Source organism: Deltaproteobacteria bacterium, from assembly GCA_005879535.1.
Classification (GTDB): domain Bacteria; phylum Myxococcota; class Myxococcia; order Myxococcales; family 40CM-4-68-19; genus 40CM-4-68-19.
On sequence record VBKI01000078.1, the window covers coordinates 1 to 93,464 of the forward strand.

Below are 93,464 nucleotides of genomic sequence, written 5' to 3' on the forward strand. Positions count from 1 at the left end.
TCCGCGTCCCTGATGACTTCCGCGCTGAAGAACAAGACCAAGGCGGAAGCGGAGGCGCTCTTCGAGCGCGTCCACTCCATGATCAGCGAGGGACCGAGGAGCAAGGTCGACCCCCAGGAATTGGGCAAGCTCGCCGTGCTTTCGGGCGTGTGGGAGTTCCCGTCGCGCGTGAAGTGCGCGACGCTGGCCTGGCACACGCTGCGCTCCGCGCTCGACGGTGCCGGCGCGCCGGTGTCGACGGAGTGAGAATCGCGCGATGGCGACCAAGCTCCCGGTCGTAGAAGTCGTCGAGCCGCCCGTCAGCAGCGGGTCCATCACGCTCGCGCGCGACTGCGAGGCGACCCGGATCCCGAGCGGCTCCAGCGTGGTGCTGCCCGCCGGGACGCGCGTGACGATCGCGCAGACGCTGGGCGGCCACTTCACCGTCACCACGGAGGACGGGGCCCTGCTGCGCATCGCCGACCGGGACGCCGACGCGCTTGGCGCCCCGGCGGCCGCTGCCCCGGCGCCGATCGTTGAAGGCCCATTCGAAGAAGAGCGGGTCTGGGAGCAACTCAGGACGGTATTCGACCCGGAAATCCCGGTGAACCTCGTCGACCTCGGCCTCATCTACCGCTGCGAGGCCGTACCACTGCCGGACGGCGGGCAGCGCGTCGAGATCGCAATGTCCATGACCGCGCCGGGCTGCGGCATGGGCGACGTGCTCAAGGAGGACGTCCGGCGAAAGGTCCAGAGTGTCCCTGGCGTCCGGGAAGTGGAGGTCGAGGTCGTCTGGGATCCGCCTTGGGATGCGAGCCGGATGTCCGACGCGGCCCGGCTCCAACTCGGCTGGATGTGAGGCCCTGCGCGGTCAGCCGCGCCGCTAGGAGCGCCCTGCAACTGGGACTCCTGCCGGGCTCGGCAGGTCGTGCGTAATCTGTACTCATGTCGGAGAGCATCACCCCGTCGCCCATCGAACGCCGCCGTCCTCCCCTGGGCCCCCGCGCCCCGACGACGCGCGCCCGGCGGACCTTCTGGGCGCTGTTCGCCGTGGCCGTGGCACTCACCGTCTATGTCATCTGGCCCTTCCGCTCTCCGCTCTTCCTCGCCGCGGTGCTGGCCGCCGCCTTCCAGCCGCTGCTCGCCCGCACCGAGCGCCTGCTCAAGGGCCGCCGCCGGCTTGCCGGCGCACTGCTCACCGTGCTCGTTTTCGGGGCGATCGTCGCTCCAATCGCGAGCATCCTCGCCTTCATCGCGCAGCAGATCACCCAGGGGCTGACCTGGGTGCGCGACTCCCTGGGCGTCCAGTCGGTAGGGGACATCTCCCTCTCGCGGGTGCCGCCCCAGGCGCAGCACGTCATCGACAACATCCTCTCGACACTGCATCTGTCGCGCGAGCAGGTTCAGGCGTTCGCGGCGAAGGCACTGGACTACGCCCAGGCGGCGGGGCCCGCGGCGCTCGGCGCGTCGGCCGGCGCAGTTGCGAGCACATTGATCATGCTCGCGGCCTTCTACTTCCTCCTGGTGGACGGGCGGCACCTCATCCGCTTGCTTGGCCGTGTCTCGCCCTTGCAGGCGGCCCAGACGGAGGAGCTGCTGCACGAGTTCGCCAACGTCTCCAGCGCTACGCTGGTGGGCGCTGCGCTCACGGCGGTGGTGCAGGCCGTGCTCGCGACCATCGGATTCACGCTCGCTCGCGTCCCCCACGCGGTCTTTCTCGGGATCGTTACACTGGTCGCCTCGTTCGTGCCCGTCGTGGGGACCGCCATCATCTGGATACCGGCCGCGGTATTGCTGGCGTTTACCGGCCACATGACTGCGGCCGTCTTCATCGCCGTCTGGTGCGGGGTGCTGCTGACTCTCGCGGACAACGTGGTCAAGCCGCTCGCGATGCGAGGCAAGGTGGAGATGCACACCGGGCTCGTGTTTCTCGCGCTGCTCGGGGGCATCACGATGTTTGGACTGCTCGGGATCATCGCCGGACCCCTGGTGATTGCGTTCCTGCTCGCGCTCCTGCGCATGTACGAGCGCGATTTCCTCGAGCATCCGACCGGCACGGCTTGAGCGCTTCCTACGCTGCGTAGGACTCGAAGAACTTGAGCATCACCACCTTGCTCTTCGGCGATACGCGGCGGGCCTCCTTCACCCAGATGTCGAGGTTGCCGGGGTCGCCGAAGATGGCCCTGAGATCTTGCGGTGGCTCGGAGAAGGGCTTCTCGAAGTTGTCCCAGTGCGTGGGCAGGATCACCCTGGGAAAGTTGAGCGCCTTCATCAGCCGCGGCGTGAAGTCGTGGACCTGCGTGTAGAAGATCGACGCCAGCAGCGCCACGTCCGGCCGCAGTCCCGTGATATCGCGCTCGATGAAGTTGGCGGTGCTCATCGAGAAGATGCGGTACTTGCCGCCGATGGTGATCAGGTAGATGAGGGTGTCGCCCTCGGGCATCTCGCCCACTTTGCTCGGCGCCGAAGCCGGCACGGTGACGAGGTGGCCGGGCACGGCGTACTTCTTGATCGGCCCCATCGAGTGGAGGCCCGGGAAGACCTCGATGGTGTACCCGTCGAACTGCATGTGCTCGCCGCCCTTCACCTGCACGATCTGCTTCTCGGGGACGCCGGCCGCTCGCAGGACGTTTCCGTGGGTCTCCGAGCCGATCACCATCGCGCCGGTCTTCTTCGCGATGAGCGGGATGTCGGCGAGATGGTCCCAGTGGCCATGGCCGATGAGGATGTGGTCCGCCTTGCCGATGTGCTGATCGATCAGGCCCTGGTCGGTCGTGATCGGCGTGTTCGGGTTGAACTTGCCGCTGAAGAACCCGCTGTCGAAGCGTCCGAACCAGGGATCGATGAGGATGGTCTTCGCGCCGAAGGCGATTTCCCAGCCGTTCGTGCCGAACCATTTGAACCGCGCGCCGCTTCCGCCCGGTCCGCCGCTTTTGGTCGTGGGCTCGGCTCCCTGCGCGAGCCCCGGAAGCATGACACTTGCTCCGGCGGCGGCCGCTCCCGCCAATCCGGCGCCGACGATCTGCCTGCGGAAGAGACCGGCTGCCTCAGGTTCGATGAAGCACATGTTTCCTCCTTGGGACGGGCGGGAAACATATCACCAGTATGAAGGCCGGATTTCAGCTCCGGAAAATACTGCGGCGCCTCGCGTCGGTCGAACATGCCGTACAGCCACCGACGGCTGCAAGCGGCTATGACCAGAGCGGCGCCAGGGCGACGATGAGTTGCGCGGAGGCCGCGGCGTCAGGAAGTCCCAGCGTGGTCGTCAGCTCCAGAGAGACGGGCAGGCGCGCTTGCGAAAGGAGCCGTTCGCCGGCCTCCTGCCGAGCATCCTCCACCAGCGCGCGCTCGCCGGGCTGAAGGCGGGGCCGGACCCACGCATCAATGGCCCAGCCCAGCGATGCGTGCTCTGCCTCGTCGCGTGCAATGACTCGCATCGCTCGGCGGATTGGCCGATCTTGTGCCCATTCCCCTTGGAAGGCGGCGACCGCCGCGCCATAGGTCTCGCGAACGCAGCCCTCCGCGGCGTTTTCAATGCCAAGCTCGAGCATCGTCCGGATCTGGAGACATTCCACCTCGATCGCCGAGGCCCGCGCGCCGAAGCGGGCGGCCAGCCTCGACATCGCCGCATGGTGGCGCATCTCGTCTCGCCGCGCGGACCTTGCGCGCGCGACCAGGTGCGCAGGGGCATCGTGCGCGATCAACTCTCGCTCGACGGTCTGGAACGCCATCACTGCCGCTCCTTCGAGTCGCACGGCGTCCGCCACGTGCGCGGCGACGAGCGATGGTTGTTCCCGGTTTGCGACTTGCTTCAGGCCTGGAGGGAGGCGGTCGGCCACAGGGGCTCTGGGCGCAGTAGGTATAGTGATTGTGGCACGTGACAGTCGATTGGGACGCGGCCGTGCAGCCGGTGATCTCGGTCGTGAAGCAGACGTCGCGCGCGCCCGACCCACAATACGGGACACACTCGCTCGCCGAGTGCTGCGAGCCCGATGTCCAAGGTACGCCGCCGTCGACGAAAAAGGACGAATCATAGTCGGGCCGGTCGCATTGGCTTCCGCAGCCCGAGAGCCCGGCGATGGGGATTGCCGAAAGCGCTGCGCGCCGGAGCCAACGGTGCAGGGACCTGGCGGCCCTCAACTCGGCAATTGAATTGCGCATCCATTGTGCTGCGGGCATTTTTCATGCCTGCACGAATCCGCCGGGTCTCTATTCGGTTACGCAAATCGAGGAACGAGCTACGTCACCGATTCGTGACACGCGCGTCATGTGCCCGGGCCGCCGTTCCTCCGCGCTCCGTCGACGTTACGTCATCATCTTGACAGGTTGGGATCGGGGGTGTCATTTGCCCTGCTTCTCAAGGGGAAACCATGCAAACGACACGGCGGTACCGGCTTCTCGGAATCGGAGTCGTCGCTCTCAACCTCATCGGCGCGACGGTGTTGCTCGCAGAGGAGGCGGCGAAGGCGCCCGCAGCCGCAACCACGCATGTGATGGTCACGACTGCCGATCTCAAGTGGGTGGACGGACCTCCTTCGCTGCCGCCGGGCGCGAAGGTGGCGGGAATGGAAGGAAACGCGAAGGAGCCCGGCCCCTTCACGATGCGGCTCAAGTTCCCCGCAAATTACAAGATTGCCCCCCACACGCACCCGGCAGATGAGCACGTCACCGTGATCAGCGGCACGTTCTACATGGGCATGGGCGACAAGTTCGACGAGGCCGCCGCAAAGGAACTGCCCACGGGGAGCTTCGTCGTCATGCCCACCAAGCAGGCCCACTTTGGCATGACGAAAGGCGAGACCGTCGTCCAGCTACATGGAACAGGGCCGTGGGGCGTGACCTACGTGAACCCTGCCGACGATCCGCGCTCGAAGGCCGCGAAGAAGTAGGCAGCGAGCAGGTCAGACGGTAAATCTCCTCTCCTTCCGCGTCGACTGCGGAGGCGATGTGAACCATTTCGGCCTCACGAAGACCGATTGATTCACGCCCGCTCCCACCGCAGTCCCGAGCAGCAGGTTCGAAGCGCCGAGCGCCAGGTCCGAGTAGTTCATGGCTCACCTCGTCCTTTCCGCTTCATCTGACCACCACCGCGCCGCCGGCCACGTCCAGGACCACGCCGCTGATCCAGCTCGATTCCTCGGACGCGAAGAACTGTCGTTGAGTGTGCGCAAGCCGTCCACCTCGGACGACGCCCGAACCGCGACGCAAGGTATGGACCCGTCCACTACGCGAGCAGTCGCCGAAAAAAAGAAGAAATGTGTGCGCCTGCTCGAAGGACCCGCACCTAACCGTGCTATTCGATCTACATGGTGCCCATCGGCTTCAACGCAGGGATCGAGGCGGCCGGTTTGGTGGAGAAGCGTCTTCGCGAGCAGGGGATCGAGCTGCCTACCCCCAGCGCACCGGGGGCCGACTACGTTCCGTTCGTCCGCATGGGCGAGCTTCTCTTCCTCACCGGGCAGCTCAGTCAGTGGAACGGCGAGCGGAAGTTCATCGGCAAGGTCGGACGGGAGATCAGCCTCGAGCAGGCGCGGCAGGCGGCGCGGCTGTGCGCGCTCAACTTGCTCGCGCATCTCCGCGTCGCGGTGGAGGGCAACCTCGATCGCGTAGTCCAGTGCATCCGGGTGGGCGGATTCGTCAACGCCACGCCAGAGTTTCTCGACTACTCCAAGGTGATCAACGGCGCCTCCGAGCTGTTCCTGGCTGTGTTCGGCGACGCCGGCAAGCACACTCGGGTTTCCGTCGGCGTGAACGGCCTGCCCTACGGCGTCGCTGTCGAGGTCGAGGCCGTCTTCGCGGTGCGAGGCTGATCCGACCCGACTTCCAGCACGATCTTGCCGTGTGATTTCCCTTGCTGGTTCAGGTCCATCGCCTGTCTCGCCTGTTCGAGCGGAAGCACCTTCGCGATGTGGGGCCGGATCGCTCCGCTCTCCACCAGCGCCGCGATCTCCTCGAGGTCCTTGACGTCGTACTCCATGCCGAAGTCGACGGCACGCACGCCGGCGTGCTTGGCGGCCTTCTCGTCGATCTCGCCGATCAGGGTGATGAGCATTCCGCCGCGCTTGAGCACGCCCCAGGATCGCGCCTGCGTCTCTCCGCCCAGCGGATCGAGCACCACGTCGACGTCGCGCACCTTCTTTTCGAAGCGCTCGCGCTTGTAGTCGATGACCGGATCGACCCCGAGCGATCTCAGGTAATCGAGACTCGGCGCGCTTGCGGTGGCTGCCACCTCGGCACCCTTCCACCGCGCGAACTGCGCCGCGAATGAGCCCACTCCACCGCTCGCGCCGTGGATGAGGAAGCGCATTCCGGGCTTCGCCTTGGCAGTGTCGATGATGGCTTGCCAGGCCGTCAGTGCGGGCATCGGCAGAGCAGCAGCGACGTTGAAGTCGAGTGAGCGGGGCTTCTTCACCAAGTCCTTCACCGGCACCAGCGCATACTCGGCGAAGCTGCCGAAGACCTCGCCGAAGACCTCGTCGCCTTCGCGCAGCGGGGTCTTCGACCCCGGTCCGATCTTCTCGATGACGCCGGCGAAGTCCTGCCCGAGCGTCAGCGGCACCCGGTCCGCGCCTTTCGGGTTGTACTGGTGCTCGCGGACCATCCAGTCCACCGGATTGACGCCCGCGGCGTGGATCCGCACCAGCGCCTTGCCGCGCGTGACTTTGGGAGTATCGACTTCTTCGAGCTGGACCCGGTCCGGGCCACCGAATTCATGGATGCGTACGGCCTTCATGGGGTCTCCTCCAGGTTGGGATGAGGTGGTCCGCGAACCACTGCGCTGCGAGCGCGCCAACGACCTCCAGCGCGCCGGGCTCTTCGAAGAGATGCGTCGCGCCGGGGACAATCTCGAGCTGCTTCTCAGTCCGCAGCATCGCGAGCGCCTGGCGGTTGAGACCAAGGACCACGTCGTCGGCTCCTCCTACGATCAGGAGCGTCGGCGCGCGCACCTCGATGAGCAGCTCTCCGGCGAGGTCGGGCCGTCCGCCGCGCGAAACCACCGCCGAGACGCGATCGGGCTCGCGTGCGGCGGTCACCAGAGCCGCCGCTGCGCCCGTACTCGCCCCGAACAAGCCGACCGGAAGTCGTCGGGTCTCCTCGTCGTGCGACAGCCACTCCACTGCTCCGGCGAGACGGTCCGCGAGCAGCCCGATGTCGAAGCGCAGGTGGCGGGTGAACCTCTCCGCCTCTTCTTCGTGCGGCGTCAGCAGGTCCATCAGCAGCGTGGCAAAACCCCCCTGCTGCAGCGTTTGGGCAACGAGGCGATTGCGCCGGCTGAAGCGGCTGCTGCCGCTGCCGTGAGCGAAGAGAACGGCGCCGCGAGCCCCATGGGGGACGGCGAGATTTCCGCCGAGTCGCACTCCCGGACGCAAGACCAACTCGATCTCGCGCTCGCTCATGTCCATAGGGGGCCTCCTTGCGACGCGCTGTCGCCCTCGACGGAGCGATCGAGCAGTTCGCGCACCTCCTCGTCGGTCGTCTGGGTGAAGTCCTCGTACCAGAGTCCGACGGCGCGGAATGGCTCCGGTGTCGCGGCGCAGATCACCTCGTCCGCCTCGTCCTCCATTTCCGCGCACGTCGACGGCGCCGCAATGGGCACTGCCACGATGACTCGTGCCGCTCGCTCTTGACGAAGCGCCCGCACCGCAGCCCGCATCGTCGAGCCGGTGGCGAGGCCGTCGTCCACCAGGATGACGGTGCGACCCGCGACGGGCGTTGGCGGCCGATCGCCGCGGAACAACCGCTCGCGCCGTTCGAGCTCACGCAGTTCGTTCTCCGTCACTCGCTCGATATCGTCGCGGGTGACGCCGTATGCGATCACATCCGGATTGAGGACTCGGACTCCCCCGCTGGCAATTGCCCCCATGGCCAGCTCCTCATGTCCCGGAAAGCCGAGCTTGCGCACCACGAACACGTCCAGCGGCGCGCCCAACCGCCGCGCGACCTCCCAGGCGACGGGTATGCCGCCCCGGGGGAGGCCGAGCACCACAACGTCGGGCTGGCCCGCGAAGGCTGCCAGATGCTCGCCCAGGACGCGGCCGGCCTCTCGGCGATCGCGGTACCGCATGAAAAACCAACCTACGCATCTTCCGGCGAGGACGCCGACATGCCGGAGCGCGCGCCAGCGGTCGCCGCATCATGAGCGGTCTGATTCTGCTGCCAGCTCGGAAGCCGAGCGTACGTCTCGCAGCACGAGCAACACCAGGATGGCGATGCCGATCACGACGAGAGCACTGGTGATCGCCGTGACCTGGAGCCCATCCGTGAATGCCTTCCGAGCCGTTTCGAGCAGCGCCGCACCAGGCCCCGGCACCTGCTCAGCCGCCGCCACCGCGCCGCCGAGGGTATCGCGCGCAGCCTCGGCTGCTTCGCGCGGAATGCCCTCAACGGAACGGGCCATGGCTCTACGGTAGATGGCAGTCCCGATGCTGCCGAGGATGGCGATGCCCAGCGCTCCGCCGAACTCGGAGCAAGTCTCCGAGATCGCCGAAGCCGCCCCAGCGCGCGGATGGATCCTGTCGTCGCAAGCAGCCACCGGCGAGCTCAGGTATGAACGCAACGTCGACGTTCAAGACGGGGACATGCTCTGGGACGCTGCGGCCCTGAACGATGGGAGGCTGCTCGCCGTGGGCTCCAGCAACTACACGCAGAACCCGAGTGGGCTGAGTGTCAGCGATGCCAGGGACCCGCTGGCGCTGGTGCTCGACGCGCTCGGCAACGTCGAGAAGCGCATCGCGCTTCCGGCGGGACCCGCCGGCAGAGGGAATGAGGATCTCCGGCATCCACAATGCGCCGGGCACTCACGCGCCGGTGTTTTCGGATGCATTCCTTGTCGTGCGAGGAGTGGAGCTCTTGTAGCTCGGGAATAGTCCGGGGACTCGTTGCATCTCTGCTTCGACCCGGCCACCGGTCAATTCAGCCCCGCTGGCGACCTTCAGGCACCGCGAGACTCGCACTCAGCAGTCGCGTTGACGGACGGGCGTGTCCTGTTGATCGGCGGAGAAGTGCCGCCGGAGCTCCCGGGAAGGGCCGGTGTCGGAGTTCCTGCGACGGAGATCTTCGATCCGGCGACCGGAGGCTGGACCGCGGGCCCCACGCTCGATCCGGCGTTTTTCGCCGCCACGGTGACGATGCTGGGCAACGGCAAGGTCCTCGTCTTCGGCGGTGAGGACGCCGGCGGCTTGCCGCAATCGGCCGCGGCGCTCTTCGAATGACGGACGAACTTGCGCTGGCCGCCCTCAGAACATCGTGTTGGTGTTCGCGGATTTCTCGGGAATTGGTTGGAGCACGTCCCAGTGCTCGACGATCCTTCCCTTGTCGTCGAGGCCGAAGATGTCGATGCCCGCCCAATCCCGGTCGCCGGGCCACTGCTGATAGCAGTGGAGGACGACGTAGTTGCCCTCCGCGATCACCCGTTTGAACTCGACCTTCTTGCCTGGGTACTCGCGAGCCATTCGCTGGAAGTACTCGATGAACGCCTGCTTCCCGTCGGCGACGGCGGGGTTGTGCTGGATGTACCGATCGCCCGTGAACATCCGGATGGCCTCTTCTGGGCGGCACTGATTGAACATGACGTCGTAGAAGCTCATCACCGTCTGCTTGTTCCGCTCCGCTTGCTCGTTCATCGTTTCCTCACGGTCTCATCTGAAGAACCTCGTCAAGGCATCGGCCGTTTCACCCGGGATTTCCTCCGGGAAGAAGTGTCCGGCGTCCACGGAATGGCCGTGGACGTCGTCGGCCCAGGACCGCCAGAGCGCGAGCGGTCCGCCTTCCTCCGCGTACCAGGCATTGAGCGGTCCCTTGCCGCTCCAGAGCGCAAGGACAGGGCCCGCGATGCGACGGCCGGCGCGGAGATCCGCCTGGTCGTGCTCTCGGTCGCACGTCGCTGCGGCCCGGTACTCTTCGCAGATCGCGTGCAAGCGGGCAGGATCGCGCAACGCCTCGACGTAGGCGGCGCGCACGTCCGCGCTGAAGACTGCCGGTGAAGATCCCCACCCGCCGAGCGCGTCGTCGACGACCGCTTCGGGGGCCGCTGCGAGGAGACGCTCGGGAAATGGTTCGGGCTGGGCGAGCAAGGACCAGGGCCAGAAGGCGAGAGCGAATCTCGCGTCTGACCGCGCCCATGCCTCTTCGGTCGGAATGACGTCGAGCACTGCGGTCCGATGCACGCGCTGCGGGTGATCGAGTGCGAGGCGATAAGCGACGCGACCGCCCCGGTCGTGCCCGGCGACCGAGAAGCGGCGAAAACCGAGCCGCTCCATGACGGCCACCATGTCGCGCGCCATGGCTCGTTTGGAATACGGCTCGTGGTCCGGGGCCGACCTGGGGCAGCCGCTGCGGCCGTAGCCGCGGAGATCGGCGCAGATGACGGTGAAATGGCGCGCCAGGATGGGCGCCACGCTTCGCCACATCAGATGCGTCTGGGGAAAGCCGTGCAGCAGCAGGATCGGAGGGCCGGAGCCAGATCGGCGGACGAAGATGGTGGTCTCCCCGGTCTGGACCTCGGCCGTATCGAAATCGTCCAGCATCCCGGAAGTGCATACAGGCTACGACTCAGGAAACGAAGCGTGGCGCCTCAGTCGTCGTCGTCGCCGCCTTCGCCGCCGTGGTGGTCCGCTTTCTTCACCTCGATCCGCACCTCTTGCGATCGCGCGAGCAGCGCGCCGTTGTCGTTGCGGAGCTCGCACATGACCGTGTGCTTTCCTTCGATCTTCGCGCATCGCCCGAAGTTCGCAGCGATGTTGTCGGAGCTCGATTGAACGTTCGGCGAGCCGCACGCCGTCCCGTCGATGTAGAGGTCGATGTGTCCGCAACCCTGCGCTCCGCCGCAGCGGCCCGCCGCAGCGAGCGTCGCACCGGAGACGGCGACGGAAATCCCGCAGTTGTCCGCGCTGCACTTGTCTCCGTCGGCTGGAGAAACGATCCGGACGTCGGCTCTCGGGGGCGACGCGCCACCAACTCCCGCATCGGAACTGCTGGCGCCGCCGGCGCCGATTCCGGCGGATTGGTCGATTGGGCCGCACGCGACCGCAGCTATCGCCGCGCAGACGCTCGTTCGCTGAAAGCGCACGGATGCGACGTTAGGTCCGGCCCGCCGCAATGGCTCGGCTCCCCGTCCCACAGGCGGGCGAAGGCGCAAGGGCCATGACTTGACAAGCGATTCACTGCAGCGCTATGTGCCCGCCGGGCAGCCTACGGGGGGTACCGCCAGCATGTCTTCTTCCGTCGAGGGTGGACGCCGATTGAGCGTTTGGCCCGGTGCCGGACCCCACTGTATCGCCCGCCCGCCGCAGTGCCCCAAGCACTGAAAGGAATACCCCCATGAAGCGTCCTGCGATCTGGTCGGGAGCCCTCCTCACGTGTCTCAGCGCGATGGCACTCGCCGCAAGCGTCCACTTGAAGGGCGGCGCCCATAGCGAACCAACGTTCACCGATAACGGCCTGACCCTGACTGCGGCCGGCGCGCTGGCCGGTCTCGGAAATCAGGACTTGCTCGTCACGCTCACGGCGACTGGAAACCCAACCGCCACTTGCACGAACCAAGGCGGGAACCAAGCACCCGGCCAGAACCCGGCGGAGGTGACGCTGACAGGGACGCAGTCCATTCCGGCGAGCGCGATCAAGAACGGCAACGTTTCATTCAACGTCACGACGCAAGGACCGGTATCGCCGGTTCCCGGCGCGCCGGGGTGCCCGAATCCGAACTGGACCGAGACGATCACGGACGTGGAGTTCACGAGCGCCACATTGCGCGTCGAGCAGCCTGCCGGCACGCTGGTGCTGACCGTCAGCTGTACCTTCAGCCCGCCGACTTCGGACGACACCGTTCCGGGCAACGAGGTTAGCTGCACGAGCACGTAGCGAACGGACAAATCTACATTGGCCGCGCTTGGACGAGCAGGTTCATTACCAATACCTGCACCTGCTCGTCCTTCTGGTTCAGGGTCGTAGTCCGGCACTTGATGAACCCCTGATTGGGCCGGCTGTCCGATCGCCGCACCTCGAGCACTTCGGCCTGCACGTGCAACTCGTCGCCCGGCCGGACCGGGCGCGGCCACTTCAACTCGTCGGCGCGCGAGCCGATGATGCCGCCGGCGGGGCGGAAGCCGCTCTCGACGAGAAGACGCATGGAAAGCGCGGCGGTGTGCCATCCGCTCGCGGCCAGGCCGCCGAAGAAAGAGTCGCGGGCAGCGGCTTCGTCGAGATGGAACGGCTGCGGATCGAACTGGGTGGCGAAGGCCTTGATCGCGGCTGCGTCCAGCCGAAGCGCTTTCGACACGAACTTCTGTCCGGGAGCGAATTCCTCGAGCCAGATCACGACCGCTGCTCCAGCGCGCGGATCCAGAAGCCCTGCGTTTCACGCAGAATGGCCGCGCTCAGCTCCTCGTCGTTTACCGCGCGCGCGAGCGCGAGCGCACCGACCATACCCGTCAGCAGCGCAACTCGCGCTTTGTAGTCCGCAGCGGGCGCAAGCTCCTGAATGCGCGTGAGAGCGTCGTGCACGCCCTCGGTGTAAGCGCGCCGTACCGCAGCTGGCTGGCGCGCCATGTCCGAAGCGAGCGCGGGCAGCGGACAGCCGCCGGCCGGCGCGTCGCGATGCGATTTGCTGAGATAGCGCCGCAGCATCGCTTCCGGCGACCGGGCAGGCTGTCGCGCGAGGCCCGATCCCGCAAACGCCGCCGTGCATGCTTCCGCGGCCAGCGCCTGCTTGCTCTCGAAGTGACGGTAGAAACCGCCGGCCGTCATCCCCAGGGTCGCCATCACGTCGCCCACGCTGACCGACTCGATGCCGCGCTCGCGGAAGAGCCGCGACGCTGCGTCGACCGCCTTGCCTCGGGTGCGTGCGGTTTCCTCACGCGACCGGCGCACGGGAGCCTCCCGCCGAGCCGAGCCCGAACTGCTTGCGAAGCGCGCCGTCGAAAATGCTCTCCGGCAAGTATCGGCGCAGACGCGCCAGCAACCCGGCGCCTTTGCCCACCGGGTAGCGCAGGCGCGGCTTCTCGGCAGTCGCTGCTTCCAGCACGGCCTGCGCCACCACCGAAGGATCCTCGCCGGCGCTCACTCTCGTGCGGATGCTCTCGCCGGCCCGATCCCGCGCTGCGGCGTAGGCATCGACGACGCTGCCCGGCAGCAACCGGTTCTCGCCGATGTTGGTGCGCATGAAGCCCGGCTCGACCAACGCCGCGCGGATGCCCAGCGTGCGGGTCTCGTGATCCAGCGACTCCGCGAGTCCCTCGAGGGCGTGCTTGGAAGCGGAGTAGAACCCCATGAATGGCGCCGGCAGAAAGCCGACGATGCTGCTCATGAAGACGATGCGGCCACTTCTCTGCGCCCGCATTGCCGGCAGCACCGCCTGCGTCATGCGCACCGCTCCGAAGAAGTTCACGTCGAACAATCGCTTCGCCTGCTCCAGCGAGGTCTCTTCGACCGCGCCGACCATTCCGCCCCCGGCGTTGTTGACGAGAAGGTCGACGCGCCCGGCCTTCGCCAGCAGTTCGCGCACACCTGCGTCGATCGACGCGGCGTCCCGCACGTCCAGCAACACGCGCTCCACCTTGGCGGGCATGGGGCTCGATTCGGATCTGGCCGTTCCGAAGACCCGGTATCCTCGTTCGATCAGCATCCGGGCAGTCGCGTTTCCGATTCCCGACGACACGCCTGTCACCAACGCCACTGGGCTGCTCATGTGTGCTCCGGGCTATAGATGACAGATGTCATCTAACCTGGAAGATGCCTGCGGCCCGGCCGAGGATTCGGGGGCAAAGACCGCTGCGCGTTTAACGCGTTCCGCCCCGGCCGCTGCGGCCCGGCTGCTTCCGGCGTTTACCGGTCGGCGCTTCGCCGGGTCCACGCAGGGCGTTCGCCGACTTTTGCATCTCGGCGGAAATCTCCAGTTCTTCGCGGATCGCCTGGCGCGTGTCGGTCTCGAAGTGGTCGGCGGTCGCGCGACGATCTTGTTCCGCCGAAGCCCGGCGCTGTTCGGCTTCGCGCCGGAGCCGCTCGGCGAGGACGAGGATCTCGTCGCGATGCCGCCGCGCTTCGTCGGCAGCGTAACGCGCTTGCTCGGCGCTCAATCTCACTTCCTCCGAAAGACGACGCAACTCTTCCGCGTAGACGCGCCCGGACTCCGCCTCGGACCGCCGCCTTTCCGCAGCGGCGCGCGAGGTCTCTGCATTCTTGCGACGAGCCTCACTCCGCTGCCTCTGCCGTTCCGCGGAACGGCCCGTCCCTTGCCGGCGCTTTCCGCGTCCGTGTGGCATGAGCGATCCGCGCAGAATAGCAGGCAGTAGTGGAGTCTGCCCGGTACAGCAGATCGTTCGGGATGGTCGCGCGTTGGAGCAAGGACTGTCTGGAGGTCCCATGCCCCGGCTCGTCCTCTGCACCGCCCTCTGCGCTCTCCTCTCCGCCCACGCACCAGCCGCCAACGCGCCGGCCGATCCCGACATGCGCCGCCCCCTGGACTGGCTGATCGCCGCCCAGAACGACGACGGCAGTTGGGGCGACGGCGCAAAGGATCCCCGTCCCGATGTCGCGACGACCGCGCTCACGGCTATTGCGCTCCTGCGGCTCGGCCACACCGGCTCGCTCGGCCAGTATCAGGAGCACACGCGGCGCGCGGTGATCTACATCGCGGCGGCCGTGGAACGTGCGCCGGAGGACGAGATCGCCATCAACCCACCCGGCACGCTTCCGCAGCGCAAGCTGGGACGCAACATCGACACCTTCGTCGCGGCGCAGTTCCTCGCCGAAGTGCTGCCCACCCTGCGCGGGCCGCTGCACGCGCATGCGGAGCGGGCCCTCGCGTCAGTGGTGAAACGCATCGAGCGCGCGCAGGCAAAAGACGGCAGCTATTCGCGCGACGGCTGGGCTCCTCTGCTGGCGTCGGCGTTTGCGAGCAACGGCCTCTACGCGGCGCAGCGCGCCGGCGCGAAGGTCGACAAGGACGTGCTCGCCAAGGGCCAAGCTGGCCTGGTCGACAAGTACGACGGCAAGACGAAGACGTTCGGCGCCACCGACGCCGCGGGCGTGCAGCTTTACTCGGTTGCCGCGAGCATGATGGCCGCCGAGCAGGTGGCGCGGTCCGACTCGCCTGCAAGTCTCGAGCTGAAGAAGCGCGCCGAGGAGGCGCGCAAGGCCGCTGCCTCGCAGCTCGCCAACGAAAACGTCATGCGCGGGTTCGGGAGCTACGGGGGAGAGGAGCACGTCTCGTACATGCTGACCGCCGAGGCCAAGGCGGCGTTGGGCGGCGACGAGTGGGCAGGGTTCCGCAAGAGCATCCGCGCGCGGTTGGCAGCCATCCAGCGGGAGAACGGGACCTGGCGGGGCGACCACTGCATCACCAGCACGACCTTCTGCACGGCGGCGTCTCTGATCACGCTCGCGATCGAGCCCCACACCGGCAGACGCGCTTCGTGATGGGGCCGACGATCGTCGTGGGCATCTTTGCGCGTCGCGTCTTGACTGCCGCTGCCGCGCAATGGTTTCGCAGTGGGCGGCCCGCGTCGATCGAGCGACTGCACCAGGGGCCTCGAGGGGGAACACAATGACGTCATCTCGCCGGGATCGGTTCCCGATCGTGTGGGCACTTGCGGTTTTGGCGCTCGGCACAGCCGCCCGCGCGGAGGTCACAGGAATCACCTACACCAGGAGCTCGCCTTTCGGCGCCGCCACCTTCGGGAGTGCCGGGGCCTACGAGCAGCTCGACGGTGTAGTCACCGGCGAGATCAATCCGCACCACCCGCTCAATCGGATCATCCAGGACATCGAGAGTGCGCCGCGCAACGCCCGCGGAAACGTGGAGTACGGGATGACGTTCTCCGTGCTCAAGCCCGTCGACCTGGCAAGGAGCAACCACACTCTCGTCTATGACGTCGTGAACCGCGGGAACAAGCTCATCACTTCGTTCCTGAACGTCGGGATCACCACCACCAATCCCGCCGGCGACGGCTTTCTGCAAAAGCAGGGCTTCATCCTGGTCTGGAGCGGGTGGCAGGGCGACGCGCTCGCGGGCGGCGGACGGCAGGTGATGACGCTGGTCCCGGTTGCGCGCCGCAGGGATGGGTCCTCCATCACCGGCGAGGTGCGGCAGGAATACACGCCCGGGGCCGCCGTGCCGTCCGAGCCACTCGCCGGCAACGCGCTCACGGCGCCCATCGAGACGGCCACTTTGGACAACTCGACGGCCACGCTGACCCGGCGCATCCACTGGAACGACCCCAAGGAGCTCGTTCCGCGCAGTCAGTGGGCGTTTGCCGACTGCAGCGCGACGAATCCATTCCCGGGAACTCCGAGCACCACGCGCGTCTGCCTGCAAGGCGGATTCGACACCAATCACATTTACGAGCTCGTCTACACGGGAAAGGATCCAAAGGTGCTGGGGATCGGATTCGCGGCCACACGTGACCTGGTCGCCTTCCTGCGCCGAAACTCGGGGGCGTCCAATCCTCTGGCCGGCGCGGTCCATAGCACCATCGGCTTCGGGATCTCGCAGAGCGGGCGCTTCCTGCGAACGTTCACGGGTCTCGGGTTCAACGAGGATGAGAACGGAAAGCGGGTGTTCGACGGGCTCGACCCGGACATCGCCAGCTATCGCATCTCGCTGAACATCCGCTTCGCGCAGCCCACCCGCCTGGCGGGCACTCAGCACACCGAGAAACAATTCCCCGGACAGGAAGCGCCGACGACGTGGGGAGATTCGCACGATCGCTTCGCCCACATCGACGGAGGGCTGCTCGACCGCTGCAGGCGGAGCAACACCTGTCCGAAGGTCTTCAACACCGTCAGCAGCACGGAGTACTGGCAGGCCGGCATGTCGTTCACGACGGCGGACGCCGACGCCGACGAAGATCTGGTAGTCCCCGAAAACGTCCGCATCTATCACTTTGCGAGCGCGCAGCACGGAGGCTCGGCGCCCGCGGTCGCTCCGTCGCAGAATCCAGTTTGCGAGCAACTCGGGAACATCAACTCGTATACGTACAACTTCCGGGCGTTGCTCGTAGCCTTGCGTGACTGGGTGGTGAACGGCCACAGGCCGCCGCATAGCCGGTATGCGACGCTCCGCGGACGCACCCTGGTGCCCGCCCACGGCGTCCGGTTCCCGAGCATCCCCGGCGTAACCTTCGTGGGAGGCTTCAACAGCAGGCAGGTGCTCGATCGCGGGCGCGACTTCGACGCGCAGGACGATTCCGGCGTGATGGACGAGCCGCCTGCCGTCCGTTACACGTACCGCGAGTTGCTGCCTCAGGTCGATGCGGACGGCAACGAGGTGGACGGGGTCCGCTCGACACAGCTTCGAGTGCCGCTCGGGACCTACTCGGGGTGGAACACGCGCAGGGTCAATTTCGGCAATCCCGACTTGTGCGACCTGTCGGGACAGTACATCCCCTTCGCGGTGCACAAGGCCGATCGCAAGGGCGATCCGCGCCGCTCCGTCGAGGAGCGTTATGGATCAAAGAAAGGATACATGGCGCGTGTGATGGCGGCGGTGGAGGATCAGGTGGAAGAAGGCCTGCTGTTGCCCGACGACGCCGCGACCATCATCACGCAGGAGATGGCCAGGGACATCGGCCTGCCGTAGTTCGCGAAGTCAGGGTCAACGCGCGCTCTGCGACTCACCCGGTGGCGGTGTCACTTCCACCGCCATCCCTTCGACGAACGCCGCGCTCCCAAGCTTCGCCACCCTCTCGTTGCCCTGCAGCCCGCTCGAGATCTCGATGGTCACCCCCTTGTCGCGCTCGACCACCACCGGGACCAGATGCAGCTTGTTCTGGGCGTCTACGACGGCCGCGTGCTGACCCCGGGCGTCGCTTATCAGCGCCGTCGCGGGCAGCTCCAGGATGCGATGCGACGAGGGCAGCGTGAGCGCCACCTCGGCATACATCCCCGGCATGAGCGCGCCGTCCTGGTTCGGGACGCGGATCTCGGTCGTCATCGTGCGCGTCGCCGGGTCGAGCTCGCCGGCCGCGCGCATGACCTGGCCGGCGAACGTCCGCCCCGGGTACTCGCGGACGGTGACGTTGCCGGAGACGCCCGGGCGCACTCCGGGAGCGACGTCCTGGGGGACCTGCACGAAGACTCGCGCCGGATCCATCGCGGCAATCTTGAAGAGCGGCTGGCTGTTGCCGGCCGTCACCAATGCGCCGATCTCGATCGTGCGCTGTGTGATGGTCCCGGCGAACGGCGCGGTCACCTTGGCGAAGGCCTTGAGCTGATCGAGGCGGCGGATGTTCGCCTGCTGCGCCGCGATGTTGGCGCCCGCGACATTCACGTTGGCCTCGCCCACCGCAGCCTCGGCCTGGCTTTGCTCCAGAGCTGCCCTCGACACGACGCCCGAGGGTGCGAGTCGCCTGGCGCGGGCGAGGTTCGCCTTGGCCAGGTCGCGATTGGCCTTCGCCTGCGTCAATGCGGCGCGGGTTTGTAGCAATTGGGCCTGCGCCTGGGCGAGCTCCTGGTCGAGCTCCGGAGTCTCGATCTCGGCGAGGACGTCGCTCTTCTTCACCTTGTCGCCGATGTCGGCGCGCCAGGCGCGCACATAACCGCTTGCGCGTGCGAAGAGGACCGTCTCCTGGAGCGGCTGCACCGTGCCGGGAAGCTCGAGCGCGCGATCGCTGGCCCCGATCTTCGGCATCACGACATCGATGCGTGGAAGCGCGCGCTGGGCGCTCTCGGACGACGCGGTGAGCGCGGCGCGCTTGCCGCGGCGGGGCAGGTATCCGAGGCCGAAGGCGACTGCGACGACGACCAGGGCAATCAGGGCGACGGTGACGAGCCTGCGCCTGGGAATGCGGCGGGCCGAAGGCAGGACGAATCCGAGATTCGGCTCCTGCGTCGACTTGGGCTCGACGGGTGCGTGATCCTCTCTGGCGGAACTCACGCCTCCTCCAGGATCGCGTCGACATGCGAGGGCGGCTTCCGGCGGAGGAGGCTGTACATCACCGGCACGAAGAACAGCGTGGTCACCGTGGCGAGCAGCAGGCCGCCGATCACGGCGCGACCGAGCGGGGCATTCTGCTCGCCGCCTTCGCCCAGACCGAGCGACATGGGAAGCATGCCGAGGATCATGGCCAGGGCAGTCATGATCACCGGGCGCAGGCGTGTCATGCCGGCCGCGAGAGACGCCTTGGTAGCGTCGAAGCCGGTCACGCGCATGTCGTTGGCGAAGGTCACCACCAGGATGCTGTTGGCGGTGGCCACGCCGACGCACATGATCGACCCCATCAGCGCCGGGACGCTCAGCGTCGTGTGCGCCAGGAAGAGAATCCAGCAGATGCCGGCGAGGGCCCCGGGCAGCGCCATGAGGATGACCAGCGGATCCAGCCAGGATTGGAAGTTCACCACCATCAACAGATACACCAGCAGGATCGCGAAGATCAGTCCGTATCCCAGGCCCCGAAACGAAGACTGCATGCTTTCGGCCTGCCCCTTGATCCGCACCGTGGTTCCTCGCGGCATCGACGGCGTGAGCTCGTCGACGATCTTCTGCACGCGATCGGCGACGGACCCCAGGTCCGTGCCCTCGACGTTGGCCTGCACGTCGTACGTCCTGGCCACGTTGTAGTGGGTGATGTTCACGGGGCCGGCGGTGCGCGAGATGGAGGCCAGATTCGAGAGGAGCTGTGGGCGCGCGGTTCCATTCGAGAGCGGCAAGGTCTTCATCGCGTCGATCGAATCGATGTCTTTCTGGGGCGTCTGCACTGCCACCAGGTACTGCACGCCGCGCTTGTCGAGCCAGTAGCTGGGGGCAACGACCGCGCTCGATGCCAGCGCCACCAGCAGGTCGCTGGCCACGTCGCGTTCCGTCAGCCCGACTTCGCCCGCCATGGTTCGATTGACGTCGATGCGGAGCGCGGGCTGCGTGGGCACCTGCGCCAGGTGGACGTCCACCGCGCCGGGAATCTCGGCGACGCGCCGGCCGATCTGCCTCGCGACCTCGTAGGTTGCCTCCTCGTTGCCGATGGCCCCGACCACCTGGACGTCGATGGGCGCCGGCAGGCCGAAGTTGAGCACCTGCGTGGAGATGTCCGGCGCCAGGAAGAAGAACGTCTGGTCCGGAAACTTCTCCGCGAGCGTTGCCCGCATCTTGTGCACGTACTGCTCGGTCGGGCGATGGTCCTTCTTGAGGGCGATGAAGATCTCGCCATCGGCCGCGGAGATCAGCGCGCCCTCGCTCAAGGACAGGTTGAGCCCGCTGTAAGGGATCCCGATGTTGTCGAGCAGGGTCTCGATCTCGTCCGGCGGGATCACCTGTCGGATCGCGTCTTCGATCTGCACGAACTTCCGCTCGGTCTCCTCGATGCGCGTCCCCGGGACGCCGCGGACGTGCAACTTGATGAGCCCCGCGTCGACGGTGGGGAAGAAGTCGCGGCCGACGAGCGGCAGCAGCGAAAGCGAAGCCACGACGAAGAGCAGAAAGCCGATCACGACGCCCCGGCGGTGCTGCAGCGCCCAGGCGAGCAGGCCGCCGTAGCTCATTCGCATCCGCTCGAACCCGCGCTCGAAGCTCGCGATGAACCGCGCGCCAAACCAGCGGGGAGGGGGTGCCGCGTTGCCATGCGCGTGGCGCTCCGCTTCGGCGGCCATGAGGTAATGCATCATGGTCGGCACCAGCGTCCGCGAGAGGAAGTACGAAGTGAGCATCGCGAACACGACCGACATCGCCAGGGGCACGAAGAGCGACTTGGCCGATCCGCTGATGAACACCACGGGCACGAAGACGATGCAGATGCAGAGGGTGGACACGAAGGCCGGCGTGGCGATCTCCGATGCGCCATCCAGGATGGCCCGGAGGATGGGTTTCTTCTGCGCCATGTTCCGGTGGACGTTCTCGATCTCCACCGTGGCGTCGTCGACGAGGATTCCCACCGCCAGCGCCATCCCGCCCAGGGTCATGACGTTGAGCGTCTCGTCCAGGAATGAAAGGGTGATGATCGAGACCAGGATCGAGAGGGGGATGGAGACGATCACGATCACCGTGCTCCGCCAGCTCCCCAGGAAGACGAGGAGCATCAGCGCGGTCAGCCCCGCCGCGATCAGCGCCTCCTTCACCACGCCTTCGATGGAAGCGCGGACGAAGATCGACTGATCGAAGAGCATCGCGACCTTCAGCTCCTTGGGAAGGCGCGCCATCGTCGTCGGCAGGATGTCCCGGATGCGCTTGACCACCTCCAGCGTGCTGGCGCTGCCCTGCTTGAGGATGCTCATCAACACCGACCGCTTGCCCTCGACGTGCACGATGTTCGTCTGCGGCGAGTACCCGTCGCGCACGTGCGCCACGTCGCGCACATAGACCGTGGTGCCTTTGACGACCTTGACGGGAATGGTCTCGATCTGGGCGAGCAGATCGGGGCTGGCGTTGAGCACGATGGGCTACTCGTTGGCGCCGATCTTCGCGGTCCCGGTCTGCACGATGACGTTCAGCTGCCCGATGGCGGCGGTCACGTCCCGCGGCGACAGGCCCCAGGCGAAGAGGCGCTGGGGATCGATGTCGATCATGATCAGCCGCTGCTTGCCGCCATACGGATAGGGAATCTGTACGCCCCGGATGGTGGCCATGTCGGCGCGGATGAAGTTGATTCCGTAGTCGAAGAGCTGCTGCTCGCTCAGGGTGTCGCTCTCGAGGGCGACCTGCAGGATGGGGACGCTGGAGGCGCTGTAGCGGATGATGAACGGCGGCGTCGTCCCTGGGGGCATCGAGCGGATGGCCGCCTGCGAGATCGCCGTCACCTGCGCGGTCGCCGCCTCGATCTTCGCGCCCGGCTGGAAGAAGATCTTCAACACCGCGATGCCCGTCAGCGACTGGCTCTCGATGTGCTCGATGTCGTTCACCGTGGTGGTCAGGAAGCGCTCGTAGTTGTTGACCATCCGCTTCTCCATGTCCTCGGGCGAGAGGCCCGAGTAGTTGAAGACGACGGAGATCACCGGGATGTCGATGTCCGGGAAGATGTCGGTCGGCATCCGCGAGATGGTGAGCAGGCCGACGATGATGATGAGCATCGACATGACTACGAAGGTGTACGGGCGCTTGAGCGCCATCCGGACGAGCCACATCATGGGCGGCGCCCCAGGATGGTGAAGGCCGGGGGAGTGGCGCTGGGCATGCGCAGTTCATCGACTGAAGCCGCCGCCAACGCAAGCCTGCGGCCTAGGACCGGCAATAGACTGACACAAGCAGTTCGCGAAAGTTTGGAATCGTCCAAAACGCTCGGAGCCCCGCATTGCGAGCAGGGATGAGCGCTTCCGGCGGGTGCGCTCCTGTCGAATTCAAGCCAGCGCCAGCTCGATGTCGCATACGCCGCGCGATGCCAAGCCGACGCGGCCACCCAACTTCCGCAGCAGCGCGCGCATCGGGCGGTTCTCGTCGAGCACCGTCCCGGTGAAGCGGGTGACCTCGCGCTCGAGCGCGGCCTCGCGCAACCGCGACAGCAGCAGCCGGCCCAGCCCCTTGCCTTGAAGAGCGTCGCCGACGACCAGCGCGAGCTCTGCCGCAGCCTCGGCAGCGCTGCTGCGAATGAAGCGCCCGACGGCCACCAGCCGCTGGGACTGCAAGGTGAACGCTGCCAGCGCAAAGTGCGTCTCGCCATCGACATCGGTGAGAAGGCGCAGCTCGTCGGGGCTGAATTCCCCTCGCGGAGCATGGAACCGCAGGTACCGCGTGCGCTCCGAGAGCTGCCGAAGACCCGCCTGCAGGAGCGGCGCATCGGCGGGGCGGATGGGCCGCAGCTCGACGGACGTCCCATCTGTCAGTGTGGCGCGCTCGCAGTAGCTCGCGCTGAACCTGCGCTGCGTCATTACCGCTGCGGCGTTCGTCATGCCCCTAGGATGTCGCGTGCGGCGGGAATCATCCTGCGAAATCGCAGCACGAGGCCTCAGATTTGCGCTTGCTGCAAAAACCGGGACGTCCCGGAGCCGCTCCCGAGGCAAGTGTAATGCCGATGTGCCTCCTGCGTTTGCGTGCGTGACGGTGGGCAAGACGTCAGGCTTGTTCTTCGTAGTCGCTGTCCAGCGCGCGGCCGTGGGCCACGATCGCATCCTTGGTGATCACGAACGCGCGCGTCCGGTGGGCGTCTCCCCTGAACAGGAGATGGATTTCATCCGCGATGAACGGCAGCTCCCGATGAAGACGCTGCAGCCGCCCTTCCTGGCAGTACCGGGCGACGCGCCGTGGCAGCACCGCCACCCCGAGGCCGGCGAGCGCGAAGCTCTTGACCAACTCGAGATCGCCGCAGGGCAAGAGTCGGGAAGGGAGCGCATTCATCGCCGCCAGCTTTTCGATGATCTGCTGGCTCTGGAGAATGCGGCCGGCGAAGACCAGCGGTCCGCGGCGGAGACGCTCCGTCGCGGCCTCGAGATCGTCGGGTGTCGGCGCGCCGTCGGCGAGCACGAACAGATCCACCGCGTCGCGAAAGAGCTTCATCTGCACCAGGTCCGGATGGGGCTCGGGATTCACCACGAGGCCGAAGTGCACCGCGCGCTCGACCGTGCCGCCGCGCACCACGGTCGAGGGGGCATTGGAAAGGCTCAGCTGGATGCGAGGGTTGGCCTCGAGGAATCTCGTCATCCACTGCGGCAGGAAGTAGGCGCCCAACGATTCGTGGCATCCGATCACGAAGTTGCCGACATCGTCGCACTCGAGGCCCTTGATCCGCTGCTCGACCTCGTCGAGCCGCGCGAGCGATTCGTTGGCGAAACGCAGCAATTCGTCGCCGGTGGTGGTCAGCGACACGCCCGTACGCAGCCGGACCAGGAGGCGCGTCCCGAAGCTCTCTTCGAGCTGCTTGATCACCGCCGTCAGTCCCGGCTGGCTGATCTGCAGGACGCGCGCGGCGGCGGAAAGGCTTCCGCACCGTGCCACCGCCTGAAAGTAGCGGAGATGGTCCAGCATCCCGGTCTTCCATACCACCTCTCACAGGATGAGCCGCCTCAGCTCCTCGGGTGGCGCGTTGGCAATCAGCAGCGTGCCGCTGCCATCTTTCAGGACGGCGACGACTCCTTGCCCCACCTCCGACGAGGAGTAGAAGCCGTCGTGGGACAGCGCCTCGCCGACGTCCGGCTGCTGCCGGAGGAGCTCGTTCGGGACCGCGTACTGAACCACGACCATCCCCCGCCAGCGATAGGCAAGGCCGGCGGCGGGAGATCCGGCAAGGGTCGTCTTCCAGGTGCTGAAGAGCTCGACGCCCGGCCCACGGAGAGTGCGGATCGGAAAGTGCAGGCCCTCCGCCACGGCCGCGAGATCCGCCTTGCGGGGAAAGTTACGTGTCATCGCGCGCCGGCAGTCGGCGAGAGCATCGCGGAGCACGGGAATCTCCGTCATCGGTCTGCTGGCTCCGCCGCGGCGGATACGGAGCGCCGTTCCGGCGACGGCAATCGAGGCCAGCGCAGCCATCGCGACAGCTGCCCAGCGCCGGTTCCAGGGGAAAGAGCGTTCCCTCACCTCAGCGGTGCGCTCGCCGATCGCCTCGATGCGCCGGCGCAATCCGACGGAGGCTCGCGGGGTCGGCTCGCGCGCGAGCGCCCGGGAGAGATCCCGTTGCAAGGCCAGCTCGCACCGGCAGCGCCCGCAACTGCGCAAGTGTTCCTCGACTGCGCGCTTCTCCTCGCGGGTCAACTCGCCGTCGGCGAACGGCGCAACCAGCTCCTGGAGCCGCGTATGCTGGAGGGCAGTTTCAGTCACCGGGATGTCCCTGTTGCCTGCCATGAGAGCCCATCGGAGTCCCTGATCCAGGATGTCATGTCCGTCCCGATTTATTCCCCTCGACCCTGCATCGCCAGTCGCCGCTGAGGCTTCTCTTCGTCGCGAGCTCTGAGCAGCCCCGCCAGCAGTTGGCGGCCGCGGCTGATGCGGCTCATGACCGTGCCCATCGGCACCGAGGTGACCTCGGCAATCTCCCGGTACTTCAAACCATGCATGTCATGAAGCGCGACGGCCTCGGCGAGATCTTCAGGGATCGACCGCAGCGCCTCGCGAAGGCTGCCTGCTTCCAGGCGAGCCAGCAGGTGTTCCAGCGGCGACGGCGCATCGCTGGCGACGATCTCCTCGTGGGCCGCTTCCAGCTCGGTGATGAAGAGCAGGTCTTGCCGGCGCGCCACGGTCCGGCGCCGCTCGTTCGCGACCATCCTCAGGATCTTGCAAAGCCAGGGAAAAGCCGCGCCGGTGTCGCGGAGCTGGTCGAATGCGATCCAGGCGCGCGCGTACGTCTCCTGCACGTCATCCTCCGCTTCCTCCCGATCGCCCCGGCGTGACGCCAGGGCGACGAGACGATCGAGATGGGGCAGCGTCGTGGACTGAAAGCATGCGCGCCTCGCTTCTCCCTTCACGTGTCCTCCGGGGGGCTGGAGGATCGATGTGCGAACTGGCCAACTGGGCAATCAGGAATCCGGATGAGACCAATCAGCGAACTTCGTTGCCGCCCTCCGCATGCTGTGGACGCGCTCCAGCCCCCGTCAGCGCGAGCTCGACGCTGACCTCGACTTTCGGCGCGACCGACACGCCGAGATACGAAGGCACCTTGATGTCGAAGTCCCGCATGTCGAGCTGGAACGAGCCACGTACCATGGTGACGCCGCCCGCGCCCAGCTCGGCGCGGTAGTGCACCTTCACCGTCCGCGATTGCCCATGCAACGTCAGCCCGCCTTCCGCCGTGCGCTCCACGGGTTCGCGCTCCCTGGGGAACGTCAGCTGGGAGCGCGATATCCGCAGAGTCGCGGCCGGGTATTTGTCTGCCTCCAGCATCTGGTGCAGGTGCACGTCCCGCAGGCTGATGCCGGTCTCGATCGGTGCGAGCGGCACCTTGAACGTCAGTGCGGAATCGTCCTCCTCGAGCGAGACCTCGGAGCCTTTGCCCTCGATGCGGAGTCCTGCGGGACCGCGCGCGAGGACGGTGACGGAGTTGTTCCCCTTGGTGGAGGAGAGAGCGATTGCTCCTTCCGTCAGCACTGCGAGGACGAGGAAGAATCCGGTGAGCATGTTGCGCGTGTTCATGGCGTGCCCTCGGCGGTGGCGGGATTGGACGGTTCACTGGTCGCCGTGCTGGATTGCGCGGCGTACGCACAGAGGATGAAGCGAGGTAACGCGACTATTCCCGCGGTTGACCGGTCCGCGGAATAGTTCTAGTCGTTCGGTTCATCCTGAGGGTGCGCCGCGCATTCCAGCGCGCAGGGAGGCCGGAGTGAGCGTGTACAAAGGCAAGTGTTTCTGTGGTGCCGTCGAGATCAGCGTCGAGGGCGACCCCGTGGGAGCGGGCTACTGCCACTGCGCGTCGTGCAGAAGCTGGTCGGCCGGCCCCGTCAACGCCTTCACTCTCTGGAAGCCCGACGCAGTGAAAGTCACCAAGGGCCAAGACGCCGTCGGGGTGTTCCACAAGACCGGGCGCAGTTACCGGAAGTGGTGCAGGGTCTGTGGCGGGCATCTCCTGACGGACCATCCGGAGTGGAGCCTGGTCGACGTCTACGCTGCGACCATCCCCGACTTTCCCTTCAAAGCTGGCGTCCACGTGAACTACGCACAGGGCGTCCTCAAGATGAAGGATGGCCTGCCCAAGCTGAAAGACTTCCCTCGGGAGCTCGGGGGCACAGGTGAAGCAGTACCCGAGTAGTCGCGCAGAGGCCGTCAGGGAATGTCGAGGACGACGTTGCCGATGACCGCCCCTCGCTCGACCGCCTCGTGCGCGTCGGCGATGGCGTCGAGCGGGAACCGCTGCGCAACGGCATGGACGATGCGTCCTTGCGCGAGCAACGTGCTCATCTCGTCGAGGACGGCCGCGCGATCGGCTGCGGAGATGTCGTAGATCAGGAACAGCCGCAGCGTCGCGCTATTCACCATCAGCCACTGGCTGGGAATCCGTGCGGTCGCAAGATAGCCGGCAGCAGTTTCGCGTTGGCGGCGAGATCGACTTCGATGACGGCGTCGACTCCGCGCCCATCCGTCAGCTCCCTGATCCGCGCACCCACGTCCTCGGTGCGGTAGTTGATCACGGAATCGGCACCCGCCGCGCGTGCATGGGACGCCTTGGCGTCGCCGCTGACGGTGGCGAGGACGCGCGCGCCGCGCATCCTGGCGAACTGGATCGCGTAGTGGCCGACGGCCCCGGCGCCGCCGCTGACCAGCACGACGCTTTCGCGCTGCACTTGCGCGAGCCGAACGGCCTGCAAGGCGGTCAATGCCGGAATACCGAGGCAGGCACCCGCTGCGTAGTCCGTGTCTTCCGGCAGTGCGACGGCCTGCGCGCCGGGCAGCGCGATGTATTGCGCCGCCGTGCCGAACGCACGCTTCCATTGGCCGTTCCAGATCCAGACGCGCTCGCCGATGCGGCTCGCGGCGACTCCTGGTCCCACGGCGTCGATGTCGCCCGCGCCATCGCTGTGCGGGATTACGAGCGGCGCTGCGAGCTTCCGGCCGCTACCGCCGCGGCGGGACTTCCAGTCCGAGGGATTGACGCCCGACGTGCGCAAACGGACGCGGACTTCGCCAGGCCCCGGCTCCGGTGTCGGCTGCTCACCGACTCTCAGGACCTCCCGGGCCGCTCCTTGATCCGCATAAGACGCTGCGCGCATGATCGCCTCACTCCGCCATCCGATGACGGTGCCGGCAATCGGGATTCGATCATCGGAGAGACTATCGTCGGTCCGACTCTGCCTCGCGGCCTGTTGGCGATCCGTCCACTCGTCCGCACGTTTGCCAGGGAGGGGGGATCCACACGTGCTCGCCGCACGTCGTCTGGAGTTGCTTCGTTCGAATCGATTGCCGAGTCTCGATGGGCTGCGCGCCCTCGCAGCCTTGATGGTGGTCGTCGGTCACGCGGGAAAGGTCCTGCAAGTGGGACGGCACTTGCCCTTCGGGTCCGGTGTGATCGACGTCTGGGGCCCGGTGGGCGTCACCGTGTTCTTCGTCTTGAGCGGATTTCTCATCACGCGTCTGCTCGTGCAGGACCGCCGCGAAAGCGCGACGATCCACCTCCGCGCCTTCTATGTTCGACGCGCTTTCCGCATCCTGCCTGCCTACTGGGTCTACATGGCCGCAATTGCGGTCATGGCACGCGGGCACTTGGTGCTCGCGTCGCCGTCGGGCTTCACGTGCTCCCTCACGTTCACGACCGACTACCTGAACCCGCACTCGTGGGTGATGAATCACTCGTGGTCGCTGAGCGTCGAGGAGCAGTTCTACCTGGTGTGGCCGATCCTGCTGATGGCGGCCGGCGAAAAGCGTGCGCGCCTCGTGGCGCAGTGGCTCATCGTCATCGCGCCTCTTCTGCGAGTCTTCACCTTCTACGCGACGCCAGGGCTCCGCCCGAGCATCACCGCGATGTTTCACCTGCGTGCCGATGCGCTCATGATCGGAAGCTGGGCGGCGCTCGAGAGTCTGCGGCCCGATTCGCGGGTTCTCGCGTTCTTGCGGCGACCCGGTGTCGCCTTGGGCGGCGCGCTCTATTGCCTTCTCCTGGCGGCGGTGGTGCGCCGACTCCAGCTCGTCCAGGTGGCATTCGGCTACACCATTGAGGCTGGCGCCGCGTGCTCGGTGCTCCTCTGGGCGGTAGAAAATCCACGCACGCTCGCGGGCAGGGTGCTCAACTGGGCGCCCCTTGTTCGCCTGGGCGTCGTGTCTTACAGCCTCTATCTGTGGCAGCAGCTCTGGCTCTCACACGAGGTGGTGACTGCCGCTTGGATGGTGCCGCTGCTCATCTGCGGCGCAGTGCTCTGCGCGGAGCTCTCGTACCGGTTCGTGGAGTTGCCCATGCTGCGGTTTCGGCAGAGCTGCGAACCGGGCGTGCCGGTCACGGCTCCGTGAGGCGGTGTCGAGCGAGACTCGTCAGCATCAGGCGAGCCCGATGTGCGCGTGCGCGGACGATTGCTGGCGAGGTGCGCAGGACGAATGCCGCCTCTTCGGACGAAAGCTCCTCCACGTCGCGCAGCACGTAGCAGGCGCGGTCCACCGCGTCTACCCGACCGAGTGCTTCACGAATCCGGTCCGCGAGCGACTCCGTTGTCCGTGAATTCCACTCGACCGGAGTGGCGTGCAGCCGCGCCAACGAGACCTCCACGGCCGCGCGATAAAGCGAGCTGCGGAAAGGCACACCGTCCGGAAACGACTTCGCGGAGAAGATCGTGTGCCGGAACGTCTCTTCCGCTGCTTCCGCCGCGTTGGAGACCAGCATGTTCCGCGCAACGCGATAGACGGCCTTCCAGTGTCGGAGAGCCAGCTCGACGAGCGCCACTCCTTCGCCCCTGCGCGCACGCTCCGCGACGATTTCGTCGGAACTGCGGCGGAGCACCGCGCCCGGCAAGGGCGCGGCATCCGACATGCGGAGGACCTGCTCGCTCATTGCACGCTCGCGAGGAAGTGGCGGTCGATGCGGTAGCCGACGACGGGCGCGGCGGTCATTGCCATCAAGACGAACGTCAACGTGCTCTTCATCTCGCTTTCTCCCTTTCGTTTCCTGGGGGCACTGCTTTCGAAAGCGCCCGTGTGCATGCGGCGCGCCAAGGTGTTGCGCGAGGAGAGCTCGGCCGGTGCTTGACCGCGAGCCCGACAGGTTGTCGCCGGATCCGCCACCGACGGCACGCGTGACGAGCGACGAGCATCGGCACGCGACTTGCTCATCACGGCGGCATGAAGCGCATCCGTCTGATTGTCACGCTCCTGGTCGCTTTCGCCGGATCGGCACTTGGCGAAGAGCCGGACCAGGTTCTCGTCACCTACGAAGCGGCATTGGGGGAACGACGGATCTCCGGCGCGTCGCACTCATTGCATTGGAGCGCGAACCAACTCGCCGCCGATCGCGCGCAGGTACACCTGCGCGTGCCGACTGCTTCCTTCGAATCCGGCCACGCGGGGTTCGACTCGCTCCTGCGCTCTGCCTTGCAATCCGACCGCTATCCCTTCATCGAGGTGGAGGGCGAGGTGCGCGGCGATTGGTTCGAAGGAACGCTCACCATGCACGGCGTTTCCCGGCTGCTCGCCGTCCCCATCGCGATCGCGCGGGCCGGAACGCAGTTCGTCGCGCGTACCTCGTTCGCCATCGATCTCGATCAATTCAGAATTGCGGTCCCGTCGGTCGGGAACCACATCACGGTCGACTTCGTCGCGCGACTCTCGGCCAACCCGCGCGCCGTGATTGCGGGCGGCGCGCTCAGCTCGAACTGAGACCGTACTTCTTCAGCCGGTCCACGAACGAGCTGCGGCTGATCCGGAGCCGCCGCGCAGCCTCCGACTGATTTCCGCCGGTCGCGGCCAGGGCCTGCTCGATCTGCTCGCGCTCGAAAGCGTCGAGCCGCTCCCAGAGAGCCATCTCCTCATTTGACCGGTTCGCCTGAGCGCCAGCCGCCGGGGTGGGGGGCATCGTGCTCAGCGTCTGCGGCCCGATCTCCCCTCCGGAGCTGAGCGCGACGAGCCGCGCCACGGTGTTCTCGAGCTGGCGCACGTTGCCCGGCCACTCCGCCATGCGCAGGACCTCGAGGAGCGCGGGCGAAAGGCGCGCGCCCTCCACCCCGAATCGCTCGGCATAACGTCGTGCGAACTCCATCGCCAGGGCGGGAATGTCCTCGCGATGCTCGTGCAGCGGCGGCACCCGGAGCTCCACCACGGCCAGCCGGTAGTAGAGATCCTCCCGGAAGCGGCCGTCGCGCGCATCGGCCGCCAGATCGCGATTCGTGCAGGCGATGACGCGCACGTCGACGTGCTCGATGCGCCCCGCGCCGACGGGCTGGATCTCTCCTTCCTGCAGCGCGCGAAGAAGCTTGGCCTGGACCGGCGGCGGCAGCTCGCCGACCTCGTCGAGGACCAGCGTTCCCCCGTCGGCCTCCGCAAAGAAGCCGCGGCGCGCTTGCGTCGCGCCGGTGAAGGCCCCGCGCGTATGTCCGAAGAGCTCGGCCTCGGCCAGCTCGCCCGGAATGGCCGCGCAGTTGAAGCGCACCAGCGGTCCTTTCGCGCGCTTGCTCTCCCCGTGGATGAGCGCGGCCACCAGCTCCTTGCCCGTCCCGGTCTCTCCGCGCACCAGCACGGTGATGTCGCGCGGCGCCACGCGCGTGACCGCGTCGATCAAGCGGCGCATCGCCGCGGAGTCGCCGACGATGCTGCGGCCGATGGCCTTCTCCGCCGTCAGCCTGCGGTTCTGGACGCGCAGCGCGCGAGCTTCCAGGGCTCGCTCGATGACCAGCCCCATCTCCTCGATGTCGAACGGCTTGGTGACGTACTCGTAGGCGCCCGTCTTCATCGCGCGCACCGCGATCCGCTCCGAGCCGTGGGCGGTGAGAAGGATCACGGGCAGCGACTCGTCGCGCTCGTGGATGGCCTGCAGGAGCTGCACGCCATCCATCTCCGGCATGGCGTAATCGGTCACCACCGCATCCACGCCCTCGAGCTGCGCCAGCGCCTCCTGCGCCGAGCGCGCCAGGACCGCCTCGTGCCGGCGCTGCTTCGTCAGCGCCTTCAGGGCGAACAGCATCCCCGGCTCGTCGTCAACCAGGAGAAGGCGCGCCAATGCTCCTCCTCTCCTGCTGCAGCGGGAGCGTCCCGACCACGGTGGTGCCGCGTCCCTCCTCGCTCTGGTAGTCGAGCGAACCTCCATGCTGCGTGAAGGCGGCCCGTGCCATCGCCACGCCGAGGCCGGTGCCCTGCTCGCGGGTCGTGAAGAAAGGAGTACCGAGGCGCTCGAGCACTTCGGGCGGCATGCCGCGGCCGGAGTCGCGCACCTCGACCTGCGCCAGCCCGTCACGTTGCACGATCCTGACTTCCACCTTGCCGCCCTTCGCCGTCGCGTCGAGCGCGTTGGCGACGAGGTTGAAGAGCGCCTCGCGGAGCCGGCGCGGATCCGCTTCCACCTGGGCCTCGCCGGCGCGGCGAAGCGCCACGCCCGCGGAGCTGGCCTGCGCACCGAGAATTCCCAGGACTTCGTCGGCAAGCGCGCCGAGCGAGAACCGCTGGCGCCTCAGCTTTTCGAGCGGCCGGGAGAAGGAGAGATACTCCTGGAGGATGCCGTTCATCCGCTCCACTTCGTTCTCGGCGACCTCCAGCCGCTCGCGCGACTCCTCGTCGCAGGCATCGCGCTTCGCGAGCTGCACGAGCGCCTTGATGGCGCCGAGCGGGTTCTTCAGCTCGTGGGAGAGCTGCGCGCTCAGGTGCTCCAGCTCCCTTGCGCGGGCCAGCGCCTCTTCCGCCATCTGCTCGCGGGCGCGGTCGACGCGGCAGTGGCTCTCGTTGAGCGCCTGGGTCATGGCGATCAAGTAAGAGATCTGGAAGAAGGCAACGGAGAAGAGCGCCAGCCCGGCGAGATACGAGAAGTACGGCTCGACAACGCTGGGACCGAACCACCCCGTGGGCAGAAGGATGAGCGACGCCGCTCCGACGACGACGACGCGCATTGCCAACTTCGTTTCGCGCGTCCAGCCGTAAGCGAGAAGCATGCTGGAGAGCGGTCCGAGGGTGGTGATGAGAAGCGGGCTGCGCAATCCGCCGCTCAGGCCGACCATCACGAACTGCGAGGCGAGGCCCACGAGCCAGGCGGTCGTGCTCGGGCCCGTACAGGCGACCGGAGACCCCTGCGCCGCGCGGACCGGGATGACGAGGTGTTTGAAGACGAGGTTCCGCACCAGGTTGCTGAAAAGCAGGACCGCGATGGCCGCGGTCCGCCACTCCGGATACCCGGCCCGCCAGAGCAGGGTCACGAAGAGGAGCGAAACGATGGCGTGAACCACCCACTTCGTCCTCCAATACCAGCCGGACGGGAAGTCGGTCGGGGCGACACCCGCTGTGCTCAGGGGCATCTCCGCTGGACTCGCAAGACCCGGGCCGCCGCTTTGAACCTGCTCACTCATGGGCCCCAGTATGCTCCGGGGCAGGGGCTCTTGCATTCATTGTCGAAACGGCGGTCTGGAGTTGTATGCCGATCCGGCAACGCCGGGTCCCCGCCGCAGGAAACCGGGCTTCGGCACGCCGCGTGAAAGGGCCGCCGCGGCATGCAAGGACGCAGCTTCGGCATCGCGGTCGCGGTCACGCTCTTCTGGTCACTTCCCTCGCCGGCGCTCCAGCCGCTCGACGTGTTCGTCGCCTCCGCACGCGAGCGCAACCCGGACGCGCTGGAGGCGAAAGCGGGCCTTTCGCAGCAGAACGCGCAGTCCGACGTGGTGCTGGGACGCGTCCTGCCGGGAATTTCGGCGCGAGGCGCCTACACCCGGAACCAGTACGGCACGACCGTCGATCTGGGCAGCGGGCCGGTCACGGTGGTGCCCGACCATCAGTGGGACGGCTCCGCCACCGTGACCGTCCCGTTGATCGACGCCGCCGGTTGGGCGCGCGTCGCGGCGGCGAAGACCACGGCCGACGCAGCCGGATTCCAGCTCGCATCGGCGAGGCTGCAAGTCGAGGCGCAGGTCGCACAGAACTATTACCAGCTGATCGCGGACTTCGCGCTCGTCGCCGTTTCCGGGACCGCGCTGGAGGTCTCGAAGGAAAGCCTGCGGCTCGCCCAGAACAGGCTCGCCGCCGGGGTCGCTCCGGCGCTGGAGGTCGATCGCGCGCGCGCCGATGTGGAGCAGCAGACGCAGCAACTGGCCGCCGCGTTGCTGCAACTCTCGCTGGCGGCGCGCGCGCTCGAATCCAACTCCGGCGTGTTCCCGGACTTGTCCGTCCCGGCGCCGCTCGCGGACGATCTGCACAACGAACCCGCGCTCGCCTCGTTCGAAGGCGAGTTGAACCGGTTGCCGGCGGTGGTGGCGGCGAGCGGCAGCACGCGCGCGGCGGAACAGGACGCCGGGGCGCAGCGGTTCGCCCTGCTGCCTTCGGTCGCGGGGACGTTCAGCGAGCGCGGGACCACCGCTCCTGGCTTCACCGGCCACGACTGGACCTGGCAGGCGGCGATCAATTTCGCCTGGTCGTTCGATCTCACCAGCATCGCCAGCATCCGCAGCCAGGACGCGGGCGCCGACGTCGCCCGTGCCCGCGAGCTGCGGGTGAGGCTCGCCGCGCGCGACGCCATCCACCGGCAGTGGGAGACCGTGGCAGCGTCCATCGCCCGCAGCCGATCCGCGCGGGCCGGCCGGGTTGCCGCGGCGCATGCGGCGCAGCAGGCCCACGACCGCTACCAGGTCGGGACCATCACGCAGCTCGATCTGTTGCAGGCGCAGCGCGACGCCTTTGCCGCTGAAGTCGCGCGCATCCAGGCGGATGCCGATCTGGTCAATGCCCGGGCGCAGCTCCGCCTCGCCGCGGGAAAGAGTCTTCTCGAGAGGAACGAGGGAGTCCAATGAAGAAAGCATTCACGTTGCTGCTCGCCGTTGTCGGTTGCGCAAAGGTCGCCGCTGCTCCGTCGACGGAGCGGCCGGCGGCGCTCGTCTCGGTCGCCGCCGCCGAAGCGCGCGACGTGCCCGTCTACCTGGAGGAGATCGGCAAATCGGTCGCGCGCGAGACGGTCTCCATCCAGCCGCAGGTGTCCGGCCCGGTCACGCAGATCCATTTCGCCGACGGCGCGACGGTGAAGAAGGGCGCAATGCTCTTCACCATCGACCCCCGCCCTTTCCGTGCGCAGCTCGATTCCGCGCGGGCAACCCTCGAGCAGGCGCGCGCCAATCTGGACCTGGCGGAGATCGAGTTCGCCCGCGTCGAGCAGCTGATCCGGACCCAGGCGATCTCCCAGCAGGACTACGACGCGAGACGCAGCGCGGTCGCGGTAGCCCGGGCGCAGGTCGGGCTCGCCGAGGCGGCGGTCACCACCGCGAAGTTGAACCTCGAGCACTGCTTCATCCGCTCTCCCCTCGACGGGCGCGTGGGGCAACGGCAGGTGGACGTCGGCAACCTGGTCGGGCCGACGACGGCGCTGCTGATCGTCGAGCGGCTCGATCCCATCTACGCCGACTTCACCATCCCCGAGAACGCGCTGACTTCGGTGCAACGGAGCATGGCCTCGGAGGCTGCCACCGTCGAGGCGCGGCTGCCCGATGAGCCCGACGGCGCGCGGGTGGGCAAGCTGACCTTCCTCGACAACGCCGTCCAGGATGGAAGCGGAACGGTGAAGCTGCGGGCCACGCTGGCCAATGCCGATCGGCATTTCTGGCCGGGTCAGTTCGTCAAAGTGCGCCTGGTGCTGCAGACGAAGAAGGACGCCGTGGTGGTGCCGGCCACCGCGCCGCAGACTTCGGCCAAGGGCCAGTTCGTCTACGTCCTCAAGGGCGACTCGACGGCGGAGATGCGGCCCGTGAAAGTGGGACAGCGGCAAGGCGAACTCGTCGCCGTCATCGAAGGCCTGACGCCTGGCGAGCGCGTGATCACCGCCGGACAGCTCGCGGTCACGCCCGGCGGGAAGGTGCGCGTCGAGGAAGCGCAGGCGTCGAACGACCGGAGCAAGCCATGACCATCTCCGAGCCATTCATCCGCCGTCCGGTGATGACGGCCGTGCTCACGCTCGCCGCAATTCTCGCGGGCGTGGCCTGCTACTTCCAGTTGCCGGTGAATGACCTGCCCGCGGTCGACTACCCGGTCATCCAGGTCGACGCCGACTACCCGGGGGCCAGTCCCGAGACGATGGCGGCCAACGTCGCCACGCCGCTCGAGCGGCAGTTCATGCAGATCAACGGGCTCTCACTGGTCACCAGCTCGAGCAGTCAGGGCCACACGACGCTGACGCTGCAGTTCGACCTGGACAAGACACTCGACGGCGCGGCGACGGACGTGCAGGCGGCGATCAACCAGGCCGCCGGCGCGCTCCCGGTCGATCTGCCCTCGCCACCGACGTTTTCCAAGACCAACCCGAACGATCAGCCGCTCCAGTACATCGCCGTGACCAGCGATTCGGTCACTCCGGGGCAGCTCTATGACTACGCCAGCACCCAGGTGGGCCAGCGGCTCAGCATCCTCCCGGGAGTGAGTCGCGTGCAGATCTTCGGGAGCAAGGCCGCGGTGCGCATCAAGGGCGATCCCTCGGCAATGGCGGCGCGCGGAATCTCCGTCGACGATCTGGCGAGCGCGATCAAGGGGGGCACGAGCACCGTCGGCGCCGGCCAGTTCGACGCTCCGTCCGGCACGCTGTTGCTCTCGCCCCATGGCCAGCTGGAGAGGGCCGAGTCCTACGACGACCTGATCGTCGGCACGCGCAATGGCGCTCCCGTGCACTTGCGCGACGTGGCGAAATCGAGCGACTCGGTCCAGGACGAGCGGGTCCGGATCGCGTTCTGGGTCAAGGGCCATCCGGTGCCCGGCAGCGCGGTGGTGGTGGCGTTGCTCCGCCAGGCCGGTGCGAACGCGGTGGCCGTGGCGAAGAGCGTCCGCGACGTGCTGCCGTCGATCAACCAGGAACTGCCCGGGTCTGTGCGCGTCGATCTGATCTATGACCGGTCGGCCAGCATCGTGAACAGTGTCAAGGACGTGCGCGACACGCTGGTGATCGCGTTCGTGCTGGTGGTGCTCGTCATCTTCCTTTTCCTTGGCCGCACGACCGACACGCTGATCCCCGCGGTGGCCATGCCGCTCTCGCTGTTGCTGACGTTCGTGGCGATGCGGCTGCTCGGCTACAGCCTGGACAACCTCTCGCTGATGGCGCTCACGCTCGCCATCGGCTTCCTCGTCGACGATGCCATCGTCTTCCTGGAGAACACCGTGCGGCGCATGGAGCACGGCGAGAACGCGCTGCAGGCAAGCCTCGCCAGCGCGAAGGAAATCAGCTTCACCATCCTCTCGATGACCCTCTCGCTCGCCGCCGTGTTCATTCCCCTGGTCTTCATGCCGGGGCTGATCGGGCGCATCTTCCGCGAGTTCGCCATCACCATCGTGGTGGCGATCTTCGCCTCGGGCATCGTCTCGCTGACGCTCACGCCTTTGATGACGGCGCGGATGCTCAAGGAGCGCGACGGACAGAAGACGTGGATGGAGCGCATCTCATCCGCCATCGAGCGGCGGGTTCTCGGTCTCTACGGCCGATCCCTGACCTGGTTCTTGCGGCGGCGTTGGGTCTCCGCGGCCATCTGGGCCGTGTGCCTCGCCGGCACCATCGGTCTGTTCATCGTCGTTCCCAAGGCGTTCTTGCCGGTGGGAGACAGCGGCGTCGTGAACGGAGTCTTCATCGCGCAGGAGGGGTCCTCTCCGCAGCAGATGCACGCGCTCCAGGATCGCGTCAATCAGGCGTTGTACGCGGATCCGAGCCTGCTGATGGCGGTCGACGCCACCGGGTTCACCGGCCTCCTCCCTTCCAACATGGGAATCATCTACGCCTTCCTCAAGCCGGGGGAGCAACGGCCACCCATCGACGCCATGGCGGGCGAGATGATGGGCCGCCTCGGTGCCATCCCCGGCGTCTTTCCCTTGTTGCGCCCGTTCCCCGTGCTGCAGATCAGCACCGGCGCTACCAACCAGAACCAGGGTCAGTACGCATTCGCGATCTCCGGCACCGATGCCGGGCAGGTCTATCAGGCCTCCGACGCCCTGATGGGCAAGCTGCGCGCGTTTCCGGGGTTCGCCAGCCTCTCGTCCGACGCCTTCCGTCGCACGCCCCGCCTGGAGATCGACGTGCTGCGCGAGCAGGCCAAGGCGTACGGCGTCTCTGAGGCGCGCATCCTGGCGCTGCTGCGCAACGCCTACTCGCAGAGCTACCTCTACCTGATCAAGCAGCCCACCGATCAGTACCAGGTCATCCTCGAGGTCCAGGACACCGAACGCGCCAGCGCCGACGATCTCGGGCTCCTCTACATCAAGTCAGATGACGGCAAGAGGATGGTTCCGCTGCGCTCGCTGGTGCACTGGCGCACCACTCTCGGCCCGCAGGCGGTGAACCATCTGAACCAGTTCACCAGCGTCACGACCTTCTTCAACCTCAAACCGGGAGTGGCGGTGGGCGATGCCACATCCTTCATCGAAAAGGCGGCCGCGGAGGTGGTGCCGGGCACCCTGCGCGCCGGCCTGCAAGGCGAAGCGTTGACCTTCCGGGACACGGTGCGCGACCTCACCATCCTCATGCTGGTGGCCGTGTTCGTCATGTACGTGGTGCTCGCGGTGCTGTACGAGAGCTATCTGCACCCGCTCACGGTGCTCTCCAGCCTGCCCGTGGCGCTCGCCGGCGGCCTGCTCACCCTCTGGCTCTTCCGCGAGCAGGCCACGCTCTACGCGTACGTCGGCATGTTCATGCTGATGGGCATCGTGAAGAAGAACGGCATCATGATCGTGGACTTCGCGCTGCAACGGATCGGGCGAGGGGCGACGGCAGAGGATGCGATTCACGAGGCGAGCCTGGATCGGTTCCGGCCGATCATCATGACCACGGTGGCCGCGGTTATCGGCGCGTTGCCCATCGCGCTCGGCTACGGAGCCGACGGCGCTTCGCGGCGCGCACTCGGCCTCGTAGTGGTCGGCGGGCTGGTGGTGTCGCAGTTCATCACCCTCTACGTGACTCCAGTCATCTATCTGTACCTGGAGGAGCTCCAGGAGAAGGTGCTCGACCGCGTGCGCTTCTTCCGGCGCCATCCGGTGACCCTCGAGCCCGCGCCCTGACCGCGGCCTTTACCGCAAGAGGAGGTAGGCCGCTGCGGCCAGCACCGCGGCAAGCGGCAACGTGGTCACCCAGGCGAGGACGATGGCGGAGATGGTGTGCAGCCGCGCCGTGCCTCGAGCAAGGCCCGCGCCGGCGAGGGCGCCGACCGTGACGTGCGTGGCCGATACGGGAAGGGCGGCGATCGACGCGGCGATGACGAGGGCCGCGGTGACGACGGAAGCGGCCAGTCCCTCCTCCAGATCCAATTCCGCGATGCGATCCGACATGGTGTGCGCTACCCGGCGCGAGAAGAGGATTCCGCCGATGACCATCGCAAAGGCAACGGCGGTCATCGAAGGCGCGACGGCGAGCACGGCGCCCGTGACGAGCAGCCCGACGATCTTCGGCGTGTCGTTCAGCGCTCGCGCGAGGCAGACGGCGCCCGAGGTCAAATAGAACAGGCCTGCGATGAGTGGACGGGCGGGCAGCGTCAGGATGCGGCCAGCGAATCGGGTTTCGCAGCGCGACACCTCGTCCAGCGTGAGAGCGCGTCCACTGGCGAGGGCCAGTCTACCGTCCCGGAGGACCACCGGCTGGTCGACCGATTCGACGCAGAGGCAAAGCTGCTTCTCGACGCCGACCGCAGCCAGCAGACGGCGCACCGCCGGATACACCACCAGCGTCGCGGCGCAGGAGAGCACCGGGGAGAGAAGGAGCGGCACGACGAACTTCGCCACCAACGCGCTCCAGACCAGTTGCCTCGCGCCCACCTTGACCAGGCCGGCGCCGACGAGCGCGCCGAGGAGCGCATGGGTCGTCGAGACGGGGATTCCCAGCCTGGTCGCGGCCAGCACCGTGGCGGCCGCTCCGAGGGCAATCGCAAGAAGGTACCCGCCGGTCACGTCAGCCCCCGCCGGCAGCAGACCGCCGCCGCCGAATGCCTTGACCAGACGCTGATCGAATTGCACCGCCACGACGAGGGCTGCCAGCGAGCCGATCAGCGCGGCCAGGTTGGCGAAGCGCAACGCCGGGCGCGCCTCGGCCATCCTGCTTCCGATCAGCGCTCCGACGCCCTTGGCGTTGTCGTTCGCGCCGTTCGCCAGCGCGACGAGAAGAACCGCGAGGACCAGGACCCAGGCCATGGCGCCGCTCCCTCCTGACGTAATACACGACCGCGCCGATGTGCTGCGATGGCGGCCCTTGCTCCGGCTTCACGGACCGCGTCAGCAATGATACTGGTGCTGTCTTCCGCGGGGGAACGATGAGCATCCGCGAGCAGATCCGGCAGGCGCTTTCGCTCTCGGCCTCCGACGCGCGTCAGCTGCACGCCCGGCACGTGAATCCCACGTTCATCGAGGCGCTCGAGCTGTTTGGGTTCGGGCGGGACTTCGTCAAGGCCGAGGGCCTGTCGCTGTGGGACCACGAAGGCCACGAGGTGCTCGACTTTCTCGCCGGGTACGGGGCGGTGTCGCTCGGGCACAATCACCCCGACGTGCGCGCCGCGATCGAAGAGGTGCTGCAGGCGCGGGCGCCACATTTCCTGCTCGTGTCGCCGCAGCGGCTTGCGGCGGCGCTGGCGAAGCGCCTGGCCGTCGTCGCGCCGGGCGATCTCGATCTTTGCACCTTCGGCTCCAGCGGCTCCGAGGCCGTCGAGAGCGCCCTCAAGCTGGCCCGTGCGGCGACGCGCCGGCCGCGCTTCGTCTCCGCGGACCGCAGCTACCACGGGACGACCCTCGGTGCTCTCGCCGTGACGGGGAGCGTCCGCCACCGCGCGCCCTTCGAGCCGCTCCTCGACGGTTGCGTCCGCGTGCCCTTCGGCGATCCCTTCGCGCTCGAGCGGGAGCTGAAGCGCCGCGACGTCGCCGCGGTCGTGCTCGAGCCGATGCAGGGCGAAGGCGGTATGCGTCCTGCGCCGCACGGATACCTCGCCGAGGCCGCGCGGCTCTGCCGGCGTTACGGTTCACTCCTTGTCCTCGACGAAATCCAGACCGGGCTCGGTCGTTGCGGGTATCTCTTCCTCTGCGAGGAGCAGAACGTCGAACCGGACGTGCTCCTCCTGGCAAAGGGACTCTCCGGCGGGCTGGCGCCCATCTCGGTGATGATCACGCGAGGGCGCCTCTGGGAGCGCGCCTACGGGACGCTGCAGAGATACGACCTGCACTGCACCACCTTCGGCGGCGGGCCGGTCGCGTGCGCGGCCGGCCTTGCCACCCTCGAGGTGATCGAGCGCGACCGACTGGTCCATGCCGCGGCTGCGGCGGGTGAGTACCTGCGCGAGCGGCTCCGCGCAGCCACCGCCGGACATCCGCTCGTGCGCGAGGTGCGCGGCCGTGGATTGCTTTGGGGCATCGAGCTCGACGCTCCCGGAGGCGGGATGGGAGCGGATCTGGCGGGGCAGTGGGTCGTCATCGGCCTGCTCGAGCGCGGGATGCTGACGCAGGTGTGCGCCGACGCGACCGGTGTCGTGCGCGTCCAGCCGCCGCTCACGGTGACGCGCGAGGCGATCGACCGGTTCGCCGAGGCGCTGCGCGCCACGCTCGCCGATCATGCTGCAGGTCGCTGGAGCACTGTGGCCGCCGCGGCCTCGCGGGCGGTGAAAACCAGTCTCGCGCGGGCCTTCGCCTGAGGGAAACAATCATGGCTCGACTGCCCGTCGTTTCGAGCCTCGCCGCCTCCGCCCGCTACGGCTGGCGCGGAGCACGGCTGCTGACTGGCTTTCTCCGGGCGCGGCCGATCCACTGCATCGTCCAGGTCTCGAACCGCTGCAATCTCACCTGCGGCTTCTGTTCCTTCTGGGAGCGTCCTGCGCATCCCCGGGACGAGATGACGGTGCCGGAATTCGAGGGTATCTCCGCGAAGCTGGCCGAGGCGGGCTCGATGGTCGTCTCGATCGAAGGGGGCGAGCCGCTCTTGCGCCCCGACATCGTCGACATCGTGCGGGCCTTCGCGCGCTACCATCACCCGATCCTCTTCACCAACGGCTGGCGCGTGACCGATTCGCTGGCGCGTGAGCTGTGGGACGCCGGGCTCACCGAGATCGGCGTCTCGATCGACTTCGCCGTCCCGGAGCGGCACGACGCGCATCGCGGGGCGCAGGGTACTTTCGCCGCCGCCGTGCGCGCGCTGCGGGCCTTGCGGGACACGGCCCCGCATGGCGCTCGCCAGGTCGCGGTGATGACGGTGCTCATGCACGACAACCTCGACCAGTTCGAGGACCTGCTCCGGCTGTCCGCGGAGCATGGAGTCATGCACCAGTGCACGCTGCTCTCGACCGCGGGCGACGGGCGCGCGGACGGCGGACACGCGCTTCCCAGTGGTGGCCTCGGCGCCCGCCTGCTCGACCTCAAGGCTCGTTACCCGCACTTCATCAGCTTCAGCGGATACCTGGAAGGCGTCGACGGATTCCTCGCCGGAGAGGTGCGCACGCCGTGCTGGGCGGGCGAGAGGTTCCTCAACATCGATCATCTCGGCGAGGTCTCGCCCTGCATCGAGAAGCTGCATCTGCGCGCCGGGAACATCCGGCGGGAACCCTGGTCGGTGATCGCGGCGCGGCTACGCAGCTTCGAGGAGCTGCGCACCTGCACCGACTGCTACACGTCGTGCCGCGGTTTCGTCGAGGAGATGAGCGGTCCGCCGCGCCTGCGCAGCTGGCGCGAGTTCTTCGGCGCCTTTGCCAATGTGGCGGCGCCCCGGTAGGTCCGATGCGAGCCGTCGCCCGTTGGCTGGCCCTGCCTCTTCTCATCGTCACGTCGGTGATCGGGGTGCTCCTGGCAATCTCCCTGCGCTTGCCGATCGTTCCCGTGCTCGCGGCCGGAGGCGTGCTCTACGCCGCGATCGTCCTCGCGCTCGAGCGCTGGCTTCCCTACGCTCCGGAATGGCAGCGGCCCAAGGGAGACGTGCCCACCGACATCGCGCACCTGGTCGTCACCGGAGGCCTGATCGAGTTCGCGACCGCTTTCGGTCTCGCGCCACCCGCTGCGAAGGCGATCTGGCCGTCGAGCTGGCCGCTGGTGGCGCAGATCGCGCTCGCGCTGATCGCCACGGAGCTCCTCGACTACTGGATCCATCGCCTGCTTCATGGCCCGCTCTGGCGGTTTCATGCCGTCCACCACAGTGCACCGAGGATGTATTGGGTCAATTCCTGGCGCCTCCATCCGGTGGAGGCGGTCCTGTACTGGTGCTGCACCGTCGCTCCGCTGCTCGTGCTGGGCGCGCCGGAGGTGCCGCTGGTCGTCGTCTGGGCGGCGACGACCGTCTTCCGCATGGTCCAGCATTCGAACGTCGACGTCCGGCTGGGACCGCTGAATTGGGTGCTCGCAGGGCCCGAGCTGCACCGCTGGCACCACTCGCGCGACCGGACCGAATCGGAGGCGAACTACGGGAATGCGCTGATCGTGTGGGACGTCGTCTTCGGCACGCGCCGCCTTCCTGACCGCGCGCCGCCGCTCGACGTCGGCCTCGCCGGAAAGCCGTACCCCTCGGCGTACGGCGCGCAGATTCTCGCTCCGTTTCGCGGGCTGCCCTAGGAGCAGGCGGGATTGCCGGCGAGAGGGAGCCCGGTGCCTCGGCGAACGTCAAGATGCGTTTCGGGAATCGCGCGGTCGGTGGCGAGCAGCGCTTCGAGGACGAGGCGGTGAACGTCGCGATCCGCTGGCAGCGCCCGGTGCTCGTTGGACTCGACGAACCACACGCGTTGCGGGTCGAGGGACGGCAATCCCTGAAGGCTGCGCACCGGCACCGCCGAATCGCCCGGCTCGTATGCGAAACGAAGGCGCGGATCGTCGGGCCGCGGCTCGCAAGGCGGGAACGTCGCGCGGCCGCGCTGGACGATGCAGCGCGTGGCCGTCGGCAGGTTGCGCGCGCCGATGACGAACGAATCGGGATGCGTGACCTGCGCGATCGTGCGTTGCAAGCGCGCTGCCGTTTCCAGTCGGCGCGCCAGATCGGTCACGCCGGGATCGAGCTGCAACCTCTGCCAGGTATCGGGATCGTAGAGGTCGATGTCGAGCGATGCGCCATCTGCGTCCACGAAGACGCGCTCTTCCCGGTGCGGAAGAGCGTCCCATACTGTCTGGAAACGGGCCACGGCAGATCCGGAAAAGCTCTTGCCGAGCGGCGCCGGTCGGACTCCCTCGGCGATGTACCAGAGCGCGCTGAACGCTCCCCGCTGCGGCGTGCCCACGTAGACGATGCGCCGCACCGGCGCGTTGCCCTGCGCGAGGAGCCAGCGGATGGCGAGCCCGCCCGTCGACATTCCGATCAGATCGAACCGCTCGTGGCCCGCGCCGCGCAGCCGCTCGAGCAACTCCGCGAGCTGCTCGCCAACCTCGGTGACGCCGCCTCGCCAGTCGTATTCGAAGACCTGCAGATCTTCGCCAAGCACGTATCCGCCCACGCCGGTGAGGAAGCGAAGCATGCCGCCGAAGACGTCGTAGTCGAGCAGACCTGGAATGACGGTGAAGCCTCGCAGCAACCCGGCGGCGTGGATTCCCGGATCGTCTCCGAGCGGCGGGCCAAAATAGAGCCGCCGCGCGCTTCCCCAGGCGAGCCGGCCGCATGGGTCCGCGAGGCGCGTTCCGAGAATGCTGGGCACGAGCACCACGGGGGTCCGCTCCGCAGTCAGCCGGGCGCGCCGGCGCAACAGGCGGATGCGCAGCGGAAGCCGGTGGATCCTTTCGTACAGCCGGTTGAGGAGCATGGATCAGGCCGCGTCGGCAGGCGCCGCGCCCATCTTTGCGCGCACGAGGTTCACGAACGTCTGTACCGAGAAGAGGCTGAGGATTTGTACCGGCCGCAGCCCCGGGTGGATGCGGGCTGCCGCTTCGGGCATCAGCTCGCGAAGCCGGGCGAGGCCTTGCTCGGAAACCACCCCGCCGGGAGCGAACTCCTCGTCGCTCATCTCTCCGCGCGCAGCGCGCTCCATCTCGCCGCGGGTGATCTGGATGTGGAACTCGTGCTCGAGCTTGAAGACGATGTCGAGGAAGTCGAGCGACTCCGCCCCGAGATCGGCCATCAGGATCGAGTCGAGCCGCACGTCCGATGGGGACCGCGCGAGCGCTTCGGCGACGATCTCACGGACCCGCTCAGGTACGCGCGTCGATTCGCTCATCCTTGTCCCCTTGCTCGTCGTGCCACTGCACGACCTGGCTGATGGGCTTGCGCGGCCGCGCCTGAGGCGCTTCCGCCGGCCAGCCCAACGCGACGGCGCCGACCATCCGCCAGGGCGGCACGATGCGGAGCAGCGATTGGACCTCGTCGCGCGCAACCATCGGTCCCGCCATCCAGCAGGCGCCGAGCCCCTCCGCGTGCGCCTGCAGCAGGAGCGCCATGGTTGCCGCGCTCGTCGAGCAGAGCTCTGCCTGCATGGCAGAGGCGGTGGGAAGCGTCGCCGGATCGCCTCCGCCGGAGTGGATCAGCTCGGCGAGCAGGTCGGGATACTCCCGGTACTGGGGCACGACGATGGCTGCCGCCGTCTCCAGCGGCTCGAAGAAGAAGTCGCCGTAGCTGCCGAATTCCTCGGCATGGTGCGATCGACGAATGATGTCCTTCATCGCCTCCGTCCTGCTGCGCACGGCATCGACCAGCGCGGCGCGGATTGGAGCTGCGGTCACGACTGCGAACCGCCAGGGTTGGCGGTTGGTGCTCGACGGCGCCGTGATCGCGGCCTCCAGAATCCGCTCCAGCAGCGCGCGATCGATCGATCGCGGAGCGAAGACGCGGACGCTGCGGCGGCCGCGCAACCATTCGAGGTTCGTGGGGCCATTCATTCGAGCTTGAACCCCCCGTCGACGTTCCAGACCTGGCCAGTCACGTAGCTTGCTTCATCGCTGCAGAGGAATGCGATCACGCGCGCCACTTCCTCGGCAGTGCCCGGCCTGCGCAAGAGGATACGCCGATTCACCTCGTCTCGCGCAAGGGCGAGCAGGTCCGCGGACATCGTGGTTTCGATGACGCCCGGCGCGACCACGTTGACGCGAATGCCCCGGGGAGCCAGCTCGACCGCGATCGAGCGCGCAAAGGCTTCGACCGCTCCCTTGGAACCGGCGTAGTTCGATTGCCCGCGGCCGGGGCGCTGGGCGGCAACGGACGAGACGAGCACGATCGCTCCCCGCCGGCGCGCGATCATGTGCCGTGAGGCCGCCCGGCAGGCGTGGACCGCGCCGAGGAAGTTCACGCGCATCACCTCGTCGAAGTCCGCGGGCTCGCTCGCGCCGAGCAGGGAGTCGCGCGTGACGCCCGCCGCGCAGACGAGCACGTCCGGCGGTCCCAGACCGGTGACCAGCTCCTCGCCAGTGCGCTGGACGTCGTTCCAAGCCGCCACATCGCCGCGGAGGAGCTGCGTGCTGACACCGAGCCGCGCAGCCTCTTCCGCCACCCGTGAGGCCGCGGCCTCGGAGCTTCGGAACCCGATGCCGACGGAGAGTCCGCGGCGTGCCAGCTCGAGGATCACGGCGCGGCCGATGCTGCCCGACGCTCCCGTGACCCACGCGACGCCCGCGTTCACGGGACCTCCACCCGGACGGCAGCGACCAGACCTGGCGCTCCCGCGCTGAGGAGCAGCGCGGACGTCTCTTCGGCGGGGGTTGGCACGGCGACCGGATGCAGAGCACCGGGTGCGGCATGTTCGAGTCCGGCGATGGACGGCAGCACGCCCCGGCGCAGGATCTCGGCCGCTGCGATCGCCTGGACCACGGGCGCGGCCGCGCCGAGACGGCCCAGCGACGCCGCGCTCGCCAGGAGTCGCGCCGATTCCGGCAACACGCCGGCGAGGGACTCGCGCTCGGCGAAATCCATCTCAGGTCGTGCCCAGGCCGCCCCGTCGACGATCCTTTCGCAATGAGAGACGAGCGCAGCGATTTCGGCGAGGCGCTGCGCTCGCGGTTCGCCGGAGGGAAGCGGGTCAGCGTCCACACCTGCTATGCAGGAGAGGAGCGGAAGTCCTTTCCCGGCGGCAGCTCGCACGAGGAGGACGGCCGCCGTGCCTTCGCTGGGCACCGCGCCCTCCGCCCGTTCATCGTAGGGCGGGCGCCAGTGGGTGAGGTCGGCGCGGGTGGCCACCCGGCGCTCGGTCAAGTCCGCCACCGACTGCGGATCGAGCAGCGAGTCATAGGCGACGACCAGCGCAGCGTCGACGGCGCCGGCCTCGAGAGCGCGCCCTGCGGCGCACAGCGCCTCGGCGCCGGCAATCGCTCCCGCAAAGGTGGCACCGTCGCCGCGGATCTGCAGGTCGATCGAGAGCAGGGCGTGCACGTTGTTGGAAAGCTGCTGCAGCATCCAGAACGGATGCATCTGCGCGAGCCCCCGATCCCAAAGGCCGGCGCCGTCGTCTCGCTGCCGCGCGAGAGCGCGGACCAGGTCGTCCCAGCGCGCGCGGAGCCCACCGGTGGCGGCGAACAAAGCGGTGCGCTCGAGTCGCGGATCGCCCGGCGCGAAACCGGCGCCCGCCATCGCCTCGCGTCCGACTTCCAGCGCTAGGAGCCCGACCCTGTCGAGGAACCGGTCGTTGCGGCAGGGCGCGGGCTGGTCCGGAATTGCGCACCGCAGCTGGCATGCTCCCGGGACCACATGCGGTGCGGGCTGGACGGCGTGCTCCCCGGCGAGCCACCGCGACACGACGCGCTCGATCGAGCCGCCGAGCGGCGTGCGCCAGGCGCGGCCCGCAATTGCTGCGATCATTTCCGCCCTCCAGGGTGTCCGAGCGCCAGGCAAACGTTCTGGCCACCGAAGCCGAACGAATTGGAGAGGGCGACGTCAATCGTTGCATGCCGCGGTTGCTCGCCGATCACTGGCAGCGGGCAGTCCGGATCGGGCTCGCGGTGATGCGCGGTGCCGGGAAGAAGATCCCGCTGGAAGGCAAGCAAGCACGAGGCCAGCTCGATCGCTCCGGACGCGGACATCAGATGCCCGACCGCGCCCTTGATCGAGCTGACGGGGATGCGTTCCGCCTGTGCACCGAACGCTCCGCGAATGGCGCGGGCCTCCGCGGGATCGTTCAGCGGCGTGCCGGTGCCGTGCGCGTTGACGTACCCGACTTCCGCCGGTGAAAGACCGGCGCGAGAGAGTGCCAGCTCCATGGCGCGGCGCGCGGCGGCGCCGTCGGGCCGCGGCGTGGTCGCGCGATACCCGTCTTGCGTGCTGCCCCAGCCCAGCACGCGAGCGAGGGCAGTGGCTCCGCGCGCCTCCGCACGGCGCTCGTCCTCGACGACGAACATGGCGGCGCCCTCACCGATGGCGAGGCCGTCGCGGCGGCGATCGAATGGGCGGCATGCGTCCGGCTCGTTGCGCGGCGAAGGCGCTCCAATGCGCGCCAGTCCGCCGATACCCAACGGATTGACCATGGAGTCCGTCCCGCCGCAAACCACGACGTCCGACTCGCCGCGCTCGACGAGAGCCGCGGCGTGCGCCACGGCCAGCCCGCCGGCGGCGCAGGCGCTCGCGTGGATCACGGCGAGACCGCGCAGCTCGAGCAATTGCCGGACGGAGCGGGCGGCGAGATCGACAGGCGAGCGGAACCGTACGAAGGGAAGCGAGGCCGCGGCCTGGGCTGTCCAGTCGATCGCACCCTCGCGCCAGATCGGCGCGAAATCTTCGAGAAAGGCCTGCTCGAGTCCGATGGCGATCGACAGCGAGGCGTGTTGCTCGGCGGGGCCACAGCCTGCTGCGCGCCAGGCCTCGGCGGCCGCCAGCAGCGCGAACGGAACCTTGCGGTCTCGCAACGACCCGTCGCGCTCCAGGTCGTGCACGAGCAGATCCGCGGGCCCAAATCCGGCCAACTTTCCGGCGAGCCACGCAGGCGCGATGGTGGAGAGAGGGACCTCGCCTGCGACGCGCACCGGAAAGTGGCTCGCGTCGAACGAGCGGATGGGTCCGACCGCGGCGCGCCCTGCAGCGAGCGCATCGAGCAACGGCTGCAGACCCACGCCGAAGGGGGACACGACGCCCGCGCCGCTGATGACCGCCCGCCTCACGGCCCCCCCTGCCGCAGCACGACGCTCCCGATGCACCCATCGACGCCCGCGCTCAACACCAGGGCCGTCTCGCCGGATTTCAGCAAATCCAGGGCGGCAACCCAGGCCAACGGGGGTGCTGCTGCCAGCGAATCGCCGAGCGTCAGGCTCACATCGATCGTGCGACAGGCGCTGCAGCGGCTGGCGGCAAGATCGGAAAGGAGCGCTCGGGCCGGCGCTCCCCAGGGCGCGAGCACGACCAGATCGGCGTGCGAGGGAAGCGTCAGCGATGCGATGTCGCCGCCCTCGCGAACGGCGGCCACCGACCGGAGGAGCGCGAGCGGGCGCTCCGACCGCCGGCAGAGCGCGAGGACTGCCGCTCCTTCACCCGGCATCAGGCCCCGATTTGCGAAGCCGTCGCGAACGAGCTCTGCCCAGGTGATCGGGTGCAGCGCAGTGTCGGCCCCGCCTGCCACCGCGCGATCGCAGTCTCCTTCGAGAAGGGAATGCACCGCCTCGGCCAAAGCCGTTACGGTGCCTGCGCCGCGCGAGAAGAAGGCTCCGTTCGGACCGCCGAGCCCTTCGAGGATGGCTCCGTGACAGAGCGAGAAATTGTTGAGGGTCTGGAAGGTGAAGAGCGGGTTGCAAGCTGCGATTCCGCGCTCACCGAGCTTTTCGAGCGACAGCGCGCCTTCGCGGACGCTCTCTGCGAGGATGCACGGTACGTCCTGCATCGCGACGCCCGAGGCGCCGACTCCCATCCAGGCGCCGATCTCCTCGCGACGATCATGAAAGCCGGCATCGACCAGGGCCTCCCGCATTGCGATGGCGCCCAGGCGCGCGGCTCGTGACATCAGCTTGCGAGCGCGCGCATCGCCCGCGTCCAACCTCGAGGGGACCTCGCTGACCGAGGAGCAAAGCACGCCGGGATGCGAGGCGGCCAACTCCACCGAAGGCGCCACCGCCAGCTTGACGAGAGACTTCCCCAACCCGCGCCAGCCCACCCCGTAGGCGCTGACCGCGCCGGCGCCGACGATGGCAACGGCGTCGCTCATGCCGCCCTCGCCAGCACGAGACTGCAGTTCGCGCCGCCGAAGGCGAACGCATTCACCAGCGCCGCGTCGACCCGCATCGTCACTGCCCGTCCCATCACATGCGAAAGCGAGCAGTCCGGGTCGGGTTGTTCGAGGCCGGCAGTGGGGAGAACGGTTCCCCTCGCGACCGCCTCCGCGCCGGCGAGGAATCCGAGCGCTCCTGCCGCTGCGATCGTGTGACCGAGTGCGCCCTTGACGGAGCTGACGCGAACCGTGCCCAGCCTCTCACCGAAGACCGCTTGCAACGCCCGGGCCTCGACGGCATCGTTGAGCGGCGTCGAGGTGCCGTGCGCCTGGACGACCTCGACCGAGTGCCGGCCGGCATCGGCGAGCGCGAGGCGCATGGCGCGGATGGCGCCGCCTCCGTCGGGCGCCGGGGCCGTGATGTGGTGCGCATCCAGCGTGCGGCCCACACCCTCGAGCTCGACGGCCGCAGGACGGCAGGACAGCACCGCCATGGCGGCACCCTCGCCGAGCACGAACCCGTCGCGCCGGTGGTCGAAGGGTCGCGATACGCCCGAAGCGCTCAGGGCGCCCAGCAAACCGAACGCGGCGAGGAGCAATGGATCGACATCCGCGCCCACGCCGCCACAGAGCGCCACGTCGCATTCGCCGGCGCGCAGGGAACGAGCCGCCTCGATGATGGCGGCGGCTCCGGAAGCGCAGGCGAGCGACACGGTCGCGCAGGGACCGCGCGTCCCGAATTCGGCGGCGAGCCGGAAGGCCACCGCGGCGGGCGAGACCTCGCCCGGAGCGAGCGCCGATGCGCGCGCCTGCAGCGCCTTGATCAGCCGCGACTCATCCAGCCCTTGGTCGCGCGCGGACGCCCGCGCGAGCGCGACCAGCGTCTCGAAGTCCGGCCGGCCCGTCTCTGCACCGACGAAGACCCCGATTCGCTCGGCAGGCGTGCTCTTCAGCCCCGCCGCGTCCCACGCCTCGCGCGCCGCGGGCAGCGCGAACGAAAGGCGGCGATCGGGCGCGCCGGGCGGGACCCGATCGATCGCCGCCGCATGGGAAGAAGGAAAACCGGTCGCATCGAAGACGCGCACCGGCTGCACGGCGGAAGCGCCATCCGCCAGCGCAGCGCACGTCTGAGGCCAGGTTGCGCCGAGCGCGGTGAACGCACCGACTCCGTTGACGAACACGGGCCGCCGCACCGCTACTCTCCAACCGATCCGCCCAGCCAGATCTGCAATGCCTCACGCCGGCGCTGGATGAGCTTCGGGTTCGCGATCTTCACGAACGCGAACGTCAGGTCCGCTTCGGCGACGAGTTTTCCGTCGACGCGCGCCAGCGCACGGACCTGGCCGCCTTCCTCTCGCGCCGCGAGGCCGATCGCCTCCAACTCGAGCCGGTCACCGGGCCGCACCACCTCGCGGAACTTCGCCCGATCGACCATGGTGAGCATCGCGTGAAGGTGATCATGGCCGCGCTCGCGCAACGTTGCCTCGACCAGGACGCCCCCGAGTTGGGCCATGGCCTCGATGAGCAGCGCTCCAGGCATCACCGGCTGTCCGGGAAAATGATCGGCGAAGACGTCGTCCGCCAGCGACACGCACTTGACGGCCGTCGCGCTCTCCGGCGGCCGCAGCGTGAGGATCCGATCGAGGAGAAAGTACCGCATCGGAGCGGCGACTATATCCCCGGCGGAAAACGCATGCACCGCATTGACGGCGACGGTCCGGTTGTGGAGGATGCTGCGAAACCGCGCGGAGGGCACGATGGACTGCGCGATCTGCGAACCGACGCGGACGCGGCCTGACAAGCCGCATACCTTCTTCGCTCACGAGTACATACCCTGCCCGAAATGCGAGCGGCGCGGTGAGGCGCGGATCGTCTTGCGCGGCGGCCAGGTCTGGGCGCTGCTGCGCTGCGAGAGCTGCGGGCCGGTCGAGCGACTTCATCATCAAGACGCGGCCGCCTTCGTCGCCGCGTTCCTCGCCCGTGGCGAAGCGGATGCTGCTTCTCCCGTGGACCGCGTCTTCAAGCACACCACCTCCGTGTGCCCGCACTGCCTGCGGCTGCTCGAGGTGGAGGTCGTGCTGCGCGCCGGCAAGGTCTACTTCCGCAAGGATTGCCCTTCCTGTGGCAAGTCCGAGGCGCTGGTCAGCGAGGACGCCCTCTACTACGTGCGCGCCTACGCCTTCGCGCGCGCCGGCACCGAGCCGCTGCACTTCTCGCGGAAGGCGGAGCATGGCTGCCCGACGGACTGCGGCGTCTGCGACGAGCACGAGCAGCACACCTGCCTGCCCATCGTCGAGGTGACGGACCACTGCAACCTGGAGTGCCCGATCTGCATCGTCAACAACCGGTATTCGTCGCACATCTCGCTCGCCGACTTCGAGCGGATCATCGACGGCATGGTCCACCGCGAAGGAATGTGCGAGTCGGTCGCGCTCTCCGGCGGCGAGCCCACCAGCCATCCGCAGATCCTCGACCTCGTTCGCATCGCGACCCGGCCCGAGATCGGCCGGGTGGTGATCATCACCAACGGGCTGCGCCTCGGGCGGGACCACGCCTTCGCGGAGGCGATCCGGGAGAGCGGCGCCTACGTGGCGCTGCAACTCGACGGCTTCACGGCCGACACGCACGAGAAGATCCGCGGCCGCGATCTCGTGGCGGAGAAAGACGCAGCGCTGCGCATCCTCAAGGAGCTGCGGATCCCCACGCAGCTCGTCTTCGTCGCCACCCGCGGCGCCAACGAGCACCAGATCGGGCAGGCAGTCGAGTTGCTCTTGCGCGAGGACCACATCCTCTCGCTGAACTTCCAACCGGCGGCCTTTACCGGCTACGGCGGCGGGAAGTACCCGGGCGATCCGATGGATCGCTTGACCATTCCGGGCGTCATCCAGCGCATCGAGGAACAGACCGGCGGCAAGCTACGCAAGTCCGACTTCTACCCGCTGCCGTGCTCGCATCCGCAGTGCGTCTCGCTCACCTATCTGATGAAGCTCGAGGACGACACGCACCTGCCATTCGGACGCTTCGTGGATTTCTCCCGCTTTGGAACGCTGTTGCGGTCGTCGGCGACGCTGCCCGCGAACGAGCAGATCCACGAGGCGCTGCATGAGGTGATCCACGACGTGTTCGCGCGTCAGGACGAGATCGAGCGCGGTCCAGACGTGCTCGTCGCGCTTCGCGCGCTGCTCTTGCAGATGTTTCCCGACCGGCTGCTGTCTCCCAAGGAGGCGGTGCGCATCGGCGAAGGCCGGGCAAAGTCGATCTTCCTCCACCATTACATGGACCGGCACGATTTCGACCTCGAGCGGCTGCGCAAGTGCTGTCACCATTACCCGCAAGCGGACGGGCGGGTCATGCCCGCCTGCGGGTTCAACATGTTCCACCGCGGCGCGGCGAAGGGACCGGACACCGCGGTGGCGGATTTCGCGCGCCCTGGAGCCAACGGCCTCGGGGGCAGGAGGCTGCCCGTGGTGAGCGCCGGATGAGCACGCGACTGCTCGAGGGAAAGGTGGCGCTGGTGACCGGGGGCTCCCGCGGGCTGGGCCGCGCCATCTGCAGGACGCTCGCCGGCGAGGGGGCGGCGGTGGCGTTCAACTACAGCCGCTCCGACGAAGATGCGCGCCGAACCCTCGACGAGCTTCGCAGCTCGGGCGCGCGGGCGTGGGCCTTTCGCGCCTCGGTCCTGGACAAGGTGGCGATCGACGCCATGGTCCGCGCCATCGAGGCCGAAGCAGGCGCGCCGGTGGACGTGCTCGTCAACAACGCCGGCGTGGGCCAGGTCGTGCCCCTTGCGCTGATGCAAGAGGACGACTGGGACAAGATGATGGACGTGCACGTGAAGGGCGCGTTCCTCGTCACCCAAGGCGTGCTGCGCGGCATGATCCGGATGCGTCGCGGCAGGATCCTCAACGTCAGCTCGCTCGCCGGCGTGAAGATGCTGGAGGCGCCGGTACATTACTGCACCGCCAAAGCGGCGCTGAAGGGCTTCACGGAAGGCTTGGCAAAAGAGATCGGCCGCTATGGCGTTACCGTGAACTGCATCGCCCCGGGGATCCTCGAAGAGGGGGTCAGCGTGAACGTGCCGCCGGCGAAGCGCGATGATTATCTGCGCCATTGCGCCGTGGGCCGCGTGGGCACGTTCGAGGAGATCGCAAGCGTGGTGGCGTTCCTCGTTTCCGACGGCAATTCCTACATGAACGGGGCGACGATCGTGGTGGACGGCGCCGTCTAGTCCGGACTAGCCGACGAGGCGTCCATCGGACATCGCAAGAATCCGGTTGGCGTGACGGGCCACGCCCGCGTCGTGCGTGACGACCAGCAGCGCAGATCCAGCGATGCATACCTCCGCGAACGCGGCCATCACGGTTTTGGTCGACGCCGAGTCGAGGTTGCCGGTGGGTTCGTCGGCGAGGACCAATCCGGGACGGTTGACGAGGGCGCGGGCAATCGCCACGCGCTGTGCTTCTCCCATCGAAAGAGCGGCGGCGGGCGTCCCGGCGCGCGAGGAGAGTCCCAGCCGTTCGAGGAGCGCATCGGCGGCGGCGAGCGCGGCGAGACGTCGTCCCAGGAGCCGCCACGCTGGAAGGGCGACGTTCTCGCGCGCCGTCAGGTGATCGATCAGGTTGTTGCCCTGAAATACGAAGCCCAGCTGTTCGCGGCGAAGTCTGCTGCGCTCTGACGGGCTGCGGTCCCATGGATCGACGCCTGCGAGCGTCAGCCGACCTGCCGTCGGGCGATCGAGCAGGCCGAGCATCTGAAGCAGCGTGGTCTTGCCGCAACCGCTAGGACCGATGAGCGACACCCACTCCCGGGCGGCAATGCTCAGCGAAACGCCGCCGACGGCCGTGACTTCGCCGAAGCGACGGGCGAGCGCTTCGGCGCGCACCATTTCGGCGCCGTTCATGCGCCGCGGCGGAGGATCTCCGCCGGATCGATTCGCGCCGCGCGCCAGGCCGGATAGACGCCGGACAGGACCGTCGCGACGAGCACCGTAACGGCGGGCCAGACGAAGGTCCGGATCGCCTCGACCGGCCGGAGGACGAACTCCTCCATCTCGAAGATCGGATGGGCGCGGAAGTAGCGCAGGAGCCCGTAGGCGATCGGACAGCCGAGCGCGACGCCGACGAGCCCGATGAGTAGCGCCTGGAGGAGAAAGGCGACGAACACTTCCGACCCCCCGATCCCCATTGCAGCCATGAGCGCGACTTGCCTTCTCCGGTTTACGGAACGGAGGTAGAGGAGCGCGGCCACCGGCAAGGCCACGGCGACCAGCACCATCGCGCTCGATGACGCCGCCACGGCTGCGCTGCCATGGATGGCATTGCGCAACAGCGCGCTGTCCTCCGCCCAGGTGCGGGCGTCGAGCCCCGGAAAGGAACCGGCAAGCCGCGCCGACAGAGCGCCGGCGCGATCGGGATCGTCGGAATAGACGAGGAGCATGTCGGTCGCGTCCGGATTGCCGAGCTCGCTTGCGAGAAAACGGCGATCGACGACGATGGAATCGGTCGCGCAGACCGTGAACGCGCCGGCAAAGAGCCCGCGCACCGTCAGGCGGTACCGGCCTACGTCTTCGTCGAGTTGCTCGCGCCCGAGGACGACGCGGAGCTTCACTTCGTCGCCGACACGGACCCCGAGCCGGCGCGCGAGACTGCGCCCGAGCAGCACTCCATGCCGGTCGCCGGGTGGCAGCGCCTGCCCCTCGACGAGCCGGAAGGGCCGGCGGCCATCGGGAGCGTCGACGGCAAGCGCGGCCACGCTCTGGAATGCCTGGTCGCGTCCGACGACGGCCGGAAGGATCAACACTGCCGCAACCGCGCGGACGCCGGGCGTGGACCGCAGCCGGTCGAGCGTCGTCGCTGCCTCATCGATGCGACGGCCCTGTCGCGGATAAACGCGCACGTCGCCGAAGCCCGATTTCACCCCTTGCTCGAGCATTTCCGCTTCGTATCCGAGAATGTTTGCGGTGTTCGGCACCTGAAAGGCGACCCCAACCGCTACGGCGGCGACGAGCACGGCGGCCGTCAACGGACTGCTCCGCAAGTCCCGCCATGCGAGGAAGACAATCAGCGATGGGTTCGCCCCGCGATGGATTGTGATCGGTGGCGTGGCCATTCAGCGCGGCACGGTACCGTGCCTGCTGCACTCATGAAAGTCGGGTGCGGCAGGGGCTAGTGGGCTTCGTCGAGCTTCTTGAGTTGCTCCCGCACGACCGCCGCTGTCAGCGGCAGGTACTTGCCGTCGCGCTGCACTTCCGCCTGGCCTTCCTGGCTCAGGACGTACCGGAGGAACTCCTTCACGTTCGGTTCGAGTGCCGTCCCGGGCTTCACGCTCGTATAAAAATAGGCTTCCTGGAAGAGCGGATAGGTGCGGTTCTGCACCGTCTCCAGCGTGTGCTCGACGAACGGCCCGCCGTCGGTCGCGGCCACTGCCAGTCGCCGGATGTTCGGCCGCTCGCCGCGGTAGCGGTTGTAGGCGATGCCGTACTTGTCGCGGGCGAGCGCGTCGGTGATCTGGTCGGCCTGGATGTATCGCTTGCCGTCGGGCTGAACGATGTGCGCATAGGCGTGGATGTTCTCGTTCCACTTGTCGCTCGCCTTGAGTACCTTGTCAGCGAAGTCGGTGGCGGTGTTGTAGCGGAGGTTGAATCCGTAGACGTGGATGGGCTTGTCGGCCCACTCGCCCTTCAGACCCAGCTGGCCCCAGGTGCGGATGTTCTTCTCCGGGCCGCGCGCCCAGTCGGGGCGGAAGTTGGTCCCCGCCCAGCCGCCGTCGCGGGCCGCGCCGAACACGCCGTCGAGCTGTTCGAGGGTGATGCCCTTGAGGGGGTTCTCGTTGTTGACGAGGATCACCGTCGAGTTTTCCCAGCCCGCGACGTCGTACGAGCCGGTGACGGCGGTGATCTCGAGCGGGTCGAAGCCCATCACGCGCTGGTATGCGAGCAGGTCGTAGAACCCCGGCCGGTGGCCCATCGCCAGGTCGGCCTGGTTGTAATAGAGCGCAGCGAACGCCACGGCCGCCGTCGGAAGGTAGAAGGAGATGCGCAGCCCGGGCTGGAACTTCGCGAATCCGTCGCGCCAGTATTCGCCGAGCTTGCCGTCGGCCAGGTAGTTGCTGCCGTGCAGGCGGATCCAGCCGGTGAGTTGCTTCTGCGGGACGTAGTGGGGCAGGCCGCTCAAGTCGAACTTGCGGGTGTAGTGCGGCTTCTCGCCGCGCTCGGCCACCACGCCGGCGCGCTCCTTCTGCGCCGCGAGCGATTTGCGGACGTCCTCAGGGCTGGAGACCTGCGCGAGCGAGGGAACAGCGAGCAGCGACAGCGCCAACGCGATGCGAGTCAGCATAGGGGAAGCCTGCCCGGAGAACCTTGCGCCAACCTGAACGCGCCGCTGAAGCGGAATTCATCGGCTGTTCAGGCTTGGTTCAGGGGGGCGCGTAATCCTCTCGCAACTCTGAAGGAGGCGCCCACATGTCCGCATTGAAGATTGTCGTCGGCCTGCTCCTGCTCCCTGCCGTACTCCTCGCCGGAGGCGCGCCGAGCGGTAGCCAGGACGCTCTCGCGCTGCAGAAAACCCGAGAGCGGTTCGTCCGTGAGCGCGGGGCCAAGACGTTCTATCCCGCCGACCGCTTCGATCTTTCCGGTCTGCCCGCCTACGAGTCCGAGCAACAAGTCTCCGGCACGTTGCGGATCTGGGGCAACAACTACCTCGCCGACAGCGGCCTTGCGCAGGTCTGGGAGGAGGAGTTCCGCAAAGCCCAGCCGGGCATCCAGATCGAATGGAACCTGAAGAGCGCCGCCACCGCGGTGGGCGCCTTGTGGGCGGGCGCCGCCGACATCGGCATCACCGGGCGCGGCATCCTCTGGTCGGAGCGCCTCGCGTTCCAGCGCGAGTACGACTACGACGTCACCGAGATCGTCTCCACCACGGGCTCGTACAACGTGGCCGGGTGGAGCAACGCGCTCGGCATCTTCGTCAACAAGGACAACCCCATCTCGAAGCTCACCTTCGCCCAGCTCGACGGCATCTTCGGCGCCGCCCGCGAAGGCGGCTGGGGGCCCGATTTCGAGTGGCACCGCGACGTCGCCCGCGGCCCGGAAAAGGACATCCGCACCTGGGGCCAGCTCGGCCTGACCGGCGAGTGGAAGGACAAGCCGATCAACCCCTACGGCCTGAACCTCCGCTACGAGCAGAGCCTGCGCATCGCCAACCCGATCCTGATGGGCAGCGACAAGTGGAACGAGCGCATCAAGCTGTTCGCCAACTTCACCGATGCGAACGGCAAGCTCATCACCGGCGCGCAGCAAGTGATGGAGCACCTCGACGAGGATCGCTACGGCATCGGATACGGCGGCGTGATGAACCTCACGCCGAAGACCAAGGCGGTGACCAGCGCCGTGAAGCAGGGCGGGCCGTATGTGCCGCTCACGCTGGAGACGGTGCACGACCGCAGCTATCCGCTGATCGGCGAGACCTTCTTCTACGTCAATCGCAAGCCTGGCACGCCGGTGGATCCGAAGGTGCGCGAGTTCATCCGCTACATCCTGAGCCGCCAGGGCCAGCAGGCAGTGGCGCGCGACGGCAAGTACTTACCGCTCACCGCGAACGCGCTGCGGGAGCAGCGCCGGAAGCTGGATTGACCATGACGGCCCTGGCCCTGCTCGGCCTGCTCGTTGCTGTGCCGACGCCGTACCAGCCGGCGAAGTACGACTTGAGCGCGCTCCCGCCGTATCGGCCGCAGCAGCAGGCGCTCGGCGTGGTGCGCATCTACGGCACGCCGCTCGAGTCCCTGGTGGGAAAGTGGGCGACAGAATTCCGCGACAGGCAGGGTCACGTCCGTCTGCAAGCGTACCTGATCAATACCTCGCAGGCGTTCGCGGGGCTCGTCACGGGGAAGGCCGACGTGGGCCTCATGGGCCACCGCACATGGCATTCGACGCTGGAAGCGTTCCAGGGCGCATTCGGGTACGCGCCCCTGGAGATCAAGTTCGCCAACGGGTCGTATGACGATCCGGAGGGCTCGACACCGGGACTGATGTTCGTGGTTCACAAGAGCAATCCGCTCGCTGGCCTCACGCTCGATCAGATCGACGGCATCTTCGGCGCCCAGCGCACCGGCGCGTGGGTGGGTACCAAATGGTCCACCGCGGCGGCACGCGGGCCGGAGAAGAACATTCGCACCTGGGGACAGCTCGGCCTGACCGGCGAGTGGGCCGACAAACCCATCCATTTGCACGGCTCCGACGTCACGCTGAGCAACTGGGCGGACCTGATCGAGCGCGAGGCCTTCCACGGCGGGCAGAAATGGAACCCGGCGCTGGTCGAGGGCCCGCGCGCGGACATCGCGCTGAAGGCGCGCGGGAAGACGCACGACCAGGAGATCGTCGAGGGCGTGCAGAACGACCCGCTCGCGATGGGCTTCACCTTCAAGCGCGTCATCAACGCGCTCGGGTCGGACGTAAAGGTGCTGCCGCTCGCAGCGACGCCGGGCGGCCCGTTCGTCGCTCCGAGCGCGCAGAGCTTCTTCGACGGGAGCTATCCGATGCGCAACGGCGCTTACCTCTATCTGAATCGCGTGCCGGGACATCCGCTGTCGGCGCGCGACAAGGAATTCGTCCGGTTCGTGCTGAGCCGCGAAGGTCAGCAGATCGTCGCCGACAGCCGCATCTTCATCCCGCTGAGCGCGGAGCAGGTCGAGACCGAGCTGAGGAAACTCGAATGAGCGCCTTCATCGCAGCCTTGCTCGTTGTGGCGGCGCTGCCCGAATACCACCCGGCGCAGCACGTGTCCGGTACGGTCCGCGTGAGCGGCAACGACCAGATGGCCGCGCTGCTCCAGCGCTGGGAGAAGGGTTTCCGCCGCTTCCATCCGGACGTCCGCTTCGAAAGCTGGCTCAAAGGGACCGCGTCGGGGATTTACGGCCTCGAGATGCGCACCGCCGATCTCGCGCTGATGGGCCGCGCGATGAACCCGTTCGAATACTACGGGACCTACGAGCGCTCGTGGGTCTTTCCGGTCCAGGTCGAAGTCGCTACCGGCAGCTTCGCCACGCCCGACAAGTCGCCGGCGTACGCCGTCTTCGTGCATCGCGACAATCCGATCGCGAAATTGACGGTGCAGCAGCTCGACGCGATCTTCGGTGCGCAGCGCGGCGGCGGCTGGAACGGCCTGAGTTGGGACGTGACCGCCGCGCGCGGGCCGGAACTGAACGTCCGCACCTGGGGACAGCTCGGCGCGACCGGCGCCTGGGCCGACAAACCGATCCATGTCTACGCGCCGCCGCTCGAGGGAGCGGGCGCGATCACGTACTTCCAGTCGCGCGTCATGCATGGCGCCGACCTGTGGAACGAAGACCTGCGCGAGTACGCCGACCCCGCGCTGATGATCGCCGATCTGAGCAATGACCCTTCCGGCATCGCCTACGCGTCGCTCGATTCCGCGGCAGCCGGCGTGAAAGCGCTCCCGCTGGCGGAGACGGCCGCGGGGCCGTACGTCAACCCCACGCGCGAGACGGTGGCCGACCGCAGCTATCCGCTGTCGCGGCCGGTCTACGCCGTCTTCAACATCGATAACGAGAAGAGCGAGGCCGCCGGCGTCGATCCGAAGCTGCGCGAGCTTCTCCGCTACGTGCTCAGCAAGCAAGGTCAGGCGGACGTGGCGCGCGCGGGCGGCTATCTGCCGCTGACCGCGGCCGCCGCGGCGGAACAGGTGAAGAAGCTCGATTCGACCTCGACGCCAAACGAGCTGCGCGTGATCCAGAAAGCGTCGGCGATCAAGGTGCGGATGAGTATCGATGAGGACCCCATCGTCGTGCGGCTGGCCGAGAGCCTCGGGTATTTCGAGCAGGAAGGGATCGAGCTCCAGCGCGTCGACGTCGAGAAGATCACCGGCGAGGACTACCTGATGCAGGAGCCGCTGGCGAAGGGTCGGATCGATGCGGCCTATTGCTGGTTCAACCACGCCATCTACGGTGCGCGGCACGGGTTTCCGGTGCAGGCGGTGATGCTCTTCAACGACGCGCCGGGCATGAAGGTGCTGGTCGCGGATCGGGCAAAGGGTTGGGTCGCCAGCGCTGCCGATTTCACCGGCAGGAACGTCGCGGCGGGCGCGGGCTACGGGATGAAGAGCGTGCTCACCCGTTATCTGGCGAGGAAGTCCGGCGCGGGCGCGTACGCGTCGGTGATGATGGGGAAGGCCGGCCGGGAGGAGGCGGTCGTCAAGGGACTGAAGGAAGGCACCGTCGACGTGATGACCTTCCAGGAGCCGATCACCTCGGCGCTGCTCGCCACCGGGCTCGCGAGCACGCTGTACGACCTGGACAGCGGCGAATCGACCGCGAGGGCGCTCGGTGCGCGGTTTCCCGCGCAGGCGCTGTTGATGTCACCGCAGACCATCGCGAAGCGGCCGGAGATGGCGCAGCGGCTGGTGAACGCGCTGGTGCGGGCGATGCGATTCGTCAATTCGCACTCGGCGGAGGAGATCGCAGCCCGGCTGCCGGCGGATTACTTTGCCGCGAAGGATCGGCGAGCCGAGCTGGAGCTGATCCGCGCCGCGCTGCCGACGTATACCCGCGGCGATTATTCGATCTCTCCCGAGGAGGCGCAGCTGGCGGTGGACGTCAATCTCTCAGCCGTTTTCGACGAAAGCGACGAAGGCCGCTGGCGCGGGAGCGGCGACGTTTCGCGGGTCCGTGCCGCCGATCTCTACACCAGCCGCTTCGTCAGCCGGGCAATGAACGCGATCGCGGTCGTCAACGCCAGGTAACGGATCGCGTCAGGCCCCGTGGAGAAGCCCGGAACGCCCTGGCGCAATCTCGGCCGCGACGCATAGAATCGGATGCCAGTGGACCAAACGCGATGCTGCTCCTTCCGCGCGTCACACCGCTTGCGACGATAGCCTCGCTGATTGTCGCGGCGCCGGTCCGCGCCGAGACGCAGGTCGCGGCATATCTCGGCGTGTCGTCAACCGCAGAGTCCGACGTCACGCTTGCCGGGCAGAGCTTTCGCGCCGTCCAGTGGGAAACGCGCTCGCTGCGAGCGCCGCCGTACTACGGTTTGCGCGCCGCGTATTTCTTCGAACGGAGCGGATGGGGACTGGCGATCGATTTCTTTCACGACAAAGCGTATGCCGCGAGCGGAAGCATGGCGCCCGCATTGAGCCGGCTGAGCTTCTCGCACGGGCTCAACCATCTCATGATCGATCTCGACTGGCGCACCCGAGCCGGCCCGGTGCAGCCCTATGTGGCGCTCGGCGCTGGCACGCTCATCCCGCACGTCGAGGCGGAGTCGGGGACCACCGCGGTTGACGAGTACCAGTGGTTCCGTGGAGTGTCGCTCAAGGCAGCGGCCGGGTTCCAATGGCGGTTCGCCGGTCCGGCGGGCCTCTTTGTCGAGTACCGGCTCACGTTTGCACACTTACGCGTGTCCGCGCCGGGCGGGGACCTCTCGACCTCTCTCTGGACGAACCATCTCGCCGCAGGAGCGCTGCTCGCGCTGTGAGCATCTCGGCATGGAAATAGCGCAACGCCGCTGCTTCGCCGTCTTCTTCCTCACTTAGCCGCGGCACGAGTCGGCACCGTTGACCTCGTCAACTCGTCGATCGCCTTGAGCTGCGCCTTGGCCACGTCCGCAGTCAGCGGCAGGTACTTTCCGTCGCGCTGTACCGCCGCCTGTCCTTCCTGGCTGACGACGAAGCGGAGGAACTCGGCCACGCGGGGATTCATCGGCTTGCCTGGGGCTCGATCGGCATAGGCATAGATGCGCGAATAGAGCGGATAGGAACGATCATGCAGCGTCTCCAGCGAATAGGGGACGTAGGGCCCGCCATTCTTCTCGGCGACGGCCAGGATCTTCAAGCCGCGCGCCGCTTCACCCCCCAGCTTCGCCGTGGGCGCCGCCACGTACGCGATCCCGTACCGATCGTTCGCCAGGTCATCGCCGAGGCTGCGCTCGAGCTTGCCGTCCGCCGAGACATAGTTGGCGTAGATGCGCAAATGCTCGTTCCACTTGTCGCTGCCCTTGAGGATCATGTCGGAGATTTCGGTGGCCTGGTGGTAGCGCAGCGTGAGGCCGTAGACGTGGATGGGCTTGTCCTTCCACTCGCCGGTGAGGCCGAGCTGTCCCCAGGTACGGATGTTTTCCTCCTCTCCGCGCGCCGCCTGCGGCCGCCAGCTGGTACCGTCCCATCCGCCCAGCCGCTCCGAACCGAAGATGCCGTTGCACGACGCTGCCGTAGCCGGGCTGCCAGCCGGGAACGTCGTAAGACCCCGTAGCCACTTCGACCTCGACGGGTGAACGGTCCTTGTAACGCTCGAACATCTCCTGCTCGGCGAAGGTGACTTTGCGGCCGATGCCGACGTCGCCGTCGCCAAAAGTTAGAGAGGGCACCGCCGCCAGCGTGGTCTTCATCTGGTAATCGATGCGTGCGCCGGGCTGGTACTTGCGGAAGGCTGCTTCCCAGTACGAGCCCAGCGGACCGTCGGTGATGTAGTTGCTGCCGCGGATGCGGATGCTGCCGCTCACTTTCTGTTGCGGCTGGTAGTGCGGCAGTGCGCTGAGATCGAACTTGTTTGTGTACGAAAACTTCTTGCCGCGCGCCGTCATCATCCTGGCGCGGGCCGCCTGCATCTCCAGGCCCTCGGTGGATTCTTTCGCGGCGAGTGCCGTCGAAACCAGTAGAGCAACGCCCACGGCTGTCTTGATCATTGGTTCACTCCGGTGAATTGGTCGAGCTTCCTGAGTTCCTCGCGCGCCGCCTCTGCGGTGAGCGGCAGGTACTTGCCGTCGCGCTGCACCAGCTCCTGCGCTTCCCTGCTCAGGACGAAGCGGATGAACTCGCGCGTCTTCGCGTCCATGCGCGTCCCCGGCTTGACGCTCACCCAGAGCGATTGATCGCCCCAGAGCGGGTATGAGCGGTTTTGCACGGTATCGAGGCTGTAATCGACGTACGGGCCGGCAGTCGTTCTGGCCAGCGCCAGCACCTTGATCTCTTTGGGCAGGCCCTGGTGGAAGCGCACGTAACCGATCGCCGCCGGATCCTTGCGCACCTCGTCGACGACCTGGTCGGCTTCCAGATACGTGGTGCCGTCGGCGCGGCGATAGTTGCCATAGGCGTGCAGATCGCCGTTCCACTTGTCGCTCGCCTGCAGCACCTTGTTGGAGAACTCGATGGCAGTTGCGTAACGCAGGCTGTAACCGTGGACGTTGATGCGCTTGTCGGCCCATTCGCGAGCCAGACCGAGCTGACCCCACTTGCGGATATCCTGGTCGGGACCGCGCTTGAACTCGGGATGCCACGTGGTTCCCACCCAGCCGCCATCCCGGGCCGAGCCGAAGATGCCGTCGAGCTGCTGCAGGGTGATCTTCGCCAGCGGATTCTCCTTGTTGACGATGATCACGAAGTTGTTCTGCCAGCCCACGTAGTCGTATGAACCGGTGAAGGCGGAGAAGCCCACCGGCTCGTAGCCCTTCAGGCGGAGATGGCCGAGCGAATCGTAGAAGCTGGGCTCGTGGTTGATGGCGACGTCCGCCAGCCCGAAGTAGAGACCGGGAATGGCAATGGCCGCCGAGGGCAGGTAGTACTCGATGTGGATTCCCGGCTGGACCTTCTCAAACGCCTCCTTCCACCAGCGCCCCAGGGGCGCGTCGCCGACGTAGTTGTTGCCGTAGACGCGCAGCTTGCCGGTGGATTTTTCCTCCGGAACGTAATGGGGCAGGCCGCTCAGGTCGAACTTCTTCGTGTAGGCAACCGCGTTGGCGCGCGTCGACATGCGCGCCTTGCGCTCCGCCGCGGACCCCGGGGGAAGCTTGCGCGATTCCTCGGTTGGCTGCGACTGGTACTGCGCCGACGCCTGCTCCGCCACGAGGACTGCGGCGCAGAGGAAGGGGATCGAATGGATGAATTTCATGCTCGCCTCATTCCAGCTTCTTCAGCTGCTCACGGACATAGGTTGCGGGAATGGCGAAGTACGGGCCGTTGCGCGCAATGATCTCCTGTCCTTCGCGGCTGAGGATGAAGCGGAGGAACTCGCTCACTTTTGGTTCCAGCGGACGGCCCGGCGCCTTGTTCACGTAGATGTACGCGTCGCGTGCCAGCGGGTAGCTTCGGTTGGCGACGTTGTCGGAGGTGAGGGGAATGGCTGGGCCGTCCGGACTACGCGACACTGCGATCAGTTTGAGTCCCGGATAGCCGGGGCACTTCGAACCGTCGGGGTTCACGCAGGTGCCATTGACGTGCATCAAAGCGCCCCAGCCGATTCCGTACTTGTCCTTCTCCAACGCCTCGTACATCCGCTGGCTCGCGACGGCCCGGCCGTCCGCGTCGCCGGTGGCCTCTTTCATCTCCACGTATTCGCGGAAATTGGGATTCCATTTGACCGACCAGTGCATCACCATCCGCTCGAAGCTGACGGCGAACCCCGGGGCCACGTATCCGTAGGTCTGGATCTCCTTGTCCGCATAGTCGCCCTTCAGGCCGAGCTGACCCCAGGTGCGGATGTTGCCGTCGCGGCCGCGCGCATGCTTCGCGGTGAAGAGGAGGTTGTTCGCGGCGTTGGCGCCGATCTCCCAGCCACCGGTGCGCTCGGAGCCGAAGATGCGATCGAGCTGATCGATGGACACTCGCGCCAGCGGGTTGGCCTTGTTGACGACGATTGCCCAGGCGAAGAGCGTGCCGCGCTTGTCGTAGCCGCCGGTGGCGATGGAGATCTCCGTCGGCACGTAGCCGAAGGCGTTGAAGAACGGCATCTGGTCGGTGATCTTGGCGTCGTCACCCATCGGGGCGACGTCGGAAACGCCGGCGATCATCATCCCCAGCGCGCCCTCGCTGCTGGTCATGAAGTTGGTGGAGACCTTGGCGTCGGGCTGGAACTTCCGGAATCCTTCGGCCAACAGATCGACGACGCCCTTCAACTCGCTGCCGGCGATGCGCAGCCCGCCCACGACGTTGAGCTCCTTCTTGTACGGCGGAATGGCGTTCAGATCGGGCGCCTGGGCGAAGGTGGCCGAGGCGCAGAGGGTGGCGAGCAACGGGGCAATCGTCAGGTGAACGCGCATGGTGTCCTTTGCATCAGTCGAGCTTCCTGAGTTGTTCGAGCGCCACTGAGGCGGTCAGCGGCAGGTAGCCTCCGTCGCGGTCGACGATGCTCTGCCCCTCACGGCTGAGGATGAAGCGCAAGAACTCGCGCAGCCTCGGCTCTAGCGGCCGGCCCGGCGTGCGATTGAGGAAGATGTGGATGCTCCGCACCAACGGATACGTCCGGTCCTGGAACGTCTGGCGCGCAGGAAATACGTAGAAGCCGCCCTGGCGCGGCGCGAGCGCGATGGCCTTGATCCCGGCGATTCCCTTCGCCTGTGGCATCACCGTCCAGGCGATGCCGTAGCGGTCGTTGGCCAGCTCATCGCGCAGCATGTGGACGAGGCCCAGGCGCGGCCCGGCGCGGTCTTCGTCGGCGATCATCTTGCTGCCGCTCTCGACGAACTCGCGGAAGTTCGGGTTCCACTTGTCGCCGTTGTTCAGCACCGCCGACTGGAAGAAGCGGGCCGTGCCGGACGGCGCGTGGCCGTAGGTCTGGATGGGCTTGTCCGCCCATTCGCCGGTGAGGCCGAGCTGGCCCCAGGTGCGGATGTCGCCCTGCGCGCCACGACCGTCCGAAGGCGTCCACTTGAAGCCACGCATTCCCGCGGTGCGCTCGGCGCCGAAGATCCCGTCGAGCTGCGCGATGGTGAGCTTTCCGATGGGATTGTCCTTGTGGACGAAGACCACCAGCCCGTTGGAACGGCCCTCCGCGTCGAAGGAGCCGGTGGCAACGACGACGTCGGTGGGGGCATGCCCGTGCACTTCGTAGAACGAGAGGCTCTCGGTGAGCGTGGCATCGCCGCCGTCGGGCGCCAGGTCGGCGACGCCGGTCACCAGTGCGGGAATGGCAGCGTCGCTGGTCGGCAGATGGTCGACGAACCGCGCCGCCGGTTGCACCTTGGCGAACGCCTGCTCCCACAGCTTGACCAGGCCGCCCAGGCCGGAGCCGAAAATGCGGATGGTCCCGCTCGCCGCCGCCTGCGGCTGGTAGGCCGGAAGCGGCGATGCAGCGGCGACCAATCCGCAGATCAGGGCCACGGCAGGCATGATTCCTCAGGCCGGCGCAGGAGCGGTGGCGGAAACGGCTTCGACCTCGACGCTCACTTCGTGCGAGAGGCTCAGTGTCACCAGCGTGGCGAGCAGCCCGCACAGGGCCGCGAGCGAAAGCCAGGCGCCGGGCATCGCCTTGTTTCCGGTGGCGTGGATGAGCCAGGTCGCGATCATCGGCGTGAACCCGCCGAAGATGGCGGTGGCGAGGCTGTAGGCCAACGAGAACCCTGAGGTCCGGACCCGGGTCGGCATGATCTCGGTGAGGAAAGGAATCATCGCTCCGTTCCAGCACCCGAAGAGGAACGAGAGCCATAGCTCGACCGCCAGCAGCCGGCCGAAGGAAGGCGCTCCCACCAGCCACGACATCGCCGGGTAGGCAGTCACCAGCGCCAGCATCGCGCAGGCCAGGAGGATGGGCCGCCGGCCGATACGGTCGGAGAGCGAGCCGGAGACGGGCAGCCAGAGCAAGTTGGTCAGACCGACGCAGAGAGTGACGATGTAGCTGTCGTTCGGGTTCATCTTCAGGACCTGCTGGCCGAACGTCGGGGTGTACGCCGTGATCGTGTAGAACGACACGGTCGTCATGGTCACCAGCATCGCGCCCGTCAGGACGATGCGCCAGTTGATCATCGTGGAGCGGAGGATTTCCATCGGCGTGGGGTGGTGCTTGTGCTGCTTGCGCTTGAGGAAGTCCTCGGTCTCCGCCAGCGAGCGGCGGATGAGGAAGACGAAGGGAATGATGCCGCAACCGATCAGCAGCGGGATCCGCCAGCCCCAGGCGGTCATGTGCGCGCCGGAGACGTACTTGTGGAGCAGGGCGCCCAGAGTGGCGGCGAACACCACGGCCACCTGCTGACTGCCCGACTGCCACGAAGTATAGAAGCCCTTGCGGCCGGGAGTGGCGATCTCCGACAGGTACACGGAGACGCCACCCAACTCGACGCCGGCGGAGAACCCTTGCAGCAGCCGGCCGAGCAGAACCAGGAGCGGCGCGACGATTCCCAAGACCGCGTAGCCCGGAACGACGGCGATGGAGAGCGTGCCCATGGCCATCAGGGTGAGCGTGAGGATCAGCCCCTTGCGGCGCCCGTGATGGTCGATGTACGCGCCGAGGACCAGCGCACCCAGGGGACGCATGAGAAAGCCGGCGCCGAAAGTGGCGAGCGCGGCCATCAGCGAGGCGAACTCGCTCTGGCTGGGGAAGAACTCGGCTGCGATGGCCTTGGCGTAGTAGCCGTAGACCATGAAGTCGTACATCTCGAGGAAGTTGCCGCTCGCGACGCGGACGACGGAGCGGATCTTGGCGTTGCGTTCTTGTCGGGTGAGCATCGCTTCCTTTCGCGTCACTTGTGCGTTTCCTCGTGGTGCCAGAGGGCAACTCCCCAGGTCAGTCCAAAGCGCACTTCCACGTCGTTGTTGCCCGGTTGCGCCGCGTAGCGGACGGCCGCGTCGAGGGCGAGGCCGTCGCGCACCTGCCAGATCGCTCCCGCCAGCGCCGAGTATGTCGTGTCGTTCCCGAATTCGTGATCGGCGTAAATCTCGCCCAGACGAACCCGTCCAGCTGATGGTCGCGCGTCAGCGCCGCCGAGGTGTTGAGGTGCAGGCTGAGCGCTTCCCACCGGTAGGAGGTGATCAGGTTCGCTTGCGCTCCGAGGCCGCGGGTGCCGCCGAGCTCAGGAAGCAGCGGACCCGCCTCGAGCGCGATGCTGACGCCGCTCTCGCCCTGCAGCGTGCCGCGGCGGAGGATGCCCTTCAGGAAGATGTCGGTGTCGAGCAGCCGCATGCGCGGCTGGCCCGCTACGCTTTGCAGGCCGACGAAGTCCTTGAAGTCGACCACCAGCTCGAGTCCGCGCGCGACACCGAGATTGAGAACGGTGGCGGGCGCGACGATGTAGCGACCCTCGGGGCTGGAGAGGAAATGTGCCGGGCCCATTTCCAGCTCGAACTCGCCGACGTCGGCGACGTCGCCGTCGGTTCCGTCGAAGGGCCGGTAGGCGAACGCCGGACTCGCGAGCCCGATCCCCGCCGACAGCATGGCCAGAGCAAGGTTGAGTCTTCGCATGCGTCGCACGCTAGAGAGCCAGGCTGAACGGACGCTGACGCGATTCTGAAATCCCGTTCATCTTCAACGCGCGACCCGCAGCGCGCGGCGAAGGAAGCTGCTCACGCCCGTGTAAGCGAGGAAAAGGAGCGCCAGAGCGCCCGACACGAGGATCGCGGGGCCGACGACTCCGCCCACCATCCCGGTATGCCAGGACAGCGTCCAGAAGTAGGCCTGATGTCCCAGGCTGCTCCGTGCATAAGGGGTGAAACGAAGCACCCCACCGTCGTAGGCGTCGAGGAACAGCATCGTGCGCGCGTTGGCGTGCGGAGCGCCGCGCTCGATGGCGAAGATCTCGACGGGATCGCGCGCCTTGGCCGGGAAATGAATGAGCGCCTCGACCGGGTCCGGCACGAGCGACTGCACTTTTTGCCAGTAGGTCTCCATCTCCAGTCTCGTCTTGCCCGGGAGCGGCGTCGACTCCGGCTTCGTGGGCTTGGGCGAGGCGGTGATCCAGTAGATGCCGTCCTGGAACCAGTCGAACGCCTGGGGCAGCCCGGTGAGCGCGGTCGGAACGAGGATCAAGCTCGCGTAGACGCCCAGCACTTTGTGGAGATTGATTGTGCGCTCGCGCCCGCGCAGACGCGGATTGGGCTTGAGCGCCGGCTTCAACGACTTCAGGCGCCGCGGCCACCACAGGTAGATGCCCGCACCCGCGAGCATGAAGACGAGCAGCAAGGCGGCAGTGCCGCTGATGACGTTTCCGTTCTTGACGAACTTGAACTTGTGGAAGGCCTCCATGGTGCCGAAGAAGCCGCCGTAGCGGCCGCGCTGCCCAAGCACGACGCCGGTGCACGGATCGAAGAACACATCGTCCTGGAACCCGGGGCCTCTCAGCCGCACTTGAGTAGCGGGCAAGCGCGCCGATCCGGCCGGCGCTCCCTTGATCCGGATGTAATCGAATTCGCCCTCGCGGTGCGCTGCACGCGCATTGCTGACGAGCGCGTCGAGCGGCACGCGCGCGTCGCAGGCGGGCACAGTGAGCAGACTGCGGTAGACCGCCGGCTCCATCCGCGATCGATAGGAGAGAAGGATTCCCGTCGCGGCCATGAAGACCAGCACCAGGCCGATGGAGAGGCCCGTCCAGCGATGCCAGGAGAGCACGAGCCGGTGCATCACCGCGCGCATGCACTTCGTGCGCACGGGGATCGTCGCAGCCGCCGGAGGCGGCTGAGCGACTGCTTCCGGGACTGCACCGAGCGGCCTAGCGAGCATCGCCGCCTCGCAGCGCCGCGTCGACGAAGGTGTTGGTGTAGGTCTCTTCGACCCTCACCTGCTTGTACCTGGGATTCAACTCGGCGAGCACGCGCCGCTCTTGCTCCGCCGCGCCCCTCGGCATGCGGCCGTCGCCGGCGAACATGGGGATCTCCTCTTTCAGCGTCCGCAAGTACGCGACGCGATCCGGCCCGCTGATCTCCGGCGGAATCACGGCGAGGATTTCCTCAGGGCTGTGCGAGTGGATGAACCTCAGCGTCCGCACGAATCCATCCGCCAGCCGCTGGGCGATCTCGGGATGCGCCTTCACCCGCTCGCTGGTCATGTAGATGGTCGAGGAAGGAAAGAGCGCGCCAAGGAACTTGCGCGTGGTCTCCGCGGTGGTGAGATCGGCGAAGACGGTGGCAACGCCTTGCGCTTCGTAGTACGCGCCGTCCGGCGTGGGCGCGACGACCAGGTCCGCGCCGCCGCTGCGCAGCATGGCGGCGATCTTGTCCTTGCTCTCGTTGGCGATGCGCGTGTAGTCGGAAATGGCGTGGCCGCCTGCCAGCAGCAGCGCGTTGGCGACCGTGGTCTTCGACGAACCTGCGCCGCCGGCGATGATGCGGCTGCCCGCGAGGTCCTTGGGCGTCCTGTACTTGTCTCGCGCGTGGTTGGCCACGAGCACCTTGGTGCCGGGCGTCACGCCGAGCGTGACCACGGCCTCGAAATTTCGGCCCGCGGCCCGGTTGACGACGGTGTGATGGTAGTAAGCCATCACCGCGTCCACACGGCCGCTCATCAGCATCTCGGCGGTGGGAGCGTCGTCGCGGATGTTCATCACTGTGACGCCCTCGAGGTATCCGAGCCGCTCCGCGAGAACCACCGGGAAGTTGCGGATGGCCTTGATCTCGTCGACCAACAGGACGATCCGCTGCTGCGCAGGCGGCGTTGCGGGAGCGGCGGAGCAGAGCAGGGCGAACATCGCAGCAATGTGTCTCATGGGATTTGCCTCGCAGGCGCTGGATCGGCGAGCACCGGCGTCTTCTCCGCGCGCACGTTCTTCTTGTTCTCGCTCACGGCCTTCCACTTCGCGTTCGCGGTCAGCCGGGCGCGCACCTTGGACACCACGGCGTCGCGTGCGGCGAGCGCCTGATCGTTGCGATACTCGAGCACCAGCAGCGACTGCCACGGCCGCCCCGCCGGGTAGCGCGCCAGATAGACGGCGTGGCTGGCGAGAATACCTTCCTCGGACCACCCGGCGAGTTGGGGAAGGACGTAGTCGTCCAGATAGGCGATGTACTCCGCTGTCGGAACCATGACCTCGTAAGGGATGACGAGGAAGACGGGCTCGCTTTCCTTCACCTGTCCGCGGTGGCGCACGAGGGTCGCCGGTACGGTGTCGATCGCCGTAGTCAGCGCCAGCACGTTTGCGGGAAGCCCTGCGGGAAAGTCGCGCTCGATCCTCTTCCAGCGCGCAGCGTCCTTCAGCGTGAGGATCGCCATCGCGTCCCAGCCGCGCGAGTCGACGTGACGCGAGAAGAGCAGCTGGTACGCCTGCAGTGCGCCTTCGTCCTTCCAGCGCTGCAGCTGCCGCGCGCCGGAGCCTTCCAGCTCCCGGCGGAACGCGGCGCGATTCCCGGGTGCGGCCTGACAGGCGATGATCACCGATGCCGCGTCCTCCGCGGCGACGGCCGGAGAGGCGAGCAGGGCGGCGAGGACGAGCGCGACCGTCATTGCCGCTCACCCTCACCGATTATGGTGAAGCCATCGTGAACGGCTCCTGAAATCCCTTTCAGGTTCCGTCAGCGGCCGAAGGCGTACCCGATGATCGTCTTGACGACCAGGCGGTTGGATGCGCCCGTCAACCCCTCTCCCACGGCGACGTTGAGCTCCACTCCTCGCCAGGAGAGCACGTCGATCGCCTCGAACAGGTAGTGCTCCTGCTGCGCGACGGGGAGGAAGGAGCGCACCGGCCCCAGCGAGGCGAAGTATTCGACGCCGAGCGCGAGCCCGGCGAGCTTGACCTTCGCCATCGCGCCCGGCTCGAGACTCGGACCCTCGTGGCCGTCCGGCGCCGCCAGCGACATTCCGAGGTTGGGATTGATGGCGAAGAGCCAGCGGTCGTCTTCCCAGGCGACGATGGGCCGCACCTCGGCGCCCCAGCGCGAACGATCATAGGACGCCGGCAGCAGCGACAGCTCGAGGTTGATCCCCAGCCGCAGATGCTCGTGCCACCCGGGCGGGGTGACGAACTTGGAGCGGAGCTTGGCGCCCGCATAGTCAAAGGTGCCATCCGGCCGCAGCGAGCCCTGCAGATATCCGCCCAGCTCCCAGAACGACGTTACGCCGTACGACGGCTCCAGGGTCGCGTGCGCCTGGTGGTCGGGCGGCAGCTCCGGACTGACCGAGGACCGCAGGCCGCGGGCCACGTAGTTCAAGTGCAGCTCCAATCCAGGCTCGCCGGCGCTGTTCGCGGTCCCGTCGTAGACCTGGATTTCGAACGGGTCGAGCGCCGCGGCGGGCAGTGAGAGCAGCGACACGGCAACGAGCAGCCGGATCATCGCGGTCACTCGTGGGGAGCGAAGGTGAGGATGGTGAATGTGTCGGGGTAGTAGCGGTTCGGATAGAAGGGCGCGACCGCGCGGTTGATCCTCTTCTCGGGATCGGCCGTGCCTTCGGCGGTCACCAGGTAGACCTTCTTCGTCTTCGAATCGAGCGCCATCGTGCGCGCGTAAGGCCGCGTGGTGGTGGCTTCGGACAGCCGGTACGTGTCGGCGTCGAGCTGATCGTAGATCACCAGGTTCGCGTCGACGCCGTTGGACGTGTAGACCTTGTGCGCCGCGGCGTCGTAGACCACGCCGTCATTGCCCCGCCCGATCTCGTGCGTCGAGATCACTCGCCCCGACTGCGCGTCCATCACCGCCAGCACCGGCTTGGCGCCGCGGCAACCGACGAAAACGCGCTGGCCAGCGCGGTCGTACGCCACGCCGGTGGGCTGCTCGCAGCCGTCGGTCTTCCACTGCGCGTCGAGCCGGTGGGCGGCCATGTCGATCTTCGCCACCAGGTTGCGGTCGCGCAGCGCCATGAAGAGATGGCCCTCGCCGTCGGGAACGGCGCCATCCAGCTTCTTGCTCTCCATCGGCAGCGCCCCGAGCGGCTTGCCGGTCTTCGCCTCGAGAAACGCGATCTTCTGACTGTCGCCCATGGTGAAAGCGATCTGCTTCGTCACCGGATCGTAGATGCCGGCATCGGCGTCCTCCCCCAGCTTGATGCGCTCGATGGTCTCCAGCGTGGAGAGGCGGAACGCGGTGGTCGAGCCGTCACCGTTGGTGGTGTAGCCGCGGTCGAATTCCGGCACCAACGTGACGGCGTTGGCGTCGTCCGAGTTGGCGATGGTGCGCACCACGCGTCCGGCTTTCACGTCGTAGACGGTCACGCCGTCGGCGCGGCGACCGATGAACAGATAGCCGCGGCGCTCATCGAGCGTCACGTAGTCCCATTCCGGCGAAGGGCTCTTGAGGACCGCCGACGCTTCCAGCCGGTAGAACTGCTGCGCCGGCGCGACCTCGAAGCGGAGGATGGCCGCTCCGGTCCTGCCCTCGCCGGGCGAGACGGCGACGAAGAGCCGCTTCATCTCCGGTACCAGGATACCGGTTTTCGCGCCCGGCGCTGTCGGTACGCGCGCCAGCTCCCGGTAATGGTCCGCGTCGTCCTGCTGGAACACGCCGATGTACCCTTCGCCGCCGAGCGCATAGATACGCCGGTTGGCGGCGTCCCAGATGACCTGATCGCACCGCTCGGGCGCCTTGAAGCTGGCCACCGTCGCGCCGCCATTGGCGTCGAGGACGATCAGCTTCCCGGGTTTGCGCGTGATCACGAACAGGCGACGGTGCTCCTCGTCGAACGCGAGGGGCGCGTTCTGTTCCGCTTCCTTGATCGGCCAGGTCGTGATCACCTTGAGGTCGCGCTTGTCCACCACCGCCATCTCGTTCCTGCCGGTGACGTTGACGTAGAGGCGGCTCCCCTTCTCCTCCACGGCCACGGCTTCGACCTTGTCGGTATCGAATTCGAGGTCGCCGAGGCGCTTCAGGGTCAGGGGATCGACGGCCGACAGATATGTCTTGTGCATCTTCGCGTCGCGGCCGCCGTTGACGATGTAGAGACGACCAGTGGAGGCGTCGTACGCCATCGCGTCAGCGGCGGGCGCCGCCAGCCGAAGCGTCTGCTCCGCGCTCCCGTCGATGATCCGCGTAGCCATCGCCTCGCCGCCGCTGTCGGTGACGATCAGGCGTTTCTTCTCCGGCAGGTAGAAGACCCCGTGCGGCGTATCCACGACGCCCCGCAAACTCTTGCGCAGCGCACCGGTCTTCAGGTCGAAGACGTCGAGCGAGCCGTGGTCCTCGGCTGCGAGCCACAGCCGGCGGCTTGGCAGGTCATATGCGAAATGGTCGAAGTCGCCGGTGTAGCCGGGCATCTCGGTGCGGCCTGCGAGGCGCAAGGCGTCGGTGGCGGCGCGGGCGGGAATCACGGCGCTGAGGGATGCGAACAAGACTGCAACGGTGGCTCTCATCTTCATGCCTCTTTTTCAGGGATCCAGCTCGACCAGCTTCTCCAATGAGGGAATGCGTGCGCGGAGCTCGTCGCGAATCTTTTCTGCCTGGGACACGAAGGCCTTCCCGTCGTCGCCCTTGCGCAGCGGCCACCCGACGGTGAGCGCACCGACGGCGCCGCCGTTGGCGTCGAGCAGCGGGAGCTCCACCTCGTACCGCTTGCCGCCCGACTGCGCGCCGGCGCGCGGTTGCCCCGGGACGAGCTCGTCGGCCTTCATCCCGATGCGGCCGAAGCTGGAGGCGACGATCACGTAGTCGCGACCCTTCGGCGGCCGCGCGTGCAACGCCAACAGATCGATCTCGGCATGGCGGGTGAGCGTCGCGTCGATCAGCTTCTGCGCGTAAGTCCTGGTGGTGGCGAGCGACTCGAAGGGGTACGGTTCCACCAGGGATCCCGCGTCGCGAATTCGCCGCGCCAGCCAGTCGCGGATGGACACCGCTCGCTTCTCCAGAGCGGCCTTGCTCGCACCCCCTCGATAAGGAAAGACGATGCCGAGCGCGCCGATGGTGTTACCGGCGAGGTCGTGCATCGGCATCTCCACTTCGAAGCGGCTGCCGCCGTGGGCCACTTCCAGGTTGGTGTTGCCGGTGGTGATGACGCGCATATCGTCGTCGTCTGCTACCTTGCCGATCCGGCCGATGTTGGACGCGATGATCGGGTAGGTCGCCACGCCGGGCGGCGAGACGTGCATGACTACGACGAGCAGGCCGCGCTCCTTCGCCGTCACCTGATCGACCAGCTCCTGGCCGTACCCCTTCACGGGTAGCTGCTGAGCGCGCAGCGGCTGGGCAAGAGCGAAGGCGGCGAGGGCGAGGAGAGCGGTCCGCATGCGTCACTCCAGCTTGGCCCGCTCTTCGCGGACCGTTTCGGGTGTGAGCGGGATGTAGACGCCTTCCCGCGCGACCACGTCCTGCCCCTCGCGGCTGAGGACGAGCTGGAGGAATTCCTTCACCTTCGGCTCGAGCGCCTTGCCAGGCGGGCGGTTGACGAAGATGTAGACGAAGCGGCTGAGGGGGTAAGCGTGCGAGTAGACGTTCTCGACGGTGGGCGCGAGGAACGGTGTGCCCTCCTTTTCCGCGATCGGCAGCACCTTGACGTTGCTCGTGACGTTGGAGAGCAGCGCATAGGTGAGTCCGCCGGGCTTGTGCGCCATGTCCTCTGCAGCGACGGTGAACGCGTGAGTGAAGCCCTTGCCCTTGACGAACTCGATCCCGTCCCTGTAGTCGCCGCCGAGCAACAGCCGCTGCTTGAGGAACTGCTCGATGCCATTGACGGGCTTGAGCCCGTAGAGGTGGATGGGCCGCGCTGCCCAGTCGCCCTTCAGTCCGACGTCGCCCCAGGTCCGGATGTCCGCGTGTCCGCGCAGCCGGGTCTTCGAATAGATGGCATCGAGCTGGGCCATGGTCAGGCCCTGGAGGGGATTGTCCTTGTCGACGAAGATGACCGAGGTGGCCGTCTTCCCCAAAGAACCCACGCTGCCGGTCGCCACCTTGATGGCGAGCGGCTTGTAGCCGAACTTGTCGACGAATGCCTTCTCCTCGGCCGGCAACAGCTCGCGGCCCACGGGAGCCAGCTCGGCGCGTCCGTCAGTGAGCGCCGGGCCGCCGGTGCCGGAGGCGCGCGCCTCCATCGTGACGCTGAGGCGCGGATACGCCTTGCGGAAGAGCCGCACCCAGCCGAGCGTGATCTCGTCCATCACGTCGGCGCCGACCAGGTGCAGTTCCTCCTCGGGCGCGACGGTGAGCTCGGCTGGTTTCCAGGAGGCGATGGCCGGATCGACGGCGAGCCGGTGCTCGGGCGCCGCATACTTGAGCGCGAAGGCGGGCGCGGCGGCGAGGGCGGCGAGAATCGTTGCGATGCGAAGCGCGCGCATGATCATCTCGCCGGCTTGAAGAGGTCGGGGTACGAAGCGATCCGCTGTTTCAGGTCGTCGCGCAGCGCGGTGGCGGCGACGAAGAACTCGGTCTCGCTTTTCGCCACCGGCGAGGGAGTCTTGTAGGCGAGCACCAGTAGCCCCACGTTCTCGCCCGACGAGTCGCGCAGCGGCATCATCATCACGAACTTCTTCACCGCGTCGTTCGCTCTGTGCCAGCGCGGGTCGACGATGGTGATGCCCTTCGTGATGACGTCGACGTCGTCGGGATCGTCGGGGTTGCCGATGCGCTCGGGGAACGAGCCGGCGAACATGGTGTAGACCTTGTCGAGTCCCGGCGGGACGCCGTGGAACGTCACGCTGATCAGCTCGGGATGCTGCGACATGATTTCGTCGGCCAACGCCTGCGCGCGGATCTTTTCCGCCGGCGCGGTCCAGTTCTTCTTCTTGGGGCCCTCGGCGGCCCAAAGGACCGAGGCGTAGGCGAGGCAAAGGGCGGCGGCGAGCAGGGACCGGATGACCTTCATCGGAATCTCCAGAGTCGCTTCGGCGACGCGCGCGAGATTGACGCGGCCGACTAAAGACAACCTGACGCGATTCTGAAATCCGTTTCAGGTCATGACCGGCAGGGCTCTCCCGCCCGGTGGACAGACGCCCGATCGTGCCCTTGGAACGACTCCGACACAGGTATAGGGAATCCCCAGTACCCGCTGCCGCACCGAAGGTGCGGCTTTGCGGCTACGCTCTAGGCTGTACACGTTAAAGACCACAGGGCTCCCGTCCGGGGGATGGACCGTGAAGGTCTTGATCATCGAAGATCAATTTCGTCTCGGCGAGTTCCTGCAGGCAGCGCTCACCGAATGCCGTTACACGGCGCGCTGGGTCCGCACCTGCAAGGACGCCTCCGACGCGCTCGCCGATACGCCCTTCGATCTGGTGGTTCTCGACCTCGGGCTGCCCGATGGCGACGGCATGGAACTGCTCAAGGAGTGGCGCAAGAGCGGCTTCAACGAGCCGGTCTTGATTCTCAGTGCGCGCGACTCGGTCGAGGATCGGGTCAAAGGACTCGATCACGGCGCCGACGACTACATGCCCAAGCCTTTCAGCCGTGAGGAGTTGCTCGCGCGCATCCGCTCGCTGGTCCGGCGGCAGTCCACCGTCAAGCAGACGGTGCTCGAGCACGCGGGCATCCGCCTCGACCTGCTCGGACATACCGTGCAGGTCAACGGCAAGCCCGTCGATCTCACCAGCCGCGAATATGCGCTGCTGGAGATCTTCATGCAAAACCACGGGCGCATCCTTCCCCGTACCCTGATCACCGACAAGATCTGGGCCTCGAGCTACGACGTGGACACCAACCTGCTGGACGTCTACATGAGCCGGTTGCGCGCCAAGCTGGAGTCGACCTCGGGCAAGCCTCTCTTCAAGACGGTGCGCGGGGTCGGATATCAGCTGCTATGAAGTCGATTGGAACGCGGATCGCGGCCTGGTACGCGACCGCTGCCACCGCTACTCTCGCCTGCCTCTTCGTCGTCGGTTACCTGCTGCTGGAGAAGCAGCTGGTTCACGGCCTCGATCTGCTGATCGAGACGGAATTCCGTCAGATCGAGACGCGTCTGGGACCGGACTACCGCACCCTCAGCCCGCAGGCGATCGAGACGCGCATCCGCGAGATTACCGACTACGCCTCGACGCTGTTCTACATCGACATGCACATCCCGGGGAAAGGGGTGATCTTCCGCTCCACCAACCTGATCGGTCACGACATTCCCGACGTTCCCGGCGCGCGCAGGTACACGATCGAGGTGCCCGACATCGGCGAGGTGCGCGCCGAGGAATTCCACAAGATGCCCTTCGAGGCCACCATCGCCACGCCGATGCGGCCGGTGCGCGACGTGATGGACAGCTACATCAAGGTCTGCGTGCTGCTGCTCGCGGCAATGGTGATCGCCAGCCTCGTCATCGGGCGTGCGCTGTCCCGCTTCGTTCTCTGGCCGGTGCGGTTGATCCGGGACACCGCCAAGCGCCTCGGTCACGACAATCTGAGCGAGCGGATCCCGGTCCCCGACGTCCACGACGAGATCTCGGACCTGGCGCGGCTGCTGAACGAGATGTTCGATCGTCTGGAGGTCTCCTTCCACCAGGTGCGCCGCTTTACCGCCGACGCTTCGCACGAGCTGAAGATCCCGCTCTCGCTCATCAGCCTGCACGCGGAGAAGATGCTGGTGGACGGCAACCTCCCGCCTGCGCAGCGCGAGGCGGTGCAGGTGCAGTTGGAGGAGATCGCGCGCCTCAACCGGATCATCGACGAGCTGCTCTTCCTCTCCAAAGCCGACGCGCGCGCGGTCAAGCTCGATCTGCGGCCGCAGAGCCCGGCGCCTCTGGTGCAGGCTTTCGCCCAGGACGCCTCGGTGCTCGCCGAGCACCACGGCCGCCGCTTCAGCTTCGAGCACCAGGGCGAAGGGAACGTCGCCCTCGATTCGAAGTGGATGCGCCAGGTGCTGCTCAACTTGCTGACCAACGCCATCCACGTTTCGCCCGCCGACGGATTGATCTCGATGCACTCGGAGCTCACCGCGGAGCGCTGGCGTGTGAGCATGGAGGACCAGGGGCCGGGCCTGACCGCCGAGCAGCGCGAACGGATGTTCGAGCGCTTCGTCCGCCTGACCACGCCGCGGAACGATTATGACGGCAGTGGCCTGGGCCTCGCCATCTGCCGCAGCATCGTTACCCTGCACGGCGGGCACATCTCGGCTGCGCCGGGTTCCCAAGGCCGCGGGCTGCGGGTGACCACGGAAATTCCCACCCCGCCAGCTACGGCGTGACGCGATGTGTCCTGAAAGGGAATTCAGGGATGCGTCAGGGTGGATTCAGACTCGGGTTGCATTCTCGGGGCACACTTTCGCAGGAGTGCTGCCCATGCCGCACGGCCCCTGGATGAGAATCGCGATCGCCGCCGCCGGACTTGCCGCCCTCTGTATCACGATGCGGCCCGCAATCGCCCGCGAGCCGGAGAAAGGCTCCGACACCGGCCAGCCGCCCGTAGCCAGGAGCTACGGACAATACCTCGTCGAGCGGACGCGGACGCGCCATCCGGAGCTGATCGGCCTCGATCTCCATGCCACGCCGCCCAACGCGCCGCGCTCGGTGGTCATCGCCTCCCTGGATCGCGATCGTGTGGGCCGTGAAAGCGACGTGCGCGCGCTGGAGGTGGTCAAGACCAGCAAGCCGGCGGTGGCCGTCGACGGGCAGACCGGGCAGCGCATCGAAGTCGACGTCCCGCTGCAGGACAAGTCGGGGAACATCATCGGCGCCATGCAGGCCGTCTATGCGTACGCCAAGGGCGAAGATGAAGCGCGCTTTCTCACCCAGGCGGAGGCGCTGCGGGGTGAGATGCAGCGGCAGATTCCCACGGTGGCGAAGCTCGTCCAGCCGGTGCGGCCGACTGAAGGACTCGACATCGGCGGTACCCAGTCGCTCCCCACCACCAAGGAGATCGTCTCCGGTAAGGCGCTGGCGGAGAACGAGCAGGAGGGCTACGCCGAGGCCGTCAAGCACGTGGCGGGCGTCGCGCCGGCCAACTCGAAGGGCAGCGCCAACGACTCCATCTACATCCGCGGCATCAAGCTCAACCTCTTCTCCAATTACCGTATCAACGGGGGCCTGCCGGTTGCCGGAGTCATCACCATGCCTAACGAGGACAAGACGCGCCTCGAGACGCTGAAGGGCGCCAACGCGCTCCAGTTCGGCGTGGCGAGCCCGGCGGGCATCATCAACATGATCACCAAGCGCGCCGGCGAGAATGACGTCACGAGCGTGAGCGGGGCCGCCAGCAGCTTCGGCCAGTTCGGCGGAACGTTCGACGTCGGCCGCCGCTACGGCGACGAAGGCCAGTTCGGCATGCGCATCAACGGGTCGGCGACGGCGCTCGAGAATGGCGTGCGCGGGCTCGGCGGCGACGGTGAGTTCGCCAGCGCCGGCCTCGACTACCGCGTCGACCGCCTCACGCTACAGGGCGACTTCGAATACTACCGCAAGCACGTGCCCGAGCAGGCAGGAATCAGCCTGCTCGATCCCGTCAACGGCAGGGTTCCCATCACGCCCGTACCCGATCCACGCAATCTCCTTTCGGGGCCGTGGGCCATCTACACGCCCGAGACCACCAACGCGCAGCTGCGCGCGGACTACCTCGTCGCCGACAACTTCAAGGTGGTGGCGGAGGGAGGCCGCTCCTACTCGGATCGTTCGCGCTTCACCACCCGCATCGGCGGCTACGACATCAATACCGGCGCGGGGGGCGCGGTCCGCGTCTCGACCGTCTCGCAGAACTACCGCAACACCTTCGGCATGCTCGAGACGCAGTCCGCCTTCGCCACCTGGATGCTCAAGCACGAGCTGACCTTGGGCGGATCGGTGACCGACCGGCGTGCGGAGACGCCACAGAACCGCAAGGAATTCATCCTCCCGCAGACGCAGAACATCTTCGACCCGATCGCGCTCGCCCCGCCCGTTTTCAAGGGCTCGCCCACGCCGCTGCCGCTGCAGATCAGCCGGGACGGCGGCGTCTACGTCTACGACACCATCTCTTTCAATCCCCGCGCACCCAGGCTGCTGCTCGGCATGCGCTACACAGAGGACTACGAGAACAACGGCAAGGCCTACGATCCGGTGAGCTGCATCAAGTGCGGGCCCAACACCAGCTGGATCGCGCTGCCTTCCTTCGGCGCGCTGTGGGACGTCATCCCCGGTCTCACCATCTTCGGCAGCTATATGGAAGGCCTCGAGGCGGGCGGTACCGCGCCGGCCAACGCTTACAACGCCAACGAGATCCTGCCGGCGCAGGTGTCGACGCAGAAGGAAGTGGGCGTTCGCACCTCGTACTTCAGAGGCTTGACTGCCAGCATCTCGCTCTTCGAAATCGACAAGGCCAACGCGGTCACCGATCCGAACCCCAATGCGTACTGCGGCGGCAATCCCATGTGCTACGTCAACAGCGGCCAGATCAACTACAAGGGTGTGGAAGCGACGGTGAACGCCGAGCTGACACGACTCTTCACCCTCGACATTGGCTGGCAATGGCTGCGCGCGATCCAGAACAGCCCTGATCCGAAGTTCAACGGCCTGGCGCCCGAGAACACGCCCAGGTCGATCGGGAACGTCCGCTTGGGCTTCCGCGTGCCCTGGGTGTCCGGCCTGACGTTGAACGCGGGCGCCTCCGGCGTGACCAGCCGCTACGTCAACTTCCAGCAGCAGGGGTCGATCCCCGGTTACGTTCTCTATTCCGCGGGCGCCAGCTGGGTGATCAGCGACCGGGCGCTCAACCTGCGTCGCCTGACCTTCCTGCTCAACGTCGATAACCTGACCAATCTCCGCTACTGGAACTCGGTGCAGACGGGAACGTACGGCATCGGCATGGATCGCACGATCAAGATGACCATGAAGATGGATTACTGATGCTGTACGCGCTCGCAGTCATCGGGTTGCACTCTGCCGTTTCGTCCCCAGTCCACGCGCTAGCGGTTGAGCACCCGATGGTGGAATGGGTGGTGCCCGCCCTGCCGACCAACAGGCCGCAGACGCCTGAGGAGGCCGAGGAGGGCCGCAAGTCGGGACGCAAGCTGCCGCCGCCCGAGGTGCTGCAGCCGACGCTCGATCCCGCATTGCCCGCCTACGTTCCGGTTGGTGCAGAAGTGGTTCGAGAAGTTCCGCGCTTACCATCCCGAGGTCAATCTCTCCGTCTCGCCGCCGTATGCCGGTAGCCTGGGAGCGACAGAGCTCGTCAACCAGCGCCTCGACTTCGTCTTCGTGTCCCGCGAGCTGAGGCCCGACGACATTCGCGATTTCAAGGCGAAGTTCGGCTACGACCCGCTGAGCGTCCCCGTCTGCGGCGGCTCGTATCGTCACTTCGGCGCGCTGGATGCGGTGGCATTCTTCGTCAACAAGGACAACCCCATCGAGAAGCTCACGTTCGAGCAGATCGACGCGATCTATTCGACGACGCGCCACCGCGGCGCGAAGCCGATCCGCAACTGGGGGGATCTCGGCCTTGGCGGCGAGTGGGCCGACAAGCCGATCCATGCCTACGGGATCAAGCCATGGAATGGCTTCGAGGAGTTCGTCCGCCAGCGGGTCCTGAGCAAGGACGGAAAACGCGGCGAGTGGCGAGACGACATGGTTTCCGAGAAATTGGTCTTCCCGATGGCGAAGCACGTGGCCGACGACAGGTATGGTATCGCCTATTCGGGAATCGCCTACCTCGACCAAGCGGTGCGCGTCCTGCCGCTCGTCGCCAATGCCGGAGATACTCCGCAGTCTCCGACCTACGAGAACGTCGCGCTCGCGACTTATCCGCTCAGCAGGCTGATCTATTTCAACGTCAACAAGGCGCCGGGCAAGCCGCTGCCGCCCGCACTGGACGAGTTCCTCCGTTTCATCCTCAGCCGCGAAGGCCAGCAGGTGGTGCTCGACCAGGCCAGCTACCTTCCACTTCGCGCGACGCAGGTGCAGTCCAGCCGCACGAATTTCGTCAGCGCGCGGTGACGATCACAGCCGAGGCCGCTACGCCGCGAACCCGAATACCAGGTTGAGGACGAACGCCAGGATGGCCGTGTTGTAGATGAACGAGAGCACCGCGTGCAGCAACACGGCTCGGCGAATCTGCGGACTCGAGACCGTGGTGTCGGAGACCTGGAAGGTCATCCCAAGAGTGAACGCGAAGTACGCAAAGTCGAAGTAGGTCGGCGCCGCTCCGCCGGCGAACTCGACACCTCCGACGCCCTCCACGTCTTCCCGATAGTAGAGGTGGGCGTAACGAAGTGTGAACGCTGTGTGCGTCAGGGCCCAGCAGAGCGCGATGTTCGCCAGGCACAGAGCAACCAGAGCATCTCCTTCGCTTCCGGCGATCGACTTCGCACGGCTGACGAGAGCGGTCGTGGCCAGCAGGCTGGCGCTAGAGCTGAGAACCACGATCAAGTACACCGCCGTCCGGCCGGGATCGTCGGCCGCTGCTCGAATTCGCGTCGCAGCGGCAGAGCACGAGACGATCGTGAACCACGACAGGGCCAGGAGAGTGAAGCCTCCGGCATCCCACGCCGCCAGCGCCGTGAGTGTGCCCGACGCGTGCAGGCCGGCACTCAGGGCAAGCGCCACCACGGCGGCGATGCTGAGCGAGATCGCCGCTCGAGGGACGGCATGGGGCGGTTGGACGAGCACAGCACAGGATACTTCGTAGATCCGGGGACACGATACGCAACTCATGCCAAGTTGAGCAGCCAGATGATCCGGTGGGCCAAAGAAGGGGAGGCGGAGCAGATCGCCGGCATCATCAATGCCGCGTTCGAGATCGAGCGCGAGTTCAGGCAAGGCGAGCGCACGTCGGTCTCCGGGATTCGCGAGCTGATCGAACGCGAGTCGCTCCTGGTGGCCGAGCGCGATGGGGCGCTGATCGGTGCCGTCGAAGTCCGTGTCGCCGGACCCACCGGATACTTTGGGATGCTGGCCGTCGACGCGTCGTCGCGCCACGCAGGCGTGGGCCGGGCGCTGGTGGAGGCCGCCGAGGATCACTGTCGCCGCGCCGGCTGCACCGTCATGACCATGAGCACTGGCGAAGAGCGGGTGGAGCTGATCCCCTATTACGAAAAGATGGGCTACCGGCTGACTGGCATCGAGCCCTCGGCCAAGCCAGCGTTCAAGCGCGTGATCCGCGTCGTGAAGATGGAGAAGCGACTGTCGCCATGATCTCGCCAGCGGCCTGGTGAACGCCGATCAGCTCATTGCCGGCATGCAGAACATCATCGACGTGATGAAGGACGCGACGAACCCGGACATCATGAGCCCGATCCTCGAGTTCGGCGATCACATCCATCCGAACCCGTTTGGATATCTCCGGATCGGGCAGGCAGTGGATCTGTCGGCTCTTCAAGGCGCCAACTAATCAGGCGACGCAACCGCCCTGGAGCTGGTGTCGATGTTTTCGACACTGCTCGCAATCCCGGCAGGCGCGGACGGCTCGGATCTCTGTACGACGGCCGCCGTGTCGGGTTTGCGCTTGGCACGAGATGTGAACAGGCCTCGTAGCGGAGGTCGATCATGGCACGCAAGCGGGACGAGGTCTGGCACACGATGAATCCCACCGAGTCGGCGAAGGCCGTAGCGCGATTGATGGAGGTGTCCTTCCAGCGCGACCTCGCCCAGCGCGCGGAGCAGTTGCGGCTCCTCGAAGCCGCTGCCCGCTGCGGCGCCCTCTTCTCCGGTGCCGAAGGCGCCAACTGGGGCATCGCGTAAGCAGGCTGCGTAACGCATCTGCCACTCGAGCGTACTGACCCGGTAACCACGCGACCTGGTTGCCCAGGGCGCTCGAGGAGGAACTTGTATGCGTCAGAGGGCGCAGTCTATGTGCTCACCAACGCGCCCGCCGGGAACGCCGTGCTCGTCTACGACCGCGGCGGCGACGGCTCGCTCTCCGCGGCCGGCATCTACGCGACCGGCGGTGCCGGCAGCGGCGCCGGGCTCGGGTCGCAGGGCGCCATCACCGTCAGCGACGACGGCCGCCTGCTCTTCGCCGTGAACGCCGGCAGCAACACCGTGTCGTCGTTTCGCGTCCGATCGGACGGCCTGGACATCGTCGACGTCGCCGCGAGCGGTGGGACGATGCCGACCAGCGTGACCGCGCGCGGGGGCCGCGTCTACGTTCTGAACGCAGGCGTTCCCAACGGCGTGAGCGGCTTCACGGTGGACGTGAAGGGGCGGCTCAGGCCGATTCCCGGATCGAATCTGCCTCTCAGCGCAGCCTCCACGGCGGCAGCGCAAATCGGCTTCGACGACGAGGGCGACACGCTGATCGTGACGGAGCGCGCGACGAACCGCATCGTCACCTACGAGGTCGGTGCGGACGGTCCCTCACCGGGCCCTTCGTGCACGCCTCGACGGGCCCGACGCCGTTTGGCTTCGCCGTCGACAAGCGCAGCACGCTCTTCGTCTCCGAGACGGGCGCGGGCGGCGGCGCGTCGTCGTATCGGATCCGCGATGCCGGCGGTCTCGACGGGATCAGCTCGATGGTCATGACGGGCCAGCGCGCTGCTTGCTGGGCCGTCGTCACGAGGAACGGCCGTTTCGGCTACGTCATCAACGCCGGCACTGGAAACATCTCGGGCTTTGCCATCGGATCCGACGGCTCGGCGACGCTGCTCGGCGCAAACGGGATCACCGCCACCACTGGCGGCAACCCGACGGACGCGGCGCTCTCCCACGACAGCCGGAACCTCTACGTGCGGGTCGCAGCGCTCGGCGAGATTGCAGTGTTCTCGATCGAGTCGGATGGCTCGCTAACCCCGCGGCCATCCCTCAACGGCACGCCTGCCGGATTGGCCGGCCTGGCCGCCTGGTAAATCCGGGGACACGATGTGCAACTCATGCGACGCGACCTGGCACGCTCGATTGGCACGGTCAATTGCGTATCGTGTCCCCGAAACTCCTTACGGAACCGCGGCCGCGTTCGCCTGGTTGATCAGGAACGACGCATCTTCCGGCAACAGCAGCCGCGCTCCGACGAGCGCGTTTGCCGCTGCAGTCACCTTCGCGACGTAGTCCGCATGCGTCGGATACCGTTCCTGCAGCGACGGCCGGGGATCGCGCACCGCGTTCCGCTCGGCGAGGGTGCGGAAGAACGGAATGTACGCGCCGTTCAGGTCGCAGGAATCGCCCTCGCTGAACCCGGCTTTCCTTACGCCCCAGCCCAGATACGTCCCGACCGGCACCAAGCGCATGGTGCTCGGCAGGCCGCCGACGGTGTTACCGTCAGTGTCCACCGCCGGCACGCGCACGCTATAGGCGCCGCGCCTGATCGGCGGCTCCGCCATCACGCCCGAGATGTCCTCGACGTTGAACGCCGGTCCGCGGTCCAGGTAGAACTTCTGCGTGGTCACGCCCTGGAGCGTGAAGTTCACCGCGGGCATGTACGGATAGTGGATGGCGGAGAGTGGCACCAGCGTGCCGGACTTTAGCGTCGGGTACAGACTCGCCGGCGGCTCCCTGCCGTTCACGATCCATTCGCGGAGCGCGACCAGCAGCGCCCGCTGCCCGTGAATGAAGGGGTTCGGGTTGTTGGACAGCTGGCAGCCTGCTGGCGGACCGGGGATGACCGTGGGCGGTTGTCTGGTGACATCGCCGCCGCCGTGGCGCGTGGCCGTATACAGATAGATCCGGACGTTCTTGGGAATCTTCAGATCGTGCGTGCTGTCCGAATCGGTGGTGACGAGCGCCATCAACGCCTGCCAGTACTCGGTATCCGTGTTCGTGTGGAAGATCTTCGGGCAGCTGCGCGTCCTGCGGCAGCGGTCGAGCTGACCCGCGGTGATGCCGGCAATCCTGTCGTGGCTCACGCCCCAGGTCTGTGACGACTCCGCGCCGGGGTACTGCCGCTCCGTATGCTGCGTCCCGGACAGGCGATCGGGTTGGCCGAAGCGCACGTTGAAGGCGCCGCGGTTGGAGGACTTGTGGGGGATGGCGCCTTCCAGGACGAGATTGCGATTCTCATCCTGGTTGAATCCCAGCTGGATGAAGGTACGGATCCAGCGTCCGCTCTGGGACGAGCCATAGATGATGGCGTTCTTGATGGAGTTGCCGAGCGGATTTTCGGGGATCGCCGCAGCAGCGGGACAGGAGGCCTTGTTGCGCCCCTCGAGGCCGTCGTCGTCGTCATCGTCATCCCTGCCACGCGCCTCGTCGTGGTCCTTGCCGCAGTGTCCCGTGCTCGCGCCGTTGCTGTTTCTCAGGAACGAGATGAAGTCGCGCGTCGCCGCGAATCCAAGGCCGAGCACGGTAGGGTTCTTCGCGTCGTAGAGCAGCTCGTAGATGTGGTTCGTGTCGAAGTTGCCGCTCAGGCAGACCTTGATCGTGCTCGGCACGCCCGGAAACGGAACTGACGAGCAGTCGGCGAACGCCCAGTCGCGGTTTGAAATCGGCTCGCGCGCGTCGTCCTGATGGACGCGCCGCGTGAGCGTCGCACCGACGTTGCTGGTGCTGACGGCCTCGTACGAGGGCGGAGTGGTGATGTTCACGGTGCTCGCCGGCGCACTGAGGATGTATTCGGCCCGGATGCGGTTGACGATCTCCGTTCCGTTCCTGTTTCTCGCCACCGGAATGCGGACTTGCAGGCCGGTCGCCACGTCGCCCTCCCAGCCGTTGTCGGACAGGACGTATCCCTGCCGCTGCACGAAACCGTCGCCGACGCCACTGTCGCCCGAGCCGCCGACGTTCAGCTCCACGCTCCTGACGTTCCCGCGGTTCGGCACGTCGTGAAGCAGGGTGCCGTTCGCCTTCGACATATCCACCGGCTTGTTCAGCCAGAAATCCACGTTGTACTCGACCATTCCGCGGGCGTTGCGCGGCGCGAGCTTGATGTCGGTGATGACCTCGTTCAGCGGGTCGTTCGGATCCACCTCGCCGAAGACGACGCCGCGCAGCGTCTCGTACTGTCCGACGCTGCCGAACGACGCGCCACCAAAGGCGACGGCGCGCGAGTTGATCTGGACCCTCGTGATGCGGGCTTCCGCCGCTCCCGCCAGTGCGAGCGGCAACAAGCCGACCAATGCCTTTTTGACGAAACGACGCATCGTTTCCCCCTCTCGATGTCCGACTTACGGCGCATCGCCACATGCGCCGCGTGGAGGGCGCGTTTCAAGGCCGCTTGCGTCATGGTCGAGAGAACTTGATGGCGAATGTGACGCGCATCACTGACCGTACTCCGGCGTTCTCGTCACCGTTCCGGGCTCACCCGTGATCGGAGCGCCCGGTGCCGATTTCATCTTCCACCCGTGTGTCGCTGTTTCTCGCCCTTGCCGTCAGCGCAGCACGTGCCGACGTCCGCTGGAGCGCCGACTTCGCCAACGACGATCTCAAGCAGTGGGGAGTGATTCAGTGCGGCGGGCAGGGCGGCACCTGTCCCTGCCTGGCTCCGTTCTACGATCCGGCAAATCAGGTGAACTACGGCTCGGGGAGCTGCTCCACCAGCAACTCCAACACCCCGCTCTCGGTCGCGCCGGCGAACGGGCGGTTCCAGATCGTCAGCCCACCCCCGGGACAGGAAAATACCGGAAAGGCGATGCGCATCGAGCTGCGCAACGGCGATCTCTGGCCGTGCGCCAGCGGTTGCGCCTCGCCGACGACACGCAACGAGGTGGTGCACTCGATGGACAGCGGCACCACCAAGCCGACCTACTACCGGGCCGGCGACGATCGATACTTCGCCTGGAGCACGTACTTTCCCGCGGAGTTCGCGCGCTGGACCTGCAAGGGCACCGACAGCAACTGCCCCAACGGCATCCCCAACTCGAATTACAACCCATGGAACGTGGTCACGCAGTTCCACCAGAGCGGAGACAGCGGCGTGAACCCGCTGGGGATCGACCTGCGGCGGACCAGCCTGTCCTCGCAGAACAGCTACGCGATCGTCCTCCTCTACGCCTACAACAACGGCTCGTCGGATCGCGAGCTGTGGCGCCAGGAGCTGCAGGCCGGCAATTGGTACGACTTCGTTCTCCACGTGAGGTTCTCGCAGGGGAGCGACGGCGTCCTCGAACTGTGGGTCGGCAACAACGGCGGTCCGAAGGCGCGCCAGACGCTCGCGTGTCCCGCCGGCGCCTCGATCACCTGCAACGGCGCCACGCTCTATTCGGACGGCGCGGACTACCTGAAGCAGGGGCTGTACCGGAATTCGTCCATCGCGGACACTTCCGTCATCTTCCACAAGGGCATGATGGACGGCGACACCTTCGCCGACGTGACCGCTGCTCCTCCGGTCAGCGACGATTTCTCTCTGAGCGCGAGCCCGGCGTCGCAGACCGTCGCCCCCGGCGCCAGCGCGACCTACGACGTCCAGACCGCCGCCACAGCGGGCACTGCGCAGACGATTTCGCTCTCCACGGTGGGCCTTCCTCCCGGCGTGACGGGCGCGTCCTTCAATCCGCCGACCGTGATCGCGGGCGGAAGCTCGACGCTCACGTTGACCACCGATCCGGCGGGCACCGGCGTCTCGGGGACCTTCACGGTGAGCGGGCAGTATCCGGGCGGCGCGCCCTCGCATTCGACGAGTCTGTCGATCACCATCACGGCGCCGCCCGGCGTGACGCCGCCGGTGGCCACGCTGGTCGATTCGTTCGGGGGGACTGCGATCGACCCCACGAAATGGACGGTCACCGCTGCCGTGAACGGGACCGCTAGCGAGAGCGCCGGCACGCTGAACCTCGCGCCCAGGGCGCGCACCGACAACGTGCTGATCAGGGTGGACAGCAACGCGAAGTACGCGCTGACCGGCTCGGTGGCCACCGTGCAGGTCCCCCAGGTGGTTTCCGGAAGGTGCGGCGTCAACAACCGGTTCCAGCTCAGGTACGACGCCGGCAACAGCCTCGGGTTCTGGTTCGAGTGCGGCAACCTCTACGCGTTCACCTTCGTGAACGGCGCCGAGTCGCTGCTGCGGACGCTCACCTACTCGTCGGTCGCGCACAAGTGGTGGCGGATCCGCGAGTCGGGCGGCTTCGTAGTCTGGGAAACCTCGCCGGACAAGGTCACGTGGACATCGGCGGCGAGCGCTGCCGTGTCGGCGTTGTTCCCGCTGGGTTCGCTCACGCTCACGTTCGATTCGTACACGTACGGCGGCGGCCTGCGGAATCCCGGCGTCGGGCGCTACGCCCACCTGAACGAATAGGCTGGCACAGCGAGCGGATCTCTGGCGAGGTGGTCGGGGAGTGTTCAGGTTCCCCGCGAATCGCTGGAGGTCACCCATGAAGACGCTGACGACAGGAGTGGGCGGATTCGTCCTCGGTGTGGCGGCGGCGCGCTTTCTCGACCCACGCGCAGGCGCGCGGCGACGAGCCGAGGTCGTGCAGAAGTCCGTCCATGCAGCGCACAAGGCGGCCGATGCAGCTGGCAAGTCGTCGCGCGACTTGAGGAACCGCTCGCGTGGACTTTGGCACGCCATCTTTGCTCCCGAGGGGCCGGTCGACGACGCCGTGCTCGTCGAGCGCGTCCGGTCTCGCCTCGGGCGCGTGTGCTCGCATCCAGGCGCCCTCGAGGTGTCCGCGGCCGGCGGGTGCGTCGTGCTCCGCGGGCCGGTATTGGCGTCGGAATACAACCAGATCGTCGAGGCGGCAGCCTGCGTCGGAGGCGTCATGGCGCTCACCGAAGAGCTCGAGCTGCACAAGCAGCCGGACGACGTTCCGGCGCTGCAGGGTGGCACGAGACATCCCCTGCCGAGGCCCGAGCTGCTTCAAGAAAACTGGGCGCCGGGCATCCGGGTGTTGATGGGGGCGGCGAGCGCCGGATTGATCGGTCTGGGAGCGGCACGCCGGGATTTGCCAGGTTCCGTCATCGCCGGCTGCGGCGTCCTCCTGCTCGCGCGCAGCGCCACGAATCTGCCGGTGCGCCGGCTGATCGGCGTGCGCGCCGGGCGGCGCGGAATCGACGTTCAGAAGAGCGTCGTCATCGCCGCTGCGCCCGAGGAGCTGTACGGGTTCTTCATGGCGGCGGAGAATTTCCCGCGCTTCATGGAGCACGTCCGCGACGTTCGCGTCACAGGCGAGGGGCAATGGCACTGGCGCGTCGCGGGTCCAGCCGGCGTCGAGGTGGAATGGGACGCGGAAGTGACCCGCGCCGAGCCGGGGCGGCTGTTGTCCTGGGCCACGGTCGAGACCGCGCCGGTCGAGAGCTTTGGGACGGTGCGGTTCGTCCCCGTGGACGGCGGCACGCGCGTCGACGTGAGGCTCTCGTACAATCCGCCGCTCGGCGCCGTTGGCCACGCGGTGGCGGCGCTGCTCGGCGCCGATCCGAAGCAGCAGCTCGACGATGATCTGCTCCGGCTCAAGTCGCTTCTCGAGCGTGGCAAGCCGAGCGGGGACGAGGAACGCGCAGCGCGAGACCGGCTGTCCTGAGAACCGACCTGACCGTTCAGCGCCGTGTCGCTGACAACGGCGGCGTGCTCTGCGGCGAAACCCGGTGGTGCGTGGCCTGCTCGAACGCGTAGGCGTAGCCGATCAGGTTGGGTTCGCTGAACGCCGGCCCGGAGAAGGTCACCGCGTAAGGGGCATCCTTGGCGTCGAAGCCGGCAGGGAAGGGCGTCACCGTGAAGGGAGGCGGCGGCACGGCCGGATTGGGCACGAACCCACCCGGCACCGCGATGCTGGGATAGCCGGCGCGGGCGGCGATGTTGGCGCCGCGATTGGCGGGGAAGAGGATCGCGTCGAAATCCTTGTACACGACGTCGAGCCCGCGGGTTCTTGCGATGTCGAGATCCTTCAACCGGTCTTGCTGGTACTTGTCGGTGTCGGCGCTGCCCGGGATCGTGTCGAGCTTCTGCGCGGCAAGTGCAAGCCCCTGGCCATACTTGAGCGCCACGTCGGCGTGAGCGCTGTTGAAGGCGATCACGTCCGCGAGCGTGCGCACGGGAAAACCGGGAGGCAGGTTCGCCAGGTATGCGTTCAGATCGCGCTTGAACCCAAAGAGCAACACCGTTGAGCAAGCCGGCAAGGACGATGGGCAGCCGGGGAAATCGATCAGATCGTCCTGGTCGGGGATCTCGTGGAAGTCCTCCACGATCGCCCCCTCCTTTCGCAAGACGGCGATGGCGTCGTTCATGACCTTCTGCTGCTCGAGGCTGAGCACGACGCTTTGGACGTGAGGGTTCGAACCGGTGGCGGCGGTCCAATAGCCGAAATGCGGGACGGCGATGCGGGCCCCGCGCAGCGCGTGCCTCTTGAGGAATCGCGTGTAGTCGCGGAAGCACTTGCCGCGGGTGAGGCACGCCGCGGTCGCGGGATCCGCCGGATCGAAGCCGGCCAGTACGCCGAGCAGCCTGGCCGCGTCGGTGACCGTGCGCGCCAGCGGTCCGGCCGTGTCCTGATCGGCGGTGATCGGCACGATCCCGCTCCGGCTCACGAGCCCGACCGTAGGCTTGATGCCCACCACGAGGTTCTGGGTCGCCGGGCTCAAGATCGATCCTGAAGTTTCGGTGCCGACGCCGACGGTGGCGAGGTTCGCGGACACGGCGATGCCCGGGCCGGAACTGGAGCCGCCCGTCTGCAGCGCCGGCCGGCCGTCGTTGATTCCGGCCCTCGGATCGGGGCGGGGATCGTACGGGTTGAAGCCATATCCGAGCAGCGCCGGATTGCCGCCAACCTGGATGAGCTGGAAGCGGAGCTGCGAGCTGTAGCCGGTCGGCATGCCGGTGGAGCTGAGGAAGTTGGCGAACTCGGTGAGCGTCGCCTTCCCGATGATGATGGCCCCGGCGCGGCGCAGCTTCGCGGTGATGAAGGCATCGTGTTGCGGGAACGATCCCCCGAGCGCAACCGAACCAGCCGTGGTCGGAAGGTCGGCGGTATCGATGTTGTCCTTGAGGATGACCGGGATGCCGAACAACGGCTTGCGCGGCCCGTCTTCATCCTCGGAGTCTTCGCCATCGAAGTCGTCGAGCTTCAGGGCGCGCGCGTCGGCGACGGCGTTCTCGTTGACGTGCATGAAGCTGTTCAGCGTCTGGGGGATCTTCGCCTGTGGACCTGGCTGATCGTAGGCCGCGATCCGCGCCACGTACATCTTCACGAGATCCTCGGGCGTCAGATCCCCCGACCGGAACTGGTGTTGGATGTCGGCGATGGTGGCTTCGACTACCTGAAGACGATCGCGATGGTGATCGTCCGCGATGGCGGGAAAAACGAGCGCCAGAACCGTGAGGAAAAGCGAGCCGCGCAGCCTCATGGGATCCTCCTGCGGCCGCGTCTACCTCGTCAGCGGCGAGGACCTCAGCAACTGCGCGTCCCAATGTTCACTTGTACTGAGCGCCTCGCGCCTTCACTGGCAGAACGCATGCGAGCCCCGCCCGATCCGACGAACGTAGGATGGTCGGGTGGGGCTGGTCAAACCGCCGCGGGCGCCGAAACGACGTAAACGCACGTTGACCGTACTTCCGGCGAAACCCTAGCGTACGCCGCCACCTGGGGGCGGGGACCCAAAAAAATCGAAGTTGCCGAAGGCGCTCTGACGCCCTGTCGAGCGATCTCCCGGAGGACTCATCTCATGAACCGAACGCGAAACGCGTTGTCTGCATTGGTGAGTACACGGGCACGCTGGCGAATCCGACGGGTGGCACCACTACGGTACG

The 93,464-nt window shown here is 67.2% G+C and carries 85 protein-coding genes and 3 pseudogenes; 33 read left to right on the plus strand and 55 right to left on the minus strand.

The features are described 5' to 3' along the window. From E6J58_17855 to E6J58_17865, 3 genes are all read left to right on the plus strand, one after another. The coding region (locus E6J58_17855) for an SUF system NifU family Fe-S cluster assembly protein (protein TMB34621.1) at positions 1-246 on the plus strand (246 nt) is incomplete at its 5' end. 10 nt (positions 247-256) lie between these two features. Further along, positions 257-838, plus strand: a complete 582-nt coding sequence (gene sufT / locus E6J58_17860) for a putative Fe-S cluster assembly protein SufT (GenBank protein TMB34622.1) — start codon at positions 257-259, stop codon at positions 836-838. An 86-nt stretch (positions 839-924) separates the two neighbouring features. Further along, a complete protein-coding gene (locus E6J58_17865) occupies positions 925-2,043 on the plus strand; it encodes an AI-2E family transporter (protein TMB34623.1) in 1,119 nt (372 codons plus the stop codon). Positions 2,044-2,050: 7 nt separating this feature from the next. Here the strand turns inward: E6J58_17865 and E6J58_17870 are convergent, their stop codons facing one another. Continuing rightward, positions 2,051-3,046 (minus strand): MBL fold metallo-hydrolase, encoded by a 996-nt coding sequence (locus tag E6J58_17870; GenBank protein TMB34624.1) that lies wholly within the window; start codon positions 3,044-3,046, stop codon positions 2,051-2,053. Positions 3,047-3,170: 124 nt separating this feature from the next. Then, complete coding sequence (locus E6J58_17875; GenBank protein TMB34625.1) at positions 3,171-3,602, minus strand: hypothetical protein; 432 nt, start codon at positions 3,600-3,602, stop codon at positions 3,171-3,173. Between the two features lie 870 nt (positions 3,603-4,472). Here E6J58_17875 and E6J58_17880 point away from each other — a divergent pair. Next, positions 4,473-4,868: a DUF4437 domain-containing protein gene (locus tag E6J58_17880; protein TMB34699.1), complete on the plus strand. Its 396-nt coding sequence runs from the start codon at positions 4,473-4,475 to the stop codon at positions 4,866-4,868. Positions 4,869-5,285: 417 nt separating this feature from the next. Continuing rightward, on the plus strand, positions 5,286-5,789 hold the full coding sequence (locus E6J58_17885) for a RidA family protein (GenBank protein TMB34626.1): 504 nt from the start codon (positions 5,286-5,288) through the stop codon (positions 5,787-5,789). On the opposite strand, the gene E6J58_17890 is transcribed toward E6J58_17885, so the two are convergent. The 4 genes from E6J58_17890 to E6J58_17905 all read right to left on the minus strand — a co-directional run bounded on the left by E6J58_17890 (position 5,741) and on the right by E6J58_17905 (position 8,377). Then, positions 5,741-6,712 carry an NADP-dependent oxidoreductase gene (locus E6J58_17890; GenBank protein TMB34627.1) on the minus strand — a complete coding sequence of 324 codons (972 nt, stop codon included), beginning with the start codon at positions 6,710-6,712 and terminating at the stop codon, positions 5,741-5,743. The genes E6J58_17885 and E6J58_17890 overlap by 49 nt on opposite strands. Continuing rightward, positions 6,690-7,382 (minus strand): alpha/beta hydrolase, encoded by a 693-nt coding sequence (locus E6J58_17895; GenBank protein ID TMB34628.1) that lies wholly within the window; start codon positions 7,380-7,382, stop codon positions 6,690-6,692. The genes E6J58_17890 and E6J58_17895 overlap by 23 nt, the downstream gene beginning before the upstream one ends. Continuing rightward, on the minus strand, positions 7,373-8,044 hold the full coding sequence (locus tag E6J58_17900; GenBank protein ID TMB34629.1) for a phosphoribosyltransferase: 672 nt from the start codon (positions 8,042-8,044) through the stop codon (positions 7,373-7,375). The genes E6J58_17895 and E6J58_17900 overlap by 10 nt, the downstream gene beginning before the upstream one ends. Positions 8,045-8,113: 69 nt before the next feature. Next, positions 8,114-8,377 carry a hypothetical protein gene (locus E6J58_17905; GenBank protein ID TMB34630.1) on the minus strand — a complete coding sequence of 88 codons (264 nt, stop codon included), beginning with the start codon at positions 8,375-8,377 and terminating at the stop codon, positions 8,114-8,116. Between the two features lie 568 nt (positions 8,378-8,945). On the opposite strand from E6J58_17905, the gene E6J58_17910 reads away from it, so the two are divergent. Further along, complete coding sequence (locus E6J58_17910) at positions 8,946-9,191, plus strand: hypothetical protein (GenBank protein TMB34631.1); 246 nt, start codon at positions 8,946-8,948, stop codon at positions 9,189-9,191. A gap of 24 nt (positions 9,192-9,215) precedes the next feature. Here the strand turns inward: E6J58_17910 and E6J58_17915 are convergent, their stop codons facing one another. From E6J58_17915 to E6J58_17925, 3 genes are read right to left on the minus strand one after another with little or no spacing between them, the layout of a single operon-like run. Then, a complete protein-coding gene (locus E6J58_17915; GenBank protein TMB34632.1) occupies positions 9,216-9,602 on the minus strand; it encodes a hypothetical protein in 387 nt (128 codons plus the stop codon). Positions 9,603-9,617: 15 nt separating this feature from the next. Continuing rightward, entirely contained in the window at positions 9,618-10,505 is an 888-nt protein-coding gene (locus E6J58_17920) for an alpha/beta hydrolase (protein TMB34633.1), read from the minus strand. A 47-nt stretch (positions 10,506-10,552) separates the two neighbouring features. Beyond that, on the minus strand, positions 10,553-11,047 hold the full coding sequence (locus E6J58_17925) for a hypothetical protein (protein TMB34634.1): 495 nt from the start codon (positions 11,045-11,047) through the stop codon (positions 10,553-10,555). Between the two features lie 251 nt (positions 11,048-11,298). Here E6J58_17925 and E6J58_17930 point away from each other — a divergent pair, with 251 nt between their 5' ends. Further along, entirely contained in the window at positions 11,299-11,838 is a 540-nt protein-coding gene (locus tag E6J58_17930; protein ID TMB34635.1) for a hypothetical protein, read from the plus strand. Positions 11,839-11,851: 13 nt separating this feature from the next. Here the strand turns inward: E6J58_17930 and E6J58_17935 are convergent, their stop codons facing one another. The 4 genes from E6J58_17935 to E6J58_17950 all read right to left on the minus strand — a co-directional run bounded on the left by E6J58_17935 (position 11,852) and on the right by E6J58_17950 (position 14,051). Then, positions 11,852-12,295, minus strand: coding sequence for a MaoC family dehydratase (locus E6J58_17935; protein ID TMB34636.1), 444 nt, complete (start codon positions 12,293-12,295; stop codon positions 11,852-11,854). Continuing rightward, a complete protein-coding gene (locus tag E6J58_17940) occupies positions 12,292-12,846 on the minus strand; it encodes a TetR/AcrR family transcriptional regulator (GenBank protein TMB34637.1) in 555 nt (184 codons plus the stop codon). Before E6J58_17940 ends, E6J58_17935 begins: the two co-directional genes overlap by 4 nt. Then, positions 12,830-13,663, minus strand: a complete 834-nt coding sequence (locus tag E6J58_17945; protein ID TMB34638.1) for an SDR family NAD(P)-dependent oxidoreductase — start codon at positions 13,661-13,663, stop codon at positions 12,830-12,832. The genes E6J58_17940 and E6J58_17945 overlap by 17 nt, the downstream gene beginning before the upstream one ends. A 91-nt stretch (positions 13,664-13,754) precedes the next feature. Next, positions 13,755-14,051 (minus strand): hypothetical protein, encoded by a 297-nt coding sequence (locus E6J58_17950; GenBank protein TMB34639.1) that lies wholly within the window; start codon positions 14,049-14,051, stop codon positions 13,755-13,757. Between the two features lie 286 nt (positions 14,052-14,337). On the opposite strand from E6J58_17950, the gene E6J58_17955 reads away from it, so the two are divergent. Continuing rightward, positions 14,338-15,393 (plus strand): hypothetical protein, encoded by a 1,056-nt coding sequence (locus tag E6J58_17955; GenBank protein TMB34640.1) that lies wholly within the window; start codon positions 14,338-14,340, stop codon positions 15,391-15,393. 127 nt (positions 15,394-15,520) lie between these two features. Beyond that, a complete protein-coding gene (locus E6J58_17960) occupies positions 15,521-17,554 on the plus strand; it encodes a hypothetical protein (protein TMB34641.1) in 2,034 nt (677 codons plus the stop codon). A 15-nt stretch (positions 17,555-17,569) separates the two neighbouring features. On the opposite strand, the gene E6J58_17965 is transcribed toward E6J58_17960, so the two are convergent. The 7 genes and pseudogenes from E6J58_17965 to E6J58_17995 form a co-directional block, all read right to left on the minus strand. After that, entirely contained in the window at positions 17,570-18,604 is a 1,035-nt protein-coding gene (locus E6J58_17965) for an efflux RND transporter periplasmic adaptor subunit (GenBank protein ID TMB34700.1), read from the minus strand. Between the two features lie 242 nt (positions 18,605-18,846). Continuing rightward, a pseudogene (locus E6J58_17970) lies at positions 18,847-22,023 on the minus strand (efflux RND transporter permease subunit). A 213-nt stretch (positions 22,024-22,236) separates the two neighbouring features. Then, a complete protein-coding gene (locus E6J58_17975; protein TMB34642.1) occupies positions 22,237-23,004 on the minus strand; it encodes a GNAT family N-acetyltransferase in 768 nt (255 codons plus the stop codon). Beyond that, entirely contained in the window at positions 22,949-23,875 is a 927-nt protein-coding gene (locus E6J58_17980) for a LysR family transcriptional regulator (GenBank protein TMB34643.1), read from the minus strand. Before E6J58_17980 ends, E6J58_17975 begins: the two co-directional genes overlap by 56 nt. A 3-nt stretch (positions 23,876-23,878) precedes the next feature. After that, a complete protein-coding gene (locus tag E6J58_17985; GenBank protein TMB34644.1) occupies positions 23,879-24,670 on the minus strand; it encodes a zf-HC2 domain-containing protein in 792 nt (263 codons plus the stop codon). Positions 24,671-24,717: 47 nt separating this feature from the next. Continuing rightward, entirely contained in the window at positions 24,718-25,341 is a 624-nt protein-coding gene (locus E6J58_17990; protein ID TMB34645.1) for a sigma-70 family RNA polymerase sigma factor, read from the minus strand. A 22-nt stretch (positions 25,342-25,363) separates the two neighbouring features. Then, complete coding sequence (locus E6J58_17995) at positions 25,364-25,954, minus strand: YceI family protein (protein TMB34646.1); 591 nt, start codon at positions 25,952-25,954, stop codon at positions 25,364-25,366. Positions 25,955-26,141: 187 nt separating this feature from the next. Between E6J58_17995 and E6J58_18000 the strand changes: the two genes are divergently transcribed. After that, positions 26,142-26,567: a GFA family protein gene (locus E6J58_18000; GenBank protein ID TMB34647.1), complete on the plus strand. Its 426-nt coding sequence runs from the start codon at positions 26,142-26,144 to the stop codon at positions 26,565-26,567. Between the two features lie 14 nt (positions 26,568-26,581). On the opposite strand, the pseudogene E6J58_18005 reads toward E6J58_18000, so the two are convergent. After that, positions 26,582-27,525: pseudogene (locus E6J58_18005) on the minus strand (NADPH:quinone reductase). Here E6J58_18005 and E6J58_18010 point away from each other — a divergent pair. Continuing rightward, complete coding sequence (locus E6J58_18010) at positions 27,524-28,756, plus strand: acyltransferase (protein TMB34648.1); 1,233 nt, start codon at positions 27,524-27,526, stop codon at positions 28,754-28,756. The pseudogene E6J58_18005 and the gene E6J58_18010 sit on opposite strands and share 2 nt — an antisense overlap. Here the strand turns inward: E6J58_18010 and E6J58_18015 are convergent. Continuing rightward, positions 28,743-29,291 (minus strand): hypothetical protein, encoded by a 549-nt coding sequence (locus E6J58_18015; GenBank protein ID TMB34649.1) that lies wholly within the window; start codon positions 29,289-29,291, stop codon positions 28,743-28,745. The two genes, E6J58_18010 and E6J58_18015, sit on opposite strands and share 14 nt — an antisense overlap. Before the next feature lie 287 nt (positions 29,292-29,578). On the opposite strand from E6J58_18015, the gene E6J58_18020 reads away from it, so the two are divergent. Next, complete coding sequence (locus E6J58_18020) at positions 29,579-30,112, plus strand: YceI family protein (protein ID TMB34650.1); 534 nt, start codon at positions 29,579-29,581, stop codon at positions 30,110-30,112. Here the strand turns inward: E6J58_18020 and E6J58_18025 are convergent. Then, complete coding sequence (locus E6J58_18025; GenBank protein TMB34651.1) at positions 30,099-31,448, minus strand: sigma-54-dependent Fis family transcriptional regulator; 1,350 nt, start codon at positions 31,446-31,448, stop codon at positions 30,099-30,101. The genes E6J58_18020 and E6J58_18025 overlap by 14 nt on opposite strands. Then, positions 31,426-32,127, minus strand: coding sequence for a HAMP domain-containing histidine kinase (locus E6J58_18030; GenBank protein TMB34701.1), 702 nt, complete (start codon positions 32,125-32,127; stop codon positions 31,426-31,428). Before E6J58_18030 ends, E6J58_18025 begins: the two co-directional genes overlap by 23 nt. Positions 32,128-32,922: 795 nt before the next feature. On the opposite strand from E6J58_18030, the gene E6J58_18035 reads away from it, so the two are divergent. The 3 genes from E6J58_18035 to E6J58_18045 are packed head-to-tail and all read left to right on the plus strand — an operon-like array spanning position 32,923 to position 38,437. Further along, positions 32,923-34,212 carry a TolC family protein gene (locus E6J58_18035; GenBank protein ID TMB34652.1) on the plus strand — a complete coding sequence of 430 codons (1,290 nt, stop codon included), beginning with the start codon at positions 32,923-32,925 and terminating at the stop codon, positions 34,210-34,212. Then, complete coding sequence (locus E6J58_18040; protein ID TMB34653.1) at positions 34,209-35,312, plus strand: efflux RND transporter periplasmic adaptor subunit; 1,104 nt, start codon at positions 34,209-34,211, stop codon at positions 35,310-35,312. Before E6J58_18035 ends, E6J58_18040 begins: the two co-directional genes overlap by 4 nt. Beyond that, positions 35,309-38,437 carry an efflux RND transporter permease subunit gene (locus E6J58_18045; protein ID TMB34654.1) on the plus strand — a complete coding sequence of 1,043 codons (3,129 nt, stop codon included), beginning with the start codon at positions 35,309-35,311 and terminating at the stop codon, positions 38,435-38,437. Before E6J58_18040 ends, E6J58_18045 begins: the two co-directional genes overlap by 4 nt. Before the next feature lie 9 nt (positions 38,438-38,446). On the opposite strand, the gene E6J58_18050 is transcribed toward E6J58_18045, so the two are convergent. Then, positions 38,447-39,559, minus strand: a complete 1,113-nt coding sequence (locus E6J58_18050) for an inorganic phosphate transporter (protein ID TMB34655.1) — start codon at positions 39,557-39,559, stop codon at positions 38,447-38,449. Between the two features lie 38 nt (positions 39,560-39,597). Here E6J58_18050 and E6J58_18055 point away from each other — a divergent pair, with 38 nt between their 5' ends. From E6J58_18055 to E6J58_18065, 3 genes are read left to right on the plus strand one after another with little or no spacing between them, the layout of a single operon-like run. Continuing rightward, positions 39,598-41,043, plus strand: coding sequence for an aspartate aminotransferase family protein (locus E6J58_18055; protein ID TMB34656.1), 1,446 nt, complete (start codon positions 39,598-39,600; stop codon positions 41,041-41,043). 11 nt (positions 41,044-41,054) lie between these two features. Next, positions 41,055-42,113 (plus strand): radical SAM protein, encoded by a 1,059-nt coding sequence (locus E6J58_18060; GenBank protein ID TMB34657.1) that lies wholly within the window; start codon positions 41,055-41,057, stop codon positions 42,111-42,113. A gap of 5 nt (positions 42,114-42,118) precedes the next feature. Then, the gene (locus tag E6J58_18065; GenBank protein TMB34658.1) at positions 42,119-42,943 is read left to right on the plus strand and encodes a sterol desaturase family protein; all 825 of its coding nucleotides are present in this window, start codon (positions 42,119-42,121) and stop codon (positions 42,941-42,943) included. Here the strand turns inward: E6J58_18065 and E6J58_18070 are convergent. From E6J58_18070 to fabZ, 9 genes are read right to left on the minus strand one after another with little or no spacing between them, the layout of a single operon-like run. After that, positions 42,940-44,115, minus strand: a complete 1,176-nt coding sequence (locus E6J58_18070; GenBank protein TMB34659.1) for a hypothetical protein — start codon at positions 44,113-44,115, stop codon at positions 42,940-42,942. The genes E6J58_18065 and E6J58_18070 overlap by 4 nt on opposite strands. Positions 44,116-44,118: 3 nt before the next feature. Then, complete coding sequence (locus tag E6J58_18075; protein ID TMB34660.1) at positions 44,119-44,526, minus strand: acyl carrier protein; 408 nt, start codon at positions 44,524-44,526, stop codon at positions 44,119-44,121. After that, a complete protein-coding gene (locus E6J58_18080) occupies positions 44,501-45,184 on the minus strand; it encodes a nitroreductase family protein (protein ID TMB34661.1) in 684 nt (227 codons plus the stop codon). Before E6J58_18080 ends, E6J58_18075 begins: the two co-directional genes overlap by 26 nt. Further along, entirely contained in the window at positions 45,181-46,167 is a 987-nt protein-coding gene (locus tag E6J58_18085) for an SDR family oxidoreductase (GenBank protein ID TMB34662.1), read from the minus strand. The genes E6J58_18080 and E6J58_18085 overlap by 4 nt, the downstream gene beginning before the upstream one ends. Next, entirely contained in the window at positions 45,918-47,093 is a 1,176-nt protein-coding gene (locus E6J58_18090) for a hypothetical protein (protein TMB34663.1), read from the minus strand. The genes E6J58_18085 and E6J58_18090 overlap by 250 nt, the downstream gene beginning before the upstream one ends. Further along, positions 47,090-48,385, minus strand: a complete 1,296-nt coding sequence (locus E6J58_18095; protein TMB34664.1) for a beta-ketoacyl-[acyl-carrier-protein] synthase family protein — start codon at positions 48,383-48,385, stop codon at positions 47,090-47,092. Before E6J58_18095 ends, E6J58_18090 begins: the two co-directional genes overlap by 4 nt. After that, positions 48,382-49,419, minus strand: a complete 1,038-nt coding sequence (locus E6J58_18100; protein TMB34665.1) for a hypothetical protein — start codon at positions 49,417-49,419, stop codon at positions 48,382-48,384. Before E6J58_18100 ends, E6J58_18095 begins: the two co-directional genes overlap by 4 nt. Then, positions 49,416-50,615, minus strand: coding sequence for a beta-ketoacyl-[acyl-carrier-protein] synthase family protein (locus tag E6J58_18105; protein TMB34666.1), 1,200 nt, complete (start codon positions 50,613-50,615; stop codon positions 49,416-49,418). The genes E6J58_18100 and E6J58_18105 overlap by 4 nt, the downstream gene beginning before the upstream one ends. A gap of 2 nt (positions 50,616-50,617) precedes the next feature. Continuing rightward, positions 50,618-51,082 carry a 3-hydroxyacyl-ACP dehydratase FabZ gene (gene fabZ, locus E6J58_18110; GenBank protein ID TMB34667.1) on the minus strand — a complete coding sequence of 155 codons (465 nt, stop codon included), beginning with the start codon at positions 51,080-51,082 and terminating at the stop codon, positions 50,618-50,620. A gap of 70 nt (positions 51,083-51,152) precedes the next feature. Between fabZ and E6J58_18115 the strand changes: the two genes are divergently transcribed. Beyond that, positions 51,153-52,904, plus strand: a complete 1,752-nt coding sequence (locus tag E6J58_18115) for a radical SAM protein (GenBank protein ID TMB34668.1) — start codon at positions 51,153-51,155, stop codon at positions 52,902-52,904. Continuing rightward, on the plus strand, positions 52,901-53,650 hold the full coding sequence (locus tag E6J58_18120; protein TMB34669.1) for an SDR family NAD(P)-dependent oxidoreductase: 750 nt from the start codon (positions 52,901-52,903) through the stop codon (positions 53,648-53,650). Before E6J58_18115 ends, E6J58_18120 begins: the two co-directional genes overlap by 4 nt. A 6-nt stretch (positions 53,651-53,656) precedes the next feature. On the opposite strand, the gene E6J58_18125 is transcribed toward E6J58_18120, so the two are convergent. From E6J58_18125 to E6J58_18135, 3 genes are read right to left on the minus strand one after another with little or no spacing between them, the layout of a single operon-like run. Continuing rightward, complete coding sequence (locus E6J58_18125; protein ID TMB34702.1) at positions 53,657-54,307, minus strand: ABC transporter ATP-binding protein; 651 nt, start codon at positions 54,305-54,307, stop codon at positions 53,657-53,659. Between the two features lie 11 nt (positions 54,308-54,318). After that, a complete protein-coding gene (locus E6J58_18130; protein TMB34670.1) occupies positions 54,319-55,530 on the minus strand; it encodes an ABC transporter permease in 1,212 nt (403 codons plus the stop codon). Between the two features lie 56 nt (positions 55,531-55,586). Next, positions 55,587-56,756: a phosphate ABC transporter substrate-binding protein gene (locus E6J58_18135; GenBank protein TMB34671.1), complete on the minus strand. Its 1,170-nt coding sequence runs from the start codon at positions 56,754-56,756 to the stop codon at positions 55,587-55,589. A 134-nt stretch (positions 56,757-56,890) separates the two neighbouring features. Here E6J58_18135 and E6J58_18140 point away from each other — a divergent pair, with 134 nt between their 5' ends. The 3 genes from E6J58_18140 to E6J58_18150 all read left to right on the plus strand — a co-directional run bounded on the left by E6J58_18140 (position 56,891) and on the right by E6J58_18150 (position 61,909). Further along, the gene (locus E6J58_18140; protein ID TMB34703.1) at positions 56,891-58,051 is read left to right on the plus strand and encodes a phosphate ABC transporter substrate-binding protein; all 1,161 of its coding nucleotides are present in this window, start codon (positions 56,891-56,893) and stop codon (positions 58,049-58,051) included. A 496-nt stretch (positions 58,052-58,547) separates the two neighbouring features. Further along, a complete protein-coding gene (locus E6J58_18145) occupies positions 58,548-61,175 on the plus strand; it encodes a hypothetical protein (protein TMB34672.1) in 2,628 nt (875 codons plus the stop codon). Between the two features lie 92 nt (positions 61,176-61,267). Next, positions 61,268-61,909, plus strand: a complete 642-nt coding sequence (locus E6J58_18150) for a hypothetical protein (GenBank protein ID TMB34673.1) — start codon at positions 61,268-61,270, stop codon at positions 61,907-61,909. Positions 61,910-61,959: 50 nt separating this feature from the next. Here E6J58_18150 and E6J58_18155 read toward each other — a convergent pair whose 3' ends face one another. The 15 genes from E6J58_18155 to E6J58_18225 form a co-directional block, all read right to left on the minus strand. After that, complete coding sequence (locus E6J58_18155; GenBank protein TMB34674.1) at positions 61,960-62,439, minus strand: hypothetical protein; 480 nt, start codon at positions 62,437-62,439, stop codon at positions 61,960-61,962. After that, the gene (locus E6J58_18160) at positions 62,342-63,115 is read right to left on the minus strand and encodes a hypothetical protein (GenBank protein ID TMB34675.1); all 774 of its coding nucleotides are present in this window, start codon (positions 63,113-63,115) and stop codon (positions 62,342-62,344) included. The genes E6J58_18155 and E6J58_18160 overlap by 98 nt, the downstream gene beginning before the upstream one ends. Further along, complete coding sequence (locus E6J58_18165; protein ID TMB34676.1) at positions 63,112-64,317, minus strand: phosphate ABC transporter substrate-binding protein; 1,206 nt, start codon at positions 64,315-64,317, stop codon at positions 63,112-63,114. The genes E6J58_18160 and E6J58_18165 overlap by 4 nt, the downstream gene beginning before the upstream one ends. 7 nt (positions 64,318-64,324) lie before the next feature. After that, positions 64,325-65,464, minus strand: a complete 1,140-nt coding sequence (locus E6J58_18170) for a hypothetical protein (protein ID TMB34677.1) — start codon at positions 65,462-65,464, stop codon at positions 64,325-64,327. A 13-nt stretch (positions 65,465-65,477) separates the two neighbouring features. Next, positions 65,478-66,533, minus strand: coding sequence for a phosphate ABC transporter substrate-binding protein (locus tag E6J58_18175; protein ID TMB34678.1), 1,056 nt, complete (start codon positions 66,531-66,533; stop codon positions 65,478-65,480). A 6-nt stretch (positions 66,534-66,539) separates the two neighbouring features. Continuing rightward, the gene (locus tag E6J58_18180; protein TMB34704.1) at positions 66,540-67,865 is read right to left on the minus strand and encodes an MFS transporter; all 1,326 of its coding nucleotides are present in this window, start codon (positions 67,863-67,865) and stop codon (positions 66,540-66,542) included. Between the two features lie 58 nt (positions 67,866-67,923). Beyond that, positions 67,924-68,598 carry a hypothetical protein gene (locus E6J58_18185; protein TMB34679.1) on the minus strand — a complete coding sequence of 225 codons (675 nt, stop codon included), beginning with the start codon at positions 68,596-68,598 and terminating at the stop codon, positions 67,924-67,926. Positions 68,599-68,661: 63 nt separating this feature from the next. Continuing rightward, positions 68,662-69,852, minus strand: coding sequence for a PepSY domain-containing protein (locus E6J58_18190; GenBank protein ID TMB34680.1), 1,191 nt, complete (start codon positions 69,850-69,852; stop codon positions 68,662-68,664). Further along, entirely contained in the window at positions 69,842-70,834 is a 993-nt protein-coding gene (locus tag E6J58_18195; GenBank protein ID TMB34681.1) for a nitrate ABC transporter substrate-binding protein, read from the minus strand. The genes E6J58_18190 and E6J58_18195 overlap by 11 nt, the downstream gene beginning before the upstream one ends. Next, positions 70,831-71,568 carry a hypothetical protein gene (locus E6J58_18200; GenBank protein TMB34682.1) on the minus strand — a complete coding sequence of 246 codons (738 nt, stop codon included), beginning with the start codon at positions 71,566-71,568 and terminating at the stop codon, positions 70,831-70,833. Before E6J58_18200 ends, E6J58_18195 begins: the two co-directional genes overlap by 4 nt. 68 nt (positions 71,569-71,636) lie before the next feature. Next, complete coding sequence (locus tag E6J58_18205; protein TMB34683.1) at positions 71,637-72,395, minus strand: hypothetical protein; 759 nt, start codon at positions 72,393-72,395, stop codon at positions 71,637-71,639. A gap of 5 nt (positions 72,396-72,400) precedes the next feature. Then, complete coding sequence (locus E6J58_18210) at positions 72,401-73,414, minus strand: YncE family protein (protein ID TMB34705.1); 1,014 nt, start codon at positions 73,412-73,414, stop codon at positions 72,401-72,403. Positions 73,415-74,419: 1,005 nt separating this feature from the next. Then, positions 74,420-75,274: a hypothetical protein gene (locus tag E6J58_18215; GenBank protein TMB34684.1), complete on the minus strand. Its 855-nt coding sequence runs from the start codon at positions 75,272-75,274 to the stop codon at positions 74,420-74,422. A 3-nt stretch (positions 75,275-75,277) separates the two neighbouring features. After that, entirely contained in the window at positions 75,278-76,324 is a 1,047-nt protein-coding gene (locus E6J58_18220) for a phosphate ABC transporter substrate-binding protein, PhoT family (protein TMB34685.1), read from the minus strand. Then, positions 76,321-76,845, minus strand: coding sequence for a hypothetical protein (locus E6J58_18225; protein ID TMB34686.1), 525 nt, complete (start codon positions 76,843-76,845; stop codon positions 76,321-76,323). The genes E6J58_18220 and E6J58_18225 overlap by 4 nt, the downstream gene beginning before the upstream one ends. A 268-nt stretch (positions 76,846-77,113) precedes the next feature. Between E6J58_18225 and E6J58_18230 the strand changes: the two genes are divergently transcribed. The 4 genes and pseudogenes from E6J58_18230 to E6J58_18245 all read left to right on the plus strand — a co-directional run bounded on the left by E6J58_18230 (position 77,114) and on the right by E6J58_18245 (position 82,858). Beyond that, positions 77,114-77,779, plus strand: coding sequence for a response regulator transcription factor (locus tag E6J58_18230; protein ID TMB34687.1), 666 nt, complete (start codon positions 77,114-77,116; stop codon positions 77,777-77,779). After that, positions 77,776-79,143, plus strand: coding sequence for a HAMP domain-containing protein (locus E6J58_18235; GenBank protein ID TMB34688.1), 1,368 nt, complete (start codon positions 77,776-77,778; stop codon positions 79,141-79,143). Before E6J58_18230 ends, E6J58_18235 begins: the two co-directional genes overlap by 4 nt. A 4-nt stretch (positions 79,144-79,147) precedes the next feature. Beyond that, on the plus strand, positions 79,148-81,772 hold the full coding sequence (locus E6J58_18240) for a TonB-dependent receptor (protein TMB34689.1): 2,625 nt from the start codon (positions 79,148-79,150) through the stop codon (positions 81,770-81,772). Continuing rightward, positions 81,772-82,858, plus strand: a pseudogene (locus E6J58_18245) (phosphate ABC transporter substrate-binding protein, PhoT family). The gene E6J58_18240 and the pseudogene E6J58_18245 overlap by 1 nt, the downstream one beginning before the upstream one ends. Before the next feature lie 18 nt (positions 82,859-82,876). On the opposite strand, the gene E6J58_18250 reads toward E6J58_18245, so the two are convergent. Next, complete coding sequence (locus E6J58_18250; GenBank protein TMB34690.1) at positions 82,877-83,575, minus strand: DUF1345 domain-containing protein; 699 nt, start codon at positions 83,573-83,575, stop codon at positions 82,877-82,879. Here E6J58_18250 and E6J58_18255 point away from each other — a divergent pair. The 4 genes from E6J58_18255 (at position 83,510) to E6J58_18270 (ending at position 85,704) form a co-directional block, all read left to right on the plus strand. Next, complete coding sequence (locus tag E6J58_18255; GenBank protein ID TMB34691.1) at positions 83,510-84,055, plus strand: GNAT family N-acetyltransferase; 546 nt, start codon at positions 83,510-83,512, stop codon at positions 84,053-84,055. The genes E6J58_18250 and E6J58_18255 overlap by 66 nt on opposite strands. 16 nt (positions 84,056-84,071) lie before the next feature. Further along, positions 84,072-84,251, plus strand: coding sequence for a hypothetical protein (locus E6J58_18260; GenBank protein TMB34692.1), 180 nt, complete (start codon positions 84,072-84,074; stop codon positions 84,249-84,251). 155 nt (positions 84,252-84,406) lie between these two features. Beyond that, positions 84,407-84,601, plus strand: coding sequence for a hypothetical protein (locus tag E6J58_18265; protein TMB34693.1), 195 nt, complete (start codon positions 84,407-84,409; stop codon positions 84,599-84,601). Between the two features lie 59 nt (positions 84,602-84,660). After that, positions 84,661-85,704: a lactonase family protein gene (locus E6J58_18270; GenBank protein TMB34694.1), complete on the plus strand. Its 1,044-nt coding sequence runs from the start codon at positions 84,661-84,663 to the stop codon at positions 85,702-85,704. Between the two features lie 87 nt (positions 85,705-85,791). Here E6J58_18270 and E6J58_18275 read toward each other — a convergent pair whose 3' ends face one another. Then, positions 85,792-87,930 (minus strand): hypothetical protein, encoded by a 2,139-nt coding sequence (locus tag E6J58_18275; GenBank protein ID TMB34695.1) that lies wholly within the window; start codon positions 87,928-87,930, stop codon positions 85,792-85,794. A 179-nt stretch (positions 87,931-88,109) separates the two neighbouring features. Between E6J58_18275 and E6J58_18280 the strand changes: the two genes are divergently transcribed. Next, positions 88,110-90,020, plus strand: coding sequence for a hypothetical protein (locus tag E6J58_18280; GenBank protein ID TMB34696.1), 1,911 nt, complete (start codon positions 88,110-88,112; stop codon positions 90,018-90,020). Between the two features lie 76 nt (positions 90,021-90,096). Then, on the plus strand, positions 90,097-91,242 hold the full coding sequence (locus E6J58_18285; GenBank protein TMB34697.1) for an SRPBCC family protein: 1,146 nt from the start codon (positions 90,097-90,099) through the stop codon (positions 91,240-91,242). A 16-nt stretch (positions 91,243-91,258) separates the two neighbouring features. Here E6J58_18285 and E6J58_18290 read toward each other — a convergent pair whose 3' ends face one another. Next, positions 91,259-93,061: an amidase gene (locus E6J58_18290; protein TMB34698.1), complete on the minus strand. Its 1,803-nt coding sequence runs from the start codon at positions 93,059-93,061 to the stop codon at positions 91,259-91,261. Between the last annotated feature and the right edge of the window lie 403 nt (positions 93,062-93,464).

Excerpts from the sequence above, each read along its gene's own strand:
- E6J58_18180 (TMB34704.1), bottom strand. The coding sequence starts at position 67,865 with ATGCTCACCCGACAAGAACGCAACGCCAAGATCCGCTCCGTCGTCCGC.
- E6J58_18035 (TMB34652.1), top strand. The coding sequence starts at position 32,923 with ATGCAAGGACGCAGCTTCGGCATCGCGGTCGCGGTCACGCTCTTCTGG.
- E6J58_17895 (TMB34628.1), bottom strand. The coding sequence starts at position 7,382 with ATGGACATGAGCGAGCGCGAGATCGAGTTGGTCTTGCGTCCGGGAGTG.
- E6J58_17995 (TMB34646.1), bottom strand. The coding sequence starts at position 25,954 with ATGAACACGCGCAACATGCTCACCGGATTCTTCCTCGTCCTCGCAGTG.
- E6J58_18050 (TMB34655.1), bottom strand. The coding sequence starts at position 39,559 with ATGGCCTGGGTCCTGGTCCTCGCGGTTCTTCTCGTCGCGCTGGCGAAC.
- E6J58_18045 (TMB34654.1), top strand. The coding sequence starts at position 35,309 with ATGACCATCTCCGAGCCATTCATCCGCCGTCCGGTGATGACGGCCGTG.
- E6J58_18135 (TMB34671.1), bottom strand. The coding sequence starts at position 56,756 with ATGCTGACTCGCATCGCGTTGGCGCTGTCGCTGCTCGCTGTTCCCTCG.
- E6J58_18070 (TMB34659.1), bottom strand. The coding sequence starts at position 44,115 with ATGCTCCTCAACCGGCTGTACGAAAGGATCCACCGGCTTCCGCTGCGC.
- E6J58_17960 (TMB34641.1), top strand. The coding sequence starts at position 15,521 with ATGACGTCATCTCGCCGGGATCGGTTCCCGATCGTGTGGGCACTTGCG.
- E6J58_18080 (TMB34661.1), bottom strand. The coding sequence starts at position 45,184 with ATGAATGGCCCCACGAACCTCGAATGGTTGCGCGGCCGCCGCAGCGTC.
- E6J58_18130 (TMB34670.1), bottom strand. The coding sequence starts at position 55,530 with ATGGCCACGCCACCGATCACAATCCATCGCGGGGCGAACCCATCGCTG.
- fabZ (TMB34667.1), bottom strand. The coding sequence starts at position 51,082 with ATGCGGTACTTTCTCCTCGATCGGATCCTCACGCTGCGGCCGCCGGAG.
- E6J58_17870 (TMB34624.1), bottom strand. The coding sequence starts at position 3,046 with ATGTGCTTCATCGAACCTGAGGCAGCCGGTCTCTTCCGCAGGCAGATC.
- E6J58_18090 (TMB34663.1), bottom strand. The coding sequence starts at position 47,093 with ATGATCGCAGCAATTGCGGGCCGCGCCTGGCGCACGCCGCTCGGCGGC.
- E6J58_17890 (TMB34627.1), bottom strand. The coding sequence starts at position 6,712 with ATGAAGGCCGTACGCATCCATGAATTCGGTGGCCCGGACCGGGTCCAG.
- E6J58_17955 (TMB34640.1), top strand. The coding sequence starts at position 14,338 with ATGCCCCGGCTCGTCCTCTGCACCGCCCTCTGCGCTCTCCTCTCCGCC.
- E6J58_18015 (TMB34649.1), bottom strand. The coding sequence starts at position 29,291 with ATGAGCGAGCAGGTCCTCCGCATGTCGGATGCCGCGCCCTTGCCGGGC.
- E6J58_18100 (TMB34665.1), bottom strand. The coding sequence starts at position 49,419 with ATGAGCGACGCCGTTGCCATCGTCGGCGCCGGCGCGGTCAGCGCCTAC.
- E6J58_18170 (TMB34677.1), bottom strand. The coding sequence starts at position 65,464 with ATGCGCGTTCACCTGACGATTGCCCCGTTGCTCGCCACCCTCTGCGCC.
- E6J58_17865 (TMB34623.1), top strand. The coding sequence starts at position 925 with ATGTCGGAGAGCATCACCCCGTCGCCCATCGAACGCCGCCGTCCTCCC.
- E6J58_18055 (TMB34656.1), top strand. The coding sequence starts at position 39,598 with ATGTGCTGCGATGGCGGCCCTTGCTCCGGCTTCACGGACCGCGTCAGC.
- E6J58_18075 (TMB34660.1), bottom strand. The coding sequence starts at position 44,526 with ATGAGCGAATCGACGCGCGTACCTGAGCGGGTCCGTGAGATCGTCGCC.
- E6J58_18220 (TMB34685.1), bottom strand. The coding sequence starts at position 76,324 with ATGATCATGCGCGCGCTTCGCATCGCAACGATTCTCGCCGCCCTCGCC.
- E6J58_17900 (TMB34629.1), bottom strand. The coding sequence starts at position 8,044 with ATGCGGTACCGCGATCGCCGAGAGGCCGGCCGCGTCCTGGGCGAGCAT.
- sufT (TMB34622.1), top strand. The coding sequence starts at position 257 with ATGGCGACCAAGCTCCCGGTCGTAGAAGTCGTCGAGCCGCCCGTCAGC.
- E6J58_18115 (TMB34668.1), top strand. The coding sequence starts at position 51,153 with ATGCTGCGAAACCGCGCGGAGGGCACGATGGACTGCGCGATCTGCGAA.
- E6J58_18125 (TMB34702.1), bottom strand. The coding sequence starts at position 54,307 with ATGGTGCGCGCCGAAGCGCTCGCCCGTCGCTTCGGCGAAGTCACGGCC.
- E6J58_18060 (TMB34657.1), top strand. The coding sequence starts at position 41,055 with ATGGCTCGACTGCCCGTCGTTTCGAGCCTCGCCGCCTCCGCCCGCTAC.
- E6J58_17985 (TMB34644.1), bottom strand. The coding sequence starts at position 24,670 with ATGGCAGGCAACAGGGACATCCCGGTGACTGAAACTGCCCTCCAGCAT.
- E6J58_17885 (TMB34626.1), top strand. The coding sequence starts at position 5,286 with ATGGTGCCCATCGGCTTCAACGCAGGGATCGAGGCGGCCGGTTTGGTG.
- E6J58_18190 (TMB34680.1), bottom strand. The coding sequence starts at position 69,852 with ATGCTCGCTAGGCCGCTCGGTGCAGTCCCGGAAGCAGTCGCTCAGCCG.
- E6J58_18205 (TMB34683.1), bottom strand. The coding sequence starts at position 72,395 with ATGATCCGGCTGCTCGTTGCCGTGTCGCTGCTCTCACTGCCCGCCGCG.
- E6J58_18195 (TMB34681.1), bottom strand. The coding sequence starts at position 70,834 with ATGAGACACATTGCTGCGATGTTCGCCCTGCTCTGCTCCGCCGCTCCC.
- E6J58_18255 (TMB34691.1), top strand. The coding sequence starts at position 83,510 with ATGGGGCGGTTGGACGAGCACAGCACAGGATACTTCGTAGATCCGGGG.
- E6J58_18200 (TMB34682.1), bottom strand. The coding sequence starts at position 71,568 with ATGACGGTCGCGCTCGTCCTCGCCGCCCTGCTCGCCTCTCCGGCCGTC.
- E6J58_17915 (TMB34632.1), bottom strand. The coding sequence starts at position 9,602 with ATGAACGAGCAAGCGGAGCGGAACAAGCAGACGGTGATGAGCTTCTAC.
- E6J58_18265 (TMB34693.1), top strand. The coding sequence starts at position 84,407 with ATGGCACGCAAGCGGGACGAGGTCTGGCACACGATGAATCCCACCGAG.
- E6J58_18150 (TMB34673.1), top strand. The coding sequence starts at position 61,268 with ATGCTGCTCCTTCCGCGCGTCACACCGCTTGCGACGATAGCCTCGCTG.
- E6J58_17880 (TMB34699.1), top strand. The coding sequence starts at position 4,473 with ATGGTCACGACTGCCGATCTCAAGTGGGTGGACGGACCTCCTTCGCTG.
- E6J58_18185 (TMB34679.1), bottom strand. The coding sequence starts at position 68,598 with ATGCGAAGACTCAACCTTGCTCTGGCCATGCTGTCGGCGGGGATCGGG.
- E6J58_17965 (TMB34700.1), bottom strand. The coding sequence starts at position 18,604 with ATGCCGAAGATCGGGGCCAGCGATCGCGCGCTCGAGCTTCCCGGCACG.
- E6J58_17930 (TMB34635.1), top strand. The coding sequence starts at position 11,299 with ATGAAGCGTCCTGCGATCTGGTCGGGAGCCCTCCTCACGTGTCTCAGC.
- E6J58_18225 (TMB34686.1), bottom strand. The coding sequence starts at position 76,845 with ATGAAGGTCATCCGGTCCCTGCTCGCCGCCGCCCTTTGCCTCGCCTAC.
- E6J58_18175 (TMB34678.1), bottom strand. The coding sequence starts at position 66,533 with ATGCCTGCCGTGGCCCTGATCTGCGGATTGGTCGCCGCTGCATCGCCG.
- E6J58_17875 (TMB34625.1), bottom strand. The coding sequence starts at position 3,602 with ATGTCGAGGCTGGCCGCCCGCTTCGGCGCGCGGGCCTCGGCGATCGAG.
- E6J58_17945 (TMB34638.1), bottom strand. The coding sequence starts at position 13,663 with ATGAGCAGCCCAGTGGCGTTGGTGACAGGCGTGTCGTCGGGAATCGGA.
- E6J58_18165 (TMB34676.1), bottom strand. The coding sequence starts at position 64,317 with ATGAAATTCATCCATTCGATCCCCTTCCTCTGCGCCGCAGTCCTCGTG.
- E6J58_18040 (TMB34653.1), top strand. The coding sequence starts at position 34,209 with ATGAAGAAAGCATTCACGTTGCTGCTCGCCGTTGTCGGTTGCGCAAAG.
- E6J58_18065 (TMB34658.1), top strand. The coding sequence starts at position 42,119 with ATGCGAGCCGTCGCCCGTTGGCTGGCCCTGCCTCTTCTCATCGTCACG.
- E6J58_18250 (TMB34690.1), bottom strand. The coding sequence starts at position 83,575 with ATGAGTTGCGTATCGTGTCCCCGGATCTACGAAGTATCCTGTGCTGTG.
- E6J58_17905 (TMB34630.1), bottom strand. The coding sequence starts at position 8,377 with ATGGCCCGTTCCGTTGAGGGCATTCCGCGCGAAGCAGCCGAGGCTGCG.
- E6J58_18020 (TMB34650.1), top strand. The coding sequence starts at position 29,579 with ATGAAGCGCATCCGTCTGATTGTCACGCTCCTGGTCGCTTTCGCCGGA.
- E6J58_18120 (TMB34669.1), top strand. The coding sequence starts at position 52,901 with ATGAGCACGCGACTGCTCGAGGGAAAGGTGGCGCTGGTGACCGGGGGC.
- E6J58_18215 (TMB34684.1), bottom strand. The coding sequence starts at position 75,274 with ATGCGGACCGCTCTCCTCGCCCTCGCCGCCTTCGCTCTTGCCCAGCCG.
- E6J58_17920 (TMB34633.1), bottom strand. The coding sequence starts at position 10,505 with ATGCTGGACGATTTCGATACGGCCGAGGTCCAGACCGGGGAGACCACC.
- E6J58_18155 (TMB34674.1), bottom strand. The coding sequence starts at position 62,439 with ATGATCCTCAAGGGCAGCGACAAGTGGAACGAGCATTTGCGCATCTAC.
- E6J58_18235 (TMB34688.1), top strand. The coding sequence starts at position 77,776 with ATGAAGTCGATTGGAACGCGGATCGCGGCCTGGTACGCGACCGCTGCC.
- E6J58_18145 (TMB34672.1), top strand. The coding sequence starts at position 58,548 with ATGGTCCACCGCGGCGGCACGCGGGCCGGAGAAGAACATTCGCACCTG.
- E6J58_18285 (TMB34697.1), top strand. The coding sequence starts at position 90,097 with ATGAAGACGCTGACGACAGGAGTGGGCGGATTCGTCCTCGGTGTGGCG.
- E6J58_18160 (TMB34675.1), bottom strand. The coding sequence starts at position 63,115 with ATGATCAAGACAGCCGTGGGCGTTGCTCTACTGGTTTCGACGGCACTC.
- E6J58_18290 (TMB34698.1), bottom strand. The coding sequence starts at position 93,061 with ATGAGGCTGCGCGGCTCGCTTTTCCTCACGGTTCTGGCGCTCGTTTTT.
- E6J58_18240 (TMB34689.1), top strand. The coding sequence starts at position 79,148 with ATGTGTCCTGAAAGGGAATTCAGGGATGCGTCAGGGTGGATTCAGACT.
- E6J58_18275 (TMB34695.1), bottom strand. The coding sequence starts at position 87,930 with ATGCGTCGTTTCGTCAAAAAGGCATTGGTCGGCTTGTTGCCGCTCGCA.
- E6J58_18030 (TMB34701.1), bottom strand. The coding sequence starts at position 32,127 with ATGGCGGAAGAGGCGCTGGCCCGCGCAAGGGAGCTGGAGCACCTGAGC.
- E6J58_17975 (TMB34642.1), bottom strand. The coding sequence starts at position 23,004 with ATGCGATCGTGGCCCACGGCCGCGCGCTGGACAGCGACTACGAAGAAC.
- E6J58_18010 (TMB34648.1), top strand. The coding sequence starts at position 27,524 with ATGATCGCCTCACTCCGCCATCCGATGACGGTGCCGGCAATCGGGATT.